This window comes from Kineococcus mangrovi (assembly GCF_041320705.1).
GTDB classification, from domain to species: domain Bacteria; phylum Actinomycetota; class Actinomycetes; order Actinomycetales; family Kineococcaceae; genus Kineococcus; species Kineococcus mangrovi.
This window is the reverse complement of sequence record NZ_JBGGTQ010000007.1, coordinates 1-114593: the sequence shown is the minus strand read 5'-3', so window position 1 is coordinate 114593 and position 114593 is coordinate 1. Positions and strand designations below refer to the sequence as shown.

At 74.4% G+C, this 114593-nt stretch carries 108 protein-coding genes and 1 pseudogene; 38 read left to right on the top strand and 71 right to left on the bottom strand.

Annotated features, from left to right (window positions below; all coding sequences use genetic code 11):
• Positions 1-308 precede the first annotated feature (308 nt).
• The 4 genes from yicI to AB2L28_RS15490 form a co-directional block, all read right to left on the bottom strand.
• Positions 309-2621, bottom strand: coding sequence for an alpha-xylosidase (yicI, locus tag AB2L28_RS15505; protein WP_370719883.1), 2313 nt, complete (start codon positions 2619-2621; stop codon positions 309-311).
• A gap of 7 nt (positions 2622-2628) precedes the next feature.
• Positions 2629-3531, bottom strand: a complete 903-nt coding sequence (locus AB2L28_RS15500) for a carbohydrate ABC transporter permease (RefSeq protein WP_370719882.1) — start codon at positions 3529-3531, stop codon at positions 2629-2631.
• Positions 3528-4481, bottom strand: coding sequence for a carbohydrate ABC transporter permease (locus AB2L28_RS15495; RefSeq protein ID WP_370719881.1), 954 nt, complete (start codon positions 4479-4481; stop codon positions 3528-3530). The genes AB2L28_RS15500 and AB2L28_RS15495 overlap by 4 nt, the downstream gene beginning before the upstream one ends.
• Positions 4482-4565: 84 nt before the next feature.
• Positions 4566-5954 (bottom strand): ABC transporter substrate-binding protein, encoded by a 1389-nt coding sequence (locus AB2L28_RS15490; protein WP_370719880.1) that lies wholly within the window; start codon positions 5952-5954, stop codon positions 4566-4568.
• A gap of 242 nt (positions 5955-6196) precedes the next feature.
• Here AB2L28_RS15490 and AB2L28_RS15485 point away from each other — a divergent pair, with 242 nt between their 5' ends.
• Positions 6197-7924, top strand: a complete 1728-nt coding sequence (locus tag AB2L28_RS15485) for a glycoside hydrolase family 43 protein (protein WP_370719879.1) — start codon at positions 6197-6199, stop codon at positions 7922-7924.
• Here AB2L28_RS15485 and AB2L28_RS15480 read toward each other — a convergent pair.
• Both AB2L28_RS15480 and AB2L28_RS15475 read right to left on the bottom strand, forming a co-directional pair.
• Complete coding sequence (locus AB2L28_RS15480; RefSeq protein WP_370719878.1) at positions 7915-8928, bottom strand: LacI family DNA-binding transcriptional regulator; 1014 nt, start codon at positions 8926-8928, stop codon at positions 7915-7917. The genes AB2L28_RS15485 and AB2L28_RS15480 overlap by 10 nt on opposite strands.
• Positions 8929-9769: 841 nt before the next feature.
• A complete protein-coding gene (locus AB2L28_RS15475) occupies positions 9770-10447 on the bottom strand; it encodes a hypothetical protein (protein ID WP_370719877.1) in 678 nt (225 codons plus the stop codon).
• 378 nt (positions 10448-10825) lie between these two features.
• Between AB2L28_RS15475 and AB2L28_RS15470 the strand changes: the two genes are divergently transcribed.
• Together AB2L28_RS15470 and AB2L28_RS15465 are read left to right on the top strand one after the other, a co-directional pair.
• Positions 10826-12181: a PP2C family protein-serine/threonine phosphatase gene (locus AB2L28_RS15470; RefSeq protein WP_370719876.1), complete on the top strand. Its 1356-nt coding sequence runs from the start codon at positions 10826-10828 to the stop codon at positions 12179-12181.
• 299 nt (positions 12182-12480) lie between these two features.
• Entirely contained in the window at positions 12481-13494 is a 1014-nt protein-coding gene (locus AB2L28_RS15465) for a phosphotransferase family protein (protein WP_370719875.1), read from the top strand.
• A 99-nt stretch (positions 13495-13593) separates the two neighbouring features.
• Here the strand turns inward: AB2L28_RS15465 and AB2L28_RS15460 are convergent, their stop codons facing one another.
• A complete protein-coding gene (locus AB2L28_RS15460; protein WP_370719874.1) occupies positions 13594-14946 on the bottom strand; it encodes an FAD-binding oxidoreductase in 1353 nt (450 codons plus the stop codon).
• A 74-nt stretch (positions 14947-15020) separates the two neighbouring features.
• Positions 15021-15446 (bottom strand): RidA family protein, encoded by a 426-nt coding sequence (locus tag AB2L28_RS15455; RefSeq protein WP_370719873.1) that lies wholly within the window; start codon positions 15444-15446, stop codon positions 15021-15023.
• 113 nt (positions 15447-15559) lie between these two features.
• Here AB2L28_RS15455 and AB2L28_RS15450 point away from each other — a divergent pair, with 113 nt between their 5' ends.
• The 4 genes from AB2L28_RS15450 to AB2L28_RS15435 all read left to right on the top strand — a co-directional run bounded on the left by AB2L28_RS15450 (position 15560) and on the right by AB2L28_RS15435 (position 18505).
• Positions 15560-16711: a response regulator transcription factor gene (locus AB2L28_RS15450; RefSeq protein WP_370719872.1), complete on the top strand. Its 1152-nt coding sequence runs from the start codon at positions 15560-15562 to the stop codon at positions 16709-16711.
• 115 nt (positions 16712-16826) lie between these two features.
• Complete coding sequence (locus tag AB2L28_RS15445; RefSeq protein ID WP_370719871.1) at positions 16827-17267, top strand: hypothetical protein; 441 nt, start codon at positions 16827-16829, stop codon at positions 17265-17267.
• Between the two features lie 9 nt (positions 17268-17276).
• Positions 17277-17750, top strand: coding sequence for a hypothetical protein (locus AB2L28_RS15440; protein WP_370719870.1), 474 nt, complete (start codon positions 17277-17279; stop codon positions 17748-17750).
• 128 nt (positions 17751-17878) lie between these two features.
• Positions 17879-18505 carry a dihydrofolate reductase family protein gene (locus AB2L28_RS15435; RefSeq protein ID WP_370719869.1) on the top strand — a complete coding sequence of 209 codons (627 nt, stop codon included), beginning with the start codon at positions 17879-17881 and terminating at the stop codon, positions 18503-18505.
• Here the strand turns inward: AB2L28_RS15435 and AB2L28_RS15430 are convergent.
• The 4 genes from AB2L28_RS15430 to AB2L28_RS15415 are packed head-to-tail and all read right to left on the bottom strand — an operon-like array spanning position 18502 to position 22555.
• Entirely contained in the window at positions 18502-19056 is a 555-nt protein-coding gene (locus tag AB2L28_RS15430) for a GNAT family N-acetyltransferase (RefSeq protein ID WP_370719868.1), read from the bottom strand. The two genes, AB2L28_RS15435 and AB2L28_RS15430, sit on opposite strands and share 4 nt — an antisense overlap.
• A complete protein-coding gene (locus AB2L28_RS15425) occupies positions 19053-19445 on the bottom strand; it encodes an ATP-binding protein (RefSeq protein ID WP_370719867.1) in 393 nt (130 codons plus the stop codon). The genes AB2L28_RS15430 and AB2L28_RS15425 overlap by 4 nt, the downstream gene beginning before the upstream one ends.
• Positions 19446-19475: 30 nt before the next feature.
• Positions 19476-20348, bottom strand: coding sequence for an HDOD domain-containing protein (locus AB2L28_RS15420; protein ID WP_370719866.1), 873 nt, complete (start codon positions 20346-20348; stop codon positions 19476-19478).
• Complete coding sequence (locus AB2L28_RS15415) at positions 20345-22555, bottom strand: putative bifunctional diguanylate cyclase/phosphodiesterase (RefSeq protein ID WP_370719865.1); 2211 nt, start codon at positions 22553-22555, stop codon at positions 20345-20347. The genes AB2L28_RS15420 and AB2L28_RS15415 overlap by 4 nt, the downstream gene beginning before the upstream one ends.
• A gap of 233 nt (positions 22556-22788) precedes the next feature.
• On the opposite strand from AB2L28_RS15415, the gene AB2L28_RS15410 reads away from it, so the two are divergent.
• A complete protein-coding gene (locus tag AB2L28_RS15410; RefSeq protein ID WP_370719864.1) occupies positions 22789-23946 on the top strand; it encodes an MFS transporter in 1158 nt (385 codons plus the stop codon).
• A 2-nt stretch (positions 23947-23948) separates the two neighbouring features.
• On the opposite strand, the gene AB2L28_RS15405 is transcribed toward AB2L28_RS15410, so the two are convergent.
• The gene (locus AB2L28_RS15405) at positions 23949-25445 is read right to left on the bottom strand and encodes a hypothetical protein (protein ID WP_370719863.1); all 1497 of its coding nucleotides are present in this window, start codon (positions 25443-25445) and stop codon (positions 23949-23951) included.
• Between the two features lie 80 nt (positions 25446-25525).
• Entirely contained in the window at positions 25526-28315 is a 2790-nt protein-coding gene (gene acnA, locus AB2L28_RS15400; RefSeq protein WP_370719862.1) for an aconitate hydratase AcnA, read from the bottom strand.
• Positions 28316-28623: 308 nt separating this feature from the next.
• Between acnA and AB2L28_RS15395 the strand changes: the two genes are divergently transcribed.
• A complete protein-coding gene (locus AB2L28_RS15395; protein ID WP_370719861.1) occupies positions 28624-28806 on the top strand; it encodes a hypothetical protein in 183 nt (60 codons plus the stop codon).
• A 7-nt stretch (positions 28807-28813) separates the two neighbouring features.
• Here AB2L28_RS15395 and AB2L28_RS15390 read toward each other — a convergent pair whose 3' ends face one another.
• Positions 28814-30190 carry a class I SAM-dependent RNA methyltransferase gene (locus AB2L28_RS15390; protein WP_370719860.1) on the bottom strand — a complete coding sequence of 459 codons (1377 nt, stop codon included), beginning with the start codon at positions 30188-30190 and terminating at the stop codon, positions 28814-28816.
• On the bottom strand, positions 30187-32259 hold the full coding sequence (locus AB2L28_RS15385; RefSeq protein ID WP_370719859.1) for an APC family permease: 2073 nt from the start codon (positions 32257-32259) through the stop codon (positions 30187-30189). The genes AB2L28_RS15390 and AB2L28_RS15385 overlap by 4 nt, the downstream gene beginning before the upstream one ends.
• Before the next feature lie 39 nt (positions 32260-32298).
• On the opposite strand from AB2L28_RS15385, the gene AB2L28_RS15380 reads away from it, so the two are divergent.
• On the top strand, positions 32299-32964 hold the full coding sequence (locus tag AB2L28_RS15380; RefSeq protein WP_370719858.1) for a potassium channel family protein: 666 nt from the start codon (positions 32299-32301) through the stop codon (positions 32962-32964).
• Positions 32964-33623 carry a potassium channel family protein gene (locus AB2L28_RS15375; RefSeq protein ID WP_370719857.1) on the top strand — a complete coding sequence of 220 codons (660 nt, stop codon included), beginning with the start codon at positions 32964-32966 and terminating at the stop codon, positions 33621-33623. The genes AB2L28_RS15380 and AB2L28_RS15375 overlap by 1 nt, the downstream gene beginning before the upstream one ends.
• A gap of 91 nt (positions 33624-33714) precedes the next feature.
• Here the strand turns inward: AB2L28_RS15375 and AB2L28_RS15370 are convergent, their stop codons facing one another.
• The gene (locus tag AB2L28_RS15370; RefSeq protein WP_370719856.1) at positions 33715-34281 is read right to left on the bottom strand and encodes an alpha/beta fold hydrolase; all 567 of its coding nucleotides are present in this window, start codon (positions 34279-34281) and stop codon (positions 33715-33717) included.
• Between the two features lie 304 nt (positions 34282-34585).
• On the opposite strand from AB2L28_RS15370, the gene trmB reads away from it, so the two are divergent.
• Positions 34586-35275, top strand: coding sequence for a tRNA (guanosine(46)-N7)-methyltransferase TrmB (gene trmB, locus AB2L28_RS15365; protein WP_370719855.1), 690 nt, complete (start codon positions 34586-34588; stop codon positions 35273-35275).
• Here trmB and AB2L28_RS15360 read toward each other — a convergent pair.
• The 5 genes from AB2L28_RS15360 to dut all read right to left on the bottom strand — a co-directional run bounded on the left by AB2L28_RS15360 (position 35262) and on the right by dut (position 37922).
• Positions 35262-35411, bottom strand: coding sequence for a hypothetical protein (locus AB2L28_RS15360; RefSeq protein WP_370719854.1), 150 nt, complete (start codon positions 35409-35411; stop codon positions 35262-35264). The two genes, trmB and AB2L28_RS15360, sit on opposite strands and share 14 nt — an antisense overlap.
• Before the next feature lie 33 nt (positions 35412-35444).
• Positions 35445-36089: a DUF3159 domain-containing protein gene (locus AB2L28_RS15355; protein WP_370719853.1), complete on the bottom strand. Its 645-nt coding sequence runs from the start codon at positions 36087-36089 to the stop codon at positions 35445-35447.
• Between the two features lie 2 nt (positions 36090-36091).
• Positions 36092-36502, bottom strand: a complete 411-nt coding sequence (locus tag AB2L28_RS15350) for an OB-fold nucleic acid binding domain-containing protein (RefSeq protein ID WP_370719852.1) — start codon at positions 36500-36502, stop codon at positions 36092-36094.
• 89 nt (positions 36503-36591) lie between these two features.
• A complete protein-coding gene (locus tag AB2L28_RS15345; RefSeq protein ID WP_370719851.1) occupies positions 36592-37437 on the bottom strand; it encodes a DUF3710 domain-containing protein in 846 nt (281 codons plus the stop codon).
• A complete protein-coding gene (dut, locus tag AB2L28_RS15340; protein WP_370720009.1) occupies positions 37434-37922 on the bottom strand; it encodes a dUTP diphosphatase in 489 nt (162 codons plus the stop codon). The genes AB2L28_RS15345 and dut overlap by 4 nt, the downstream gene beginning before the upstream one ends.
• 207 nt (positions 37923-38129) lie before the next feature.
• On the opposite strand from dut, the gene AB2L28_RS15335 reads away from it, so the two are divergent.
• Entirely contained in the window at positions 38130-38645 is a 516-nt protein-coding gene (locus tag AB2L28_RS15335) for a DUF3093 domain-containing protein (RefSeq protein WP_370719850.1), read from the top strand.
• On the opposite strand, the gene AB2L28_RS15330 is transcribed toward AB2L28_RS15335, so the two are convergent.
• Entirely contained in the window at positions 38620-38919 is a 300-nt protein-coding gene (locus AB2L28_RS15330) for a DUF4193 domain-containing protein (RefSeq protein WP_370719849.1), read from the bottom strand. The genes AB2L28_RS15335 and AB2L28_RS15330 overlap by 26 nt on opposite strands.
• Positions 38920-39465: 546 nt before the next feature.
• On the opposite strand from AB2L28_RS15330, the gene AB2L28_RS15325 reads away from it, so the two are divergent.
• Complete coding sequence (locus tag AB2L28_RS15325; RefSeq protein ID WP_370719848.1) at positions 39466-39768, top strand: hypothetical protein; 303 nt, start codon at positions 39466-39468, stop codon at positions 39766-39768.
• Between the two features lie 90 nt (positions 39769-39858).
• On the opposite strand, the gene AB2L28_RS15320 is transcribed toward AB2L28_RS15325, so the two are convergent.
• Together AB2L28_RS15320 and AB2L28_RS15315 are read right to left on the bottom strand one after the other, a co-directional pair.
• On the bottom strand, positions 39859-40686 hold the full coding sequence (locus AB2L28_RS15320; protein ID WP_370719847.1) for an inositol monophosphatase family protein: 828 nt from the start codon (positions 40684-40686) through the stop codon (positions 39859-39861).
• A gap of 3 nt (positions 40687-40689) precedes the next feature.
• Complete coding sequence (locus AB2L28_RS15315) at positions 40690-41820, bottom strand: ferrochelatase (protein WP_370719846.1); 1131 nt, start codon at positions 41818-41820, stop codon at positions 40690-40692.
• 139 nt (positions 41821-41959) lie between these two features.
• On the opposite strand from AB2L28_RS15315, the gene sepH reads away from it, so the two are divergent.
• Positions 41960-43252 carry a septation protein SepH gene (gene sepH / locus AB2L28_RS15310; protein WP_370719845.1) on the top strand — a complete coding sequence of 431 codons (1293 nt, stop codon included), beginning with the start codon at positions 41960-41962 and terminating at the stop codon, positions 43250-43252.
• Positions 43253-43372: 120 nt separating this feature from the next.
• On the opposite strand, the gene AB2L28_RS15305 is transcribed toward sepH, so the two are convergent.
• Genes AB2L28_RS15305 through AB2L28_RS15295 form a run of 3 tightly spaced genes read right to left on the bottom strand, consistent with a single transcriptional unit; the run spans position 43373 to position 47867 of the window.
• A complete protein-coding gene (locus AB2L28_RS15305; RefSeq protein ID WP_370719844.1) occupies positions 43373-44521 on the bottom strand; it encodes an alkaline phosphatase family protein in 1149 nt (382 codons plus the stop codon).
• A gap of 7 nt (positions 44522-44528) precedes the next feature.
• Positions 44529-45125 (bottom strand): DUF5998 family protein, encoded by a 597-nt coding sequence (locus AB2L28_RS15300; protein ID WP_370719843.1) that lies wholly within the window; start codon positions 45123-45125, stop codon positions 44529-44531.
• A gap of 36 nt (positions 45126-45161) precedes the next feature.
• Complete coding sequence (locus tag AB2L28_RS15295; RefSeq protein ID WP_370719842.1) at positions 45162-47867, bottom strand: bifunctional acetate--CoA ligase family protein/GNAT family N-acetyltransferase; 2706 nt, start codon at positions 47865-47867, stop codon at positions 45162-45164.
• Positions 47868-47893: 26 nt separating this feature from the next.
• Here AB2L28_RS15295 and AB2L28_RS15290 point away from each other — a divergent pair, with 26 nt between their 5' ends.
• The 3 genes from AB2L28_RS15290 to AB2L28_RS15280 are packed head-to-tail and all read left to right on the top strand — an operon-like array spanning position 47894 to position 52422.
• Entirely contained in the window at positions 47894-48505 is a 612-nt protein-coding gene (locus AB2L28_RS15290) for a nitroreductase family protein (protein WP_370719841.1), read from the top strand.
• Positions 48506-48532: 27 nt separating this feature from the next.
• Positions 48533-51016, top strand: a complete 2484-nt coding sequence (locus AB2L28_RS15285; RefSeq protein ID WP_370719840.1) for a DNA gyrase/topoisomerase IV subunit A — start codon at positions 48533-48535, stop codon at positions 51014-51016.
• A gap of 53 nt (positions 51017-51069) precedes the next feature.
• Positions 51070-52422 carry a M20 family metallopeptidase gene (locus AB2L28_RS15280; RefSeq protein WP_370719839.1) on the top strand — a complete coding sequence of 451 codons (1353 nt, stop codon included), beginning with the start codon at positions 51070-51072 and terminating at the stop codon, positions 52420-52422.
• Between the two features lie 228 nt (positions 52423-52650).
• On the opposite strand, the gene AB2L28_RS15275 is transcribed toward AB2L28_RS15280, so the two are convergent.
• Positions 52651-53286 (bottom strand): LysE family translocator, encoded by a 636-nt coding sequence (locus tag AB2L28_RS15275; RefSeq protein ID WP_370719838.1) that lies wholly within the window; start codon positions 53284-53286, stop codon positions 52651-52653.
• A gap of 163 nt (positions 53287-53449) precedes the next feature.
• On the opposite strand from AB2L28_RS15275, the gene AB2L28_RS15270 reads away from it, so the two are divergent.
• Both AB2L28_RS15270 and AB2L28_RS15265 read left to right on the top strand, forming a co-directional pair.
• Positions 53450-54394 carry a LysR family transcriptional regulator gene (locus tag AB2L28_RS15270; protein ID WP_370719837.1) on the top strand — a complete coding sequence of 315 codons (945 nt, stop codon included), beginning with the start codon at positions 53450-53452 and terminating at the stop codon, positions 54392-54394.
• A 26-nt stretch (positions 54395-54420) separates the two neighbouring features.
• Positions 54421-54504: pseudogene (locus AB2L28_RS15265) on the top strand (mycothiol transferase); the annotation flags it as partial.
• A gap of 36 nt (positions 54505-54540) precedes the next feature.
• Here the strand turns inward: AB2L28_RS15265 and AB2L28_RS15260 are convergent.
• From AB2L28_RS15260 to AB2L28_RS15220, 9 genes are all read right to left on the bottom strand, one after another.
• A complete protein-coding gene (locus tag AB2L28_RS15260; protein WP_370719836.1) occupies positions 54541-55869 on the bottom strand; it encodes an ATP-binding protein in 1329 nt (442 codons plus the stop codon).
• 83 nt (positions 55870-55952) lie between these two features.
• Complete coding sequence (locus tag AB2L28_RS15255; protein ID WP_370719835.1) at positions 55953-57506, bottom strand: carboxylesterase/lipase family protein; 1554 nt, start codon at positions 57504-57506, stop codon at positions 55953-55955.
• 90 nt (positions 57507-57596) lie between these two features.
• Positions 57597-59261: a putative PEP-binding protein gene (locus tag AB2L28_RS15250; protein ID WP_370719834.1), complete on the bottom strand. Its 1665-nt coding sequence runs from the start codon at positions 59259-59261 to the stop codon at positions 57597-57599.
• On the bottom strand, positions 59254-59520 hold the full coding sequence (locus AB2L28_RS15245) for an HPr family phosphocarrier protein (protein WP_370719833.1): 267 nt from the start codon (positions 59518-59520) through the stop codon (positions 59254-59256). Before AB2L28_RS15245 ends, AB2L28_RS15250 begins: the two co-directional genes overlap by 8 nt.
• Before the next feature lie 29 nt (positions 59521-59549).
• The gene (locus AB2L28_RS15240; protein WP_370719832.1) at positions 59550-61037 is read right to left on the bottom strand and encodes a PTS fructose transporter subunit IIC; all 1488 of its coding nucleotides are present in this window, start codon (positions 61035-61037) and stop codon (positions 59550-59552) included.
• Positions 61034-61492 (bottom strand): PTS sugar transporter subunit IIA, encoded by a 459-nt coding sequence (locus AB2L28_RS15235; RefSeq protein ID WP_370719831.1) that lies wholly within the window; start codon positions 61490-61492, stop codon positions 61034-61036. Before AB2L28_RS15235 ends, AB2L28_RS15240 begins: the two co-directional genes overlap by 4 nt.
• Entirely contained in the window at positions 61489-62448 is a 960-nt protein-coding gene (locus AB2L28_RS15230) for a 1-phosphofructokinase family hexose kinase (protein ID WP_370719830.1), read from the bottom strand. Before AB2L28_RS15230 ends, AB2L28_RS15235 begins: the two co-directional genes overlap by 4 nt.
• Positions 62445-63218: a DeoR/GlpR family DNA-binding transcription regulator gene (locus AB2L28_RS15225; RefSeq protein WP_370719829.1), complete on the bottom strand. Its 774-nt coding sequence runs from the start codon at positions 63216-63218 to the stop codon at positions 62445-62447. The genes AB2L28_RS15230 and AB2L28_RS15225 overlap by 4 nt, the downstream gene beginning before the upstream one ends.
• A 211-nt stretch (positions 63219-63429) precedes the next feature.
• Entirely contained in the window at positions 63430-65538 is a 2109-nt protein-coding gene (locus AB2L28_RS15220) for a DNA gyrase/topoisomerase IV subunit B (protein ID WP_370719828.1), read from the bottom strand.
• Positions 65539-65737: 199 nt separating this feature from the next.
• Here AB2L28_RS15220 and AB2L28_RS15215 point away from each other — a divergent pair, with 199 nt between their 5' ends.
• Positions 65738-65974: a DUF7455 domain-containing protein gene (locus AB2L28_RS15215; protein ID WP_370719827.1), complete on the top strand. Its 237-nt coding sequence runs from the start codon at positions 65738-65740 to the stop codon at positions 65972-65974.
• Between the two features lie 36 nt (positions 65975-66010).
• A complete protein-coding gene (locus tag AB2L28_RS15210; protein WP_370719826.1) occupies positions 66011-66505 on the top strand; it encodes a DUF456 domain-containing protein in 495 nt (164 codons plus the stop codon).
• A gap of 103 nt (positions 66506-66608) precedes the next feature.
• On the opposite strand, the gene AB2L28_RS15205 is transcribed toward AB2L28_RS15210, so the two are convergent.
• The 6 genes from AB2L28_RS15205 to AB2L28_RS15180 all read right to left on the bottom strand — a co-directional run bounded on the left by AB2L28_RS15205 (position 66609) and on the right by AB2L28_RS15180 (position 71491).
• A complete protein-coding gene (locus AB2L28_RS15205) occupies positions 66609-68159 on the bottom strand; it encodes an RNA polymerase sigma factor (protein WP_370719825.1) in 1551 nt (516 codons plus the stop codon).
• Positions 68160-68343: 184 nt separating this feature from the next.
• Positions 68344-68745, bottom strand: coding sequence for a universal stress protein (locus tag AB2L28_RS15200; RefSeq protein WP_370719824.1), 402 nt, complete (start codon positions 68743-68745; stop codon positions 68344-68346).
• A 38-nt stretch (positions 68746-68783) separates the two neighbouring features.
• The gene (locus AB2L28_RS15195; protein ID WP_370719823.1) at positions 68784-70037 is read right to left on the bottom strand and encodes a DUF4192 family protein; all 1254 of its coding nucleotides are present in this window, start codon (positions 70035-70037) and stop codon (positions 68784-68786) included.
• Between the two features lie 61 nt (positions 70038-70098).
• Positions 70099-70521 (bottom strand): DUF1232 domain-containing protein, encoded by a 423-nt coding sequence (locus AB2L28_RS15190; protein ID WP_370719822.1) that lies wholly within the window; start codon positions 70519-70521, stop codon positions 70099-70101.
• Positions 70518-71213, bottom strand: coding sequence for an EcsC family protein (locus tag AB2L28_RS15185; protein ID WP_370719821.1), 696 nt, complete (start codon positions 71211-71213; stop codon positions 70518-70520). Before AB2L28_RS15185 ends, AB2L28_RS15190 begins: the two co-directional genes overlap by 4 nt.
• A gap of 50 nt (positions 71214-71263) precedes the next feature.
• The gene (locus AB2L28_RS15180; protein ID WP_370719820.1) at positions 71264-71491 is read right to left on the bottom strand and encodes a hypothetical protein; all 228 of its coding nucleotides are present in this window, start codon (positions 71489-71491) and stop codon (positions 71264-71266) included.
• Between the two features lie 96 nt (positions 71492-71587).
• Here AB2L28_RS15180 and AB2L28_RS15175 point away from each other — a divergent pair, with 96 nt between their 5' ends.
• Both AB2L28_RS15175 and AB2L28_RS15170 read left to right on the top strand, forming a co-directional pair.
• A complete protein-coding gene (locus tag AB2L28_RS15175; protein WP_370719819.1) occupies positions 71588-72505 on the top strand; it encodes a spermidine synthase in 918 nt (305 codons plus the stop codon).
• The gene (locus AB2L28_RS15170) at positions 72502-73158 is read left to right on the top strand and encodes a DedA family protein (RefSeq protein ID WP_370719818.1); all 657 of its coding nucleotides are present in this window, start codon (positions 72502-72504) and stop codon (positions 73156-73158) included. The genes AB2L28_RS15175 and AB2L28_RS15170 overlap by 4 nt, the downstream gene beginning before the upstream one ends.
• A 66-nt stretch (positions 73159-73224) precedes the next feature.
• On the opposite strand, the gene gnd is transcribed toward AB2L28_RS15170, so the two are convergent.
• From gnd to AB2L28_RS15145, 5 genes are all read right to left on the bottom strand, one after another.
• On the bottom strand, positions 73225-74643 hold the full coding sequence (gene gnd, locus AB2L28_RS15165; RefSeq protein ID WP_370720008.1) for an NADP-dependent phosphogluconate dehydrogenase: 1419 nt from the start codon (positions 74641-74643) through the stop codon (positions 73225-73227).
• A gap of 86 nt (positions 74644-74729) precedes the next feature.
• On the bottom strand, positions 74730-76064 hold the full coding sequence (locus tag AB2L28_RS15160) for an MFS transporter (RefSeq protein WP_370719817.1): 1335 nt from the start codon (positions 76062-76064) through the stop codon (positions 74730-74732).
• Positions 76061-76729, bottom strand: coding sequence for a GntR family transcriptional regulator (locus AB2L28_RS15155; RefSeq protein WP_370719816.1), 669 nt, complete (start codon positions 76727-76729; stop codon positions 76061-76063). The genes AB2L28_RS15160 and AB2L28_RS15155 overlap by 4 nt, the downstream gene beginning before the upstream one ends.
• 100 nt (positions 76730-76829) lie before the next feature.
• The gene (locus AB2L28_RS15150; protein ID WP_370719815.1) at positions 76830-77477 is read right to left on the bottom strand and encodes a UdgX family uracil-DNA binding protein; all 648 of its coding nucleotides are present in this window, start codon (positions 77475-77477) and stop codon (positions 76830-76832) included.
• Between the two features lie 94 nt (positions 77478-77571).
• Positions 77572-78639, bottom strand: coding sequence for a PfkB family carbohydrate kinase (locus AB2L28_RS15145; protein ID WP_370719814.1), 1068 nt, complete (start codon positions 78637-78639; stop codon positions 77572-77574).
• 51 nt (positions 78640-78690) lie between these two features.
• Here AB2L28_RS15145 and AB2L28_RS15140 point away from each other — a divergent pair, with 51 nt between their 5' ends.
• The gene (locus AB2L28_RS15140) at positions 78691-79725 is read left to right on the top strand and encodes an aldo/keto reductase (RefSeq protein WP_370719813.1); all 1035 of its coding nucleotides are present in this window, start codon (positions 78691-78693) and stop codon (positions 79723-79725) included.
• Between the two features lie 18 nt (positions 79726-79743).
• On the opposite strand, the gene AB2L28_RS15135 is transcribed toward AB2L28_RS15140, so the two are convergent.
• The 3 genes from AB2L28_RS15135 to AB2L28_RS15125 form a co-directional block, all read right to left on the bottom strand.
• Entirely contained in the window at positions 79744-79929 is a 186-nt protein-coding gene (locus AB2L28_RS15135; RefSeq protein ID WP_370719812.1) for a hypothetical protein, read from the bottom strand.
• Positions 79930-79943: 14 nt separating this feature from the next.
• On the bottom strand, positions 79944-80936 hold the full coding sequence (locus AB2L28_RS15130) for a YihY/virulence factor BrkB family protein (RefSeq protein ID WP_370719811.1): 993 nt from the start codon (positions 80934-80936) through the stop codon (positions 79944-79946).
• Positions 80937-81023: 87 nt separating this feature from the next.
• The gene (locus tag AB2L28_RS15125; protein WP_370719810.1) at positions 81024-84800 is read right to left on the bottom strand and encodes an ABC transporter ATP-binding protein; all 3777 of its coding nucleotides are present in this window, start codon (positions 84798-84800) and stop codon (positions 81024-81026) included.
• Positions 84801-84805: 5 nt separating this feature from the next.
• Between AB2L28_RS15125 and AB2L28_RS15120 the strand changes: the two genes are divergently transcribed.
• Both AB2L28_RS15120 and AB2L28_RS15115 read left to right on the top strand, forming a co-directional pair.
• Positions 84806-85840 carry an LLM class flavin-dependent oxidoreductase gene (locus AB2L28_RS15120; RefSeq protein WP_370719809.1) on the top strand — a complete coding sequence of 345 codons (1035 nt, stop codon included), beginning with the start codon at positions 84806-84808 and terminating at the stop codon, positions 85838-85840.
• Positions 85841-85920: 80 nt separating this feature from the next.
• Positions 85921-86130, top strand: coding sequence for a hypothetical protein (locus AB2L28_RS15115; RefSeq protein WP_370719808.1), 210 nt, complete (start codon positions 85921-85923; stop codon positions 86128-86130).
• Here the strand turns inward: AB2L28_RS15115 and AB2L28_RS15110 are convergent.
• A complete protein-coding gene (locus tag AB2L28_RS15110) occupies positions 86121-86645 on the bottom strand; it encodes a metallophosphoesterase family protein (protein ID WP_370719807.1) in 525 nt (174 codons plus the stop codon). The genes AB2L28_RS15115 and AB2L28_RS15110 overlap by 10 nt on opposite strands.
• A gap of 2 nt (positions 86646-86647) precedes the next feature.
• Positions 86648-87877 (bottom strand): phosphoglycerate dehydrogenase, encoded by a 1230-nt coding sequence (serA, locus tag AB2L28_RS15105; protein WP_370719806.1) that lies wholly within the window; start codon positions 87875-87877, stop codon positions 86648-86650.
• 384 nt (positions 87878-88261) lie between these two features.
• On the opposite strand from serA, the gene AB2L28_RS15100 reads away from it, so the two are divergent.
• Positions 88262-88423: a hypothetical protein gene (locus AB2L28_RS15100; RefSeq protein ID WP_370719805.1), complete on the top strand. Its 162-nt coding sequence runs from the start codon at positions 88262-88264 to the stop codon at positions 88421-88423.
• Positions 88424-88442: 19 nt separating this feature from the next.
• On the opposite strand, the gene AB2L28_RS15095 is transcribed toward AB2L28_RS15100, so the two are convergent.
• Positions 88443-89132, bottom strand: coding sequence for an NAD(P)H-binding protein (locus AB2L28_RS15095; protein WP_370719804.1), 690 nt, complete (start codon positions 89130-89132; stop codon positions 88443-88445).
• A gap of 77 nt (positions 89133-89209) precedes the next feature.
• On the opposite strand from AB2L28_RS15095, the gene AB2L28_RS15090 reads away from it, so the two are divergent.
• The gene (locus AB2L28_RS15090) at positions 89210-90031 is read left to right on the top strand and encodes a transglutaminase-like domain-containing protein (RefSeq protein WP_370719803.1); all 822 of its coding nucleotides are present in this window, start codon (positions 89210-89212) and stop codon (positions 90029-90031) included.
• A gap of 25 nt (positions 90032-90056) precedes the next feature.
• On the opposite strand, the gene AB2L28_RS15085 is transcribed toward AB2L28_RS15090, so the two are convergent.
• Positions 90057-90407 carry a TraR/DksA family transcriptional regulator gene (locus AB2L28_RS15085; protein ID WP_370719802.1) on the bottom strand — a complete coding sequence of 117 codons (351 nt, stop codon included), beginning with the start codon at positions 90405-90407 and terminating at the stop codon, positions 90057-90059.
• 71 nt (positions 90408-90478) lie between these two features.
• On the opposite strand from AB2L28_RS15085, the gene AB2L28_RS15080 reads away from it, so the two are divergent.
• A complete protein-coding gene (locus AB2L28_RS15080) occupies positions 90479-90943 on the top strand; it encodes a pilus assembly protein CpaE (RefSeq protein WP_370719801.1) in 465 nt (154 codons plus the stop codon).
• A 20-nt stretch (positions 90944-90963) separates the two neighbouring features.
• On the opposite strand, the gene AB2L28_RS15075 is transcribed toward AB2L28_RS15080, so the two are convergent.
• From AB2L28_RS15075 to AB2L28_RS15060, 4 genes are all read right to left on the bottom strand, one after another.
• Complete coding sequence (locus tag AB2L28_RS15075) at positions 90964-91869, bottom strand: proteasome assembly chaperone family protein (protein WP_370719800.1); 906 nt, start codon at positions 91867-91869, stop codon at positions 90964-90966.
• A 61-nt stretch (positions 91870-91930) separates the two neighbouring features.
• Entirely contained in the window at positions 91931-92434 is a 504-nt protein-coding gene (gene nrdR / locus AB2L28_RS15070) for a transcriptional regulator NrdR (RefSeq protein ID WP_370720007.1), read from the bottom strand.
• A 134-nt stretch (positions 92435-92568) separates the two neighbouring features.
• Positions 92569-93063 carry a LysM peptidoglycan-binding domain-containing protein gene (locus AB2L28_RS15065; RefSeq protein WP_370719799.1) on the bottom strand — a complete coding sequence of 165 codons (495 nt, stop codon included), beginning with the start codon at positions 93061-93063 and terminating at the stop codon, positions 92569-92571.
• A gap of 766 nt (positions 93064-93829) precedes the next feature.
• Entirely contained in the window at positions 93830-94261 is a 432-nt protein-coding gene (locus AB2L28_RS15060; RefSeq protein ID WP_370720006.1) for a putative immunity protein, read from the bottom strand.
• A 582-nt stretch (positions 94262-94843) separates the two neighbouring features.
• On the opposite strand from AB2L28_RS15060, the gene AB2L28_RS15055 reads away from it, so the two are divergent.
• On the top strand, positions 94844-96721 hold the full coding sequence (locus tag AB2L28_RS15055; protein ID WP_370719798.1) for a SpoIIE family protein phosphatase: 1878 nt from the start codon (positions 94844-94846) through the stop codon (positions 96719-96721).
• Between the two features lie 78 nt (positions 96722-96799).
• Positions 96800-97543, top strand: coding sequence for a transcriptional repressor LexA (gene lexA / locus AB2L28_RS15050; protein ID WP_370719797.1), 744 nt, complete (start codon positions 96800-96802; stop codon positions 97541-97543).
• Positions 97544-97567: 24 nt separating this feature from the next.
• Here lexA and AB2L28_RS15045 read toward each other — a convergent pair whose 3' ends face one another.
• The 3 genes from AB2L28_RS15045 to hflX all read right to left on the bottom strand — a co-directional run bounded on the left by AB2L28_RS15045 (position 97568) and on the right by hflX (position 102089).
• Positions 97568-98233, bottom strand: coding sequence for an aspartate/glutamate racemase family protein (locus AB2L28_RS15045; RefSeq protein ID WP_370719796.1), 666 nt, complete (start codon positions 98231-98233; stop codon positions 97568-97570).
• Between the two features lie 53 nt (positions 98234-98286).
• Positions 98287-100368 (bottom strand): ATP-dependent DNA helicase, encoded by a 2082-nt coding sequence (locus AB2L28_RS15040; protein WP_370719795.1) that lies wholly within the window; start codon positions 100366-100368, stop codon positions 98287-98289.
• 134 nt (positions 100369-100502) lie between these two features.
• Positions 100503-102089, bottom strand: a complete 1587-nt coding sequence (hflX, locus tag AB2L28_RS15035; RefSeq protein ID WP_370719794.1) for a GTPase HflX — start codon at positions 102087-102089, stop codon at positions 100503-100505.
• Between the two features lie 143 nt (positions 102090-102232).
• Here hflX and AB2L28_RS15030 point away from each other — a divergent pair, with 143 nt between their 5' ends.
• Positions 102233-102886 (top strand): class I SAM-dependent methyltransferase, encoded by a 654-nt coding sequence (locus tag AB2L28_RS15030; RefSeq protein WP_370719793.1) that lies wholly within the window; start codon positions 102233-102235, stop codon positions 102884-102886.
• Here AB2L28_RS15030 and dapF read toward each other — a convergent pair.
• A complete protein-coding gene (gene dapF / locus AB2L28_RS15025; protein WP_370719792.1) occupies positions 102870-103802 on the bottom strand; it encodes a diaminopimelate epimerase in 933 nt (310 codons plus the stop codon). The two genes, AB2L28_RS15030 and dapF, sit on opposite strands and share 17 nt — an antisense overlap.
• Complete coding sequence (gene miaA, locus AB2L28_RS15020) at positions 103799-104785, bottom strand: tRNA (adenosine(37)-N6)-dimethylallyltransferase MiaA (RefSeq protein ID WP_370719791.1); 987 nt, start codon at positions 104783-104785, stop codon at positions 103799-103801. The genes dapF and miaA overlap by 4 nt, the downstream gene beginning before the upstream one ends.
• A gap of 78 nt (positions 104786-104863) precedes the next feature.
• Between miaA and AB2L28_RS15015 the strand changes: the two genes are divergently transcribed.
• Positions 104864-105184 (top strand): Rv0909 family putative TA system antitoxin, encoded by a 321-nt coding sequence (locus AB2L28_RS15015; protein ID WP_370720005.1) that lies wholly within the window; start codon positions 104864-104866, stop codon positions 105182-105184.
• A gap of 153 nt (positions 105185-105337) precedes the next feature.
• Here the strand turns inward: AB2L28_RS15015 and miaB are convergent, their stop codons facing one another.
• On the bottom strand, positions 105338-106846 hold the full coding sequence (gene miaB, locus AB2L28_RS15010; RefSeq protein WP_370719790.1) for a tRNA (N6-isopentenyl adenosine(37)-C2)-methylthiotransferase MiaB: 1509 nt from the start codon (positions 106844-106846) through the stop codon (positions 105338-105340).
• A 119-nt stretch (positions 106847-106965) separates the two neighbouring features.
• Between miaB and AB2L28_RS15005 the strand changes: the two genes are divergently transcribed.
• Genes AB2L28_RS15005 through AB2L28_RS14990 form a run of 4 tightly spaced genes read left to right on the top strand, consistent with a single transcriptional unit; the run spans position 106966 to position 110287 of the window.
• Complete coding sequence (locus AB2L28_RS15005; protein ID WP_370719789.1) at positions 106966-107766, top strand: amino acid ABC transporter ATP-binding protein; 801 nt, start codon at positions 106966-106968, stop codon at positions 107764-107766.
• Positions 107767-107808: 42 nt separating this feature from the next.
• The gene (locus AB2L28_RS15000; protein WP_370719788.1) at positions 107809-108711 is read left to right on the top strand and encodes a glutamate ABC transporter substrate-binding protein; all 903 of its coding nucleotides are present in this window, start codon (positions 107809-107811) and stop codon (positions 108709-108711) included.
• Positions 108712-108749: 38 nt separating this feature from the next.
• Positions 108750-109400, top strand: a complete 651-nt coding sequence (locus AB2L28_RS14995; RefSeq protein ID WP_370719787.1) for an amino acid ABC transporter permease — start codon at positions 108750-108752, stop codon at positions 109398-109400.
• Positions 109397-110287 (top strand): amino acid ABC transporter permease, encoded by an 891-nt coding sequence (locus tag AB2L28_RS14990; protein ID WP_370719786.1) that lies wholly within the window; start codon positions 109397-109399, stop codon positions 110285-110287. Before AB2L28_RS14995 ends, AB2L28_RS14990 begins: the two co-directional genes overlap by 4 nt.
• Before the next feature lie 24 nt (positions 110288-110311).
• Here AB2L28_RS14990 and AB2L28_RS14985 read toward each other — a convergent pair whose 3' ends face one another.
• From AB2L28_RS14985 to AB2L28_RS14965, 5 genes are all read right to left on the bottom strand, one after another.
• Entirely contained in the window at positions 110312-110605 is a 294-nt protein-coding gene (locus AB2L28_RS14985) for a putative quinol monooxygenase (RefSeq protein ID WP_370719785.1), read from the bottom strand.
• 9 nt (positions 110606-110614) lie between these two features.
• Positions 110615-111049, bottom strand: coding sequence for a regulatory protein RecX (locus AB2L28_RS14980; RefSeq protein ID WP_370720004.1), 435 nt, complete (start codon positions 111047-111049; stop codon positions 110615-110617).
• A 77-nt stretch (positions 111050-111126) separates the two neighbouring features.
• On the bottom strand, positions 111127-112173 hold the full coding sequence (recA, locus tag AB2L28_RS14975) for a recombinase RecA (protein ID WP_370719784.1): 1047 nt from the start codon (positions 112171-112173) through the stop codon (positions 111127-111129).
• An 854-nt stretch (positions 112174-113027) separates the two neighbouring features.
• Positions 113028-113792 (bottom strand): hypothetical protein, encoded by a 765-nt coding sequence (locus AB2L28_RS14970; RefSeq protein ID WP_370719783.1) that lies wholly within the window; start codon positions 113790-113792, stop codon positions 113028-113030.
• On the bottom strand, positions 113789-114355 hold the full coding sequence (locus tag AB2L28_RS14965) for an RNA polymerase sigma factor (RefSeq protein ID WP_370719782.1): 567 nt from the start codon (positions 114353-114355) through the stop codon (positions 113789-113791). The genes AB2L28_RS14970 and AB2L28_RS14965 overlap by 4 nt, the downstream gene beginning before the upstream one ends.
• Positions 114356-114593 lie beyond the last annotated feature (238 nt).

Genomic DNA, 114593 nt, shown 5'->3' with positions numbered 1-114593 from the left:
GGTACCAGGTGCGCACCGGAGCACCGGTGACGCTCCCGACGGTCTTGGTGCTGACGCTCCTCGGGTCCTTCGACCCCGCTCTACCGCCCTCAGCCGGCCACGCGCAGCGCAGACCTCCCTGCAGCGGGCGGTGTCGTCGTACGACGAGCCGGTCGAGGCTCGCTGACGTCTCCAGCGCAGGAGGACCCCGTCGTCGATCGCTGCACGGCGCTCGAGCGACCTCGGCCGCGAGGCCACGCCACGGGTCGTGGCTCTGCAGGACCGCGACGAGGAGCGGGCACGAGCTCACCCGCTCCTGGTCGCGAGTCTCACCGCTGGTGCAGGTCGACCTCCAGCACGGATGTCCCCACCGGGCCACGCGCGACGGCCGGTGACTCACCCACCACCTCCAGAGCCCACTCCCCGATCGAGGGTCGGCCCTGGAGTGCAGCCCGGACGACGGAGCCGGCTCGGGTGACCGTGACCGTGACGGTGGGCGCGTCGCCGGCGCGGGGGACCTCGACGGTGGTGCTGGCGCCGTCGGTCAGGCCGTAGCAGCGCAGGGTGACTCCGTCGGGGTAGTCGTAGTCGGGACGGTCGCTGCGCGCTCCGACCGGTAGGACGGTCCCGGGGCGCACCAGCAGCGGCAGGGAGTCGAAGGCGTGGTGCTCCCGGCGCCACCCACCGCCTTCGACCGGTTCCCCCGTCAGCAGGTGGTGCCAGGTCCCTGGCGGCAGGTAGTACTCGACGACCCCGTCGGCGGAGAAGACCGGCGCGACCAACAGCGAGGGCCCCAACATGTACTGGGTGTCCAGGTGGGCGGTGGCGCGGTCGTCGGGGAACTCCAGGAACATCGGCCGCAGCACCGGCGCGCCATTGGTGTGTGCCTGGCGGGCCAGCTGGGCGAGGTAGGGCATGAGCTGCATCTTCAGCTGGGTGAAGCGGCGGGCGGTGTCGACGGCTTCCTCGTCGAAGGCCCACGGGACGCGGTAGGAGCTGGAGCCGTGCAGCCGGCTGTGGGAGGACAGCAGGCCGAAGGCCAGCCACCGCTTGAACACGGCCGGGTCAGGGTCGCCTTCGAAGCCGCCGATGTCGTGGCTCCAGAACGCGAAGCCGCTGGCGGCCAGGGACAGGCCACCGCGCAAGGTCTCGGCCATGGCCTCGAAGGTGGAGTAGCAGTCCCCGCCCCAGTGCACGGGGAACTGCTGCCCGCCGGCGGTGGCGCTGCGGGCGAAGACGACCGCCTCGCCCTCGCCGCGCTGTTCGCGCAGGGCGGTGAAGACGCAGTCGTTGTACTGCTGGGCGTAGTGGTTGTGCATGCGCTGCGGGTCCGAGCCGTCGAACCAGATCACGCCTTCGGCGGGGATGCGCTCGCCGAAGTCGGTCTTGAAGGAGTCGACACCCATGTCCTGCAGTCGGCGCAGGTGGCCGGCGAACCAGTCGCGGGCACCGGGATGGGTGAAGTCGACGATGCCCATCCCGGCCTGCCACATGTCGGTCTGCCACACGCTGCCGTCGGTGCGCCTGAGCAAGAACCCCTGTGCGGCGGCCTCGGCGAACAGGGGTGAGCGCTGAGCGATGTAGGGGTTGATCCACACGCACACCTTCAGTCCGCGCCGGTGCAGGCGGGCCAGCATGCCCTGAGGGTCGGGGAAGGTGCGCGGGTCCCACTCGAAGTCGGTCCAGTTGAACTCGCGCATCCAGAAGCAGTCGAAGTGGAAGACGCTCAGCGGCAGGTCGCGTTCGGCCATGCCGTCGATGAACGACATGACGGTGGCCTCGTCGTAGTCGGTGGTGAACGACGTCGACAACCACAGCCCGAAGGACCAGTCGGGGATGCGTGGAGGTCGCCCGGTCAGGCCGGTGTAGCGGCGCAGCACCTCCAGCGGGGTTGGTCCGGCGATGACGTGGTAGGTCAGGGACTGGCCTTCGATGCTGAACTGGGTGCGGGAGACGACCTCGGAAGCCACCTCGAAGGACACCGGGCCCGGTTCGTCGACGAAGACGCCGTAACCACGGCTGGAGAGGTAGAAGGGGACGTTCTTGTAGGCCTGCTCGCTCGACGTCCCGCCGTCGGCGTTCCAGACGTCGATGACCTGCCCGTTCTTGACCACCGGGCCGAAACGCTCGCCCAGCCCGTGGACGGTCTCCCCCACCGACAGGCTCAACTGCTCGTGCACGAACGTGCGGCCGTCGGCGTCGACGACCAGTCCCACGCTCTTGGGCAGGCTGGTGGTCAGCGACCCGCGGGAGTCGCTGAACTGCACCGACCAGGGCGCGCCGCGGGCGACGCGCACCTGCAGGTCGCCGGTGCGCAGCACGCCACCGTCGTCGTCCACGGTCACCTGCGCCCCGCCGCCGGTGACGTCGTCGGAGCGCAGCGCGAAGACCGGACGGGTGGGCACCGCGCCGTCGTGGTGGCTGATGCGGGTGCGGATGACGCCCTCGGCGGGGCTGTCGAAGACCACGGTCAGCAGGGTCCGGTTCAAGGTGTCACCGCGGGAGGCGATGACCCTGGTGGGTGCGTGCACCACCAGCTGCTCACCGTCCGGACCGGTCTGGACGCTCAGGTCGTAGGCCTGTTCGGCGTGCTGGACGTCGAGCCCGGTGCGGGTCATCCAGTAGCCGTCGGTGAACTTCACAGCAGGATCAGCCTTTCAGTCCGCCGGCGAGCAGATCGGTGCGCCAGTACCGCTGCAGCACCAGGATGAGGGCGATGAGCGGGATGACCGACACCGCCGAACCGGTGACGATGAGGGGATAGAGGTCGGTGTCGCCGGCCCCCTTGGACAAGAAGGAGTACAGACCCAGGGTCATGGGGTACTTGTCCTGGTCCGAGAGCATGATGAAGGGCAGCAGGAAGTTGTTCCAGATGCCGACGAATTGCAGCAGGAAGACGGTCACCAAGCCCTGCACCATCATCGGCAACGCGATGGAGGTGAAGATCCGTGTCTCCCCCGCCCCGTCGATGCGGGCGGCTTCGAGGGTCTCATCGGGGATGGAGGCGGCGCAGAAGACGCGGGCGAGGAAGATGCCGAAAGGGTTGATGATGACCGGCAGCAGGACCGACCAGTAAGTACCGGCCAAGCCGAGGGCGGCCATCAGCAGGTACTGCGGAACGGCGACGACGATGCCGGGTACGAGGACACCGGCCAGGACCACGGCGAAGAGCGCCTCGCGGCCGCGGAAGCGGAACTTGGCCAGCCCGTAGCCGGCCATGGCCGAGACGAGGGTGGACAAGAGCGCGCCGAGGCCGGCGTACAGGAGGCTGTTGGCCGCCCACTGCCAGAACCGACCCCCGGCGTAGCCGCTCAGCGCGGCGAGGTTGTCCAGCAGCGAGGTTCCCGGCGCGAAGGAGAAGGTGGTGAACAGTTCCCGAGGCGCCTTGGAGGAGGCGACGACGACCCAGGCGACGGGGATCAGGCAGTACACCGCGCCCAGCAGCAGCACCACGGTGGCAGGACCGCCACCCGTGCGGCGCCCGGCACGGGGTCGGGCGGGGCGCGGCGGGCGGTTCGCTCCGGCGCGCGGCGGGAGGGTCTGGGTACTCATCGGTCGCCTCCGAAGGTGGTGCGCTGGAAGAAGCGGAGGACGACGCTGGACAGCAGCAACGTGCCCACAGCCAGAACCACCGAGGCCGCGGCCGCTCCGCCGAGGTTGTCGTTGTCGAAGGCCTCTTGGTAGATCTTCATCAGCGGCACCCACGTCGAGGAGATGGTCGAGGTGAAGGGACGCAGGGTGGCCGGTTCACTGTAGAGCTGGAAGGTGCCGATGACCGAGAACAGCCCGGTCAGCACCAGGGCCGGGGCGACCAGGGGCACCTTGATGCGCAGGGCGATCTGACGTTCGGTGGCGCCGTCGATGCGGGCGGCTTCGTAGATCTCGGTGGGGATGGATCGCAAGGACGTGTAGATCACGATCATGTTGAAGCCGACACCGGACCACAGGGCGATGTTGGCCATGGAGAAGTAGAGGAAGGGGGTGGACAAGAAGTCCAGCGGGCCGGCACCGAGCCAGGTGGCGATGTAGTTGACGGGACTGGTGCTGGGCAGGTACATGAATCCCCACAGCAGGGTCGCGATGACCCCGGGCACCGCGTAGGGCATGAAGATCGCGGTGCGGGAGAAGCTGCGGGCCCGTACCGCGGGAGTGTCCAGCAGCAGGGCGAACAGCAGAGCGAAGCCCAGGACCAGCGGGATCGAGATGCAGCCGTAGACCAGGACCCGGCCCAGGCCGGCGAGGAACTCCGGATCGGTCAGGGCGCTGGTGTAGTTCTCCAGCCCGACGAACCCCTCCACCCGACGTCCGAAGGCGCCGCCGCCGCTGACGCGGTAGCCGCGAAAGCTCAGCCACAACGCGTAGGCGATGGGCAGCAGCAGGAACAGCGTGAAGAAGACCGCGGCCGGCGCGACGAACGCCCACGGCGCCACCGCACGCGGGAGCGGTGGTCGGCGCCGGCGCCGCGACGCTGCTGCGGGGGTCGGTTGCTGCAGGAGGGTCATGGGTCAACTTCTCTCGAGCGCTGGACGCGGCCGGTACGGGAGGGGTGCGGGAACGAGGAGGGGGAAACGCTGGAGACGAGCCGTTCAGGCGACGGTGAAGCCGGACTTCTCCAGGTCGGCGATGATCGTCTCCTGAGTGCGGGAGTAGACGTCGCGGAACGATCCTCCGCCCAGGGCGGCCTCGTTGAGGGCGTCGCCGAAGGTGGACGTGGCGACGTTGACGTTGGGGCCCCAGGTCTGGGTGATGGTGGTGTCATCGATGACCTGGTCGGCGATCTCGTAGAAGTTCGTCTGCTGCGGCATCAAGCGCGGCGGGTCGGACTGCAGGGTGGCTTCGCGTCCGCCGTTGCCGCCGGGGTAGATGTCCAGCGTGAGCAGCAGCTTCGAGCCCTCCTCGGAGGCCCCCAGCCAGGTGGCGAACTCCGCGGCCGCCTCGGCGTGCTTGGACTTGGCCGGCACGAGGTAGGTGGACCCGCCGAGGAAGGGGACAGCCGAGTCACCGGGTGTCCACTGCGGCAGGGGTGCCGACTCCCACTTCCCGGCGGTGTCGGGGGCGACGGAGTACAGGACGCTGGGGGCCCAGGCCGCGGCGGCCCAGCTGAGGATCTTCCCGGCGTTGACCTGAGCGTTCCACTCCGGAGTCAGCAGCGGCTGGACGGTCACCAGGTCGCGACGGACGAGGTCCTGCCAGAAGTCTGCGGTGGCCAGTGAGGCGTCGTCGGTGAGGTTCACCGTCCAGGACTCGCCGTCGTTGGACCACCACTTCGCCCCGGCCTGAGCGGCGTGCGCGGCGAAGAACTCGAACTGGGTGGCGGCGAAGCTGGCGATGTAGACGCTGGGGTCGGCGGTGTGGATGGCCTCGGCGGCAGCAGCGTACTCGGCCCACGTGGCGGGAACCGCGACACCGTACTGGTCGAAGAGGTCCTTGCGGTAGGTGAACATCATCGGGCCGATGTCCTGCGGCACGCCGTAGACGGTGTCGTCGAGGGTGCACAGGGACCAGATGTTGTCCTCCGCGCCGGACTTGGCGGAGGACACCTGCTCGGTGAGGTCGGAGACGACCCCGGCGACGACGAGGGCGGGCAGGGCGCGGTACTCGATCTGCACGACGTCGGGAGCGGTGTCGGCGCGGTCGGCGGCCAGCAGCTTCGAGGCGGTCTCCGGGGTACCGCCGACTTCGGAGAGCTTGACGGTGACGTCGGGGTTGAGCTCGTGGTAGCGGTCGACGATGGCCTGGGCGTTCGGGTCACCGCCCTTGAGGGAGTAGGTCCAGAACTGCAAGGTGACGGGGCCGGAACCGCCCGCGGCCGAGTCGTTCCCGGAGCTGCACGCGGTGGCGGTCAAGCCGGCGGTGGCCGCGGCGCCGGCCAGGAAGGTACGCCGCGACGTCGCCGAGCGCCTGCCCGTCGTGAGGCTGTTCGGCGTGGAGCTGCTCGTCGTGCGGCTGGTGCTGGAGTGGGGCTGGTGGGTCATCACATCTCCCTCGACGTGCCGGTTGTGGCGACGACGCCACCGGATGCACGCTTCCCGCGTGCCGGAGGAAGACGCTACTGTTCACCTGAACATCAGTCAAGGAAGACGGTTTCCCCGGCCGTCGCCTTCGCTCCCCTACGACAAGGCAACCTGTGACCTCTCGCGCCGTCCCCCTCGACTCCCCGCCCCCTGGACCCACTGCCGATGCCGCCGCCGGGTCGACGGCCCAGGACCCGCAGCCGGTGAACCCCGTGCTGGCCGGTTCCCACCCGGACCCCTCCATCTGCCGGGTCGGGGCGGACTACTACCTCGTCACGTCCTCCTTCGCCTACTTCCCTGCCGTCCCCGTGCACCACTCCCGCGACCTGCTCACCTGGGAGCTGATCGGGCACGTCGTCACCGACCCCGCGCACCTGCGCTGCGGCGAGTCGGACTTCGCCGACACCGACTGCTCGGACGGGGTCTGGGCTCCCACCATCCGCCACCACGAGGGCGTCTTCTACGTCGTCCTGGCCTTGGCTCGCCAGCGACGGGGGGCGGCGACGGTGCTGTTCACCGCGACCGATCCGCGTGGTCCGTGGTCGGCGCCGGTGCAGCTGGAAGCCGACGGGATCGATCCGTCGCTGTTCATCGACGACGACGGCACCTGCTGGTTCGCAGCCGCACGCGACGCCACCGTGCAGACCGCGACGGGGCCGGCGGAGATCTACGTGCGCCGCCTGGACCTGCAGTCGCTGTCACTGGTGGGACCGGAGACGGTCATCTGGCACGGGGCCATGGCCGGGGCCTGGGCGGAGGCGCCGCACCTGACCAAGCGAGACGGCGTCTACCACCTGCTCGCCGCGGAGGGCGGCACCGAACGCCGTCACAGCGTGACCGCCGCCCGGGCGGAGGTAGTCACGGGTCCCTGGCGCACCGACCCGCGCAGTCCTCTGCTGACCCACCGCCACCTCTCCCCCGATCACCCCGTGCAGAACGTGGGGCACGCCGACCTCGTCGACGACGAGGAAGGCCGCACCTGGGCCGTGGTCCTGGGCGTGCGGCCCGTGCGCGGCGTCCACACCCTGGGCCGGGAGATCTTCCTCGTCCCCGTCGACTGGAGCCCGGACGGGCCGGTGTTCGCTCCGGGGACGGGCATGGTCACCGGTGTGGCACCCGACACAGCGGCAGCAGCGGCGGTGACAGCGGCTGCGGCCTCACCGACGAGCGGCGCCACCTCCGTCGACGGCGCCTGGAGTTCCATCGCCCTGTCTGGGCGCGAGGTCTTCTCGCTACGCGGTCCCCTGGACGTACGACCAGAGCCAGGGGGCGCTGCAGCGCTGCCGGTCGTGCCGGCCACCCTGTCGGCTGCGACGGGAACGCCGGGATTCCTCGGCTGGCCGCAACGTGACCTGCACTTCCAGGCCGAGATCCGTTGCCGCGCTGCGAACCTCCCCACGATGACGCGCGCCGGGCTGGCGCTGTTCGTCACACCTCGCGTGTGGGCGGCGGCCGTGGTGGAGACCGGAGACGACGGGACCGTGCGGTTTCAGATCGACACCGGCGACGACATCGACAGCAGCCCGGGCGGTGATCTCGTCGAAGGTGTGGGCGAGGACCTCGACGGGGGTCCCGGCAGCGGGGTCGCCGTTCACCAGATGGTCGACGTCGACGGTGACCACGTCGTGATTCGCGTGGACGGGGACGAGGAGGCTTACCGGTTCTCCTGGACGCTCGCCGCGCCAGAGGACCACACGCAGGGCCGTGGGGGCCGGCACGAGGTGTGGCGACCACTGGGGGTCGTACCCCGCCGCGCGCTGAGCAATGAGGTCGCCGGCGACTTCCTCGGCGTGCACCTCGGCCCGTACGCCAGCGGGTGCGAGGGTGCAGCGTTCGTCGTCGACCGGTTCCGGTACCGCGCGACCGGCGCGATGCGGACCGAGATCGTTCCTGCCGTTCCTGCCGTGCCCGTCGTGTCGACTCAGCGTTGACCGGCCGCGCGGCGGGTGCTGTCCCTGGCCACCACCTGCGCCGGGATCAACTGGTGCGTCGGTTCAGCCCCGACCAGCATGTCCAGCAGCATCTGGATGACCGTGGTCCCGAGCAGGGTGAAGTTCTGCCGCACCGTCGTCAACGCCGGCACGAGGTGGCTCATCCCCGGGGAGTCGTCGAACCCCACCAGCGACACCTCCTCCGGCACCGCCACCCCCGCCTCCACGAGCGCCTTGAGGGAACCGACCGCCATCATGTCGTTGCCGGCGAAGATGGCCGTGGGCCGTGGGGTGGTGCGCAGCACCTGGCGGGTCAGCTCGTAACCGCCGGCGGGGGTGAAGTCCCCTTCGCGCACCACGGGGTCGGTGATGCCCGCGGCGGCCATCTCCGCACGGAAACCGACGACCCGAGCCTGTGCGTCGTAGACCCGCGAGGGACCGCTGAGGTGGGCGATCCGACGGTGCCCCAGGTCCAGGAGGTGGCGCGTCAACGTCCGGGCCCCGGCCACCTGATCGATCTCGACCGAAGCCAGCTTGTCGTTGGCCACCGCCCCGGACATGACCACGGCCACGGGGACCCGGCTGTCGACGCTGCCCAAAGCCTCCGCCGCCATCGGCCGGTCGGCGACGAAGGCGATCCCGTCCACGGACTGGTCGAGGAGGCGGTTGACGGTCTCGGTGAGGTCGGCAGCGGAGCCTCCGTGCCAGGCGGCGAGGTTCACCCAGTAGCCGGCGTCCTTGGCAGCGGTCTCGATGCCCAGCAGGACCTTCGACAGCTCGAAGAGCTCTTCCCCGGCCAAGACCACTCCGAGGGTGCCGGAGACGTCGCCGTGCAGCGCGCGGGCGATGCTGTTGCGGCGGTAGCCCAGCTGCTGCACCGCGGCCATGACGCGCTGCCGGGTCTCCTCCTTGACCATGGGGTGGCCGTTGAGGACGCGGGAGACGGTCATGTGCGACACACCCGCCAGCTGTGCGACGTCGACCAGTCCCGGCGCCCTCGCCATCTCCACTCCTCCGTTCTGCGGCCCCTCACGCATCCGCGGGCAGCGTGTCAGATCTGGATCGTGCCAGAACGCGACGCCAGGCCGTGACCTGACGCCGATGCGCGTGGACCGACGCGCTGGCACCCGGCAGAGAGGACGGCCCCCGCTCGAGACCCGCACTTCCTCGGCCCAGGACCAGCCAGAACCCCGTCGAGGCCCGGGTTCGATGGAGAGCGTGGAGCAACGCTCAGGCTGCGGTGCCCTCCGAACCGCTGGCGGTGGGCACGACCTGGTCCCGGAACTCGACCGGCGGGACCGTCCCGAGCTCGCCGTGCAGCCGGCGGGTGCCGCACCAGTCGACGTGGCCGGCGACGGGTGGAACGCGTCGGCGTGGGGGCCACCGGTCGAGCCGACCGGGGAGACCGCACCCTCGCCGGCCAGGCTCTCGGTGCAGCGCACCACGACGTCTTGAGAACCTCTACCCGAGCGGTGCTTCGAACCGGTCAGGTCCCCTCCCTCGCGGCGGCGGATCCAGAACGCCGTCTGCGGGGCGTCCAGGGCCAGCTCGGTGCGCAGATGGTCAGCGGTGACACGCGGGCCCGTCAGCCGAGGATGCGGCGGGTGCGGACGTCCTGGACGAACGCGGAGTACACCCACCCTGAGCAGCTGCGGATGTCAGTGGGGGCACCTCCCAGCGCCCAGGCACCGGAGGAGTGTCGGCGCCCCAGAACTGGTGCCGAGCCGGCCGCCGATCCGCTGCAACGCGCCGGTGCGAGGAGCGGGGCCACGACGGGCGTCCCCCGCCGTGCGGATCGCGCGCTCACGCAGCTCGTCGGGGTACTCCCTGGGGCCGCCCCGACCGTCACACCACGAAGACGAGCGCGGTGACCCCCCACGTCGCACGCCAGGAGCGCAGCAGGACGTGCACCACCCCCATCGCGACCGCCACCGCCGCGGCGTACAGGCCCGCTGCCCCACCCTGCAGCAGGACGTGCACCAGCCCCCAGCTGACCGCCGCGACCAGACCACCCCACGGCACCGCAGCACGACCGGTCCACAACTCCCCGCTGCGCTGCCCGAAGGCGATCAGCAAGCTCACCACCCCGGCCTCGGCGACGTAGTAACCGACCTGCCCCAGCGTCAGGACCCGTCCGACCTGCCCGAAGTCCGCCAGGTACGAGCGGTGCTCACCGGCGATCAACGCCTGACCGTCGCCCACCGACCACCAGCGGACGGCGATGACCACCACGGCCAGCGCGACCGCCAGCCCGGTGCGCACCAGCCGGCGCCCCGTCCGGCGCCGGACCGTCAGGGCCCGTCGACCGGTTCGAGCCAGCACGACGATCCCGGTCACCCACCCGGCGACCGTCACCACCTGGTGCACCGCCACACTGCTCCACCGGTCCTCCCGCAGACCGAGAGGCGCGGTGACGACCAGGACGATCAACTCCCAACCGACGACGGCGAAGGCGTAGGACGCCAAGATCAGGGACCGGGCCGCGGTGAGGTCCGTGGTCCGTCGCGAGCCGCCGGTGATCATGCGGTGGAGGGTAGCGCCGAGAGCGCCGAACCCCCGTCGGTCGCTGCACAGGACCGCCGCGCCCAGCACCACCACGAACCGGTCCACGACGACGCGCGCCTGTCGCCCGGTGTTCTGCAGGCGCGGCCGGACTGGCGCACCGACCACCCCGCACGACCTCGGCGCACGGGGATCACGGAACCCGATCCGACCAAGTCCCGGTCACGCTGAGCGATTCCTGCCAGGCTGTCGGGCATGCCCGCTTCCTGGGAACCACCCAGAGGTCCCGGCGCGGCCTCCCCCACCGGGCCACCGGGCCGAACACCGGTGGAGCGGGCGACGACCGTTCCTGAGCACGACGGCGGTGGCGGCGGCGGGGACGACGGCGGGGATCCGACGGTGCTGGCGGCGTTGCTGCAGCTGGCCGCCGTCCTCATCTCCGCCGACTCCCTGGCGGCCCTGGCCGCTCAGGTGCCGGCCATCGCCCAGGCCGCGCTGGGTGCCGACATCGTCCTGCTGGCCGTCACCGACGCTCACACCGACGAGCTGGTGCACCTGACCACCACCGGCCTGGACCCCCAGCTGGCCCGGCAGTGGGCCGTGCTGCCCATGTCGCTGTCCTCACCTCCCACGGACGCCGCCCGGGGCCGCACCCTCATCTACGAAGACGCCGCCGACGTCGCCCGCGACTACCCCCACCTGCAGACCCAGATCGCCGCCATCGGCTACCAGGCCATGGTCCACTTCCCGCTGCGCACCAGCGCCGACACCGTCGGTGCGTTGGGCCTGGCCTGGCGCCGTCCACGCCGGTTCGACGTCCAGGAGCGGGAGGTGATGGCCGCCTTGAGCGCGTTCACGGCCCAAGCGGTGGCCCGGTTGCGGCTGCACGAACGGCAACGGCGCACCGCCGAGACCTTGCAGCGTTCCCTGCTGCCGACCCTGCCGTCGGTCCCGCGCCTGCAGGTCCAGGCCCGTTACGTCCCGGCCGGCACGGGAGAGCAGGTCGGTGGGGACTGGTACGACATCACCGTCCCCGCCGACGGGGTGCCCAACATCGTCATCGGCGACGTCGCGGGCCACGACATCGACGCCGCCGCAGCCATGGGCCAGCTGCGCGGTCTGCTGCGCGCCTTCGTCTGGGACCGCCCCGAACCGGTCGAAGACGTCGTCGCCCGCCTCGAACGCGCCATCAGCGGCCTGGCCCTGCACCTGCACGCCAGTCTCCTGCTGGCGCGCATCCACTGGACCTCCCACCCCACCGACCCCGCCGCCGAACTTGCCGCCGGCCCTCCCCAGGACCAGGCCGGCCGGGCACCCGCCGGTACCCCGGCAGTGGTCGACCTCACCGCGGCGGCCGAGGCACCAGCAGCAGCGGGCACGGCCGCGACCGTCGGCACGCTGGTCTGGACCAACGCCGGGCACCCACCGCCGGTGCTGCTGCGTCCCGACGGCACCACCCGCGTGCTGCGCACCCGCGCCGAACTGATCGTCGGGGTCGACCCGGACACCGACCGCAGCAGCCACCGGGAGGTGCTCGCGGAAGGCACGACGGTGTTCCTGGTCACTGACGGGCTCATCGAATCGCGTCAGCGCGACCTCGATGAGGGCATCGAGGCGTTGTGCAGCAGCATCACCGCCCACCGGCACCTGCCGCTGCAGCAGCTGTGCGACCGCCTCCTCCAGGACCTGGTCGGGCCCGCGCCCGAAGACGACTGCGCCCTGCTGGCCCTGCACCTCACCGATCGAAGCTCCTGAGGTGGTGGGCAGCGGGACACCGTCGACTCCTGCGGGCGGGATCGTCCGCGCGTGTCCGACCGGTCGCTGGACCGTCGCGGGTTCGCTGCCGCTCCCTGATGGGCCTGGACGGCGAGCACGCCCGGGGAGCAGCCGGTCGAAGTCGGGGACCGAGCGGCGCGGACGGTGCGGTTCGCGTCGGCGGAACCGGTGGTCCGACGACGTCCTCCCTGCGACAGTCGCGGCGTGAGCAGTTGCGGCAGACGTCTGCGGGGACGCGTTCGGGAACCCGTGCTCCCCTCGTCGTCGCGGGACGGACGATGAGGCCGGAGCAGCTGCGGTCCGACCTCGCCACGTACCTGTCCCGGCCTGACGTGAGACACCTCGGCCACTCACCGGGACCGCTGCAGGAGGTGAGCGGCGGCTGGGCCAGCAGCCTGTACACCGTCGACCTGCACCCGAACGAGGTCAGCGCTGCGCCCGCGGTGCGCCTGGTGCTCAAGACGTACACGCCGGATGAGGACGGACGTGCCCACGCCGCACGGGAGTGGACAGCTCTGGAGCAGCTGCGGGCCGTGGACCACCCGGTGCCCCGCGCGGTGCTGCTGGAGACCGACCTCGACCACCTGGGGCGCCCGTTCGTCCTGATGGAGCACGTCGCGGGGCTGGCCTTGTGGCAGGCCCACGAGGCCGCCGACCCGAGCACGCAGGCCCAGCTGGTCAGCGCGTTCACCGCTGCGCTGACGGCGCTGCACGCCCTCGACCCCCGCCTGCTGGAACCGACCGCCACCGATCAGGGCGAGTACGACCACGTCGAGCGCGAACTCGCGCAGTTGCACCGCGACAGCGCCGGCGTGGCGTGGGCCGGGCTGTCCGACGTCCTGGGGTGGCTGCACGAACGCCGGCACCTGGTGCCCTGCCCGCGGCCGGTGGTCCTGCACCGCGACTACCACCCGTGGAACGTGCTCGTGGACGGCTCCGGACGGCTCTGGGTGCTGGACTGGGACTGGCGCATCGGCGATCCCCGCTTCGACCTGGCCTGGACGTGCACCCTGATGCAGCGCAGCGGCTTCGACGCCTTCGCCCAGGCCGTGCGCCGGGAGTACGCATCCATCACCGGCATCGGTGTTCCGCTGGAGGAGTGGGCGTACTTCGAGGTGGTGACGACGGTGCGGTGGCTCTTGAACGTGCTGCCCTCGATCGAGTCGGGGTCCCGGTTGGACGCCGCGACCAGGGCCGAGTTCCGCGCCTTCCTCACCGGACCGGTGCGGCAGGCGCGAGCACTCCTGCGCACCCGGACCGGGACCGACGTGGAGGTGCAGGTGCGGACCTGACCGCTGGTCCGGCGAGGGCGGGACCACCGGCCGACGAGCACCGGCGGACGTCCTGGCGTGGGCGGGACCGCAGTCCGCCCCCACCGGTGCCGGGCGCGGTCAGGAGAACGTGCCGCGCGGGTCGTACCGCCGCCGCACGCCGGCCAGCCGGGCCCGGTCCCCCGCCGACCAGAGCCCACGGTGGTCGCCGTCGCCCGCCAGGTTCAGCGGCCCCGCCGTGGCCCAGGGGGTCACGGCCGCCCGCAACCCGTGGAGCTGCTCGGCGACCCGGTCACCACCGGGCCCCACCGGCACCCCCAGACCCATGAGGGAGAACGCCGCTCCCCGGCCGGTCACGGAGTTCGCGACCCGCGGCGGACGGCCCAGGGCTCCCCCGAGCAGCCGGAGTTCCACCATGGCCAGCACGCAACCGCTGCCGGCGTCGACGCGGGCCAGGACGGCGTCGGCGGTGGGCGCGTCGAACGTCCGCAGCCCGGTCCCGCTCTCGGCGAACGGCACGGGGGCCGTCGGGTCGGCGTGGACGCCGTCGATCGCCGTGAACGGGATGCGGGTGAGGGTGTCGAGCACGACGGGAGCGGCCGCGCGCACCGGCGCGAGCAGACGACTGGCCTCCTCGTCGGTGCCGGTCGAGGTGAACCGCACGTGGACGACCGCCCGCCCGCGCAGCGGTTCGGGCAACGCCGGGTCCGGTGGCAGCCGCAGGAACGCGATGGACGTGCTCACGTGCTCGGGCAGGCCCGGTGCCCACTCCCGCCAGGTGTGCAGCACGTCGTGCGCGGTGGACAGGTCGAAGAACAACCCGCCCCCGTGCACCGTCGCCACGGGGACGAGGTCGAGCGTCAGGGACGTGACGACGCCGAGACCGTCGCGACCGCCTCGCAGCGCCCAGAACAGGTCGGGGTGGTGCAGCACGTCGACGTGCCGCCGGTGGCCGTCGGCCGTGACGACCTCGAGGGATCGGACGCGGTCGGCGCTGAACCCGTGCTGCCGACCCAGCGCGCCGACACCGCCGCCCAGCGTGTACCCGACGGCCCCCACCGCCGTCGAGGACCCGCACAGCGGGGCGAGGCCGTGGGCGGCGGCCGCGTCCACGACGGCGCGCCACCGCGCACCCGCACCGATCGTCGCGGTCCGAGAACCCGGATCGACGCGGACGGAGTCCAGCCGACGGGTCGTCACGAGGACGGTCCCGTCGAGGGTTCCGCGCAGCCCGTGCCCGGTCGCCTGCGTGCGCAGCCTGGCCCCGGTGAGCCGGGCGTGCTGGACCGCGGCCGCGACGTCGTCGGCCGAGACCGCCCCGATCGCGATCCGCGGGGTCGGGGTCCAGGCGGCGTTGAACCCTGCGACCTCCTCGGCGAACCCCACCTGCCCCGGTCGCAGCACTGGCCCGCGAATCCCGCGCAGCACGGGGTCGGGGAAACTGCGGGGGGTGGTGCTGGTGCTGCTGCTCACAGGAACGCTCCGGAGGGTCGAGACGAACGGGAGGGCGGTGAGGGCTCGGACGAAGACGCTGCGGGACAACGACATCACCGGCCCGCCTGCACGGTGATCTCCACGGCCATCCCGGGCAGGGCCAACCGCGCGACGCCGACGAGGGTCGCCGGGGGCGTCGCCGGGGCGAGGCGTTCGGTGATGAGGTGGTAGTTCGCCAGCACCCCGTCGACGTCCGTGGTGTGGACGGTGAGGGACAGGACGTCGGCGACGGTGAAACCGGCCGCCTCGAGGAGTTCCTCGACGTTGCGGACGGCCAGGGCCACCTGGGCGGTGAGGTCGCCGGCGTGGACGAGGCGCCCGTCGCCGTCCACCGGGCCCTGACCGGCCAGGGTCAGCAGGGTGGTCGGCGCGGTGCGCACCTGCGCCTGGTCGAAACCCAGGGCGAGGTTCCAGGTCGAGGGGTTGATGCGGACGGGGTCGGTGCGGACGGGGCCGCCGGTGATCGTCGTCGTGGTCATGGCGAGAACCGTGGCGCCCTCGACCCCACCGAGGGCACCCCAACGACCTGGTGAGTCCTGCCCCCAGACTTCTGGGGGTCACAGCGCGGTCCCGGGTGCCTATGCTCGCCGAGGTGAGGTCGACACCGGTGGAGCGCACGAGAGCGCAACTGCTGACCGTCGCGCGGGCCGGTCTGGACACCCCGACGTTCGTCGCCGCGACGCTCGAGACCGTGGCCCGGGCGGTGCCGTTCTCCGCGGCGTGCCTGGCGACGACCGACCCGGCGACGCGGTTGGTGACCAGCGCGTTCAAGGCCGGGACGATGTCCTCGGTCGACGCGGCGGAGGACGCCCGGTGGGCGTTCCACGAGTACGTCGCCGACGACCTGTACGACTACCGCGACCTCCTCACCCGCGAGGGCGCCGTCATGACCACCCACGTCGAGACGCACGGCGATCCGCTGCGGTCCTCGCGGTTCGAGAACTTCTTCCAGCCGACGTGGTCGGTGACGGACGAGCTGCGCAGCGCGGCGACCGCCGACGGTGACCTGTGGGCCTTCCTCGCGCTGTTCCGCGACGAGAACGGCCGGACGCGGACCTTCAACGAGGCCGAGATGGAGTTCGTCAGCAGCATCGCGACCACCGTGGCCCGCGGGGTGCGCGCCAGTCTGGTGACCACGCTCGTCGCGGCCGGCCCCGGCGGGGTGGCCACGGGCGCGGGCCCGGGGGTCCTGCTCGTGGACGCGGCCGGGGAAGTGCTGTCGGCCAACGGCGAGGCCCACGACCGCATCGCCGCGCTGGGGGGCGGGTCGCTCGGCTCGACCCCGCTGCCGATGCCGGTGCAGTCCGTCGTCAACGCCGCCCAGCGGTTCGGCCGCGGTCAGGAGCACTGGGCTCCCCGGGTGCGGATGCGGACGGTGTCGGGACGGTGGGTCGTCGTCAGCGCCTCGCCCATGACGTCGTTCGGCGCGGGCGTGCCCTCGACGACGGCCGTCACCGTCGAGGACGCCGGCGCCACCGACGTGCTGCCCCTGGTCGTCGCGGCCCACGGGTTGACGGGCCGGGAGCGGGAGGTCGTGCGGCTCGTGCTGCGCGGCGTCTCGACCGCGGAGATCGGCCGGGCCCTGCACCTGTCGGCGTACACCGTCCAGGACCACCTCAAAGCGGTGTTCGACAAGGTCGGCGTCCGCAGCCGACGGGAACTCGCGGCGCGCGTCTTCGCCGAGGAGTACGTGCCGCGGATGGGCGCGGGAGGCTCGCCCGGGGCGTCCGGGTTCTTCGCCTGAGGACCGACCCCGGACCCGGGTCCCGGCGCGGCGCCACCTCCGGCCGGCGGACGACGTCGGGGTCGGGAACGCCGTCCCGGCACCCGTGTCGCCCGGGCGGCCGATCCAGCGGCGGGTGGAACGTCCCGAGACCTCCTGCATGTCCACCTCCGGCATCACCGGGGCCCGCGTCGTGGGGTTCACGCGCGAGGCCGGCTGGTGCCAGGCGCCCGGGTGCGCCCACCCGGTGCCGGAGGGGGCGGCCCTCGTCGCGCTCCCCGACGAGCGGTTCGCCCACTACGGCCGGACGTGCCTGCGGCGGGTCCTGGGGGCGACCCTGACGCTGGAGGACCTGCTGGTCGTCGAGGCGCGCCGGCACGCCGCGTTCGTCATGGGCCTGGCGCGGGTGCACGCGGCGTTCGTCCGCGAGGACCCGCTGTCGTGCGCGGGTCTCCTGCCCACCCTGGAGGGGCTGCGGCCCGCGACCGTCGCCGAGCGCGTCGTCCTGGAGTCCGTCCGGTCGCGGCTGGAGCAGGTCGCCGCGACCGGAACGGTGGTCGGGGCGCTCGACGCGTAGGCTCCAGGCGTGGCCCTGCCGATCAGCCATCCCCTGCAGCGCTACAGCGTCAGCGGGTACCGGGAGACGGACCTGCCCTCCGGCGGGTTCGCGTGGTCGGCGGACCTGCTGCGGCACGGGCAGAGCTTCGGCATGGTCACCGACCACGGGGACGGCCGGGCCTGCGACTGGGCGTTCACCGACGACGGGTACGGCGCGGAGTTCCTCGCCGCGGCGGCGGACCTGCACCCGGGTGCGACGGACCCGGGGGGCGTGCTGGTCGAGCAGCTCGTGACGATCCGGCAGATGAACTCCCTGGACCAGGTCGCCTACTGCCTCGACGACGACGCGTTCGAGGAGCGCGGGGAGCACCGGCTCGCCGATCCCGGCCGGACGTTCCTGGAGGTGCGCCGGGACCTGGCCGAGCGGTTCGGCGACCGGAACCCGCGCATCTGGGACAAGAACGCCTCGGCGATGGTTCCGGTCACGTCCCCGTCGACCTGAGCCCGGACCGCGGACCCCGCGGCGGCGCCGGACGGCCGCGCGGGGGCGGTGGCCCACCGGTGAGTTCGTGGGAGCCGGCCGGTCCACCCCCCGACCGCACAAGCGCACCCCGTCCATCAGGAGACCCCGTGGGCCAGATCCACCTCGAACTGTTCGCCACCCTCGACCTCGTCGGGCAGGGCCCCGGCGGCCCCGACGAGGACCCGGTCGGGTTCGCGTTCGGCGGCTGGCAGGCCCCCCTGCTGGACGAACGCACCGGCACCCAGGTGCAGGCCTCCTACGAGGGCACCGACGCGCTGCTGCTCGGCCGGCGCACCCACGAGATGTTCAGCACCTACTGGCCGCACCAGGAGGGCGGGCCCGACGACGACATCGCGACGCTCTTCAACCGCGTCCCGAAGTACGTCGCCTCCCGCGGGCGGCCCGACCTGTCGTGGTCGGGGTCGGTCCAGCTCGGGGCGGACCTGCCCACGGCCGTCCGCGAGGTGCGGGAACGGCACGAGCGCGTCAAGGTCGTCGGCAGCCTGAACCTCGTGCAGACCCTCCTGCGGGAGAAGTTGTTCGACGAGCTGCACCTGTGGCTGCACCCGCTCGTCCTGGGCACCGGCAAGAAGGTGTTCGACGGCGGGGCGGTCCCCTCGGTCCTCGCGCTGCTGGCGCCGCCGGACGCCGGTCCCCGGGGCACCGTGTTCCTGCGCTACGGCCTGCTCGAAGGGGTTCCCGCCACGGGCGACATGACGCCGCCCGGGGACTAGGACCAGTGGGGCGCGGTGCGCTGGTACAGCACGTGGTCCTGCCAGCGCCCCGCGATCCGCAGGTACCGCCGGGCGACCCCGATGCGCTCGAACCCGTTGCGCTGCAGCACCGCCTGCGACGCGGAGTTCGACAGCAAGGTCCCGGCCTGCAGCCGGTGCAACCCCAGCCCGCCCGGGGCCGGGGCGAACGCGAGCTCGACGAGCGCGGCGACGGCGTGGGTGGCCACGCCCCGCCCGTTGACGGCCTCGGCCACGAGGTACCCGACGTCGGCGGACTGGAACGGGCCCCGGACGATGCCCGACAGCGTGAGCCGGCCGACGAGTTCGCCGTCGTGCTCGATGACGTACGGGGCGACCCGGCCGGCCGCGTGCTCGGCGAGGGCGGCCGTCAGCAGTTCCCCCTGCCCCTCGGCGGTGAAGTGGGCCTCGTCCCGCTCGGGTTCGTAGGGGGCCAGGAACGGCCAGTTCTCCCGCAGCAGGGCCGCGACCGCGGCGGCGTCGCCGGGGCGGACCAGGCGCAGCGTCGTCGCCCCCGTCCCCCCGCCGGTCACGAGATCACGAACCAGACGGTCTTGCCGTTCTCGTCGTGCTCCACGCCCCAGCGGTCGGAGACGATGTCGACGAGCGCGACCCCCCGGCCGCCCTCGGCCTCCGGCTCCGCGTCCCGGCGCACGGGCGGGTGCGGGTCACCGTCGGACACGGCCACGTGCAGCGCCGGGCCCTCCCCGTCGCAGGAGACGCGCACGCGCACCGGCGGCCCACCGTGGCGGACGGCGTTCGTCACCAGCTCCGAGACCAGCAGCTGCGCCTCGTCGAGCACGCGGGCGTGGTGGGCGGCGCAGAAGGCCTCGGACAGGAACGCGCGCGCCCGGCGGGCCGAGTGCTCCTCGTCGGGCAGGGTGATCTCCGCCGCCGGGGTCGCCTCGCACACGCGTGCCATCCAACACCATCGCCCGGCACCGCGCCCGGCTCAGGACGTGAGCAGCTGCACCAGTTCCGCCGCGGTGCGGGCGACCCCGGCGCGCACTGCGTCCAGCTCGGCGTCGCGCACGTGCCCGGCCGACAGCTGCTCGGCCACGCGCGGTGCGCGCGAGGGGTGGGTGATGCGTTCGGTCAGCTCCAGCCCCAGCCGCACGCAGGTGGCCAGCGGCGTCGCCCACCCGGGGCGGTCGACCTGCGACAGCGCGTGCGCCAGGTCCTCCGGGAAGGCCCAGGCCGCGAGCGCCTCGGCCGAGACCCGGGTGTGGGTGGCGCCGTAGCGGTGGGCCTCGGCGACCAGGAGCTCCTCGCGGTCACCGGCCCGGGCCATCATCCGCGGGTACTCCTGCGGGTCGCAGCGCACCAGGAGCGCCTGGCCCAACCGTGCCAGCAGGCCCACCGAGAACGCCTCCGGCGCACCGCACCCCAACCGGGGGGCGAACTCGGCGGCGGCCACCGCGGTCAGCACGCTGCGGTCCCAGAACCCGGTGAGGGACTCGGGGACGTCGTCGAGACCGGCCAGGGCGGACACGGCGAGGCTGCGGACGGCGGAGAACCCCACGACGGTGACGGCGAAACCGGGCTGGGAGACCCGCCCCGAGAGCCCGAAGTAGGCCGAGTTGGCCAGCCGCAGCACCTTGGCCAGCAGCGCCGGGTCGTAACCGAGCGTGCGCCCGAGCGAGCGGGCGTCGGAGCGCTGGTCGTCGGCCTCGGCCACCACGCGCGCCGCCACCGGCCGGTGGGCGGGCAGGTCGTCGAGGGCGGCGGAGATCCGGCCGAGCACCTCCACCGCACCGGGCGGGGTGGTGGACGTGCTGGTGGGCGGGCTGGTGGACGTGCTGGTGGGCGAGGACGTGGTGCTCACGCGGGGACCCCCTCCACGGTCGGGGTGCGGGGGCCGGGGGCCAGCTCCCCACCCGAGCGCAGCACGTCGAGGAGGGCCTCGCGCGGGAGCGGACGGGAGTACAGGTAGCCCTGGACGGCCTCGCAGCCCAGGTCGGAGATGACCGCGTCCTGCTCCAGCGTCTCGACGCCCTCGGCGACGACCCCCAGGCCGAGGGTGCGGGCCAGGGAGACGACGGCCGCCGCGACGGCGCGGGCCGGTCCGGTCGTCGAGCGCAGGTCCCGCACGAACGACCGGTCGACCTTGAGGTGGTCCACGGGCAGGTCCGTGAGGTAGGCCAGGGAGGAGTAGCCCGTCCCGAAGTCGTCGATGGCCACGCGCACCCCGTCGGCCCGCAGCTCCTCCAGCACCTGCCGGCAGGCGCGCAGGTCGCTGGCCAGGGCGGTCTCGGTGACCTCCAGGCACAGGTCGCTCAGCTGCAGGCCCGCTGCGGCCACGACGCGCCGGACCCCGTCGGCGAACCCCTCGGCGGACAGGCTGACGGCCGAGACGTTGACCGCGACGTGCTCGGGGCTGACCGCGAGGTCCCCCGCGGCCTGCGCGGACCGCCAGGACGCCAGGTCCCGGCAGGCGACCTGCAGGACGTGGGAGTCCAGGACCGGGACGAGGTTGGCGCGTTCGGCCAGCTCGATGAACACGTCCGGGCGCACGGGCCCGAGCTCGGGGTGCGTCCACCGGCACAACGCCTCGACGCTGCGCAGCCGCGCGGGACGCCCGGGCTGCACGACGGGTTGGTAGTGCACGTCGACCGCGCCGCGGGCGAGGGCCTCGCGCAGGTCGGCGACCAGGCGCAGCGCGCGCCGGGCCCGGGTGCGGACCTCCTCGTCGAGCAGGGTCCAGCGCCCGCCGCCGGCGGCCTTGGCCTCGTGGACGGCGATGCCGGCGTCGCGCACGACCTCCTCGGCGCTGCACGTCAGGCCCTCCAGCAGGACGACGCCGATGCTCGCGACGAGCCGCAACCGCAACCCGTTGACCTCCACGGGCACGAGGACGGCCTCCAGGACGCGCTCGGCGGTGGCCCGGACGGCCTCGAGGTCGGGCAGGTCGGCGCAGACGAGGACGAACTCGTCGCCCCCGGGGCGGGCCACCACGTCCCCGGCCCGCACGGTGCGGGCGAGCCGGCGGGCCACCTCGACGAGGACGGCGTCCCCGGCCTCGGGGCCCAGGCCGTCGTTGACGGTCTTGAAGTCGTCCAGGTCGACCATGAGGACACCGACGTCCTGGCCCTGGCCGGGCGCCCGGCCCGGCAGGGCCAGCAGGTCCGAGAGCCGTTCCAGCAGCGCGAGCCGGTTCGGCAGGCCCGTCAGCAGGTCGTGCTGGGCCTGGTAGGCGAGGCGGTGCTCGCGGGCGAGGCGGTCGGTGACGTCCTCGACCGTGCCGATGAACCCGGCCCCGTACCCGGGGGTCCGGCTGGGGGCCAGCCGGACCGTGACCCAGCGGACCTGCCCGGCGGCGGTCCGCAGGCGGGTGTCGAGCGTGACGCGCTCGCCGGCCAGCACGGTGGCGACGGCCTCCACGACCGCGGTCCGCTCCTCGTCGACGAGGTGGGTCAGCCAACCGGTGCCGCACAGCTCCTCGGCGGGCAGGCCGACGAGTTCGGCGAACGCGTCGTTGACGCGCGACAGGCGCGCGCCGACGTCGGAGACGATCGTGGGCACGGGCGAGCTCTGCGCCAGGGTGGCGAACCGCTCCTCGGCGGCGCGCAGCGCGGCGTGGGCGCGCTCGTCCTGCGGCAGCGCCAGCGACAGCACCCAGTAGTGCTCCCCCGCACCGGCACGGGCCACGGTTGCCAGGCCGGGACCGGGGCGGTCGGGGACGGGCCAGGCGACGACCTCGGTGCGCCGCAGGTCACCGCCGGCGGTGACGACGTCGGCGGCGCAGCGGGTGCGGCGCTCGCGCGAGAGGTGCCGGGCGTCCGGGCCGGAGCGCAGCAGGCGCGTGACGGCCACGTCGACGAGGTGGTCGGCGTCGATCCCGAACAGGTCGGCGGCGGCGGTGTTCGCCCAGCGGACGCGGGGGGTCTCGCGGCCGGCGGGCGCGTGCGGGCGGGACACCACGAGCACGGGTTCGTCGGCGGCGGCCGCGTGGTGCAGCAGCGCGGCGTCGACCCCGGCGGTGGAGTCGGGGCCTCCCCCGGGGTGGTGGCTGCGCCACGCCTCGTTCAGCACTGGTTCCGTCCACGGTGGTTCCCGGCGGCCCCCTCCGTGGGACCGCATCGGGGTGTTCATCGGCACGTGGAGCCACGAACTGATCCCCCCGGAGGTCACGGACGCCGGGCGACCGGCTGAACCGCCGCGACGAGCGCTGCGCTGCGTGACGTCGCCACGGGACGGGCCGCGCAGTAGGGTGCGGGCAAACGTCCGGTCCCCAGACCGGTCCGCCCCTGCTGGAAGGTTCCGCCGTGCTCACGGCGTTCTTCGCCGCGGCCGCGTGGGGGCGGGTCGGACTCGCCGCGACCCCCCTGGCGCTGTCGTGGTGCGTCCACGACCGGACGGGTTCCTGGTCCGGGGCCGGGTTGGCGGCCGCCGGTCTGGCGGTCTCCGAGGCCGTCGCGGGTCCGCAGACGGCCCGGCTCGTCGACCGGTTCGGCCAGTCCCGCGTCCTGCCCGTCCTCGCCCTGGCCCACGCGGGCGCCCTCGCCGCGGTCGTCCTGGCGCTGCCCGGGTCCGCACCACCGGCCGTCCTGCTCGCCGCGGGTCTGCTCGTCGGGGCGAGCCTGCCGCAGCTGGGGGCGTTCTCCGCCGCCCGCTGGTCGCACCGGCTGACCCCGGCCACGGGGTTGTCGCGGGCGTTCGCCTGGGACGCCGTCGCGAACTCCGCGGCGTTCCTGCTCGGTCCGGTCCTCGCGGCCCGGCTCGCCGCCGGCGGGCGGCCGGGCGTGGCCCTCGCCGGTGCGGCCGGTCTCGTCGCGTCCGGGACGCTGGTGCTGGCGCTGCTGCGCTCCTCGGCACCACCCCCCTCGGCACCCCCCTCGGCTCGCCCGGTCCGCGCCCCGCGGCTCGGGTGGCCCCGCGGGCTCCGGCTGCCCCTCACCGTGACCGCCTGCCTGGGCGTGCACTTCGGGGCGCTGCCGCTGGCGGTCGTCGCCGCCCGGCCCGGGGCGGCGGCGGGGTTGCTCGGTGCCGCCGGCGCCGGCGGGCTGCTCGCGGGAGCGGCCCTGACCCGGGCGCCCGACCCGCGGCTGCGCCCGGCGGCCCTCGCCCTGGCGCTCCTGGCGACGCCGCTGGCCGTGCCGGGCGTGCTCACCGGCCACGTCGCCGTCCTGGCCGCGGTCCTCGCCCTCGCCGGGGCCGCGGTCCCGCCGGTCGTCGTCGCCACGACCGTCGCCGTGCGTCGACGAGCCGCACCGTGGCAGCTCACGAGCGCGTTCGCGTGGTCGGCGTCGGTCTCGGCCGCCGGGGTGGCGGTCGGGGCGGCGCTCGCCGGGCAGGCCGTGGACCGCGTCGGTCCCCCGGGGGCGGCCGGGCTCGCGGCGCTGGCCGTCGCGGCGCTCGCCCTGGCGGTGGTGGGCCGGGGCCCGATCGCGCGGGGCGCCCGCCGCGACCCACCCGTCCGGTGAGGTCAGCCGTCGGCGCGGAACAGCACGAGGACGTCCTCCGTGCGCCAGGTCCCGGCCGTCGTCGTCCACTCCGCGACGCCCGCCGGCGGCGGGACCGCGGCGCTGCGCCAGCGCAGGGCCCAGGGCTGGGGCTGCACCGGTCCGGGATCGCGCCGGGCGTAGTTCCAGCGCAGCAGCTGCTGCAGGACGGGGTCCGCCTCCTCGATGCGCGTCTCGACGAGGGGCTGCAGGACGGCCGGGTCGGAGAACTGGTCGACGATCTCGCAGTCGCACGAGTACGCCAGCAACCCGATCTCCCCCGGCGCGGTGACGCGCTCGTTCCCCACGATCGCGCCGACGTCGGCGCCGATCGCCCGGTACTGGGCGGGGGTGGCGAAGTTGCCGAACACCGGGGGGTAGGCCCACGGCAGCGGCAACGCGGCCGCCGGCACGGACGCGGCCAGCCCGCCCACCGCGGCCAGGGCCGTGACGACGGGGACGACGTACCGGGCCCGGTCGTGCAGCAGCACCCCCAGCCCGAGCACGGCGACGAAGGACAGCGTCGCGGCGGGCGGCACGTAGTACCACTGGTACGGGGGCACGCCCAGGACGCTGTAGACCCCGAAGTACGCGACCCCACCGACCCCGAGGCCGGTGAGACCGCGCCGCACGGCGTCCCGTGTCCGCACGAGCCGGACGAGCAGGAGCACCAGGACGACGACCCCCAGCGCAGCGCCGGCGACGCCGACCCCCACGGCGACGGGGGTGTTGGGCCAGTAGTGCGTCCACAACCCCTGCAGGTAGGTGCGGTCGGGCCCGAAGTTCTTCTGGTTCGTCTTGATGACGAACGTGTCGGGGATGGCCGACCCCAGGAACCACCAGCTCACGGCGAACCACGGCAGCGAGACGGCGCAGCAGGTGAGGACGGCGACGTGCAGCCTGCGCAGCACCGGACCGGAGAACAGGGCCAGCACGACGATGAACACCACGGTGTCCAGCCGGGCCAGCAGGGCCAGGCCCGCCACGACGCCGTACAGGGCCGGCCGGCCGGCGACCCCGGCGGCCAGCAGGGCGAGGACGGCGGCGAACACGAGGACGACCTCGAGACCGACCGCGGAGACCAGCAGCGGGTTGGCCAGCACGACGACGACGGCCGCGCCGGCCCACCAGGCGGAGATCCCGGCGCGACGTGTCACGACCCCGGCGCACCCGGCGGCGACCGCGGCCAGCACCGTCGTCACGCCCCCCAGGGCCAGTTCCCCGTCCGCCCCCGCGAACGGCCCGACGAGGAGGAACCCCAGCGCCAGCAACCCCACGTTGAGCGGCGAGGTCGCGGAATTCGAGGTGATCCCGGGCGTCATCCCCCAGTGGAAGTGCTCGGCGAGGTTCCGCGCGTAGGCCAGCGTGATGTACGTGTCGTCGATGAGGCCCCGAGAGGTGGTCCACGACAGCAGGGCACCGACGACGGCGCCGAACAGGGGCAGAACCACCCGGGAGGAGGGGCGGGCGGGTGTGGGCACGGGGTGATCCCACCACACCCCGGACGCGACGAGGGCCGCCCCCGGTCGGGGACGGCCCTCGTCGTCGGTGCGCCGCAGTCTCAGACGGAGGTCAGCGACCGCAGCACGTACTGCAGGATCCCGCCGTTGCGGTAGTAGTCCGCTTCACCGGGGGTGTCGATGCGGACGACCGCGTCGAACTCCACGGTGCCGCCGTCGGTCTTGGTGGCGGTGACCTTCACCGTGCGGGGCGTGCGGCCCTCGTTGAGCTCGGTGATGCCGGCGATGTCGAACGTCTCGGTGCCGTCCAGGCCCAGCGAGGCCGCCGACTCCCCCTGCGGGAACTGCAGCGGGACGACGCCCATCCCGATGAGGTTGGAGCGGTGGATGCGCTCGAAGCTCTCGGTGATGACGGCCTTGACACCCAGCAGCGCGGTGCCCTTGGCCGCCCAGTCGCGCGAGGACCCCGAGCCGTACTCCTTGCCGCCCAGCACGACCAGGGGAGTGCCCTGCGCGGCGTAGTTCTGGGCCGCGTCGTAGATCGAGGTCTGCTCGCCGCCGGCGGTGAAGTCCCGGGTGAAACCACCCGAGACGCCGTCCAGCAACTGGTTCTTCAGGCGGATGTTCGCGAACGTGCCGCGGATCATCACCTCGTGGTTCCCGCGGCGCGAGCCGTAGGAGTTGAAGTCCGCGCGCTCCACGCCGTGCTCGGACAGGTACACGCCCGCCGGGCTGTCGGGCTTGATGGACCCGGCCGGGGAGATGTGGTCGGTGGTCACCGAGTCCCCGAGCAGCGCGAGCACGCGGGCGCCGGAGATGTCGGTGACCGGCGACGGCTCGGCCTGCATGCCCTCGAAGTACGGGGGCTTGCGGACGTAGGTCGAGTCGGCGTCCCAGGCGAAGGTGTCGCCCTCGGGCGTGGGCAGACCCTGCCAGCGCTCGTCACCGGCGAAGACGTCGGCGTAGTCCTTGACGAACATGTCCTTGCTGATGGCCTCGCCGATGACCCGCTCGACCTCGGCGGCGTCGGGCCAGATGTCGCGCAGGAACACGTCCTGGCCGGACTCGTCCTGGCCGATCGGGTCGTTCTCGACGTCCCAGTCCATCGTCCCGGCCAGCGCGTAGGCGATGACCAGCGGCGGGGAGGCCAGGTAGTTCATCTTGACGTCGGGGTTGATCCGGCCCTCGAAGTTCCGGTTCCCGGACAGCACGGCGGTGACGGCCAGGTCGTTCTGCTGGACGGCCGCCGACACCTCCTCCGGCAGCGGGCCGGAGTTGCCGATGCAGGTGACGCAGCCGTAGCCGACGAGGTGGAACCCGATCTTCTCCAGGTAGGGGGTCAGCCCGGCCTTGTCGTAGTAGTCGGTGACGACCTTCGAGCCCGGCGCCAGCGACGTCTTCACCCACGGCTTGCGGGTCAGGCCCCTCTCGACCGCGTTCTTGGCCAGCAGCGCGGCCGCGACCATGACCGAGGGGTTGGAGGTGTTGGTGCAGCTGGTGATCGAGGCGATGGCGACGGCGCCGTGGTCGATCTCGGTCTGCGTCCCGTCGGCCATCGTCAGGGCCACCGGGTTCGACGGGCGGCCGCTGGCCAGACCCGGCGCGTGCGGCTCCTGGCCGGCCTCGCTGCCGCTGGCGGTGGGGGCGTCGGAAGCCGGGAAGGTCTCGGCGAGCGCCTCGTCCTGCGCCGACGTGGGGGCCACGTAGTCGCCCAGGGCGGCGCGGAACGCGGCCTTGGCGTCGGCCAGGACGATGCGGTCCTGCGGGCGCTTGGGCCCGGCGATGCTGGGGACGACCGTGGACAGGTCCAGCTCGAGGTACTCGGAGTACTCGGCCTCGACCGCCGGGTCGTGCCACAGGCCCTGTTCCTTGGTGTAGGCCTCGACGAGGGCGACCTGCTCCTCGCTGCGCCCGGTCAGGCGCAGGTAGTCCAGGGTCACGTCGTCGATCGGGAAGATCGCGGCCGTGGAGCCGAACTCCGGGCTCATGTTCCCGATGGTGGCGCGGTTGGCCAGCGGCACCGAGGCCACGCCCTCGCCGTAGAACTCCACGAACTTGCCGACGACGCCGTGCTTGCGCAGCATCTCGGTGATCGTCAGGACGACGTCGGTCGCGGTCGCGCCCGCCGGGATCGCCCCCGACAGCTTGAACCCGACGACGCGCGGGATCAGCATGGAGACGGGCTGACCGAGCATGGCCGCCTCCGCCTCGATGCCGCCCACGCCCCAGCCGAGGACGCCCAGGCCGTTGACCATCGTGGTGTGCGAGTCGGTGCCGACGAGGGTGTCGGGGTAGGCCTGCAGCTCCGAGCCCACCTGACGGGGGAACACCACGCGCGCGAGGTGCTCGATGTTCACCTGGTGCACGATCCCGGTGCCCGGCGGGACGACCTTGAAGTCGTCGAAGGCCGTCTGGCCCCAGCGCAGGAACTGGTAGCGCTCGCGGTTGCGGCCGTACTCGATCTCGACGTTCTGCTCGAACGCGTCGGGGCGGCCGAAGACGTCGGCGATGACGGAGTGGTCGATGACGAGCTCGGCCGGGGCCAGGGGGTTGACCTTGGTCGGGTCCCCGCCCAGGGTGCCGACGGCCTCGCGCATGGTGGCGAGGTCGACGATGCAGGGCACACCGGTGAAGTCCTGCATGATGACGCGCGCCGGGGTGAACTGGATCTCGGTGTCCGGTTCGGCCTCGGGCTTCCAGCCGCCGAGGGCGCGGATGTGGTCGGCGGTGATGTTCGCGCCGTCCTCGGTGCGCAGCAGGTTCTCCAGGAGGACCTTGAGGCTGAACGGCAGCGTCGCCGACCCCTCGACCTTGTCGAGGCGGAAGATCGTGTAGTCCGTCCCGGACACTGTTAGGGTAGCCTTGGCTTCGAAGCTGTTGTGGCTGCTCACCGGGAGCTCCTCACTCGTCGTCCGACGTCGTCGCGTCGCACCGCGCCGTCGTCCTTGCCGTGCTCGATGGTCCCACCGTCGGTGGCGGCACCGTTCGCGGGGTGTCTCCTCGCGACCACTTATCTCGACATCAAGATACCACCGGTGGCGGGGCCGCGCCCGGGCACCACCACCGGCCCCGGGACGTCTCGCCGGGCGACGGACCACCCGGACGGGTGCACACGGACGCACCACACGCGGCTTGAACGGGGTCACGCTCGGTCATCACAGTGGGGGCACGCCCCAGCCGCCAGCCCCGGAGGTCCCCGATGCCCCTGCTCTCCCGCCGCCGCCCGCGCCACGTGCCCCGCCACTCGACCCGCGAGGTCTTCCGCGCCTGGCAGCCCGACGCGGTCGTCGACCTCGCCCGGGGGGAGTCCCCCGCCGACGTGCTCGAGGACGTCCTGCAGGCCCTCGACGGTCTCGACGTCCGCGAGCGCCAGGACGCCTGAACCCCGGTCAGCGCACGAAGCGCGCCACGCACTCCACGTGGTGCGTCATGGGGAACAGGTCGAAGGCGCGCAGGCCGTCGAGCCGGTAGCCGTGCTCGGCGAGGGAGGCCGTGTCCCGCGCCAGCGCCGCCGGGTCGCACGCGACGTAGGCCACGGCCCGCGGCGCGAGGGCCGCGATCGCCTCGACGACGACGCGGCCGGCGCCGGAGCGCGGGGGGTCCAGGACGACCAGGTCGGTGCGGCGGGCGGTCAGCTCGTCGTCGCCGAGCGCCTCCTCCACGGCCCCGGCCCACAGCTCCACCCGGGGGTGCTCGTGCAGCGAGCGCCGCGCGTCGCGCACGGCGCGCTCCTCGCCCTCGACGGCCAGGACCGTCCCCTCGGTACCGACCGCGTCGGCCAGCAGCGCCGTGAACAGCCCGACCCCGGAGTAGAGGTCGAGGGCGTGCTCCCCCGCCCGCGGCTCCAGGGCCGCCAGGACCGCCTCGCCCAGCAGGCGCGGGGCGGCGGGGTGGACCTGCCAGAAGCCCGCACCGCCCACGCGGAACGCGTGCTCGCGCTCGGTGTCCCCGACGCGCACGGTGACGCGCTCCCCGACCCAGGTGCGGCCGGAGACGCGGTGCAGGCCCTCGGGCGTGCGGACCGCGACGGAGGCGTCCGACAGCTTGGGCACGTGGGCGTGGGTGCCGGGCAGCGGGTCGACGACGACCAGGGGGGCCGCACCGTCGGACCCGGCGGCGACCTCGAGCGTCGCGACGTTGCCGAAGCGGGCGCCGAGGACGCCGGAACCGGTGACCGCGCGGGTGCTGATGGGGCAGTCCGTCAGCGGCACGACCTGGTGCGACCGGTGGGCGCGCAGCCCCGCCCGGCCCTCGGCGTCGACCGCGAACTGGGTCCGGGTGCGCCAGCGCAACCCCTCCCCGTCCGCGTCCGCGACGGGGGCCTCCTCGACCTCCACCGCGACGTCGAGCCCGGCGAGCCGGCGGAACTGCTCGGTGACGACGGCGGCCTTCAGCGCGCGCTGGCGCGCGGGGGCGACGTGCTGGAAGTCGCACCCCCCGCACAGGCCGGGGCCGGCGACGGGGCAGGCGGGATCGACGCGGTCGGGGTCGGCGGACAGGACGCGCACGGCGTCGGCCCGCCAGAACGAGGCCCCCTCGGCACCCTCGGTGACGCGGGCCAGGACGCGCTCGCCCGGCAGGGCGTGCCGGACGAAGACGACGCGGCCCTCGTGCCGGGCGACGCAGTGCCCGCCGTGGGCGATCGGCCCGACCTCGAGCTCCAGCTCGGTGCCGCGGGCGTCGGGACCGGCGGGAGCGGGTCGTCGGGAGCTGCGGCCCCGCCCGCCTCGACGGGCGGGGGCGGGGCGTCGGGCGGGGGTGCTCACGGGGTCTCCTCGGTGGTGCTGGTGCTCTGGCCGGGGCCGGGGCCGCGGTCGACGGGTCCGGGCCCGAAGGTGCCGCGGCGGACGGTGCCGGGGGCCTGGCGCTCGTCGCGGTCCTCCAGACCCGCCGAGCTGGACAGCTGCCAGGGGACGCTGGCGACCATGACGCCCGGCTGGTAGCGCAGCCGGGCCCGCAGCCGCAGCGCGGACTGGTTGTGCAGGATGGTCTCCCACCAGTGCCCGACCACGTACTCGGGCACGTAGACGATGACGAGGTCGCGCGGGTGGCGGGCCCGCAGCGCCTTGACGTGCTCCAGGACGGGCCGGGTGATCTCCCGGTAGGGGGAGTCGAGCACGGTCAGCGGCACCGGCACGCCGAGCGCCTCCCAGCGCTGCTGCAGCGCCGCGGTCTCCTCCGGCTCCACCGCGACCGTCACGGCCTGCAGGTCGGTGGGCTTGGCGGCGCGGGCGAAGGCCAGGGCGCGCAACGTCGGCTTGTGGAGCTTGGAGACCAGGACGACCCCCCGGACCCCCGTCGGCAGCGCCTTGGCCTTGGCGTCGGGCGCCACCTCCAGCTCGCGGCTGACGTTGCCGTAGTGGCGCCGGATGAGCTTCATGTTCACGAAGACGACGACCATCGCCAGGATCGCGATCCAGGCGCCCTGGGTGAACTTCGTCAGCAGGACGATGACCAGGACCGTGGCCGTCAGGCCCAGGCCGATGCCGTTGATGACGCGGGACCGGCGCATGCGCGCCCGGACCGCGGGGTCGGTCTCGGTCCGCAGGTGGCGGTTCCAGTGCCGGATCATCCCCGTCTGGCTCATCGTGAACGAGACGAAGACGCCGACGATGTAGAGCTGGATCAGCCGCGTCACCTCGGCGTCGAAGGCGACGATGAGGACGATCGCGGTCACGGCCAGGGCGATGATGCCGTTGGAGAACGCGAGCCGGTCCCCGCGGGTGTGCAGCTGCTTGGGCAGGAAACCGTCGCGGGCCAGGATCGAGCCGAGCACCGGGAAGCCGTTGAAGGCCGTGTTGGCGGCGAGCACGAGGATGACGCCGGTGGCCGCGGTGACGACGTAGAACGCGACCGGGAAGTGGTCGAAGACGGTGGCCGCCAGCTGGCCGATGACCGGGTCCTGCACGTAGCCCTCCCCCACCGGCACCCCGTCGCGCAGCAGCTGCCGGGCGGGGTCCTCCGCGAAGCGGATCCTCGTGATGCCGGCCAGGGCGATGATGCTCACCAGCATCGTCACGCTCGTCAGCCCGAGAAGGAGCAGGGTCGTCGCCGCGTTCTTGCTCTTGGGCCGGCGGAAGGCCGGCACCCCGTTGCTGATGGCCTCGACCCCCGTCAGGGCGGCCGCCCCCGAGGAGAAGGCCCGCAGGATGAGGAAGGCCCCGGCCAGGCTCGTCAGGCCGCCGGAGATGTCGTGCTCGGCGGTGAGGTCGAACCCGGCGCTGGGGGCCTCGGGCAGGTCCCCGAGCAGGTAGCGGGCGAAGCCCCACAGCGCCATGCCGATGATCGAGGCCATGAAGATGTAGGTGGGGACGGCGAACGCGGCCCCGCTCTCGCGCAGGCCGCGCAGGTTGGCCGACATCAGCACCAGCACCAGCGCGACCGCGAAGAGGGCCTCGTGCCCGCGCAGGGCCGGGACGGCCGCCGCCGCGTACTGCGCCCCGGAGGAGATCGACACCGCCACCGTGAGCACGTAGTCGACGAGGAGCGCGCTGCCGACGGTGAGCCCGGCGTTGGGCCCGAGGTTGACCGTGGCGACCTCGTAGTCGCCGCCCCCCGAGGGGTAGGCGTGCACGTTCTGCCGGTAGGAGGCGACGACGACGAACATGACCACGACGACGGCCGCCGCGATCCACGGCGACAGCGCGTAGGCGGCGATGCCGGCGATCGAGAGCGTCAGCAGGATCTCGTCGGGCGCGTAGGCGACCGAGCTCAGCGCGTCGGAGGCGAAGACGGGCAGGGCGATGCGCTTGGGCAGCAGCGTCTCGGACAGCCGTTCGCTGCGGAACGGCCGCCCGACCAGGACGCGCTTGACCGCATCGGTCACAGAGGGCACGTCTGCCGATGGTAGGCGCAAGACGGTAGCGTTCGGGACGTGCACTTCGTGATCATGGGCTGTGGCCGGGTCGGTTCCAGCCTCGCGGTGACCGTGGAGCAGCGCGGGCACAGCGTGGCGGTGGTCGACCAGGACGTCGACGCCTTCCGGCGCCTCGGCCCGACCTTCGCGGGCCGGCGCGTCACCGGTGTCGGCTTCGACCACGACACCCTCGTCGAGGCCGGCATCCACGAGGCCGGCGCCTTCGCCGCCGTCTCCTCCGGGGACAACTCCAACATCCTCGCCGCGCGCGTGGCGCGGGAGAAGTTCGACGTCGAGAACGTGGTGGCGCGCATCTACGACCCCGGCCGCGCCGAGGTCTACGAGCGCCTGGGCATCCCCACGATCGCCACGGTGCGCTGGACGGCGGACCAGGTGCTGCGCCGCCTCGTGCCCGAGGGGGCCCTCAGCGAGTTCCGCGACGCCTCCGGGCGCGTCGTGCTCGTCGAGCTGCCCGTGCACGAGGGCTGGGCCGGGCGGCCGCTGTCGGCCCTGGAGACCGCCGCGGGGGTCCGCGTGGCGTACCTGACGCGACTGGGTCAGGGGGTCGTGCCCGTCAAGGGCATGGCCTACCAGGAGGACGACGTCGTGCACGTCGTCGTCGCCGACGAGCGCACCACGTCCGCCGCGGCCGTGCTGGCCGCCGCACCGGAGGAGAGGGCCTGATGCGCGTCGTCATCGCCGGGGCCGGGATCGTCGGCCGCTCCATCGCCCGGGAGCTGCTGGGCAACGGCCACCGCGTCCTGCTCATCGACCGCAGCCCGGCGGCCATGAAGATCACCAGCGTCCCGGACGCGCAGTGGTTGCTGGCCGACGCCTGCGAGATCTCCAGCCTCGAGGAGGCCGAGCTCGCCGACTGCGACGTCGTCGTGGCCGCCACCGGTGACGACAAGGCCAACCTCGTCGTCTCCCTGCTGGCCAAGACCGAGTACGGCGTCCCGCGCACCGTGGCGCGCGTGAACAACCCCAAGAACGAGTGGCTGTTCGACGAGGCGTGGGGCGTGGACGTCGCCGTGTCGACGCCGCGGCTCATGACGGCCCTCGTCGAGGAGGCCGTGAGCGTCGGCGAGCTGGTCCGGCTCTTCACGTTCCAGCAGGGCCAGGCGTCGATGGCGGAGTACACCCTCGAGGAGGGCAGCCCGGTCCTGGGCCGCACCGTCGGGGAGGTCCGGCTGCCGGAGGACACCGTGCTCGTCGCGATCGTGCGGGCGGAGCGGCCGCTGCCGCCGAGCCCCGACGACGTCCTCGAACCCGGCGACCACCTGCTGTTCCTGTCGGTGCCGGACGCCGAGGCCCAGCTGCGCACCATCCTCGCGGCCGGCTGAGGGCCCCCCGCCGGGACCGTGGCCGGGCAGGACCGCTCCGAGGACGCGCACCGGGCCGCCGGCACCGGTGCACGAGGGGCCGGCGAGCGCGTCAGGCCTGCAGGGAGGCGGCGGTCCCCCGCCTGAACCGGGGGTCGGTGAACGTCGTCGCGTGGTCACCGGTGACGAGCTGGAGGCGCGCCCCGGGGACGGCGTCGGCGAGCACCTGCGGCCGGGCCGCCAGCGGGTCCTGCCCGCCGGCCACGACGAGCGTGGGCACCGCGACGCAGGTCAGGTCGATGCGCGAGGCGTGCACGACGTCGGCCTGCGCGGCGAGGGCGAGCAGATCGTTGCCGGTAGAGACCGCGAAGGCGCGAAAACCCCGCAGCAGCTCGTCGCCGAGCTCACCGGGGTCCGGCGCGCGCAACGCCTCGGCCAGTCCGGAGGCGGGCAGGGCGCGGGTGTCGACGCCACCGAGCTCGACGACGCCCGCCCCGACCCCGCCGACGACCACGAGACGGTGCACCCGGTCGGGGTGCTGCGCGGCGAAGATCAGGGAAACGACCCACCCCATCGAGCAACCGGCGAGGTCGACCTGCGGCAGTCCGAGCGCGTCGAGGACCTCCAGCACGTCCTGGGCCATCCGCGCCTCGCCGTAGGAGGCGCGGTGCCGTCCCACTCGTCCACGCTCAGCGTCAGCCCGTCAGCCCGTCAGCCCGTCAGCCCGTCGGACGTCGTCGGTCGGTGGGTGCGGTCGGGCGCCCGCAGGTCCGGGACGTCGGGCTGCTCGGGTGCGGGAGTGCTCACGGTTCCTCCGCCGACCAGGGGGCCGGGCCACGGTACGGCACCGGCAGAGAACCCGTCGTGGGGCGCAGGCCGTCGACACGGCCGACCCGGCCGACCCGGCAGCGAAGACCGACCCCACCCGTCGCAGGGGTGGCGTTCGTCGACGGGTCCACCCGCCGGTGCCCGAGAATGGGGCGGTGAGCACCACTCCCGTCCCCCCCGGCACGCCCCTGCAGTCCTACAAGCTGCGGCGGGGGCGCATGGGGGTCGAGCGGCAGGAGGCGCTGGCGACGCACCTGCCGCGCTTCGCCGTCCCCGCCGGCCCGGGGCGGCTGGACCTGTCCCACCTGTTCGGGAACGACTGTCCCGTCGTCCTCGAGATCGGTTCGGGGATGGGGGACGCGACGATCGCCATGGCGCAGGCCGACCCCGGCACGAACGTCCTCGCGGCCGAGGTCCACACCCCCGGGATCGGGGCGTTGCTGCAGGGGGTCCTCGAGCACGGGCTGGAGAACGTCCGCCTCCTGGAGGGGGACGGGCGGGAACTGCTCGACGCGCGCATCGGGCCGGGGACCCTGGCGGGGGTCCGGGTGTACTTCCCCGACCCGTGGCCCAAGGCGCGCCACCACAAGCGCCGGCTGCTGCAGGCGGGCTTCGTGGCGCTCGTGGCCGACCGGCTCGCCCCGGGCGGCACGCTGCACTGCGCGACCGACTGGGAGCCCTACGCCGAGCAGGTGGTCGAGGTCGTCGGGGCGGACCCGCGCTTCGAGCTGTCGCCCGACCGGTCCCGCCCGGCGTGGCGGCCGCTCACCCGGTTCGAGCGGCGAGGCCTGGCCCTGGGGCACGTCGTCACGGACGTGCTCGCGACCCGGGTCAGTCGACCTTGACGAGCCGGCGGCGCTTGACGGTCCAGCCCTCGGGCATGGTGCCCTCCTTCAGCATCCGCAGCGGGCACCGCCGGCACTTGTCCTTGGACTCGCAGCACTTCGACTTCGGCCACAGGTCCTTCTTCTTCTTGCCCACGCGCCGAAGGTAACAGGCTGAGGTAGGTGACCCTCACCGCACCTGCAGGGGGGTGCGCCCCTTCAGCAGCATCGCGCCCGCGACGAGGAGACCCAGCAGCAGCAGGGGCCAGCCCATCACCAGCTTCGCCACCGCCAGCCCGGTGGTGTTGTCCGTCAGGTACAGCGGCAGCTGCACGGCCACCCGCAGCACGTACCCGGCCAGCAGCAGCGCCGTCAGCTTCTGGCACAGGGCGACGATCCCGCGGTCGCGGCGCCAGGCCGTCGGCTCCTCGGTGACGGCCCCGACGAGGAAGCCGACGACGGGCCAGCGGGTGAGCATCGACACCGCGAACGCCACCGCGAGGGCGAGGTTGAGCAGGATGCCGGGGAGGAACACGTCCTGCGCCCGGCCGGTGCGCGAGGCCACGAAGGCTGCGACCGCCGTGACGAGGATGCTGCCGAGGGCGAACTGGACGGTCTCGCGGCGGGCGATGCGCACGACGAGCGCGACGAGCATGACCGCCAAGGACGCCCCGACCGAGGTCCACAGGTCGCTCGTCGTCAGCCAGGCGAGGAGGAACGCCAGCGGGGCCACGGCGGAGTCCAGCAGCCCGCGCCACCCCCCGAGCGTGGTCGACAGGCGCAGGCGGACCAGCTCCTCGACCGTCTGCGGACCCTCGGGCGCCGACGGTGCCACCCCTAGGCCCTCTCGGCCGTCTCGGCGCACACGAGCTCGTAGACCGGGTTGAAGATCACCCGCTGGCCGTCGTCGCAGGCCACGAGCCCCTTGGCCTTGACCCGGCGCCCCGGCTCGACCCCGGCGATGCGCCGGCGGCCGAGCCACACGAGCTGCACCGACCCGGACCCGTCGAACAGCTCGGCCTCCAGCGCCGGCACCCCGCCGCGGGGGCGCAGCGTCACCGAGCGCAGCGTCCCGCAGACGCACGCCCGCGTGCGGTCGGGGACCTGCCCGCAGGGCGTCCCGCCGTGGCGGAGGGCGTCCTCCTGGGCCTCCTCGGCGGCGAGGTCGGAGTTCGACGCGGTGAACCGCGCCAGAGCACGGCGCCACAGGGGCGCGCTCAGCACTGAGGACTTCGGCACGGCACTCACAGTAGGCCCTTCCGGTCGCCTGGGAGTCTCAACGTCACCCGCCGGGGCGGTGTTCCGGCGGCGTTCCGGCGGTGTGGACGCCGAGGACGTCAGCGGACCTCGGTGATCTCGGGTCCGCGCTCGAACGGGTCGAGGTCCGCGCGCCCGGAGGTCTCCCCGGCGGGCGCCTCGACCGGCGCGGGCTGTTCCGGCAGGGCCAGGGCGATCAGCTCGCGCGGGGCCATGGCCTCGTCCCCGCGGACGACGACGGCCTCGCGCACCACGCTCTCCAGCTCGGCGGCGGAGGCGGCGTCGTGCGCGGCGGGACCGCTGAAGACGGCGCGCAGGAACCAGCGCGGCCCGTCCACCCCGGCGAAGCGGGTGGGCTGGTGGGCCGTGCGGCCGTCCTCGGTCCGCACCGGCAGCCGGCACAGCAGCTCGCGCCCCAGCGGCCCGTCCTGCTCCTCGGCGGCCCCGCCCTGCTGGAGCACGGCCTGCGCGATCTCGGGACGGATCTCCTCCCACACCCCGCTGGTGCGGGGGGCGGCGAACACCTGCAGCTGGACGGTCGACCCGTTCATCCCCACGGTGACCGCGATGACCCGGCCCGAGCCCTCCTCGACCTCGAAGCGCAGCTCCATGCCCTCGCGCCCGACCAGGCGCAGCCCGCCGAGGACGAGTCGTTCGTCGGCCTCGTCGACCTCGGCGAGGTCGAACGGGCCGGCGGACCGGTCGAACGCCTCCGGCGCCGGCTCGGCCCGCGGCGGGGCGCCGGCCTCGGCGGCGGCCCGCGCCTCGGGGTCGTCGACGACGCCCGAGGAGGCCGAGGCGGTCTCGACGCCGGCCTCGGCCGCGGTCACCGACGCGCTGTCCTCGGCCACGTCCGCGCCGGCGGGACCGGTGGCGGGGTCGGTCGGGGTGGTCTCGGCGACCTTGCGGCGGCGGAAGAGGCTCACGGTCGCTCCTCGGGGGTGGGGGTGGACGGGACGGGGTGGACGTGGGCGAGCGCGTCGCTGCCGCCGGTGGACCCGTGCCCACCGGCGCCGCGCGCCGAGGCGGGCAGCTCCTCGACGGGCACGAAGTGGACGCGTTCGACGCGCTGGACGACGACCTGGGCGACGCGGTCGCCGACGCGCAGCTGCACCGCCTCGCGCTGGTCGGTGTTGTGCAGGGTGACGCGCACCTCCCCGCGGTACCCGGCGTCGACCGTGCCGGGGGAGTTCAGGACCGTCAGGCCGCGCTTGGCCGCCAGCCCCGACCGGGGCACGACGAAGGCGACGTGACCGGCGGGCAGCGCCAGGGACACCCCCGTCGGCACCGTGACGCGCTCGCCGGGCCCGACGACGACGTCGACGCGCGTGGTCAGGTCGGCACCGGCGTCGCCGGGGTGGGCGTAGGTCGGCAGGGCCTCCGGGGAGGCGAGCAGGACGGGCACCGGCAGGGGTGCCGGGACCTCCTCGGCCTGCGGGAACGCGTCGCTCACGGGGACCGACCCTACCCGTCACCCCCCGCCCGGCCCGCCCCTGCCCGGGCCCACCGGCCGGGTGCGCCGATCGCCGGCGGGTGTCGCGCGGGCACGACGCCGGGGACGACGCCGGGCACGCCCGCCGCGGCCCCGTCCCGGTCCCGCGCGTGCGACCCTGGGCGGGTGTCGAGCCCGACCCGCCCCTCCCCGCCCCCGCAGCCCGCCGACGGACCCACCGGCGCGGACCGCGCGTGGGACGGTCGGGAGACGTGGTGGCCGGCGGTCACGACCTGGTTGTCCTGGTTGCCCGCCGTCGTCGGCGGCGCACTCGTCGCCCTGCCGATCTGGGGCGGTCGCGGAGCCCTCGTCGGCGCGGTCCTCGGCGCCCTCCTGGCGGTGGGCGTCCTGCTGAGCCTGTCCTGGACCACGCGCCTGGACGACCGGGAGTTCCGGGTGGGGCGCGCCACGCTGCCGCTGTCGGTCGTCTCCGGGGTCGACGTCGTCACCCGGCAGGAGCGCCGGGACGCACTGGGGCCCGGGCTCGACGCCCGGGCCCACCTCGCGATCCGCTCCTGGGTCGGACCCGCCGTGCGGATCCACCTGGACGACCCGGGCGACCCCACCCCTTACTGGGTGGTGTCGACCCGCCGTCCGCAGCGCCTGGCCTCCGAGATCAGGCGGCGCAGTCGTTGCAGATGATGCGGCCGTCGCCGGAGTCGTGCAGCTGGCTGCGGTGCACCACGAGGAAGCAGCTCGAGCACGTGAACTCGTCCTGCTGGCGCGGGAGGACCCGCACCGACAGCTCCTCGTTGGACAGGTCGGCACCGGGCAGTTCGAAGCCCTCGGCCGCCTCCGTCTCGTCCTCGTCGACGGCGCCCGAGCTCTTGTCCGTGCGACGGGCCTTGAGCTCCTCGATGGAGTCCTCGTTCAGCTCGTCGTCGTTCTTGCGCGGTGCGTCGTAGTCGGTCGCCATGACCTCGCCTCACACTCCATGCCTTCTCGGCGTCCGTCGTCCTCGTCGTGCAGGACGTGCTGGTGATCCTGCTTCATCCGCCGGTTCCCGCGCGTCGTGCCGGCACCGGGTCCCCGGTGCGGCGGGGACAACGCCCCGACCGCCCGTTCCATGCCCGGGACCGGTCCTTCCCCGCCCCCTGCGTCCACCCGCGCTGCGCGCGAGCGAGCACGCATCATGACCTACCCGCGGCCCGGACTCGAACGGGGGCGGGTCGTGCCCGGCACCGCAAGCCCCCGCGGCCACGACCACCCGAACGGGTCAACGTCGCCGGAGCACCTGTCACGTGCGTCACTTCCGCGCTCCGGCAACGTCTTTCACGACCCGGACCGCGCGTGCACCCGTCAGGGGGACTGTCCACAGCCGGGACACCCTGGGAGTTGGCCGCGTGGCCGCCGGGCCGTAGTGTTCTCGCGTCCCCGCCGATCCGGCCGCCCGTCCCGCGCCCCGCGCCCGGGACGGAGCGCGCGGCCGAGAGGAGCTCCCGACGCCCCGCAGGGAGGTGCCGTGCCCGAGCACGAACCCAGCACGTCCGTTGAGACCTCGCCCACGTTCGTGGCCGAACTGTCCGACCGCGTCCAGCGCACCCGCGCGACCATCGACTCCGCCGCCGCCGCCGGCGACGACGACCTCGCCCAGGCTCTGCTGGACGACCTCGAGGCCCTCGTGGACCTCGCCGCCGCGCAGGACGTGGCGCTGCCCGACACCGTCGCCTACCTGGCCAGCCAGCCGGGACGCACCACGGTCGACGTCCGCCACACCGACGTCCGCACCGACGTCCCCGCCGGCGCGGAGTGCGCCCCGGCCTGAGACCGCCTCCCCGCGGCGGGACCGCACGCGAAGAGCCCGACCCCCCGCCGGGGGGTCGGGCTCTTCGTTGTCACCGGTCGAGGGGAGGCCTCACCCCAGGGCCAGCGCCCCGCGCAGGACGGGGTGCAGCCCGGGACCGGCGGCCAGCACCCCGTGCGGGCCGGCCGGCCCGCCCGCGAAGTCGGTGACGACGGCACCGGCCTCGCGGGCGACGAGCCACCCGCCGGCGAAGTCCCACGGGTTCAGGCCCAGCTCGTAGTAGGCGTCCACGCGCCCCGCGGCCACCGCGCACAGGTCCAGGGACGCCGTGCCGATGCGGCGCAGGTCGCGGACCTGCGGCAGCAGCCGCGAGAGGACCGCCGCCTGCTCGGCCCGCCGGACCGGGTCGTAGCCGAACCCCGTGGCCACGAGCGCGTGCCCCAGCGCCGGGCCGGCACCGGCGCGCAACGGGTGGCTGCCGCGGGCGTCGGTGAGCGAGGCACCCCCGCCGGCCTGCGCCGACCACGTCTCGGCCGCGGACGGGTCGACGACGGCGGCCGCCAGGACGGTCCACGTCGCCGGGTCCGGCGGCCCGGCCGGGTCGTGGGCCACGACGGCCACGCTGACGGCGTAGGAGCGCAACCCGTAGAGGTAGTTGACCGTCCCGTCGATGGGGTCCACCACCCACGTCAGCCCGCTCGTGCCCGCCTCGTACCCCTCCTCCTCGCCCAGAAACCCGTCGTGCGGGCGTGCGAGGCGCAGCCGCTGGCGCACGAGCTGCTCGGAGGCGGTGTCCATGGCGGTGACCACGTCGGTCGGGCTGGACTTCGTCGCAGCCACCTCCACGCGCTCGGGGCGACCGGCGCAGATCAGCTCACCGGCCGCGGTGGCGACCTCGACGGCCAGCCGCCGCAGGTCGGCGGGCGCGGGGTGCTCCACCGGTCAGGACCCGGCCGGGACCGGCGAGCGCCAGTCCTCACCCGTCGCCGCCGGCACCTGCGCCCGCAGGTTCCGGCAGCAGTCGACGGGGCAGACGGTGTGCGACGGCGCCAGGGCGCCGGCCACCGGCTGCTGCGGCTCCTCCCCGCGGGCCTGGGCCGCGCGTTCCTGCACGAGGTCGACGAGACCGGCGACGAACCGGTCGGTCGCGCCCACGGTCGCGGCGCGGGCGAAGGGCAGCCCGATCTCCTCGGCCGTCTCGGCCGCCTCGGTGTCGAGGTCGAACTTGACCTCCATGTGGTCGCTGACGAACCCGACGGGCGCCACGACCACCCCGGGCACGCCGTCCTCGTGCAGGGCGCGCAGGTGGTCGTTGACGTCCGGTTCCAGCCACGGCTGGCTGGGCGGGCCGCTGCGCGAGCAGTAGGCGAGGTCCCAGGCCAGTTCGCGGCCGACGCGCTCGGAGGCGCGGCGGGCCACCTCGGCGGCGACGTCGAGGTGCTGCCGGACGTAGGCACCACCACCGGCGGCGGGCGGGCCGGACACGTCGTTCATGGCGTCCGGGACGCTGTGCGTGACGAACACCACACGGGCACCGTCGCGGGCGTCCTCGGGCAGCCGCGCCACCGCGGCGGCGACGGCCTCGGCGTTGACGTCGGTGAAGGCCGGGTGGTTGAAGTAGTGCCGGACCTTGTCGACCTCGAGGCTGCGGCCCTCCTGCGCGAGCGTCCCCAGCGCCTTGCCGAGGTCCTCGCGGTACTGGCGGCAGCTGGAGTAGGACGAGTACGCGCTGGTGAAGACGGTGAGCACGCGGCGGGCCCCGCCCTCGTGCGCCTCGCGCAGCACGTCGGTGACGTACGGCTCCCAGTTCCGGTTGCCCCACAGCAGGGGCAGCCCGTCCAGGCCGCGCGCGTCGAGCTCGGTGCGCAGGGCGGACAGCAGCACCTTGTTCTGGTCGTTGATGGGGCTCTTGCCGCCGAAGTGCAGGTAGTGCTGGGCCACGTCCTCGAGGCGCTCGCGGGGGATGCCGCGACCGCGCGTGACGTTCTCGAGGAACGGCATCACGTCGTCGGGCCCCTCCGGCCCCCCGAAGGACAGCAGCAGGAGGGCGTCGTACGGGTTCGCGTCGCTCACGGCGTCATCATCCACTCCCGGGCCCGCACCGCGCCCGTCGGCCCACCCCGCGCGCGGACGTCTGCACGGGGTGGTGCCGGAGGTGGCAGAGTGCATCCGCGATGATGGCCCGCACCACGCTTCCTGGAGGGCGCCCCACATGCAGGACCTGAGGCTCGTCGGGGTCCACGACGACGGAGAGCACGTCGTGCTCGTCGGCACCGACGGCAGCCGCTACCGGCTGCGGGTGGACGAGGCGCTGCGCGCCGCCGTGCGCCGCGACCGGGCCCGGCTCGGTCAGCTGCAGATCCAGATGGAGGCGCAGCTGCGTCCTCGCGACATCCAGGCGCGCATCCGCGCCGGCGAGACGGCCGAGGAGGTCGCCGCGGTCGGTGGTCTGACCCTCGAGCACGTCCGCCGGTACGAGGGGCCGGTGCTCGCCGAGCGCGCCCACGTCGCGGGGCTGGCCCGTCGCACCCCGTACGGCCGCTCGGGTGTGGCCGGCACCCTCGACGACGTCGTGGTCGCCCGCCTCTCGGCGCGCGCGGTGGACCCCGAGGGCGCGCGCTGGGACGCCTGGCGCAGCGAGGACGACGGCTGGGTGGTGCAGTGCGAGTTCGTCGCCGGTGGTCGGGGCCGGGTGGCGCGCTGGGGCTTCGACCCCGCCGCCCGGGTGTTGTCCGCGCACGACGACGAGGCCCGCTGGCTCTCGGAGGAGGAACCGGCCGAGCCCGGTCCGCTGCCCGCCCGGCGCCTGGTGTCGGTGGCCGGTGACGGCCCCCGCCCCGCGTCGGCGACCGGGTCCGAGCGCGTCTACGACGTCGAGGCCGACGGGGGCGTGCGGGCGAGCGCGGGTCCGGGCCAGGACACCACCCACGACCTCCTGGACGCGCTGGACTCCGCCCGCGGGGTGCGCCCGGAGCAGGGCCCGGCCCCGCAGCCGGCGCCGTCGGCCCCCGCGGCCGACGCCCCGGCCGCGGCCGCGCCGCGCGTGGACGCCCTGACCGCCGACCCGCCCCCCGCCCACCCCGCGGAGTCCTCCCCCGAGGACGTCGTGGACCGGACCGTGCTGCCCGCGCCGGCGGGCGGGACCACCGGGGAGAGCCCGGAGGAGACCGACGAGCAGAACGACGGGCAGACCGACGGGCCGACCGACGGGCCGACCGACGGGCCGACCGACGAGGAGAGCGCCGGGCAGCCGGCGGAGGAGACCTCGACGAGCGTCGGGGGGCCCTCGGGGCAGGCTCTGGCCGCGGGACCCCGCGAGGACGACCCGGCGCAGGTGCCCGCGCCCTCGGAGGACACCCCACCGGGGACGGCGGACACGGCCACGCCGGACCCGCAGGCCGGCCTGCGCCGCCGCAACCGGTCCGCGCGCCGCGGGTCCGCCGCGGCCAAGCGGCCGAGCGTGCCGAGCTGGGACGACATCATGTTCGGGACGAAGAAGGACTGACGGGCACCGGGACGCGGACCCGGCGCTCCGACGAGGGGTGGCCCGACGAAGGCGGCGGGCCGCTCCCCCGGGTCCACGGACGTCACCGCCCGGCCGGGAGGGACGTCGGGCTGCTCGCCCTCAGCAGGGCACGGTGAACAGGGGCACGAGGCGTTCGGCGTCCGAGAGGGCCCCGTGCTGGCCGACGAGGCGCAGCGTCTCGGGACGCGCGGTGGCCGAGTTCACGACGGCGAGCTCGTCGCGCATGACGGCCAGGACGTCGCCGATGCGGGCGGCGACGCGGTCCTCGACGGGCCCGAACCACCCGGCCGCGACGGCCTCCGCACGCAGCAGCACCTCGGCGCCCGTCCCGAGCCGTTCCCGCCAGGTCTGCGCGACCTGCTGCGCCGCACCGGGTTCGGTGTAGAGCTGAACGGTCCGGGGTTCTCCCCCGACGTGCCGGACACCACGGAGCAGGTCGGGTTCGCGGGCCACGTCGAGGCGTTGCGGCGCGTGCACGTCGACCATGCCGTGGTCGGCGGTGACGACGAGCAGCGTGCCGCGCGGGAGCCGGCGGGCGAGGGTGCCCAGGGCCTCGTCGACGCGTTCGAGCTCGGCGGTCCACTCCCCCGAGTCCACGCCGGCGCCGTGCCCGGTGTGGTCCAGGCGCCCCCAGTACAGGTAGGTCAGCTGCCGCGGCGCCGAGCGGACCGCGGTGACCGCGGCGTCGACGCGCGCCTCGAGCCGTTCGGGGGTCCCGACGAACCGCCCGCCGCGCAGGGCGGCCTCGGTCAGGCCCGACCCGTCGAAGTGCGGCGGGGCCACGCGCGCGACGTCGACACCGGCCGCGGCGATGCGCTGGAACAGCGTCGTGCGCGGCTGCCAGCGCCGCGGGTCGACCGCGGGGTCCCACTGCAGCTCGTTGAGCAGGCGGTCCCGGTCGGGGTCGAGGACCTCGTAGCCGACGAGGCCGTGCCCCCCGGGGGGCAGCCCGGTGCCGAGCAGGCCCATGCTCGTCGCCGTCGTCGTGGGGAACCCGGCGGTCAGGACGCGGTGCAGCCCGTCGCCGCGCCAGCGCCGCATCGTGCCCGTGTGGCCCGAGCGCGCCGCGAGCAGCAGCTCGCCCATGCCGTCGACGAGGACGAGGCAGACCCGTTGCGCGGCGGGGAGGGCGACGTGCGGGGAGGGGGTGGGCAGGTCCGGGACGCCCAGGGCCCGTCCGACGGCGGGCAGGAGGTCGGCGAGGGTGTCCCGCCCGTACGCGGGTGCGGTCAGGGGCGCGGGGGCCATGGGGCGGTCAGCGACCGGCGACGGCCGACACGGCGCGCGCGAAGTCGAGCGCCGCGGTGACCGCGTCGGCCCCCTCCGCGGCGCTGGCGATCCGGACCGTGAGGTCGTCGCCCGTGAGCGAACCGGTGTAGCCGTGGTCGGCCTCGCAACCGGGGTCGGGGCAGGCGGCGGGTTCGAGGTCGACGCGGTGCAGGGCGCCCCAGCCGAGGGTGAGGCTGACCTCGACGGGGGTGGACCCCGGGCGGTGGTCCGCGGGCCGGGAGACGACCTGGGAGACGACGACGGAGTGCACCCGGGACAGGGCGACGGACTCGGTGGAGCAGACCGCGTAGGGCTCGCCGGAGGCCTCGTCCGGGCCGTGGTCGTCGGCGTGGGCCACGACGAGGCGGGCGGGGGTGGTGACCAGGACGGTGACGTGCCGGCGGACCTCGTCGGCGTCGAACGTCGTCTCGGGGTGCACGAGGTGGGCGTGGACGGGGTCACCGCCCAGGGCGGTGCGCAGGCAGTCGGCGACGAGCTCGGGGTAGTACCCGGCCCGGGCGAGGTCCTGCAGCAGGGCGACCGGCAGGTCGGAGCCGGCACGGGTGTCGGTGCGGTCGCGCATCCACCCATCATCCCGCACCGGCGGCGACCGCCGTGCTCAGGTGGGCAGCGTGCGGCGGTCGGGATCGGCGCGACCCTGCGGCGGCGCGACGCGGACGACGGCGTCGAGGCAGGTCAGCCCCTCCTCGGCGACGAGGACGGGGCTCAGGCGCAGCTCGGCGAGCTCGGGGAGGGCGTCGGCGAGGACGGCGACGCGGGCGATCACGTCCTCCAGGGCCGGCACGTCCAGGCGCGGGGACCCGCGGTGCCCGAACAGCTTGGGCGCGGCCTTGACCGAGCGGACGAGGTCGGCGACGTCGACGTCGGTCAGGGGCGGGATGCGGTGGGCGACGTCGCCCATGAGGTCCAGGGGGTCCCCCTCGACGCCGAAGGCGAGCACGGGCCCGAACAGCGGGTCCTCGGTGCTGCGGACGAGGCAGGGGACGCCGAGCGGGGCCATGGGCTGCACGGCCAGCGTCGTCACGGCCGCGCCGAAGACCTCCTGCATCTGCCCGACCGCCTCGCGCAGCGCCTCGGCGGTGGACAGCCCGAGCCGCACGCCGCGCAGGTCCTGCCGCCCCGACAGCTCCTCCCCGACCGTCTTCAGCGCGACGGGCCACCCGAAGCGCTCGGCGGCCCGGACGGCCTCCTCCGCTGCGCCCTGCCCGGCCCCGAACTCCGCGCGCGGCAGGAGCGGGACGCCGACGGCGGCGAGCAGCTCGACGCGCGCCCCGCGGTCCAGGTCGGCCCCGTCGGGGTGGGTGGCCAGCACCTGCTCGACGACGGCGCGCGCCCGGGTCAGGTCCACGCCGTCGGGGGCGACGGGGTGGCCGCGGTCCTTGCGGCGCCACTGCGCGTACCGCACCACCGAGGCCAGGGCGCGGACGGCGTCCTCCGGGGTGGGGAAGCTCGGCACGGACGGGCAGTCCTCGTCCGGGACCGGCGCCGCGCCGCCGGAGCCGACCCGGGCCGCCGAGACCGACCGGGTGCCCAGGAAGCACGTCACGCACGTCTTGCCGCCCTGCGCGGCGGTGCGGGCGACGGCCGTGGCGACGGCCGCGTCGACCGTGGCGGTGGGGGGCACCCAGCTGGCGACGACGGCGTCGACGTCGGGGTCGGCGAACGCGTCCCGCAGGGCCGCGGTGAACTCCTCGACGGGGGCCTCGGGGTGCACCGAGGTCGGCCCGTGGACGACCTGCAGCCCCCAGCTGACGCAGGCGTCGGCGGCGAGGGTCCCGAGGGCGTCGGAGTTGCCGACGATGGCGATGCGCGCCCCCTCGGGCAGCGGCTGCTCGACGGTCACCTGGGCGACGTCGAAGAGCTGGTGGACGTTCTCGACGCGGATGACCCCGGCCTGGCGCAGCATGCTGTCGACGACTTCGAACGGCACCTGCGAGCGCCGGACGGTGTGCCCGGGCGGCACGCCGAAGCCGGACGCGCCGGACTTGACGACGATGACGGGTTTGCGCCGGGCCAGCCGCCGGGCGACGCGGCTGAACTTGCGGGGGTTCCCCACGCTCTCCAGGTACAGCCCGACGGCGGCGGTGGCCTCGTCGTCGTGCCAGAACTGCATGAGGTCGTTGCCGGAGACGTCGGCGCGGTTGCCGGCGGAGACGAACGTGGAGATCCCCAGCCCGCGGCGGTGCGCGGAGCTGAGGACGGTGACGGCCAGGGCGCCGGACTGGCTGAACAACCCGAACCGCCCCGGCGGGGGGACCTCCTGGGCGAGGGAGGCGTTCAGGCGCACGTCGGCGGCGGTGTTCACGACGCCGAAGGAGTTCGGGCCGATGACGCGCATGCCGTTCGCGCGGGCGATGCGGACGAGTTCGCGCTGCAGTTCCACGCCGTGCGGGCCGGTCTCGGCGAAACCGCTGGAGACGACGACCAGACCGCGCACACCGGCTGCGGCGCAGTCGGTCACCGCGTCCAGGACGGTCGCGGGGGCGACGGCGACGAGGGCGAGGTCGACGGGTTCGCCGATCTCGGCGACGGTGGCGCGCAGGGGTACGCCGAGCAGTTCCTGGCCGGCCCCGGCGGCGTTCACGGCGTGCACGGTGCCGGCGAAGTCGCCGGCGAGCAGGTCGGCCAGCAGCCGGTGCCCGACGGTGCCCGGGGTGCGCCGGGCACCGACGACGACGACCGAGCGCGGGGTGAGCAGGGCCGTGAGGCTGCGCGCCTCGGCGCGTTGCTCGCGGGCCTGCATGACGTCCACGGAGCGTTCGGTGGGGTCGATGTCGAAGGAGACGTCCAGGACGCCGTCGGAGAAGCCCTGCCGGACCTCGAACCCGGCCTCGCGGAAGACGCCGATCATCTTCGCGTTCGTCGGCAGCACGTCGGCGGTGAACCGGCGGATGCCGCGTTCGCGGGCGGCGGCCGCGAGGTGCTCCAGCAGCACCGACCCGAGCCCGCGGCCCTGGTGGGCGTCGGAGATGTTGAAGGCGACCTCGGCCGAGCGGGGCCGCCCGAGGCGCACCGGGGCGGCGTCGAAGCGGGCGATGCCGACGATGTCGGGCCCCACCGTGGCCACGAGGGCGACCCGGTCGACGTGGTCGACCTGGGTGAAGCGGGCCAGGTCGCGCCGGGACAGCCGGGGCATGGGGGCGAAGAACCGGAAGTAGCGCGACTCGTCGGACTGGCGGTCGTGGAAGGCCGCGACGGCGTCGGCGTCGTCGGGCCGGATGGGCCGGACGTGGGCGGTGCCCCCGTCCCGCAGGGCCACGTCGGCCTCCCACCGGGTCGGGTAGCCCACGGGCGGCAGCGGCATGGTCCCGATCCTACGAGGATGGGCCCGTGGAGTACTCCGAGGTCCTGGCCGGGCGGCGCATGGTCCGCCGCTACGACGGCCGGCCCGTCGCCGAGGACGTGCTGGGCCGGGTCCTGGCCGCGGCGCTGCGGGCCCCGAGCGCGGGCAACAGCCAGGGCCGTGACCTGCTGGTGCTGCGCGCGGTGGCCGACCGCGAGCTCTTCTGGGGCACCGCGGCGGGCGGGCGGGCGCCGGACGCCTGGCTGACCGGCATGCGGACCGCGCCCGTCGTGGTGCTGCTGCTGGCCGACCCCGGGGCCTACGCCCGCCGCTACGCCGCCCCCGACAAGCCGGGCCCGGACCGCGACGCCGCCACCTGGGAGGTCGCCTGGCCCGACGTCGACACGGGCATGTCGGGGTTGCTGGTGCTGCTCGCGGCCGTCGACGAGGGGTTGGGGGCGTGCCTGTTCGGCGTGCCGTCGGCCGCGCACGGCGCGGTCCGCGCCGTCTTCGCGGTCCCGGCCGACCGGCGCGTCGTCGCCGCGCTCACGCTCGGGCACCCGGCGGCCGGGGAGGCGTCGCGGCCCTCGCGGCGGCACCGGCGGACGGTCGCGGACACCGTGCACGACGGCCGGTTCGGCGTGCCCTGGACCCGCTGAGGCGCCGCGGGGCGGCAGAATGCGCCCATGCCCAGCAGATCCGCACCTCCGCCGTCCGACGTCCCCGAGCGGATCGTCGACATCGACGTCGAGCAGGAGATGCAGGGCGCGTTCCTGGAGTACGCCTACTCGGTCATCTACTCCCGGGCCCTGCCCGATGCCCGCGACGGGCTCAAGCCGGTCCAGCGCCGCATCCTCTACATGATGCAGGACATGGGGTTGATCCCCACCCGGGCGCACGTGAAGTCCGCCCGCGTCGTCGGGGAGGTGATGGGCAAGCTCCACCCGCACGGCGACGTCGCGATCTACGACGCCCTGGTCCGGCAGGCCCAGGCCTTCACCATGCGGCTGCCGCTGGTGGACGGGCACGGGAACTTCGGGTCCCTGGACGCCGGCCCGGCCGCCCAGCGCTACACCGAGGCGCGGATGGCGCCCGCGGCGCTGCTCATGACGACGGGCCTGGACGAGGACGTCGTCGACTTCGTCGCGAACTACGACGACCGGCTGAAGGAACCGGGCGTGCTGCCCTCGGCGTTCCCGAACCTGCTCGTCAACGGCGCCAGCGGCATCGCGGTCGGCATGGCGACGAACATGCCGCCGCACAACCTCGTCGAGGTCGTCAACGCCGCGCGCCACCTCATCCGGCACCCCGAGGCCGACCTGCCCGCGCTCATGCGGTTCGTGCCCGGTCCGGACTTCCCCACCGGCGGGCGCGTCGTGGGTCTGGAGGGGATCCGCGACGCCTACGCCTCCGGCCGGGGGACGTTCCGCACCCGGGCCAGCGTGAAGGTCGAGAAGATCGGGCGCCGCCAGGGTCTCGTCGTCACCGAGCTGCCCTACGGCGTGGGCCCCGAACGGCTCGTCGAGAAGATCGCCGACAACGTCAAGAACAAGCGGTTGCAGGGCATCGCGGACGTCACCGACCTGTCCGACCGCCGCAACGGCATGCGCCTGGTCATCGAGGTCAAGAACGGTTTCAACCCCGACGCCGTCCTGGAGCAGCTGTACCGCCTGACGCCGATGGAGGAGACCTTCGGCATCAACAACGTCGCTCTCGTGCAGGGGCAGCCGCGGACGCTGGGGTTGAAGGAACTGCTCGAGGTCTTCGTGGGGCACCGCGTGGACGTCGTGCGCCGGCGCACGCAGTTCCGCCTCGGCAAGGCGCAGGACCGGCTGCACCTCGTCGACGGCCTGCTGCTGGCGATCCTGGACATCGACGAGGTCATCGCCATCGTGCGCTCCTCCGACGACGCGAACGCCGCCCTGGCCCGGCTGGTCGAGCGGTTCTCGCTGTCGGAGACGCAGGGCCGGTACATCCTCGACATGCAGCTGCGCCGGCTCACCCGGTTCTCGCGGCTCGAGCTCGAGCGCGAGCAGGCCGAGCTGCGGGCGACGATCGCCGAGCTGCAGTCGATCCTCGACGACGAGCAGAAGCTGCGCACGCTCGTCAGCGACGAGCTCGGGCAGGTGGCCGCCGACCACGGCACCCCGCGGCGCACCGTGCTGCTGACCTCCTCGGGTCCGGCGACGGGAGCCGCCGCCGCGGCGCAGCTGGAGATCGAGGACGACCCGTGCTGGGTGCTGCTGAGCTCGACGGGCCTGCTGGCGCGCACGAGCTCGGCCGAACCCCTCGGCACCGAGGGGCGGCGTGCCCGCCACGACCTCGTCCTGGCGGCGGCCCCGGCCACGGCGCGCGGTGACGTCGGCGTCCTGACGTCCGGTGGCCGGCTCGTCAAGGTGTCCGTGCTGGAACTGCCGACGCTGCCCCCGGTGGCCGGCCGGCCGAACCTGTCCGGGGGGACGAGCGTGAAGGAGTTCGTGACGCTCGGCAAGGGCGAACGGGCGCTGACGATCGTGCCGCTGCCGGTGGCGGGCGTGGAGGACCCCGACGACCCGGGGTTCGCGCTGGCCACGGCGTCGGGCGTCGTCAAGCGCGTCGTGCCCGAACCCCTCGGCAACAAGCCCGAGGTCGACGTCATCGCCCTGAAGGACCTCACCGCGCGGCACAAGGACGAGGTCGTGGCGGCCACCGCCCTGACCACCGGCCGGGAGGACCTCGTCCTGGTCACCACCGACGCGCAGCTGCTGCGCTTCTCCGCCGCGCTGGTGCGCCCGCAGGGGCGGGGCGCCGCCGGGGTGGCGGGGGTCAAGCTGACCCCCGGGGCGCGGGTGCTGTCGATGACGGCGGTCGAGGCCGACGCCCCCGACGCGGTCGTGGTGACCGTCGCCGGGGACGGGGCCGGCGGGGTCTCGCAGGTCGGCTCGGCCAAGGTCACCCCGCTGTCGGATTACCCCTCCAAGGGCCGGGCCACCGGCGGGGTCCGCTGCCACCGGTTCGCGCGCGGGGAGGACACCCTGCTGCTGGCGTGGGCGGGCCGGGGCCCGGCCGAGGCCGCGACGTCGACGGGCAGCGCCGTGGCGCTGCCCGGTCCCCAGGGCCGGCGCGACGGGTCGGGCACCGCGCTGGACAAGCCCGTCGCCGCCGTCAGCGGGCCCCCCGCCACGAGCTGACGCGCAGCGTCCTGGTCGACAGCCGGGGTCCGGAGGCGGTAGGTCTGCTGGGCATGGCCGACGCGACCCCGGACCCCCTGGACGACACGCGCCCGACACCCCCCGACGGCACGTACCTCGCGGGGGTGCGGGCGGCGATCGACCGGGCCGCCCGCACCGCCGAGCCCCTGCGCAGCGAGCACGCCGGGGCGGGCGAGGAGGTGCTGGCCGCCACCGAGGCCGTCGTGGAGGGGTTCGGGGACGACCTGATCGCGCTCAGCCGCGCGCTGCACGCCCACCCGGAGGAGGGTTTCGCCGAGCACGGCTCCGTGCGGGCCGTCGCGGACCTGCTGGCCCGGCACGGCGTCGAGGCGCAGGTGGGGGTCCACGGCCTCGACACGGCGCTGCGCGCGGACGTCAGCGCCGGTGAGGGCCCCACCGTGGCCGTGCTCGCCGAGTACGACGCGCTGCCCGGCATCGGGCACGGCTGCGGGCACAACGTCATCTGCGCCACCGCGGTCGGGGCGTTCCTGGGGCTCGTGCACGCCCTGCGTTCCGGCGCCGTCGGCGGCACGGTCGTGCTGCTGGGGACCCCGGCCGAGGAGGGCGGGGGCGGCAAGGAGTTCATGGCCCGCGACGGCGCGTTCGAGGGCGTCGACGCCGTCGTCATGCTGCACCCGTTCTCCTACGACGTGGCGATCCAGCCGTTCCTGGGCCGCCGGCAGGTGCGGGCGACGTACCGCGGGGTGGCCGCGCACGCCTCGGCCCAGCCGTTCATGGGCCGCAACGCCCTGGACGCCGTCGTCGCGGGCTACAGCGGCATCGCGATGCTGCGCCAGCACATCACGCCGTCCGACCGCGTCCACGGCATCGTCGTCGACGGCGGGCAGCGGCCCAACGTCGTGCCCGCGACGGCGAGCGCGGAGTACTACGTCCGCTCGGCCGAACCCGCCACGCTGGTCGACCTGTGCTCGCGCGTGGAGCTCGTCCTGCGCGCCGCGGCCGCCATGACCGGCACCGGCGTCGAGCTGGAGTGGGACCGGCAGCCGGCGTACCTGCCGATCCGGGCCAACCGGGAACTGGCGGCGCGCTGGACGGCGCACCAGCGGCGGCGCGGCCGGACGTCCCTGCCGCCGGGCGTGGTGCCCGAGACCCTGTCGGGGTCCACCGACCTGGGGAACGTCAGCGTGCGGGTCCCGGCGATCCACCCGATGCTCGCGATCTCCTCCCCCGGCACCTCGCTGCACACCGCCGAGTTCGCCGCGGCGGCCGGATCGGCGACGGGTGACCGCGGAGTTCTCGACGGCGCGGTCGGGCTGGCGCTCACCGCCCTGGACGTCCTGGCCGACCCCGCGCTGCTGGCCGCGGTGCGCGCGGAGTTCGAGGGGGCCGGCGGGGTGCTGGACGTCGAGGAGTTCCTGCGGTGAACCCCCCGCCACGGTCGCGCCGGTAGCGCCGTGGCGAAGGCGGCACGCAGAGCTCGCACCTCCTCCCGCACCGGCGCGAGCGCCGCTGCGACGTCGACCGACTGCCCGCCGGCGTCACCGATGGGTGCCTCGACGTGCTGGCGAGGACGTCCACGTGCAGGCCCTGCAGGACCTGCCGCGGGTGCCGTAGCTGACGAGCGAGGCGGGTCCGTCCCGCCACTCGTGGGATCAGCGCGGCGTCGAGGTGGCGACTGCCTTGACCGCGAACACGGCCAGGACGCTGCCCGCCACCACCCGTTGCACCTGCATCGCCCGCGGGCGCGCCTGCAACCAGCGGGAGACGCCGGCTGCGCCCAGCACGATGGCACCGTTGACGGTGATCGCGACGATGATCTGCACCGCCCCCAACTGCAGGAACTGCTGCCACGTCGGTCCCGCGCCGGCGGTGATGAACTGCGGGAGCAGCGCCGCGTACATCAGCGCGATCTTGGGATTGAGCAGGTTCGTCGTCAGCCCCATGAGGAACAACCGCCGCCCGGAGTGCGGGGCCAACGAGGCAGGGGCGAACGGCGACCCACCGCCAGGACGCAACATCCCCCAGGCCAGGTAGAGCAGGTAGCAGGCACCCGAAACTTTGATCACGTCGAAGGCCGCCGGCACCGCGGCGAACACCGCCGACAACCCCGATGAGGCCGCGCCCAGGTAGACCACGAAGCCCGCTGCGACACCCGTCAAGGAGATCAGCCCAGCCCGCCGGCCCTGCGCGATGGACCGCGAGGCCAGGTACACCATGTTCGGACCCGGGGTCAGGACCATGCCCAGAGCGATGACGACCACCCCGCCCGCAGCTGCCCACGACACCACGACGCGCTCCCCACCACTGTCGAATCACCCGGTCAACACCTGGGACCTGGCTGCCGGCCTGGCTACCCAGGGGGGCTGCCCGCAGTCTCGTGCAGAATCACCTTGACCGTCCATCGCACGGTGACGGGTAGAAGCGTGAAGCAGAACAGCACGGAGGACGGTCGTGGACGAGCTGGCGTGCCTGCGCGCACTGCAGGCGGTGCACGTCCACGGCACCGTCACCGCCGCGGCCGGCGTCCTGCACCTGAGCCCCTCCGCCGTCAGCCAACAGATCAAGCGTCTGGAACGGGCGAGCGGTCGCGTCTTGACCCTCGCCAGTGGCCGCCGCGTCGTGCTGACTCCTGCAGCCCATGCCCTGCTGGAGACCGCGCTGCCCCTGGTCGACCAGCTGGCTCGCGTCCTCACCGACTGCGACTCGGGTGAGGACGGACCTGACCGACGGGCCCAGGTCGTGGGGCACGTGCGCATCGCTGCGTTCGCCACCGCCCTGCGCGCACATGTCGTGACCGTCCTGGCCCACCTGCGCCAGGAGCACCCCGGCCTGACGTGGTCGCTGGTCGAGATGGACCCCGACCGAGCCCTGCCCGCCCTGACCGCCGGCGCTGTCGACATCGCTCTCGTGCACCACTGGCAAGGTCAACCCGCCCCAGTCCATCCCAGCCTCACCGTCACCGGCGCCCACCACGACCCCGCCGACGTCATCTGTCGCCGCGACGACCCGCTGGCGGACACCACCCCAGGTGCTGACGACGAGGATCCGGACGTCGACACCGTCAGCGTGGAGCAGTTGACGACACGCGGGTGGGTTTCCACCGGAACGGGAACGGTCTGCCACGACTGGCTGCTGCACATGTTCGCCCGGGGTGGCCGACGTCCCGACATCGTCGCCGAGGTCCCCGATTTCACCCTCCACTTGGAACTCGCCCGGCACGGTCTCGCGCTGGCTCTCGTCCCCCGGATGGGGCGACCACCCCTGCACGAAGAGCTGACCACCCTCGCCCTACCCGAGGCCCCCGCCCGCGTCGTCAGCGTCGCCCACCGGAGCAACCAGGACGACGACCCCGCCATCACCCTGCTCCGCAGAACCTTGCTCTCGGTCCTGCACTGACCACGAGCACCGGGGGTGGGCAGGACGTGCCACCCTCAGATCAGAAGACCCGGTTCCACCTGCTGCAGGAGTCGGCGCGGCACGCCGGCCACGCCGACGTCGCCCGGGAACTGCTCGACGGGGCCGCCGATCTCGCCCCCTGGCCTTCAGAGGTAGTTCCCCGCCAGCGGCGCCGGATGCCACCGGCCGTCGCGCACGACCTGCAGGACCGCCTCGGTGCCGAGGTCGTCGCCGTGGCCCAGGACGGTGCGGCGCACGATCTCGCGCAGGTCGGCCCCCGTCACCCCCGGCGGCAGGTGCGCGGCGACGGCGGCGCAGTCCACGGCCCCCGTCCCGAACGGCCCCAGGAGGCGGCGCAGGATCGCCTCGCACGCCGCGCGGTCCGGGGCGGCGAGGTGGACGACGGCGTCGAAGCGGGCCGAGCGGGTCGCGGCGGCGTCCAGGGCGGAGGGGTCGTTGGTGCTGGCCAGGGTGAGGACGTCGCGGTACTCCTCGGTGCCGTCCAGGACGGCGAGGAAGTCGGCCAGCGCCGTTCCCCGCGCCCCCGCCTTGCGGTCGCCGAGGTAGAGGTCGACGTCCTCGAGGACCACGACGCACGGACCGAGGTCGCTCGTCTCCCGGTACACCTGCCGCAGCACGCTGGACGCCGCGGCGGCGTCGACGATGATGACCGTGAACTCCCCCGCCAGTTCCCGGGCCACGACCCGGCTGAGGGCGCTCTTGCCGACCCCGGGCGGACCGGCCAGCAGCACGCCGCGGTTGGTCCCCAGGCCCATGCCGCGCAACAGGTCCGCCCGCGTCGTCAGCGCGGCGACGTTCGCGTCGACCTCCGTCCAGACGTGCGCCGGCAGCACGAGGTCCTCGCGGCCACCGGGCCCCAGCGCCGTCGGTTTCAGCTTCAGCGGCAGGTGCGCGTCGGCGTGCAGGACCCGCCCCCGGTAGAACCCCTTGTCCCGGCGGGCGGTCGCCAGCAGCGCGTCGGCCACGGTGCGCGCCGCGGCGTGGTCGCCGGGGCGCGAGAGCACCCGCAGGGAGGCCGGCTGGGGTTCGTACTCGTGCTCGGCCAGCTGCACGACGACGTCGGCGTCGGCGGCCGTGCCGGCGGGGAAGAACGCCGCCGCGGAGGTGGGGACCGAGACGTGCTCGTCGAGCAGGTCGATGCGCTGCCACGTGGGTGGTTCGTCGTCCTCGACCGGCCCCAGGACCGCCGCGTGCAGCTCGACGAGGTCGGCCAGCGCGGCGCCGACCGACACGGCCCGGGTGTTCGTCAGGTCGACGCGCTCGGACACGAGCGCGGTGTGCGGCACCCGCAGGTGGGTCTCGACGAAACCGTTCGCGGTCGTCGGGGACCGGTCGACACCGGACAGCACCTCGCCCAGGACCGTCAGGGCACGGCGCACGTCGGCGGGTTCGGTGGACAGCCGGCGGGCGAGAGCGGGAGCGAGGCCGTCGGGGGTCGGGTCGTGGTCGGGCACCGGACGACGCTACGTCCCGCGCGGCCCGCGGTGCCAGGGACCGGCCCCGGGGACCGGCGTGCGGGGTGTCGGCCCGCCCGGGCTCAGACCGGGGTGACCGCCCCGTCGTAGGGGCGGAACTCCACGTCGGCGTACAGGTCCTCGCGCGGGTCGTGCCCGTGCTCGAGGTGGTCGCGCGACCCCCACACGTGGACGGGGACCCCCTCGGCGGAGATCGCGGGCCAGCCCGGGTCGCCCGTCGCGGCGAAACCGGTCCACGCCTGCACCACCCGCCGCGACAGGGCGGCGGCGGCCGGCGTGGGGAAGACCCCCCGCACCCGGGGACCGAGGCGCGGGACGCGACGGGCCAGCGGCAGGACGGGCACGGCGTGCAGGAACGGTTCCATCGCCTGCGGGTTCCCGAACGCGAACGGCACGTCGAGGCCGTGGGTCGCCCCGAACCGGCCACCGAGGGCCGGGGAACGCCACGTGAAGCGGGCCAGGTGCGTCCGGCCCCCGCGGGCGGTGTGGGCGCGGGCGAAGCGGCGCGAGGGTTCGGCGAACAACGCGTCCGACAGCAGCGCGTCGCCGAGCACACCGGGGTCGGCGCCCGGCAGCAGGGCGCGGTAACCCTCCACCGCCGAGGGCGGCAGCCCCACCGCGGCCGCGAACGCGGCCACGTCCTGCAGCGAGGAGGCGACCGGGGCGAAGCCGCTGCGGGAGAACAGCGTCCACTCGTCCGCGACGGTCTGGACGAGCAGGTCCACGGCCGGGTCGCCCCCGGCGCGGGCGCCCTCCATGAACGGACCCGCCACCACCTCGCCGTCGACGACGGGGTGGTACAGCAGCGGGACGGAGCCGCGGACACCGGCTTCGGGGTCGGACGCGAGGTCCTGGGCGACGGCGTCGGAGGCGGCGAGCAGCCGGACCGGCGGCAACCCGGCGAAACCCTCCCGGGTGGCGGGCACGCGCGCCGCGCGGGCGACCCGCTCGGCGATGCGCCCGGCCTGCGCCGCGGTGTACGTCTCCCCCGTCGTGCTCGCCGTGATCGCGCGGTGGAACAGCCCCCGGGCGGTGAGCGTGCACATGAGGGCCGCGACGGAGGCGGCGCCGGCGGACTGACCGGCGATCGTCACGCGGTCCGGGTCGCCCCCGAACGCACGGACGTTGTCGGCCACCCAGCGCAGCGCCGCGACCTGGTCGAGCAGACCGCGGTTGTGCGGGGCCCCGGGGACGGCCCCGAAACCCTCGAAACCCAGGCGGTAGTTCATCGACACGACGACGAAACCCCGGCGCACCCAGGCGCCGGGGTGGTACCCGGGCGCCGACCCGGACCCCGAGACCCAGCCGCCGCCGTGGATCCACACGAGCACCGGCAGGTCGCGGGGGAAGTCGGCCGGCACGTGCACGTCCACGGTGAGGTGGTCCGGGCCGGCGGCCGGGGACCAGCCGTAGCCCGAGCGCGGGTCCTGCGGGGCGACCGGCGAGGGGTCGCGCGCCTCGCGGACGCCCTCCCAGGGTTCGACCGGCGCCGGGGCCGCGAACCGGCGCACCCCGACGGGTGGTGCCGCGTAGGGGATGCCGCGGAAACCGACCACGCCGCGGTCGGCGGCCCGGCCGCGCACCCCGCCCGCCGTCGTGACGACGACCCTGGGCACGTCCGACACACCTCCACCGCCGTACTCGAGTTCCACGGATCCCTCGGCGAGGCCGGGGGGACGTCCCGCCGAGGGATCCTGGTCCCGAGGTTACAGCGCGAGCACGTCGGCGTCGGCCGAACGCGCCGCCGCGCGGCGCGCGTCCTGCGGCGAATCCGCCGCCAGCGCCGCACCGGCCATCTCGACGCAGGTGCCGAGGTCGGTCCGGGACAGCGCGAACCGGACCGCCGGCACCGCCGCCGCCGCCATCGACAGGCTCCGCACGCCGAGACCCACGAGGACGAGGGCGAGCAGCGGGTCGCGCGCGGCCTCACCGCACACGCCCACGGGGACCTCGACCGTGCCGGTGGCCTGGACCAGTTGCAGCACGGCGGGTTGCCACGGGTCGAGCAGGTCGGCGAGGTCGCCCTCGAGGCGGTCGGCGGCCATCGCGTACTGCGTCAGGTCGTTGGTGCCGATGCTGACGAAGTCGAGCCCGGCGGCCACGAGCTGGCGGGCCCGCAGCGCCGCGGCGGGGACCTCCACCATCGCCCCGACCGTCGGCAGCCCCGCGGCGCGGGCCTGGGCGGCGAACTGCGCGGCCTCGGCCGGGGTCGAGACCATGGGGGCCATGACCCACGGGTGCGTCCCGGTCCGCTCGGCCGCCGCGGCCAGGGCCGCGAGCTGCGTCGTCAGCAGTTCCGGGTGGCGGCGCGACGTGCGCAGCCCCCGGACGCCGAGCGCCGGGTTCTCCTCGGCGGCGACCTCGACGAAGGCCAGGGGTTTGTCCGCTCCGGCGTCCAGCGTCCGCACGACGACCTTGCGGTCGCCGAAGGCGGTGAACACCCAGGCGTAGGCGTCGGTCTGCTCCGCCAGCGAGGGCGCGCCGGCCCGGTCGAGGAACAGGACCTCGGTGCGGAACAGCCCCACGCCCTCGACGTCCAGCGCCGCGGCGCGGTCGGCGTCCTCGAGCGTCCCGACGTTGGCCAGGAGCTGCACGGCGGTCCCGTCGGCGGTCCGGCCGGGACCGCCGGCCGAGGCGGCCAGCGCCGCGCGGGCGGCGCGGCGGGCCGAGATCTCCGCGCGCACGGCGCGCGGCGGGTCGGGCGTCACCGTGCCGGCACGGGCGTCGAGCGCGACGTCCGTGCCCGCGGGCAGCGCCAGCGCCCCGGCGGCGCGGACGACGCAGGGGATGTCGAACTGCGCCGCGATGATGGCGGTGTGGCTGGTCGGCCCCCCCAGTTCGGTGACGATCCCGACGACGAGGGAGAGGTCCAGCGCCGCCGTGTCGGCCGGGGCGAGGTCGCGGGCCACGACGACCGAGGGACCGGTCAGCTGCGGGACACCGGGTTCGGGCAGCCCCAACACGCGGGCCACGACGCGGTCCCGGACGTCGCGCAGGTCCGTGACCCGCTCGGCGAGGTAGGGGCCGCTGGCGGCCAGCACGGCGCAGAACTGCTCGACGGCCTCGTCGACGGCGGTGGCCGGCCCGGACCCGGCCGCGAGCCGCTGGTCGACGACGGCGAGGAGCCCGGGGTCGGCGGCCATGAGGGCCGTGGCCTGCAGGACCTCGCCCGTCGTGCCCCCCGCCGTCTCCGCACGCCGGCGCAGTTCGGCGGCGACGGCCTCGAAGGCCTCCCGGACGCGGGGACCGGCACCGGGATCGGCGGGTTCGTCGGCCGGCGGACGGGCGGCCGGGGCGAGGACGACGGCCGTGCCCACCGCGGCCCCCGTCCCCACGCCCACGCCGTGGAGCAGGGGGTGGAGCTCAGGCATCGTGGTCGGTCTCGACCAGCTCGACGAGGGAGTCCAGCGCCGCGTCGGCGCCCTCCCCCTCGGCCGTGAGCGTGACCTGGTCGCCGTGCTTGGCACCCAGGCCCATGACCATGAGGATGCTGCGCGCGTCCACGGGTACGCCCTCGCCGACGGCGACGGTCACCGGCAGACCGGTGGCCGCGGCGGCCTGGACGAACAGCGAGGCCGGGCGGGCGTGCAGCCCCACGCGGGAGGCGACGGTGGCGGTGCGGGTGCTCATCTCGGGGGTCCTCCTCAGACGTTCACGGATCAGACGGTCGCGGGCTGGGCGGTGGCGGGGGCGGTCTGCGCCTCGGGAGCCTTGCGGTGGAACCCCTTGAGGGCGATGACGGCCACGGCGGTGACGGCGGTGCCGATGAGGATCGCCAGCAGGTACAGCAGGGGCTGACCGACGAGGCCGAACACGACGATCCCGCCGTGGGGGGCGCGCAGGGTGTTGCCGAAGGCCATGGTCAGGCCGCCGGTGAGGCCGGAACCGATCATCGCGGCGGGGATGATGCGCAGGGGGGCGGCGGCCGCGAACGGGATCGCGCCCTCGGTGATGAAGAACGCGCCGAGCAGGACCGCGGCCTTGCCGTTCTGCCGTTCGGCCTCGGTGAAGAGGTTCTTGCGGACGAACGTCGCGAGCGCGATGCCCAGCGGCGGGGTCATGCCGGCGGCCATGACCGCGGCCATGACCTTGAGCTCGACGGGGCTGCCCGAGGACGTCGCGACGGTGGCCAGACCGGTGGTGGCGAACGTGTACGCGACCTTGTTGATCGGGCCGCCCAGGTCGGCGGCCATCATGACGCCCAGGATCACGCCGAGCAGGACGATCCCGCTGCCGGACAGCGAGTTCAGGCCGGCGGTGAGTTCGTCCATGAGCCAGGCGATCGGCCGGCCGAGGACGACCAGCATGGCGCCGGCGGTGACGAACGTGGCGACCAGCGGGATGACGACGACGGGCATGATGCCGCGCACGGCGTTCGGCACCTTCAGCCGGGCGAGGGCCAGGGCCACGAAACCGCCGAGGAACCCGGCGACGAGGCCGCCGAGGAACCCGCTGCCGACGGTCACGGCGATGGTGCCGCCGACGAAACCGGGGGCGATGCCCGGGCGGTCGGCGATGCCGAAGGCGATGAACCCGGCCAGGACGGGGACGAGGAACCCGAAGGACGCCGCGCCGAGGACGAAGAGCAGGCCGGCCCAGGCGTCGGCGGACAGCGGGTCGAAACCGGAGATGAGGTCGGCGGCGGTGACGTCGGTGATCTGGTACCCGCCGATGAGGAAGGCGAGGGCGATCATGATGCCGCCGGCGGCGACGAACGGGATCATGTAGCTGACCCCGGTCATGAGCCACTGCCGCACGCGGGTGCCGACCCCGGCGTTCGAGGTGACCTTGGTGGCCAGGGCCGGACCGGCGGCCGGAGCCGGGGTGGAACCCTTCGGTGCGGCCTCGACCGCGGCGACCGCGGCGGCCACGACACCGGGGGCGTCGGCGACGGCCTTCTTGACGCCGACGTCGACGAACGGCAGGCCGGCGAACCGGTCCTTGTCGCGGACCTCGAGGTCGGCGGCGTAGATGACGCCGTCGGCCGCGGCGATGACGGCCGGGTCGAACGGGGCCGAGCCGGCCGACCCCTGCGTCTCGACCTGGACGTCGTGCCCGGCGGCCTTGCCGGCCTGCTCGAGGGCCTCGGCGGCCATGTACGTGTGGGCGATGCCCGTGGGGCAGCTGGTGATCGCGACGAACCTCATCGTCCGTACACCTCCGTCAGGACGGTCGAGGCCACGGCCGCGGCGTCGGGCGCCTGGAGGAGGGACTCGCGGAAGGAGACGTGCACGAGCTTGCGGGCCAGGGCCGCGAGGATCTGCAGGTGGTCGGCCTCGCCCTCGGTGGGCGCGGCGATGAGGAACACGAGGTTCGCCGGGCCGTCCGGTGCGCCCCAGTCGATGCGCTCGCCGGAGACGACGCGGCCGACGGCCAGGCTCGGGACCGTCACGGCCGCCGAGCGGGCGTGGGGCAGGCCGATGCCGCCGGGGATCCCGGTGGCCATCTGCTCCTCGCGGGCGGCCACGTCGGCGAGGAACTGCTCGAGGTCGGTGACGCGCCCGGCGGCGGCCAGCGTCTGCGCCAGCTGACGCGTCGCGTCGACGCGGTCGGTCGCCACCAGGTCGGTGAGGACGAGTTCGGGAGCGGTCAGGTCGGTCATCGCTGCAGGTCCTTCACGAGGGTGTCGGGATCGGGATCGGTCAGGGTCCGGACGGCGGTGGCCGCGCGGGAGGTCTCGTCCTGGCCCGGGACGGCACTGCCCGGGAGCAGGACGGCGGCGCGGCCCCAGGCCACGGCCGTCGCCAGGCGCTGGGCGGGGGTCCCGCTCGCGTGCAGGAAACCCGCGAGCGTGCAGTCCCCGGCGCCCACCGTGCTGAGGGGGACGAGGGGTTCTCCCCCGGCCCACACGACACCGTCGTCGCCGACGAGCAGGGCTCCGGCGCCGCCGAGGCTCACCAGCACCTCGCCCACACCGCGCTCACGCAGTTCCGCCGCGGCGGCGACGACGTCGCCCACGGTGTGCAGTTCGCGGCCGAGCAGTTCGGCGAGTTCGTCCTCGTTGGGTTTGAGCACGTCCGGGGCGGCCTCGACGGCGGCCCCCAGCGCGGGCCCGCTGGTGTCGACGGCGGAGCGGACGCCGGCGCGCCGGGCGGCGCGGACGAACCGCGCGTGCAGGTCCAGGGGGGCGCCCGGCGGCAGGGAACCGCTGCTGACGAACCAGTCCGGGTCGTCATCGAGGCCACACGAAACGCTGCGCTGCAACGACTCCACGTCGTCGGCCGTGAGTTCCGGGCCGGGTTCGTTGAGTTTGGTCGTGGTGCCGTCGGCCTCGACGACGGTGGTGTTCGTGCGGATCGTCCCGGTGATCGGGACGGTCAGCGCGCGCACCCGCTGCGGGGCGAGCAACGCCTCGAGGCGGGCGCCGTCGACCCCGCCCGAGGGCAGGACGGCGGTGGCCGGGTGGCCGTGCCGGGCCAGGGCGCGGGCGACGTTGACGCCCTTGCCGCCGGCCTCGACGGAACCGGCGAGGGCCCGGTGGACCTCGCCGCGGGTGAGGACGGCGAGTTCGACGGTGTGGTCGAGGCTCGGGTTCGGGGTGACGGTCAGGACCTTCACGCGCGCACGACCCGGGGGCCGGCGGCTTCGACGTCCCCGAGGATCTCGGGGTCGGTCGCGGAATCGGTGATCACGGTGTCGACGGCCTCCAGGTCTGCGACGTGGGCGAAGTCGTCGCGGCCGAACTTGGTGTGGTCGGCCAGCACGACGGTGCGCCGGGCGGAGGAGATGAGGGAGCGCTTGACGGCGGCCTCGGCGAGGTCCGGCGTCGTGAGCCCGTGCTCGACGGTGAGGGCGTTCGTCCCGAGGAAGCAGACGTCGGCGAACACCTCGGCGAGGGCGCGTTCGGCCCACACCCCGACCGCGGCCAGGGTCCGGCCGCGGACGGTGCCCCCCACGACGTGCAGGGTCACGTTCGGGCGGGTCGCCACCGTCTGGGCGACGACCTGGGCGATGGGCAGGGCGTGGGTGACGACCGTGAGCTCGCGGTCGGTGGGCAGCAGTTCGGCCAGGCGGGCCGTGGTGGTGCCGGCGTCCAGCAGCAGGGTGCCGCCGTCGGGCAGCTCGGCCAGGGCCGCGCGGGCGATCCGGTCCTTCTCCGGGCCGGCGACGTCCTGGCGGTCGGGGACGGCCAGCTCGGCGCCGAGCCGTTCGACGGGGATGGCCCCGCCGTGGACGCGGCGCAGGACGCCGCGGCGTTCGAGGACGGTGAGGTCGCGCCGGATCGTCTCGGGCGTCACGTCGAGCAGCTCGGCCAGCGCGGTGACCTCGACCCGGCCGACGCCGCGCGCCGCGTCCAGGATCGTCTGGTGCCGCTCCGGTGCGTACATCTACCTGCTCCTGCTGACGTCCTCGTCGTTGCTGACGTCCTCGTCGGGTCCGTTCTCGCCCGGTCCGTCGGGCTGGGACAGTTCTACGCCCGATACGGGCAGTAAGTCAACACATCGGACCCAAACAGACACCCGTTCTGTCCGGAACGCAGGACGCCCCCGGTTCGCGGTGAACCGGGGGCGTGCGCGGTGCGCGATCGCGCGGGGGACCTCAGGCGTCGATGCGGTCCCGGTCGAGGTTCTCGGCCCCGGCGATGATGAAGTCCTTGCGCGGGGCGACGTCGTTGCCCATGAGCAGCTCGAAGACGCGCTCGGCGACCGCCCCGTCCGAGACCGTGACCCGGCGCAGCGTCCGGTGCGCGCGCTCCATCGTCGTCTCGGCGAGCTGGTCCTCGTCCATCTCCCCCAGCCCCTTGTAGCGCTGCGGTTCCTTGTAGGTGCGGCCCCGGCGGGTCAGGTCGGTCGTCACGCGGCGCAGCTCGGCGTCGGAGTAGGTGTAGACCACCTCGCGCTCGCGCCGGCCGGCGCCGTTGACCTCCACGCGGTGCAGCGGCGGCACGGCGGCGAACACGCGGCCGGCGTCGATGAGGGGACGCATGTACCGGAAGAACAACGTCAGCAGGAGCGTGCGGATGTGGGCGCCGTCGACGTCGGCGTCCGTCATGAGCACGATCTTGCCGTAGCGCACCGAGGCCAGGTCGAAGCTGCGCCCGGACCCCCCGCCGACGACCTGGATGATCGAGGCGCACTCGGCGTTCTTCAGCATGTCCGTGACGGACGCCTTCTGGACGTTGAGGATCTTGCCGCGCAGCGGCAGCAGCGCCTGGTACTCCGAGTCCCGCGCGCCCATCGCCGTGCCCAGCGCGGAGTCCCCCTCGACGAGGAACAGCTCGGTGTTGGCGACGTCGTCGGAGCGGCAGTCCTTGAGCTTGGGCGGCAGCGAGGAGCTCTCCAGCGCGTTCTTGCGGCGCTGGGTCTCCTTGTGCAGCCGCGCCGAGATGCGCGACTTCATCTCGGTCACGACCTTGTCGAGGACCGCCCCGGCCTGCGCCTTGTCCTCCCGCTTGCCGCTGGTCAGGACGGCGTTCAGCTCCCCCTCGACGACCTTGCGGACGATCCCGCGCACCGCCGCCGTGCCCAGGACCTCCTTGGTCTGGCCCTCGAACTGCGGTTCGGCCAACCGGACGGTGATGACGGCGGTCATGCCGGCGAGGACGTCGTCCTTCTCCAGCTTCTCGTCCTTGCCGACCTTCAGGCGTCGGGCCTGGGCGTCGACCTGCGCCTTGACGGCCGCGTACAGGCCCTGCTCGAAGCCGGACAGGTGCGAGCCGCCCTTGGGGGTGGCGATGATGTTCACGAACGTGCGCACCGTCGGGTCGTACCCGGTGCCCCAGCGCAGCGCGACGTCCACCACGCAGTGGCGCTGGACGTCCTGCATGTCCATGTGGCCGGAGTCGTCGAGGACGGGCACCGTCTCGGTGAACGTGCCCTCCCCCTGCAACCGCCACACGTCCGTCACGGGCGCGTCGGGAGTGAGGAAGTCGACGTACTCCCCGATGCCGCCGTCGTGCTGGAACACCTCCTCGGTCACCTGCGCCGGGTCGCCCGAGCGCTCGTCGCGCACGACGATGCGCAGCCCCGGGACGAGGAAGGACGTCTGGCGGGCCCGCGCGGTGAGGTCGGCGAGGGAGAACTCCGCGTCCTTGAGGAACACCTGCGTGTCGGCCCAGTAGCGCACGCGCGTCCCCGTCGCACCGCGCTTGGCGCGACCGACGACCTCCAGACCCGTGGCCGGGGTGAAGGGGGCGTCGGGACCGTCGCCGGCGTACCGGCCGGGCGCGCCACGGCGGAAGCTCGTCGCGTACGTCTTGCCGCCGCGGTCGACCTGGACGTCGAGGCGGGAGCTGAGGGCGTTGACGACGCTCGCGCCGACGCCGTGCAGACCGCCGGAGGCCGAGTACGACCCGCCGCCGAACTTGCCGCCCGCGTGCAGGTGGGTGAAGACGACCTCCACGCCGGACAGGCCGGTGCGCTTCTCGACGTCGACGGGGATGCCGCGGCCGTCGTCGTGGACCTCGACCGAACCGTCGGCGTGCAGGACGACGACGATGTCCTGGCAGTGCCCGCCCAGGGCCTCGTCGACGGCGTTGTCGATGATCTCCCACAGGCAGTGCATGAGGCCGCGCGAGTCCGTGGACCCGATGTACATCCCCGGCCGCTTGCGGACGGCCTCCAGGCCCTCGAGGACGAGCAGGTTGGCGGCGGTGTACTTGTCCTCCGAGCCGGAGTTGCCGGAGGGGGTCGAGCTGGGGGGAGTCACCCGGGCAGGGTACGGGGCCGGGCCGACCCGGTCGCGGAGGCGCCCGGCGGCGCCGGTGTGACCGACGACACCTCCGCTAGGAGCGAACGGGTTGCTCCAACGGCGTGGGAACGCGCGCGAGCTGCCGAAGGTTGGGGAAGAGTGTCCGGTGGGAGCAGCAGCTGCCCGCCAGCGTGCACGACCCGGAAGGAGTCGCGGAGTGACCACCGCCATGACCACCCTCAGCCAGAGCCCCATGACCGCCTCGGACCGGTGCGACCGGTGCGGCGCACAGGCCTACGTGCGGGTCCAGCTCAACGCCGGTGGTGAGCTCCTCTTCTGCGCTCACCACGGCCGCGAGCACCGCGAGGCCCTGCGCGCCGCGGGCGCCGACATCCACGACGAGTCGCAGAAGCTCGCGGCGACGTCGTCGACGGCCGCCCTCGACGAGCGCTGATCCCGACCCCGCACGACCGGCGAGCCCGGCGTCACCATGGGTGACGCCGGGCTCGTCGTCGTCGCCCTGGCGATGGCCGTCGGCCTCGTCGGCATCGTCGTCCCCGTCCTGCCGGGCACCGTCCTCGTGGCGCTCGCCGCCCTGGCCTGGGCCTTCGCCGAGGGCGGGTGGGCCTGGGCCTGGTTCGCCGGTGTCGCCGTCCTGCTGGGCGCCGGTCAGGTCGCCATGTACCTGCTCCCGGGCCAGCGGATGACCCGCGCGGGCATCCGCAAGCGCACCCTGCTGCTCGGCGCCGTCCTGGGCGTCGTCGGGTTCTTCGTCGTCCCCGTCCTGGGGCTGCCGCTGGGCTTCGTCCTCGGGGTGTTCCTCGGTGAGCTGCTCGCCGCGGCCGACGTCCCCGACCGCGGCCGCCACGCCTGGCGCTCCACGGTCGTGGCGTTGAAGAACGTCGGCCTCAGCGTCGCCCTCGAGGGCGCCGCTGCCCTGGTGGCGAGCACCGTCTGGGTCGTCGGAGCGCTCACCCTGCGCTGACCCCGACCGGCTGGGCCCCGACCGACGACCGGCACCGCCTGAGCCGCACGCACGAACGGCCCGACCGGAGTGCTCCGGTCGGGCCGTTCGTTCGACGTGGACGTCAGTCCAGGTAGTCGCGCAGGACCTGCGAGCGCGAGGGGTGCCGCAACTTCGACATCGTCTTGGACTCGATCTGCCGGATGCGCTCGCGCGTCACGCCGTAGACCTTGCCGATCTCGTCCAGGGTCTTCGGCTGCCCGTCGGTCAGCCCGAAGCGCATCGAGACCACACCCGCCTCCCGCTCGGAGAGGGTGTCGAGCACCGAGTGCAGCTGTTCCTGCAGGAGCGTGAAGCTCACGGCGTCGGCCGGCACGACCGCCTCGGAGTCCTCGATGAGGTCACCGAACTCGGAGTCGCCGTCCTCGCCCAGCGGCGTGTGCAGCGAGATGGGCTCGCGGCCGTACTTCTGGACCTCGACGACCTTCTCCGGCGTCATGTCGAGCTCCTTGGCGAGCTCCTCCGGAGTGGGTTCGCGGCCCAGGTCCTGCAGCATCTGCCGCTGGACGCGGGCGAGCTTGTTGATGACCTCGACCATGTGCACCGGGATGCGGATGGTGCGGGCCTGGTCGGCCATGGCGCGGGTGATGGCCTGGCGGATCCACCACGTCGCGTACGTCGAGAACTTGTACCCCTTGGTGTAGTCGAACTTCTCGACCGCACGGATGAGCCCGAGGTTGCCCTCCTGGATGAGGTCCAGGAACAGCATGCCGCGGCCGGTGTAGCGCTTGGCCAGGGAGACGACGAGGCGGAGGTTGGCCTCGAGGAGGTGGTTCTTGGCGCGCCGGCCGTCCTCGCTGATCCACCACAGCTCGCGCTTGAAGACGGGGTCGATGTCGTCGCCGGAGTGCAGCTTCTCCTCGGCGAACAGACCGGCCTCGATGCGCTTGGCGAGCTCGACCTCCTGCTCGGCGTTGAGGAGGGCGACCTTGCCGATCTGCTTGAGGTAGTCCTTGACCGGGTCGGCCGTGGCCCCCGCCGTCGAGACCTGCTGGGCCGGGGCGTCGTCCTCGTCGTCGTCGCGCAGCACGAAGGCACCGCCGGCCTTCTTGCCCGCCTCGCCCTCGGGCGCCTCGACGGCGACGTCCTCGTCCGCCACGACCTCCTCGGGACCGACGTCCTCGAGGGGTTCGTCGACGGGCTCCTCGCCCTCCCCGCCCGGAGCGGCCTTGGCGCTCGTCGTGGCCGGCGCCTTGGCCGTCTTGGCGGTCTTGGCGGTGGACTTCTTCGCGGCGGTCTTCGCCGGGGCCTTGGTCCCGGCCGCCGCGGCGGGTGCGGCGAGCGCGCCGTCCTCGTCCTCGGCCGGGGCCACGGCGCGCTTGGCGGTGGGCCGGGCCGTCTTGGTGGCGGTGGCCGTGGACGTCGCACGACGGGCCGAGGCCGCCGCGACGGCGCGCTTGGGCGCCTCGGCGGGCACCTTCACGGTGATCCCGTTGTCGTCGAGGGCGCGCAGCACGGCCTTCATGCGCTGCACCGGCAGCTGGGCGTCCTCGCACGCCGCCCGGACGGACTGCGCGTCGACGTAGCCGTGGGTGGTTCCGTGCTGCAGAAGCTCCTGGAACGGAGCGGAAGCGAACTCTGGCGGGAGCGGCCGGGAGGTCGGTACCGACGACACGGACTGCCTTTCGTCGTGGGCGGAACGGGGCTGCGCGGGCAGCAGCCAGCAATGTCAACACCGGCGGGCGGGTGCTTATGCCCACGTGGGAGACAAACGCTGATTCTTGCACGGATCGGCGGACGAGGCGGCGCGACACCACCCGCGGGGCCCGGACCCCGCCGGCCGGGCTGCGCCCGGGGACTCAGTCCTCGGGCTTGACCGCCAGGACGGGGCACGGCGCGTCGAGCAGGATCCGCTGCGCGCTGGCGCCCAGGATGAGCTTGCCGACGGGGGTGCGCCGGCGCAGCCCGATGACGATGAGGGAGGCCCCGGACTCCTCGGCGGCGGTGATGAGGTCGTCGGCGGGGTCGTCGGAGTCGGGCACCTCGCGCACCTCGACCGACAGGCCGGCCTGCTCCAGCTCAGCGCGCACCGTGTCGTGGACGGCCGCGAGCTGCTCGGCCTCCTCGGCGTCGACCTCACGGCCCGGGCGACGGCTGTGCACCACCACCAGCGGTGCGGCCAGCCGGACGGCCGCCCCGCCGGCCCGCGCCAGCGCGGCCCTCCCCTCGGGGTTGGCCACGTACCCGACGACGATCCCCATGCCGCACCCTCCAACGTCGTAGACGATCCGGAACCGTACTACGCGCGGGCCTGCGCGCCGACGGGGCCTCCCGCACCGGTGGGGAGCGCCGGGGCGGGTGCCGCACCGGCGGCCCCCACCAGCGCGGACGGCCCCGGACCGTGGCGGACCGCACCGTCGAGCAGACCGGCGAGGCGGTGCCGCGGGTCCTGCCGCAGGGCCTGCTCGGCGCAGGCCCCCGCCCGCACGGGCCGGCCCGCCACCCGCTCCAGCCAGCCCGCCACGGCCCACGCCTGCGCCCCGCCCCGGCTCCCGCCGCACCGGGCCACCTGGACCGCCAGGTCCGCCGCCGCCCCCGCCCGCACCGGGTCCACCTCCTGCACCAGCGCGCGGGCCGGGTGCTCGGCGCCGCCGGCCGCCGCGGCGGCCCCCTCGGGCCGCAGGAGGTGGCGCCGGGCGCGGCGGGTCCCCGGCCCGCGGCAGCCGGACAGCAGCACGGCGTCACGCACCCCGACCTGCTCCAGGGCCCGCAGCAGCCGCCCGCACCAGCCCGCGTCGAGGACGGGCGCCGGGCCGGCGACCGCCTCCTGCACGGCGCGGTCGAAGGTCGCCACGAGGTCGCGCGCCTCGGCCGGGGGCACCGGCGCCCGGCGCGCGGCTGCGGCCCGCGCGCACCGGTCGGGGTCGGCCGGCGTGGACGGCGGCAGGCTCGCCGCGCGGTCCGGTGCCGCGGCGAACCCGCGCCAGACGGCCTCGGCCCGCACCCGGAGAACACCGCCGGAGGCCGCCGCGGTCACGGGCCGCTCCTGGCCACCGGGCGGGCAGCACGGGCCGGAGCACGTCAGGGTCCGCCACCGGCCGGCACCGACGAGCAGGTGGTCCCCCGCCGCCGGAGCGCCCGCGTCCCGCAGCGCCTCCAGCCCCGACCGGAGGGCGTGCGACGTCGCGGCCGCTCGCGCACCGGGCAGCAGGACGGCCGGCGTGGCCCGGGCGTCGGGGGCGTGGAGGACGACGAGCAGTTCGGACCCGGGCCGGGCAACCCGGCGCACCAGCCGCAGGCACTCCTCGGCCACGGCCCGCGCGGCGGCCCTCGACGCCGGCCCGTCCGCCGCGGCGGGCAGGTCCGCCCGCACCAGCAGCCCCGGGGAACGGCGGCCGGTCCCCCCATCGGGGGCGGACAGCTCCACCAGGAGCACCGAGTCGGCCGGGTGGAAGCCCAGGAGGTGGGGCAGGACGGCCAGCAGCTCGGCGGGACCGGACACCGGGAGCGGGGGCGGGGCGCCGGGTGGGGTGGGTCGGGAGGTGGAGGGCACGGGGTCACCCTGCGGCCGGCGCCGGACGGGGGCGGCCCGGCGTCCACAGCCGGGGGCCGGATCAGGGCCGGGCGCGCCTGGGGGGACGAGGTCGACCCGGTCCCCGCTCGTCCACCGCGGGGTCGGGCGTCATCGCGGGGTCGACACCGGGCACCTGGCCCGGTCGCGGTCCCCCGCGACCGCCGCGGCGCACGTAGTCGTCCGTCGCCGCCCGCACCGAGGTGGCGACGAAGGCGGCGACCAGACCGTCGTCCAGCAGCCCGACGAAGGACGTCCACAGCTCCGGGACCGCGTCCACGGGCGAGACCAGGTACGCCGTGCCGAGGGCCGCGGCGGCCAGGCGCCGACGACCGGCCCCCGTCCAGCGGCCCGTCACGGCGTCGCGGACCATCCACGGCAGCAGGCGCAGCCGCAGCGTCGTGCGCGCGTCCAGGGCGGGGGCCGCGCGCAACGGCCCCGCCGCCACGGCGCGGTGCCGCCTCACGCCGGGCCCTGCACCGCCTGCGCCGCTCCGGCGGTCAGCGGCGGCAGCGCGTGCTCGGCGTTCTTGGTGATGCGGCGGAACATGACCGTGTCCGCACCGGCGCCGACGGCGCCGCCCACGACCGGCAGCGCGCGCTGGGGCAGCCGCAGCAGCCCCCGCGCGCCGAACTTCGCGACGAGGCGGAAACCGACGCCCTTGTTGACGAGCATGAGGACGGGCCGCGGGACGCGGGAGGTGACCAGCGCGACCAGGCGCCCACCGGTCGGCAGCCCGGCGGACTTCAGGACGTCGGTGGCGTCCGCGCCGATGAGCGTGAGCAGGACGGCCGAGCGCACCTCGGGCTTCGTCGTGTCGTAGCCGCGCAGCTCCGCGATCGCGGCGACGGCCCGAACGGCGAGCACGTGGAAGCCGAAGACGTTGGCGGGCAGCGCGACGGGCAGGGTCAACAGCCCGCCGAGACCCGTCACGAAGCCGTTGCCGGCCACGAGCCGGGAGTGCTGACGCACGACGGCGTGCACGGCGGACTCGGTGCTCGGGTGCTCCGCGCGCGCGGCCCGCGCGACCTCGGCGGCGCTGTCGAACGGCCCCAGACCGTCGATGCCCACCTTCAGCAGCCGCGTCACCAGGTCGACGGACCGCTGCTCGAGCGCGGAGGGCTCGGCCTCGGAGGACTTCTTCTCGTGGCGGCTCACGGCCTCGACGCTAGCCGGTGCCGCGCCGGGCGCCAGCCGGGGAACGCTCCTCAGCGGGCGGGGTCCTGCTCGCTGAGGTAGGCCGCGACCTCGGCGACCCCGCCGTCGACGTAGCGGCGGCGCGCCCACGGGCGCGGCGGGCGCTGGGCCGAGGCCACCGGCGGGCGGTCGGCCTGCGGGAAGCGCGCCGGGTCCAGGTGGCGACGCAGGGCGCGGCGGTCCCGCAGGAAGGGCACCACGAACAGCGCGAGGAGGCACATCTCGAGGAAGGTGGACATGCTTCCTCCTCGGCAGCCCGCCGCCGGAACTTCACCACCGGACGCACCGGCCGACCGCGGGGTCGCGCGGGGCGGGTGGCCTGGTTGGATCGCCCGGTGCCCGATCGACCCCGACCCACCCGTCGTCCGCGCGGCACGCGCCCGCCCGCGCCCGCCTCCGCCACCCCCGTCGAGGGCGAGGAGGCGATCGCCACGGGCACCGTGCGCCTGGAACGGGACCCCGACGACCCCGACGGCTGGACGGTCCTCGTCAACGGGGTCCCGAGCTCCTACGTCGACACCGCCGACCCCACCCGGCTCGTCTTCGAGTACCACCAGTGGACCGCCGCCGTCCTCGACGCCGTGCACCCTCCCGGCCCCCTGCGGGCCACCCACCTCGGCGGGGCCGGTTGCGCCTTCCCGCGCTGGCTCGCGGCCACCCGGCCGGGCTCGCGCCAGCTCGTGCTGGAGGTGGACGCCGAGCTGGTCGAGGTCTACCGGCGCAGCTTCGGCGCGAGCGGCCCGGCGGGCTTCAAGCTGCGGGCCGCGGACGCGCGCGCCGGGCTGGCGCCGCTGCCCACCGGCAGTCAGGACGCCCTCGTGCGGGACGCGTTCGCCGGGGACGCGGTCCCGGCGCACCTGCGCACCGTGGAGTTCCTCGCCGAGGTCGACCGCGTCCTGGCCCCCGGCGGCCTGTGGGTGGCCAACCTCGCCGACCGCCCCCCGATGCCGAACTCCCGGGCCGAGCTCGCCACGGCCTTCGAGGTCTTCGCCCACGCGGCCGTCCTGGCCGAACCGGGGGTGTTCCGCGGCCGCCGGTACGGCAACGCGCTGCTCGTGGCGTCGCAGGAGGAGCTGCCCCGGCAGGCGCTGGTGCGCGCCCTGTCGGGGGGTGCGGCCCCGGCCCGCCTCGTCCTCGACGACGACGCGCGGCACTTCTGCGCGGGATCGCGCGTTCTGCACGACGAGCTGCCCGACGCCCCGGACGACGAGCCGGGCCCCCCACCCGCACCCCCGGAGGACACCCCCGCATGAGCACCACGGCCGAGACCGCCGCGCAGGCGGGCGGCCTGACCGGGTTCGTCCTCGACACCGTCGACACCCTCGGGGCCCCGGGGGTGGGGGTCCTGAGCTTCGCCGAGGTCGTCTTCCCCCCGATCCCCAGCGAGGTGGTGCTCCCGCTGGCCGGCTTCCTCGTCCAGACGGGTGCCCTCAACGCGGTGGCGGTCCTCGGCCTCGCCACGGCCGGGGCCTACCTGGGCTCGCTGGTCCTGTACTGGCTCGGGCACGCGGTGGGCCTGGAGCGGGCGGCCCGGATCGCCGGGCGGGTCCCGCTGATGGACGCCTCGGACGTGACGAGGTCCGCCGACTGGTTCCACCGCCACGAGGGGCTGGCGGTCTTCACCGGTCGCTTCGTCCCGGGCGTGCGCAGCCTCGTCTCGCTCCCGGCGGGAGCGGCCGGCATGAACCTGGTGAAGTTCTCGCTCTTCACCGTCGCCGGCAGCGGGATGTGGAACGCGCTGCTCATCGGTCTCGGGATGGCGCTGGGCACCCAGTACGAGCTCGTGGAGCAGTACGGGCACTACCTCGACTACGCGTTCTACGCCGCGATCGCCGGCGTCCTGGCCTGGGCCGTGGCGCGGCGGGTGCGCAGCCGCCGCGCCGAACGGGCCGGCGCCACCCGCTGAACCCCCCGCACGCGAGGACGGCGGTGACCCCGAGGGGTCACCGCCGTCCTCGCGTGCGGGGGGCGCTCAGCCCTGCGACTCGGACCCGTCGCCGGACCACTCCACGTGGAAGGACCCGTCGCGGTCCACGCGCTTGTAGGTGTGCGCGCCGAAGAGGTCGCGCAACCCCTGGACGAGCGCGGCCGAGGACCGTTCGCGGCGCAGGCCGTCGTAGTAGGCCAGCGCCGAGGAGAACCCGGGCGCCGGGATGCCGGCGTTCACCGAGTGCACGACGACGCGGCGCCAGGCCTCCTGGCCCTTCGCGACGGCGTCGGCGAAGTACGGGTCGAGCAGCAGCGAGGGCAGCTCCGGCGACTTCGCGTAGGCGTCCTTGATGCGGTCGAGGAACTTGGCGCGGATGATGCAGCCGCCGCGCCAGATGGTGGCCATGGCCCCCGGGTCGACGTCCCAGCCGTACTCCTGCGAGCCGGCGCGGATCATGTCGAACCCCTGCGCGTACGCGACGACCTTGGACGCGTACAGCGCGGCCCGGACGTCGTCGACGAACTGCTCGGCGTCGGCCTGCTCGACGAACCCGCCGGAACCCTCCGCCCCGCCGGCCGGGCCGGGCAGCACCGGCTGGGCGGCCTTGCGCTGCTCGGCGTGACCGGACAGGGCGCGGGCGAAGACGGCCTCGGCGATGCCGGAGACGGGGGTGCCGAGGTCGAGGGCGGTCTGCACCGTCCAGCGGCCGGTGCCTTTCTGCTCGGCCTCGTCGAGGACGACGTCGACGAGCGGGACGCCCTCCTGGGTCGGGTCGTCCTTGTCCAGGACGCGGGCGGTGATCTCGATGAGGAAGCTCTCCAGGTCCCCGGAGTTCCACGCGGTGAAGACCTCGGCCAGCTGCTTCGGGGTGCGGCCCAGACCGTGGCGCAGCAGGTCGTAGGCCTCGGCGATGAGCTGCATGTCGGCGTACTCGATGCCGTTGTGCACCATCTTGACGAAGTGGCCGGCGCCGTCGGGACCGACGTGCGTCGCGCACGGGGTCCCGTCGACGGAGACGGCGATGTCCTCCAGGACGGGCCCGAGCGTGGCGTAGGCGTGCTCGGACCCGCCCGGCATGATCGAGGGGCCGAGCAGGGCGCCCTCCTCGCCGCCGGAGACGCCGACGCCGGCGAAGTGGATGCCCTTCTCGCGCAGCGCGGCCTCGCGGCGGCGGGTGTCGAGGAAGTGCGCGTTCCCGCCGTCGACGAGGATGTCGCCCTCGGACAGCAGCGGGGCCAGCTCGTCGATGACGGCGTCGGTGGGGGCACCGGCCTTGACCATGATGATGATCGTGCGGGGCGAGGACAGGGAGTCGACGAACTCCTGCGTCGTGTACCCGGGGACGAACGTCCCCTCGTCGCCGAACTCCTCGACCAGCGCCCTGGTCTTGGCGTCGGTGCGGTTGTGCACGGCGGTCACGTACCCGTGCCGGGCGATGTTGCGCGCCAGGTTGCGGCCCATCACCGCCAGCCCGGTCACGCCGATCTGCGCCGTGCCGGCCTGCGCCCGGCCGTCCTGTCCCTGGGTCTGCTCGCTCACGCGCCGCATCATGCCGTGCCGGTCCCGGCGCGGGAACCGCGGGCCCGCAGCACGTCGCGGACCCGGGGCACCACGACCCCGTCGCGGGCCATGAGGGCGCGGGTCTGACGGCGGCTGACGAGGATCCCGGCGACCCCGAGGGCCCACAGCGGGAACTGCAGGGCGAAGGCGACCTTGAACGCCCCCAGGGAGTACGTCCCCGGCGTCCCCGCGCCCTGGGCGTCCAGCAGCACGCCGACGAGCAGGATCAGCACGACCGAGGCCGTGAACCCCATGACGTTGGTCATGCCCGTGGCCCCGCCGAGGCGGTGCGCGGGGTTGGACGTGCGGGCGTAGTCGAACCCGACCATCGACCCGGGCACGCCCGTGGCGGCGACGACGACGAGCAGCGCGAGCAGCGCCAGCGGGGCGCGCCCGGGCCACAGGAGCACGACCGCCCACACCACCGCCTGCGAGCCCACGACGGTGAGCACGAGCCAGGAGCGCCGCAGCGGGTGGCGGGCGACGAACGCGCCGAAGACCGGGCCCGCCCCGGCCGCCGTGACGGTGTAGAGCGTGAGCAGCGCGCTGGCGCCCGCCGGGCTCAGCCCCTGCCCGGAGACGAGGAACGGGAAGCCCCAGAGCGTGGCGAAGGCGTTGCCCGAGAACGGGGTCGCCCAGTGCGACCAGAGCCCCAGCCGGGTCCCGGGGTGCCGCAGCGCCGCCCGCAGGTCACCGCCCACCTGCCGCAGGGACCGGGCGACGCGCGGGTTCTCCCGCCCCGGCGGCACGTCGCGCAGGACGAGGACGGACAGCACCGCGGCCAGCAGCGTGAAGGAGGCCAGCCCCGTGTAGGCGCTCGTCCAGCCCGGCCCGTGCAGCAGCGCCACGAGCGGGACGAAGCTGAACACCTGGCCCAGCTGGCCGAACAGGCCGACGAGCTGGGTCGTGACGGGCACGCGCGAGGGCGGGAACCAGTTCGTGACGACCCGCAGGACGCTGACGAACGTCGCCGCGTCCCCCGCCCCGACCAGGACGCGGGCCAGGACGGCCTGCCACGTCTGGGTGCTGAGGGCGAGGACGAGCTGGCCGGCGCCCATGGTCGCGGCGCCGAGGACGACGAGGCGGCGCGGACCCCACCGGTCGATGAGCACCCCGACCGGCACCTGCAGGGCGGCGTAGACGAGGAACTGCAGCACCGCGAAGCTCGACAGCGTCCCCGCCGTGATGTCGTACCGGTGCTGGGCGTCGAGACCGGCGGCGGCCAGCGAGGTGCGGTTCGCGACCGTCACCACGTAGGCCAGGGCGCCGACGGCGAAGACGAGCCAGGCCCCGCGCACCCCCGTCGCGGGCCGGGCGCTCACGGCCGCACCGCCCGGAGGCGGTCCCCGGCCCGCCGGACGTGCTCGCGCACGAGGTCGGTCCACGCCTGCTCGTCGTCGCCGAGCAGGGCCGCGCGCTGGGCCTCGTGGTCGGCGAGCGCCACGGCGGTCCGGTCCGCCGAACCCCGCAGGTTCAGCACTCCCATGCGCATCTGCCGGTCCCGCAGGGAGTCGTAGACGCCGGCGAGCACCTCGTTGCCGGCGGCGCGGACGACCTCGGCGTGGAAGGCGCGGTCGGCGGTCGCGAAGTCCCACGTCGTCCCGGCGGAGGCGGCGCGGCGCATGGCGAGCAGGTGGGGGGTGAGGCGGTGGACGAGCTCGCCGCGCACCGCCCAGGCGCGGCGGGCCGCGTGCACCTCGACGAGCTCGCGGGCTTCGAGCACGTCCTCGACCTCGGCCGGGGAGACCGGGACGACGAGCGCACCGCGCTTGGGGATGAGGCGGACGAGCCCCTCGGCCTGCAGCCGCAGCAGCCCCTCGCGCACCGGGGTGCGGGAGACGCCGAGCTCGTCGGCGACCTCGCCCTCGGTGAGCAGGTGCCCTCCGGGCAGCGTGCGGTCGAGCACGGCCTGCTTGACGTGGGCGTAGACGCGGTCGGCGGCGGGCGGGGCGCCCGGGACGCGAGCTGGGGCGCGGGTGGTGTCCATCGTGCATCCATGCTAGCTGCATGTCAGGACACATCCGGCCGATGCCTCGCGCAGCGCGGGGTGAGCCCGCGCCTGGACCCGCGGCCTGGGCGGAGCCGCGTCAGCCGAGCGCGGCCACCGCGGTGCGCAGGTCGGCGACGAGACCGTCGTAGGCGCCCTGGCGGTCGTCGTCGGGCACCCGCAGCACCGCCGAGGGGTGGATCGTGCCCAGGAACGTCTTCTCCCCGCGCGAGGTCGACAGCCGCAGCACCTGACCGCGGTCCTTGGTCACGCGGAAGTCCTTCGGCAGCAGCGCCTTCGCCGCGGTCGCCCCGAGGCACACGATGACGTCGGGGTCGACGGCGGCCAGTTCGGCGGCCAGCCAGGGGCGGCAGGCGCCCACGTGGCCCACGTCGGGACTGGCGTGGATGCGCCGCTGGCCGGGGGCCTTCTGCGTGAACCGGAAGTGCTTGACCGCGTTCGTCACGTACACGTCGGCGCGGTCGACGCCCGCCTCCTCGACCGCGCGCTGCAGCAGGCGCCCAGCCGGGCCGACGAAGGGGATGCCGCGCCGGTCCTCCTGGTCGCCGGGCTGCTCACCGACGAGCGCCAGGCGCGCGGTCGGGGAGCCGGCGGAGAAGACGACCTGCGTCGCGGGCTCCCACAGCTCGCAGCCCCGGCAGCCCGCCGCCGCCTCCCGCAGCTGCCCGACGTCGGCGCCCGCGGGCACCCACTCCTGCGCGCCGGGTCGCTCGACCTTGGTCGCCATCCCTGTGCCCACCCTCACCTCCGGGCCCGCCGGCGGCGGGCGCTCACGACCAACCTCCACCCCCGCACCGGCCGGCGCCCGGCGACGCACGGGCTCAGCGGTTGCCGCCGCCGTCGGGCAGGTCGTTGCCGACCGCCAGGGTCGCGCTCGCGCGGCGCACGGCCCGGTCGGCCCCGCTGGGGTGCGCGGCGAGCACGTCGTCGAGGAACCCGTACTGCACGACCAGCTGCGCCGTCGCCGACGTGCGGGGGCCACGTCGCAGGTGCCACCACCAGTCGGCGATGTCGCCCCAGCCCGGCGCCGACAGCGACCCGCCGAACTGCTGCACCGACAACCCCGCGCACAGGTTCGCGAAGGACAGCCGGTGCGCCAGTCCCCACCCGGCCAGCGTCCCGGTGAGGAACCCCGCGCCGAAGACGTCCCCGGCCCCCGTCGCGTCGAGGGCGTCCAGCCGCAGGCCGGGGACCTGCGCCCGCTCCCCCGTGCCCGCGTCGACGGCCAGGGCGCCCTCGGACCCGCACGTCACGACCGCCACCGGGACCCGTTCGGCGAGGGCCGCGACCGCGGCGGACGCGTCGTCGGTCCGGGTGTAGCGCATCGCCTCGACGTGGTTGGGCAGGAACGCGTGGCAGTGCTCCAGCCCGGCCAGCACGTCGGGGTTCCACCGCGTGGAGGAGTCCCACCCCACGTCGGCGAACACGAGCGAACCCTGCTCCCGCGCCCGCAGCACCCACGGCTGCGGGACGGCGGCCAGGTGCACGAGGGCGGTGCGCGCGGCGGGCACGTCGGCCGGTTCGTCGAGCGGTGCGGGGTGCTCGTGGGTGACCATCGCGCGGTCGCCGCCGTAGGCCAGCGACACCGTGACGGGAGAGTGCCAGTCCCCGACCCGGTAGGAGGTCGACAGGTCGACACCCTCCTGCTCCCCCAGGGTGCGCCAGCAGAACTCCCCGTAGGCGTCGGTGCTGAACGCCGCCGACAACGACGTCGACAACCCCAGCCGGGAGGCGGCGACGGCCATGTTCGCGATGCCGCCGGGGCACGAGCCCATCCCCGACGTCCACACCTCGGTGCCCAGCCGGGGTTCGGAGTCCAGCCCGGTCATGACGATGTCGAGGAACACCGTCCCGCGGACGTGGACGTCGAAGGGGGGTGTCGGCTGCACCCCGGCATGTTGCCAGCGGCGCTCGGGCCGGACCAGGGGGAGGATGGCGCCATGGAGCACAGAACCCTCGGCAACAGCGGGACCTCGGTGTCGAACCTCGCGCTCGGCACCATGACCTTCGGCCGCGAGAGCGACCGCGACGTCTCCTTCGAGCAGCTCGACACGTTCCTGGCCGCCGGCGGGACCCTCGTCGACACCGCCGACGTCTACGGCGGCGGGGTCTCGGAGGAGATCATCGGCGCATGGCTGGCCGAGCGACCCTCCGACGTCACCGAACGGGTGGTGCTGGCCACCAAGGGCCGGTTCCCCACCTCCGGCGAACCCAACGGCGTCGGCCTGTCGCGCCGGCACCTGACCCGTGCGCTCGACGCGTCGTTGCGCCGGCTGGGCGTGGACGCCGTGGACCTGTACCAGGTGCACGCCTGGGACCCGTGGACCCCGCTGGAGGAGACCCTCGCCACGCTGGACTCCTTCGTCCGCGCGGGCAAGGTCCACCACGTCGGGTTGTCGAACTTCACCGGGTGGCAGCTGCAGAAGGCCGTCGACGTCGCCGACGTGGGCGGGTACTCCCCCCCGGTAACCCTGCAGCCGCAGTACAACCTGCTCGTCCGCGAGATCGAGTGGGAGATCGTCCCGGCCGCGGAGGAGAACGGCCTCGGGCTGTTGCCCTGGTCGCCGCTGGGCGGCGGCTGGCTGTCCGGCAAGTACACCCGCGACAGCACGCCCACGGGGTCCACCCGACTCGGGGAGAACCCCGACCGCGGGGTGGAGGCCTACGCCAAGCGGAACGCCCAGGAACGCACGTGGGCGGTGGTGGACGCCGTGCAGCGCGTCGCCGAGCAGCGCGGGGTGCCGATGGCGCAGGTCGCCCTGGCCTGGTTGTCGGCGCAACCCGCCGTGAGCTCGGTGATCCTCGGGGCGCGGACGACGCAGCAGCTCACCGAGAACCTCGGGGCGGCCGACCTGGAGCTGGAGGCCGCTGAACTCGCGGCCCTCGACGAGGCGAGCGACCCCGAACCCGCCGACTACCCCTACGGCGGGCCGGGGTCGACCCAGCGCTCGCGCAAGCTCACCGGCGGGCGCTGACCCGCCGGGGACCGCACGTCAGTCGGCCGGCGCCTGCTGCCCCATCGTCCCGGGGTGGTGGGCGTCGTCCGCCTCGTGCGCGGGCGGTGTCTCCTCCCACCCGCGGTGGGCCTCGGCGGCCAGGCGCTCGGAGTTCTCCAGGTGCTCGGCAGCGGAGACCTGCTCGGCGTCCGCCCCGCCCGGGTTCTCGTCCTCGTGCGTCACGACCTTCTCCTCCCTCACCGCTCGCGCGGCTTGTCGTCCGCGGCGACGGCCTCGCGCCGCCCCATCGGTTCGCTCGGCCCGACCGTCGTGTCCTTGTCGGTCTGCTTCTCGGACTCGGCGTTGACCTCCGCGCCCAGCAGGATCGCGTAGCTCGTCAGCCACAGCCACATGAGCAGGATGACGACCCCGGCGCTGGCGCCGTAGTTCTTCGTGTAGGAGGTACCGCCGGCCACCGAGATGTAGACCGAGAAACCCGCCGACACCACGAGCCACAGCACGGTGGCGACCGCGGCTCCGACCGAGACCCACTTCACGCGCGGCGCATCGCGGTCCGGCGCGACCCGGTAGACGACCGCGAGGGCGATGGCGATGAGCCCGAGCAGGAGCACCCAGCGGAGCACGTTGACGACCACGGTGACGACGCCCCCGGCGCCCAGGGCGCTCAGCAGCACCGGCAGGACGCCGATGAACGCGATCGCCAGGAGCATGAAGACGATCGCCCCCAGCGTCAGCAGCAGGGCCGTGCCCTTCAGCCGCAGGAAACCGCGCGTCTCCTTCTCGTCGTAGGCCAGGTTCGTCGCCGCCATGAGGTTCTGCACCCCGCTGGAGGCGCTCCACAGCGCCAGCAGGACCGCGACGACCGCGGTGACACCGGCCGCGGACTTGCCGTCGGAGATGGTGCGCACCTGGTTGACGACGAGGTCGCGGGCCGCGTCGGGGATGGCCTCGATCCCGTTGATCTGGTCCGCGATCGTCTGGGTGTTGCCGAAGATCCCCCAGACGAGGAACGCCGCGGTCAACGCCGGGAAGATCGCCAGGAAGGCCTTGAACGCCACCCCGGCCGCGAGCAGGGGCACCTGGTCGTCCTTGGCCTCGGCCCAGGCCCGCTTGGTGACGGCGAACCAGCCGCGGCGCGGGATCTGCTGCGGGGACTCGGCCCGTTCCCCGTGGTCCCCGCGGCCCTCGTGCTGCACCGTCGGGTCGTCGCGCTGCGTCGTCCTGCTCATGGCACACAGGGTGCTCCGAACCCGCCGTTCCCGCACGGCGGCGCGAAACCGCGAGCTCCAGGGGTCGCGCGGCACCGGAGCGGCAGGTCAGGCGGCGGCGGCCCGTCCGGCGACGAACGAGGCCCAGAGGGCGGCGTAGGCGCCGTCGCGCTCGAGGAGGTCGACGTGGCTGCCCTGCTCGAGGACCCGGCCGTGGGCGAGGACGACGATCCGGTCGGCGCGGGCCGCCGTCGAGAGCCGGTGCGCCACGACGATCGTCGTGCGCCGGCTGGCCGCGGCGTCGCTGGCCGCGGCGATGGCGGCCTCGGCGGCGGGGTCGAGCGCCGCCGTCGCCTCGTCGAGCAGGAGGACGTCGGGGTCGACGAGCTCGGCGCGGGCCAGGGCCACGAGCTGGCGCTGGCCCGTGGACAGGTTGCGGCCCCGCTCCCCGACGACGAACCCGTACCCGCCGGGCAGGGCGGCGATGGCGGCGTCGGCCCCGACCGCGGCGGCCGCGGCCCGCACCTGCTCGGACGTGGCGCCGGGACGGGCGTAGGCGATGGCCTCCTCGACGGTCCCGTCGAACAGGTAGGCCTCCTGCGGCACGACGCCGAGCCGCTGTCGGTAGCCGGCGAGGTCGAGGTCGCGCACGTCGGTCCCGTCGACGAGGACGCGCCCGGCCGTGGGGTCGTAGAACCGCGCCACGAGCTTGACGACGGTCGACTTGCCCGCCCCCGTCTCCCCCACCAGCGCCACGGTCTCACCGGCCCGCACGTGCAGGTCGAGCGCCGTCACCGCCGGCCGCTCGGTGCCCTGGTAGCGGAACTCGACGCCCTCGAGGCGCACGTCACCGCGCAACCGCCCCACGGGTGCCGCGTCCTGCGCCGCGGGCACCGTCGTCGGGGTGCGCAGGAGGTCGCGGATCCGGCGCAGGCCCACCGCCGCCTGCTGGTACCCGTCGAAGACCTGGGACAGCTGCTGCACCGGGGAGAAGAACAGGTCGACGTAGAGCAGGAACGCGACGAGCACGCCGACGGTGATCCGGCCCTCGCGGACCAGGGCGCCACCGGCGACGAGCACCAGGGCCGCCGTCGCCTCGTTGAGGAACTGCACGAAGGGGAAGTACGTCGCGATGTACCGCTGGGCCCGGAGCCGGGCCTGCCGGTACGCCCACCCGCGCGCGTGGAACCGTTCGGCGTCCTGCCGGCCCCGGACGAACGCCTGGCTGACGCGCACACCCGCGACGGACTCCTGGAACTGGACGTTGACGGCGCTGACGCGCTCGCGCGCCTCGGTGTACGCCGGGCGCGAGCGGGAGCGGAACAGCAGCGTCGCGACGACGAGGACCGGCAGGACGGCCAGCACGACGAGGGCCAGCTCCGGTTCCAGCAGCAGCATCGCCACGAATACGCCGACCACGGACAGCAGGCTCACGAGCGTCTGCGCCACCCCGCTCTGCAGGAACTGCGAGAGCGCGTCGACGTCCGTCGTCATCCGCGTCATGATGCGACCGGCCTGCTCGCGCTCGTAGTAGTCCAGGCCCAGGCGCTGCAGCTGCGCGAACGTCTTGAGCCGCAGGCTGAACAGCAGCCGCTCGCCAGTGCGGCCGGTCACCCGGCCCTGCCCCACCGTCACGAGCCAGTCCAGGGCCACGACCACCGCGGCCACCGCCGAGGCGACGAGCAGCGCTCCCAGGTCCTGCCCGGCGACCCCGTCGTCGAGACCGTCCCGGACGAGCTGCGGCAGGAGGAGCTGGGCCACCGCGTCCCCCGCGACGAGGAGCATCCCCGCCACCAGCGCCCACCGGAACGGGCGCAGCAACCGGCCGAGGGAGAACCGCGGGTCGTGCCGCTCGACGGCGGCCACGTCCACGTCGGGCACGTCCGTGGCCGGCGGCAGGGCCTCGATGCGGCGGGCCAGCTCGGAGGAGACGGGCAGGCCGGCGTCGACGGCGGCCCCCGCGGCGGACCGGCCGGACCGGCGCGGGGCCGGGACGGACCGGGACGACGCCGGCTGCGACTGCGGCTGCGACGGCGACGCGTCGCGGAGGACCCGGTCAGCGGCGGGTGCGGGGGTGTCGGGGCCGGCGTCGAACAACCGCTGGAAGACCTCGCAGCGGGCGGTCAGCTCCGCCTCGGTGCCGGTGTCCACCACCCGGCCGCCGTCCAGGACGACGATCCGGTCGGCCAGCCGCAGCGTGGAGCGGCGGTGGGCGACGAGCAGGACGGTCTGCCCGGCGGGCCGCCCGGTGGCCAGGGCCGCCAGGATGCGCTGCTCGACGGTCGGGTCGACGGCGGACGTCGCGTCGTCCAGCACGAGCACGCGGGGGGCGGCGAGGAGCGCGCGGGCCAGGCCGATCCGTTGGCGCTGCCCCCCGGACAGGGTCAGCCCCTGCTCCCCCACGAGGGAGTCCCAGCCGTGGTCGAGGGCGTCGACGAACCCGTCGGCCGCGGCGGTGCGCAGCGCGGCGCGCACCTGCTCGTCGGTGGCCTCGGGCACGGGGTAGGCGACGTTCGCGCGCACGGTGTCGGAGAACAGGAACGTCTCCTCGAACACCATGCCGACGGCCCGGCGCAGCTCCTCGGGGTCCAGGTCGCGCACGTCGACCCCGCCCACCTCGACGCTGCCCGCGTCGACGTCGTGGAAGCGGTCGAGCAGCGCCGTCAGCGTCGACTTGCCCGACCCGGCCGTCCCGACGACGGCGACCGTCCCGCCGGCGGGGACCTCGAAGGAGACGTCGCGCAGGACGGGCCGACCCGGGGCGTGGGCGAACCCCACCTCGCGGAAGGTCACCGCCAGCGGCCCCTGCGGCAACCGGGCGGTGGGGGTGCGGTCCGGGGCCAGGACGGTGGGCCGGGTGTCGACGACCTGCAGGACGCGCTCCACCCCGGCCCGGGCCTGCTGCCCGATCGTCAGCAGCCCGGCGAGCTGGCGCACGGGCGAGACGAGGCTGCCGAGGTAGGTGGAGAAGGCCAGGAACGTGCCCACCGTGATGTGCCCGGTGAGGGCCAGCCAGCCGCCGAACAGCAGCACGCCGACCTGCCCGAGGGCCGGGACCGCCTGCAGGGCGGGACCGTAGCGCGCGTTGTACCGGACGACGCGCATGCGGTCGGTGAACAGGTCCCCCACGACGCGCTCGAGGCGGGCCAGCTCGGCGGCCTCCTGCCCGAAGCCCTTCACCACCCGCACACCGGTCACCGCCGCCTCCACGCGGGCGGCGACCTCGGCGGCCCGGGCCTGGGCGGCGAAGTTGGCGGGGAACAGGTCCCGGCGGCTGCGCCAGGCGATCCAGAACAGGGCCGGCCCGATCGCGAGCGCCACGAGGGTCAGCGGCGGGGACAGCGCCGCCATGACGACGAGGGAGACGACGAACAGGACGGCGTTGCCCGTGACGTTCGGCAGCCAGGCCAGCAGGCCCTGCACGAGCTGGACGTCGCTGATGGACCGGCTCACGACCTGCCCGGTGGACAGGCCGTCGAGCTGGCGACCGTCCATGCGCTGCACCGCGGCGTGCACGTCGCCCCGCAGGTCGTACTGGACGTCGAGGGAGAGCCGGCCGGCGGTGTAGCGGCGGACGAACCCCAGCGCGTAGACGAGCAGGCCCGCGACGACGAGCAGGACGGCCCACGGCCACAGCGATCCGCCTCCCCCTGCGCCGTCCCCGCCACCGGTCCCGACGACCTCGTCGACGACGTGGCGCACCACGAGCGGGACGAGGGCGGTGACGACGTAGGACACGACCGCCGCCCCGAACGCCAGGGCCAGGTCGCGCGGGTGCCGGGCGCAGTACCCGGCCAGTCGGCGCAACCACCCCGCACTGGACCGGTTGCCCCGGGAACGTTCTGACGGCACGGTTGACGACGGTAACCCCGGGCTGCGACACATGCCCCGTGAGCTCCGCGAGCCCTGTCCCGCTGTCCGTCCTCGACCTCTCCCCCGTCGCCTCGGGCCGTCCACCGGCGAGCGCGCTGCACGAGAGCGTCGCCCTCGCGCGCGCCGTCGAGGCCCTGGGGTACCACCGCCACTGGGTCACCGAGCACCACTCCTCCCCGGCCGTGGTCTCGGCTCCCGCCGTCCTGCTCGCCGCGCTCGCCGCCGCGACGACGACCCTGCGCGTGGGGGCCGGCGGGATCATGCTGCCCAACCACTCCCCGCTGCACGTGGCCGAGACGTTCCGGGCGCTGGAGGCCCTGCACCCCGGCCGCGTGGACCTGGGGCTGGGCCGGGCCCCGGGCACCGACGGGCGCACCGCGCTGGCGTTGCGCCGGTCCCGGCAGGCCCTGGCGGCCGACGACTTCGCCGAGCAGTACGCCGAGCTGCGCGGCTACGTGGAGGGCTTCGCGCCCGCTCACCCCTTCGCGGGCACCACGGCGATGCCGACGGGCGTGCCGCTGCCGCCGGTGTGGGTCCTGGGCTCCAGCGACCACGGGGCGCGCGTCGCCGCGCAGCTGGGGACGGGGTACGCCTACGCGGGCCACTTCGGCGCGCTCGACCCGGCCGACCCGCTGCGCGCCTACCGGGACTCCTTCGTCCCCTCCGGCCCGCGCCGCGCCCCGCACGCGCTGCTGTCCGTGGCGGCCCTCGTCGCCGCCGACGCCGGGCGGGCCGACGAGCTGGCCCGCGCCGCGACCCTGGCCACGGTCCGGCTGCGCCTCGGGGCCCCCGCGCCGCTGCCGACGCCGGAGGAGGCCGCCGCGCACCGGTGGACCCTCGCCGAGCGCAACGTCGCGGGACGGCTCGGGGACCACCTGGTCGCGGGGACCGCCCCGGACGTGGCGGGACGGCTGGCGCGGCTGGCGCTGCGGACCGGCGCCGACGAGCTCCTCGTCGTGACGAACGTCCACGACCCGGCCGAACGGGCGGCGTCCTACGCGCTGCTGGCGCAGGCGTGGCCCGGGGCGTGGGCGGCGGCTCGCGCCGCGTGAGGCCGGAGCTGCTCGCTGCGCCGGACGGGTGACGGCCTCGCGGTGCCTCAGCTACGCATCGTGACGACCGATGGGCCGACATGATCAGCCTCGAGAGCGCCACCTGGGGCTCGCCGGCCGTCACCACGCCTGCGCCCGTCCGCACCGGGACCACCGCCGAGCGCGAGCACGATCGCGAGCGCCGCCGTCGCCCGGCGATGGTCATCCGCCGGCCCACCGCCGGGGAGACCGTCGAGGTCGGGCCGGCCGATCCCCTGCACCCCGCCGGCCGGGTCGACATCTACCTCTGAGCCGTCCCCACCCTCGGGGGCACCTCGTGCCACGTCGCGCCGGCGACCCGGCCGCCGGAGACGTCGAGCTCCAGCCAGGTGCAGGCCGGCTGCCGGCGCCGGTCGGTGGGTGAGCCGGGGTTCAGCAGCCGCAGACCTCGGGGGGTCGTGGAGTCCCACGGGACGTGGCTGTGCCCGAACAGGAGCACGTCCACCGCACCGGCCCACGCGGCGTCGCACCGGCGTTCGCGCCCGGCCCTGCCCCCCGTCTCGTGGACGAGGCCGAAGCGCACGCCCTCGAGGGTGAACGTCGCCGTCTCCTCCAGGTGCCCCCGCACGTCGGGGCCGTCGTTGTTGCCCGCGACCCCCACGAGCCGGGCCGATCGCGCCCGCAGCGCGAGCACCGTCGCCTCGTCGCACCAGTCCCCGGCGTGCGCGACGACGTCGGCCGCCTCGACCGCCGCCCACACCGGTGCCGGCAGGTCCTTCGCCCGCCGGGGCAGGTGGGTGTCGGCGACGACGACCAGTCGCGCCACGCTCAGCCCAGCTGCCGCACCCGGACGGTCTCGGGCAGTCCGCGCAGCAGGCGCCCCACCTCCTCGGAGGCGTGGGCGGCGATGTCGGTGACGACGTAGCCCAGGTCGCCGCGGGTGGCGAGCTGCTGGCTCTCGATGTTCACCCCGGCCTGGGCCAGGACGGAGTTGATGGCGGCCAGCACCCCCGGCACGTTGCGGTGCAGGTGGGCCAGCCGCACGGTCCCGGGGGTGGCCTCGGCCCCCAGCGTCGGCAGGTTGACCGACAGGGTCGTCGCCCCGTGCAGCGCGTAGTCGCGCAGCTTGGCGGCCACGAACCGGCCGATGTCCTCCTGGGCCTCCTCGGTGGACCCGCCGACGTGCGGGGTGAGGATGACGTTGGGCAGGCCCCGCAGCTCGGACTCGAAGGCGTGCCCGGACCCCTTGGGCTCGGTGGGGAAGACGTCGATGGCGGCCCCGGCGATGTGGCCGGACTCGACGTGCTGGCGCAGCGCGACGTGGTCGACGACGAAGCCGCGCGAGAGGTTGAGGAAGATCGACCCCGGCCGCATCCGGGCGAACTCCTCCTCGCCGAAGAAGCCGCTGTTGCTGCTGCGGCCGTCGACGTGGAGGGTCACGACGTCGGCGACCTCGAGGACCTCGTGCAGGCTGCCGCAGCGGCGCGCGTTGCCGAGGGCGAGCTTGTCGGTGCGGTCGTAGAAGAAGACGCTCATGCCGAGCGCCTCGGCCACGACCGACAGCTGCGAGCCGATGTTGCCGTAGCCGATGATCCCGAGGCGGCGGCCGCGGACCTCGTGCGAGCCGGCGGCGGACTTGTCCCAGACGCCGTCGTGCATGGCGCGGTCCTTGACCGTCAGCCGGCGGGTGAGGGCGATGATCTCGGCCAGGGCGAGCTCGACGACGCTGCGCGTGTTGCTGTACGGCGCGTTGAAGACGGCGACGCCGTGGGTGGCCGCGGCGAACAGGTCGATCTGGTTGGTGCCGATGCAGAAGGCGCCGACGGCCCGCAGGTCCGGGGCGTTCTCGAGGACCTTGGCGCTCACCTGCGTCTGCGAGCGGATGCCGAGCAGCTGGACCCCGTCGAGGCGTTCGAGCAGCTCGTCCTCGTCGAGGGCGCCGGGTGCGGTGTCGACCTGCCAGCCGGCCTCGGACAGCAGCGCCCGGGCATCGGCGTGGACGTTCTCGAGCAGCAGCGCACGTCCGGTGCGGGCCGGGGCGAGGTCGGGGGCGGGCACGTGGTTCCTCCAGCGGCGGGGCGGTCGGGGGTCCAGTCTCCCGCACGGGGCCCGCACCGCGGGCGGGGGTGCCGCCCGTCCGCGGCCGCCGGACGGATCGCGCTCACGGTGCGTCATCGCAGGTGCTCGCGGGCCTTCGGGTGGATTTCGCGACGCCACGCTCCCCGCGCGGCTCGACCGGGGACGAGGCGTTGCCGCGCAATCGATCGCGGCGTCCGGCCCGCACCCCGGGGACCGGGCCGCACTGCGCAGGCCGGGTAATCGTTCTCACTGTCCGTGACGACGGCTGAGGTGTTCTGCGTTGCCGGGTCGCAACCGCCGTTCCTCCCCTCGCGCGACGGACGAGGGGACCCGACCCGATCCGGGTGGAGAGGAGCCCGACGCGTGGACCCGCCCCCCGTCACCTTCTCGATCACCCCGCGGTGGGGTTGCCGGCCGTCCTCGGCGTCACGGCGGTACCGCAGCACCCCCGCCCGCGTGCTGCGGACGGCGCTGGTGGCCCTGGCGCTCCTCGCGCTCGCCTGCGCGCGGCGGGCGTTCGGCTGAGCGCCCCGCGGGTCGGGGGTCAGCCGGCGGCGACGGCCTCGTCGACGGGGGTCGTCCCCGAGGACAGGCCCAGCACGCGGGCCGGGGGGTCGGCGGCCACGAGGCGGTCCAGCAGCGCCAGCGCCACGGCCGCCACGTCGGCGCGCGGGACCGTGCCGCCGTCGACGTCCGGGGCCAGGTGCACCGCGCCGGTCCCCGGGTCGTCGAGCAGCCCGGCCGGGCGCAACGCGCACACCCGCAGCCCCGGACGGGCCAGGAGGTCCTCCTCGGCGGCGAGCTTGGCCCGCAGGTAGGCGAGGAAGACGTCGTCGACCCCGTCGGGGGTGGCGCCGTCGCGGACCCGGTCGACACCGATCGAGGAGACGAGCAGGTAGGCGGGGACGCCGGCCCGTTCGGCGGCGTCGGCCAGCAGCACCGCCGCCCCGCGGTCGACGGTGTCCTTGCGCGCCGCGCCGCTGCCCGGACCGGCCCCGGCGGCGAAGACGACGGCGTCGGCCCCGGTCAGGTCGTCCGCGAGCCGCTGCGGGCCGTCGGGCCCGGACGCGAGGTCCTCGAGGTCGCGCACGAGCGCCGTGACGCCCAGCTCCCGCAGGTCGGCCTCGTGGGCGGGGTCGCGGACCAGGCCGACCACCTCGTCCCCACGGTCGGCGGCCAGCCCCCCGAGCAGCTGGGCGATCTTCCCGTGTCCTCCGGCGATGACGATGCGCACGACCGGCACCGTAGGAGGCCGGGCCGCCGTCCGCACCCCGTGCGGCCGTCGGGGACGGGTTCGGGCAGGATCCCCGCGTGCCCCGGACCTCCATGCGCGTGCGCCTGCGGCTGCACGCCGACCAGCCCACCGAGGCGAGCCTGCTGCTCGCCGTCGCCCGTCGTCCCGAGGTGCTCGTGCGCACCGAGGAACTCGTCCTCACCGGCCCCGGGGGGCCGGTGGCGGTCGGTGCGCAGACCTCGCCCGAGGGCACCGTGCTGCACCACGCGACCCTCCCGGCCGGCGACGTGGAGGTCGGCTACGAGGCCGTCGTCGAGCCGGCGGAGGTCGAGCCGGGGCAGCGGGGAGGGCCGGCGCTCACGGTGGCCGAGCGGTGGGAGTTCACGCGCCCCAGCCGCTTCTGCCCCTCGGACCGGCTGGCCAGGACGGCCGCCGAGGAGTTCGGGTCCGTCCCCCGCACCGACCTGCCGCACGCGGTGGCGCAGTGGGTCGCCGCGCGCACGGCCTACGTCAGCGGTTCCAGCACGCCGACCGACGGGGCGCTGGAGACGCTGGTGGACCGCCAGGGCGTCTGCCGCGACTTCGCCCACCTCACCACGGCGCTGCTGCGGGCGCTCGACGTGCCCGCCCGGGTGGCCGCCGTCTACGCACCGGGCCTGTCCCCCATGGACTTCCACGCCGTCGTGGAGGCGGCACCCCGGGGGCGGTGGGAGGTGGTCGACGCCACCCGCTTGGCTCCGCGGGCCTCGCTGGTGCGCATCACCACCGGTCGCGACGCGGCCGACACCGCCTTCCTCACCACGGCGGGCGCCGTCCGCCTCGAGACGATGTCCGTCCTGGCGGTCGTGGACGGGGACCTGCCCGCCGACGACCACCGGGGCCGCGCGACCCTGCGCTGAGCGCCGGTCCGCGCGGCCCTGCTCGTCAGACCTCCTCCCCCGCGAGGGTCGCCGCGTCCGGCAGGGCCTCCAGGCGCTCGGGCGGGATGGGCTCGCCGGAGACGACCGAGACCCCGTAGGTGCCGTCCTCGATCCGCTTCAGCGCGTCCTGCACGCTGTCCAGGCGACGGCGGGCCCCCTCCAGCAGGCCCTCGTTCTCGGCGGCCTGCTGCTCGTGGGCACCCATGTCGCCGGCGTCCTGACCGCCCTCGGCGGCGTCCGGCGTGCTGCCGGACTCGAGCCGGGCGACGAGGTCGTCGATCGTGGTCCGCAGGTCGCCCTGCATGGTGAGGAGCCGCTCGCGGGCGGCGTCGAGGTCGAGAGAGCTGGCGTCCATGGTGGACGTTCCTACCGTGCGCGGGCGCTTCCGGCACGACGGGGCCCGCGCGTCGGGTCCATGCTGGGCGGGTGATCTCCCTCGACCTCGCCCTGCGCCTCAAGGACGCCGGCCTGTCCTGGCAGCCCGCCTCCGGTGACCGCTTCGTCATCCCCCACCGCGACATGGACGGCGACGTCTTCACGCTCTCGGACATGACGGTCGAGGTGCACGACCACCCCACGGGCCGCGTCATCGGCTTCAACGGCACCACCGAGTGGGCCCTGGACTCCGTGGACCAGCCGGACGCGTGCTGGCTGCCGGCCGAGCACCAGCTGCGCGACCTCCTCGGCGACCGCTTCACGCGGCTGGAGCGCCGCGAGGACGCCGACGGCTCGCTGTTCCGGGTGCTGCTGCTGGACGAGGACGGCGCGGACGCGTTCGAGGCCCGGGACGCCGCCGACGCCTACGGGCAGGCGCTGCTGCACCACGTGTCGGGAGCCGCCGGCGGCAGCGTCGGCACGAGCGGCGCGGGCGGGGCCGCAGCCCGGTCCTGACGGGGTGGCACCGGGCCGGCTCACTCCGGGCCGGGGTCCTCCTCGCGCTTGGCCAGGAACCGCTCGAACTCCTCGGCGATCTCGTCGGCAGTGGGCAGGAACGCGCTGGCGGCACCCGTGCCGCGCCCCTCGTCGCCGGAGGTGTCGTACTGCTCCTCCAGGGCCGTGACGACGGCCGCCGCCTCGGGGGACTCGGACACCTGGCGGTCCACCTCGACGCGCGTGGCGGCGGCGGCCTCCTGCAGCGCCTCCACGTCCACCGCGACGCCCGTGGACCCCGACAGGGTGCGCACCAGCACCGCTGCCGCGTCCGGGTAGTCGCTGCCGGCGAGGTAGTGCGGGACGTGCGCCAGGACGGAGATGACGTCCCGGTCCGCCTGCGCCCCGCGCAGGTGCAGCAGCGCGCTGGCGTGGCCGGGGACCTGGGCCTCGACGTCCCACGTGCGGTACCCCTCCAGCAGCTCGGGGCGGCTCGCGCTGGCCGTGACCCCCGACGGGCGCGTGTGCGGCACCGCGGTGGGCGCGGCGGACAGGACGGTCACCAGGCCCACGCCGAGCTCGTCGACGACCCGCCACACGGCGGCGCAGAAGCGCTCCCACTGCACGTCCGGCTCCGGGCCGGACAGCAGCAGGAGGGAGGACCCCTCGTCGTCGACGACGCGCAGCAGGCGCAGCTGCGGCGCCTCCACGTCCAGCCAGTTCTGCCCGCCGAAGGTCATCGTGGGCCGGCGCGCGCGGTAGTCGTGGAGCTGGTCGACGTCGAAGGTGGCGACCACCTCGTGACGACAGGTGGACAGGAGGTGCTCGACCGTCTGGCGCACAGCCCCCCCGGCGTCGATGAACCCCGAGAGGGCGACGACCAGCGGGGGTTCGACGAGGGCGGGACGCTCACCCTCGTAGGTGTAGAGGGAGGCCGGATCCAGCATCCGCCCATCATCGCCGCAGCGGGCGACTTCCCGCGCACAGGGGTCCGGGCGGGGACGCTCGTCAGCCGCCGGCCGGGACCGGTCGTGGGTCCGCGGCGTCGACGTCGTGCAGACCGGCTTCGCGCTCGGCGCGGAGGCGGTCGATCGCCTTCTCGAAGTCGGCCAGGGAGTCGAAGGCCTGGTAGACGGAGGCGAAGCGGAGGTAGGCCACCTCGTCGAGCTCCTGCAGGAACGGCAACGTGGCCAGACCCACCTGGTGGGCGTCGATCTCCGCGGCGCCCTGGGCCCGGACGGCCTCCTCGACGCGGTGGGCGAGCAGTGCGATGTCGTCCTCGCTCACGGGACGGCCCTGGCAGGCCTTGCGCACGCCCGAGGCGATCTTGGCCCGGCTGAAGGGTTCTGGAGCCCCGGAGCGCTTGAGCACGGTCAGGCTGGCCGTCTCGACCGTGGTGAACCGCTTGGAGCAGTTCGGGCACTGGCGCCGTCGCCGGATGGAACTGCCGTCGTCGGTCGTGCGCGAGTCCACGACACGTGAGTCCTCGTGCCGGCAGAACGGGCAGTGCACCCCGGCTCCCTCCCCCACGACCGTCCGAGGCCTGTGGGCCAACCTCGACCGTACGTCGCGGGAGGCCCGCCCGGCAACCGAGCGGTGCGACGGTGGGACGAGCGGGCCCGGGCCGGGCACCGGGGGCTCCACGGTCAGGACCGGTGGGGCCGGTCGGGCATCGTCAGGCGCTGGCCGGCCTGCAGGGCCATCGACGGGAGACCGTTGAGGTCGACGATCTCGCCGGCGACGTCGCGCCAGTCCTCCCCGGGGGCCCACTGCGCCGCCAGGGAGGACAGGGTCTGACCCGGTGCGACCGTCAGGACGACGGGCGCCGGGGCCTGCTCCGCACCGGCCGCGGCACCGGTGTAGGCCCCGGTGACGGCCACGACGGCACCGGTGAGGGCCGTGACCGCGGTGCACGTGACCAGGAGACGTCCGCGGCGCGTCAGCCGCAGGGGCCCGTGGGGGGCGCGGCCGGGCCGGGCCCGCCGCACCGGCCGGACCCGGTGGACGCCGGGCAGGGCGTGGCGCACGAGCCGACGCTGCTCGTGACGGGCGGCCCGGCGCTCGGCGCGGCGGGTGCGGGCGCCCGCACCGGGGAACGGGGCGGGGGCGGCGAAGGAGAGGACGAGGGCGGTGGTGCTCACGAGCGTGGACCTCCATCTCGGGGTCGCCGCGATCGAACGGGTGTTCGATCCAGCGCGTCTGTTCTACCACCGTTCGAACGGCGGAGCGCAACCCCCCGACCCGAGGCGGGTCGGCGGGTGACGCGCACGGAACGTGCCACGACCCCCCGACAGAGGGCCTGACCTGCGACGACGTGGACCACCCCGCGGGCGTGGCGCCTCGGGACGTTGCCGACGGCTCCGCACCAGGACGCCCGGCGGACGCCCGGCAGCGGTCGAGGTGCCAGGACCCCGGGGACGCCCGCAGGGCTGAGCGGGGGCGCTCAGTGCGACCGGCTGGTCGGCTCCCTCGACCGGCGCACTCCCCAGGCCACCAGGTAGTAGCAGGCCATGCCGGTCGTGCCTGCGCGGCCGAGCCACCGCCACGCACTGGCGCCAGGGTCCCCGATCGGCCACCACTGCACGATCGCGAGCACCGCCCACGACAGTCCCAGCACCAGCGACGTCCCGGGCTTCCTCGTCACCTGCCACCACCGCTTCCGGCCCATCGCCCCAGCGTGCCCGATGTCGCCGACGTCCCGGCCGGTGCGACGACCGGCAGCTCGGCGGCTCCCGCCGCAGCCACGCGGCGCCAGGTGCAGGCAGCGCACGAGCTCGCCCACCCGGCCACCACCGGCAGGAGCCGGCGGCAACCCGCCCAGCACGGAGCGGATGCCCGGGGAGGCACGTCCGCCGCCTCCTCCGGGTCGACCTGGGCCGATCCTCGCGGGTCACCCGCGGACGAGGCTCAGGTGGTCTCGCAAGGTCCCGGCTCCGGGGACTCGACCTCCGCCGGTCGCGTCGACGGGACGAGAGCGCGGGGGGAGCTCTCAGGTCGGGTAGACGTGGGGCACCAGGGTCGCGGGGACGCGGCGTCGTCGCCAGGCGTCTTCCACGGCGAGGTCTGTGCCGGCGCACCGTCTGCGCGCAGGGCCTCGAGCACGTCGGTGGGCACGTTGCGGGCGTGCCCACCCACGTCTGCCACGGCCACGGCGTGGCCACACGCTCGCGCCACGGCCCGGGCGGCCTCGTCGGCGCTCCGGCGGGCGGCGGCGTGGCAGCCGAAGGCCAGGGTGCGGGCAGCGCCGATGGACAGCTGGCCCGCGGCGAAGCGCAAGGCTCCGGAGATGCCTTCTCGCAGGCGGGTGTCCTCGGGGTGGGCGTGCTCGAAGAGCGGCAGGACCCGGCGGACGCAGTCGACGGCTCAGGTGATGAGGACGCGTCGGTCCTGTTCAGGCAGGGTCAGGTCGCCCGTGGGTGTCGACGGCACGTCTGCCACCGTGCGCGTGCGGTGGAGCAGGTGTCCAGCAGCACCGTCGCCCGGCGGCAGCGGGGCGACCGTGCCCAGCGCGGTTCGCTCCACCACCGCGAGGTCGCCGACCGGACCGCGCTGGCGCTGGCCACCGGCGACGGAGCGTGCACCACGAGGTGAGCGCGAGATCGCCGGTGCGCGGGCACAGGAACGTGCCGGACCGCGGAAGTGGTGCGTTGCACCCCGTCCACGGCGAAGGAGCGGGATGGAACGTGCCGCTCCAGCGGCGGGGTCACCGGCGGCTCCGTCGTCGGGTCCAAGGAGGTGCCCGTGAGCGAGCCCACCACGCCGGGGAGCCCGTAGCCGACGTCCTGGCCAGCGGGGTGAGCGCGAGGCGCTGGTGGCTCATCGCCTGCCGTGCTGCGCGGACCACCCCGCAGGTCATCGTTACGATCGTCGGACGTGGAGCTCGCCGCGCAGGACGTTCCGAGCAGAGGGGGAACGAGTCGGTTGAGACCGCTGTCCGCGCTGGACTTCCAGCGCGTCTTCGACGAGACACCGGCCCCGCTGCTGCTGCTGACGCCGGACTTCGTCATCGTGCGGGCCAACCGGGCCCGGCTCGAGGTCACCGCCACCACCCTGGAGGCCACCGTCGGGCGCGGGTTGTTCGAGGTGTTCCCCATGAACCCCGACGACCCGGCCGCTGACGGGCTGGTGAACCTGCGCGACTCGTTGACCTTGACCCGTCAGACTCGTCTACCGCAGACGATGGCCGTGCAGAAGTACGACATCCCGATGCCCGGCGGCACCTACGAGGAGCGGTTCTGGAGCCCGCGCAACGTCCCGATCCTCGACGAGGACGGCGAGGTCGTGCTGCTGCTGCACCGCTCCGACGACATCACCGACTACGTCCACAGCCGCGACGCCGCCCAGGCCTCGGCCGAGCTGAGCGAACGCCTGCGCGAGCGGGCCGAACGCGTCGAGCACGACCTGTTCGCCCGCACCCGCGAGCTGGAGCAGCTGGTGGCCCACCTGGGCCGGGCGACCGCCCGCGCCGAACTGCTGGCCGGTGTCACCAGCGAGCTGACCAGCACCCTGGACGGCGAGCGGGCCGTCGGCCGCCTGGCGCGGCTGGTGGTCCCCCTGCTCGCGGACTGGTGCGTCGTCAGCCTGGTCACCGACGATCGGCGCAGTGGTCACCGGGCCGGCGCGCGGGCCCTGCGCGACGTCGGCAGCTGGCACGCCGAGGGGGCGGTGCGACCGGTGCTGGCCGAGTACGCCGCCACCCGCCTGCAGGTGCTGCATCCGGGGTCGCTGCTGGACCAGGCCCTGGGCACCGGCCAGCCGCAGGTCCAGCCGGCCCGGGCCCTGGAGTACCTGCGCTCGGTCCTGGAGCCGGGCCGGGCCCGGGACCTGGTCACCGAGCTGGCGCCGGAGTCGCTGCTGATCCTGCCGTTGCGCGCCCGCGGGCGGACCCTGGGCGCGCTCACGCTGGCCAACGGCGCGACCCGCAGCCCGATCACCGCCGAGGAGACCGCCACCGCGACCGACATCGCCGGGCGGGCCGGGCTGGCCCTGGACAACGCCCGCCTGTACCGCCGGCAGCGTGAGCTGGCCGAGGCGCTGCAGCGGTCGCTGCTCACCGAGCCCGCCCAGCCGGACCACCTGCAGGTCGCGGTGCGCTACACCCCGGCCGCGGAGACCGCGCAGGTCGGCGGGGACTGGTACGACTCCTTCGTCCAGCCGTGCGGGTCGACGATCTTGACCGTCGGCGACGTGCTGGGGCACGACACCGAGGCGGCGGCGGCCATGGCCCAGGTCCGCTCGCTGCTGCGCGGGATCGCCGTGGCCGCCGACGCCGGGCCGGCCGCCGTCCTGACCGGGGTGGACCGGGCGATGGTCGCCCTGCAGGTGGGGACGACCGCGACGGCGGTGGTGGCACGGCTGGAGCAGACTGAGCAGGAGGCCCGGCGCGGGGTGCAGCGGCTGGTGTGGTCCAACGCCGGGCATCCCCCGCCGGTCCTGATCACGCCGCGGGCGGAGGTGTCCTGGTTGCAGGCCCCGGCTGCCGAGCTGCTGCTGGGGGTGCTGCCCGAGGTGCCCCGCGGGGAGAGCGTGGCCGAGCTGGAGGCGGGCTCGACCGTGCTGTTCTACACCGACGGCCTCGTCGAGCGGCGCGGTGAGGTGCTCGACGACGGCTTGGCCCGCCTCCACGGGACCTTGGACGAGCTCGCCTCCCGCAGCCTGACCCTGGACGACCTGTGCGAGGCGGTCCTGCAGCGGATGCTGCCGCAACGGCCGGAGGACGACGTCGCGTTGCTGGCGGTGCGCCTGCACCCCCACGGTGGACGCCGTGGGCAGGACACGCCGGTTCGAACACCTGTTTGATCGCTGCCGGTGCAGTGGCTACCGTGGCCAGGACCGGAGGACTTCCCCCACCCGGGCGAACGCAGACAGGAGAAGGACGTGGCCGACGCGCTGGACGGGACGACGGACGCAGCGGGCGAGGACGCCGGCCCCCTCGGCACGGTCCACGAGTTCCCGGACGCCCCGGTGGTCCGCGACGGCCTCACCCACCGCCAGCGGCGCGTGCTGCACGCCATCAAGGAGTGCGTCGACCAGCGGGGGTACCCGCCGAGCATGCGCGAGATCGGGCAGGCCGTGGGGCTGACGAGCCCGAGCAGCGTGGCCCACCAGGTGAAGACCCTCGAGAAGATGGGCTACCTGCGCAAGGACCCGCGCCGCCCGCGCACCCTCGAGGTCGTGACCCCGGCCCCGCAGTTCGGCTGGGGGCTCGTCTCCGCGGTGGACGGCACCCCCGACGAGGGTCGGCCCGCACCGACCTACGTCCCGCTCGTCGGCCGGATCGCCGCCGGTGGCCCGATCCTGGCCGAGCAGCTGGTCGAGGAGGTCTTCCCGCTGCCCGCGCAGCTCATCGGTGCGGGTGAGCACTTCATGCTCCGCGTCGTGGGCGAGTCGATGATCGACGCCGCCATCTGCGACGGCGACTGGGTCGTGGTGCGCCAGCAGCCGACGGCCGAGAACGGTGACGTGGTGGCCGCCATGATCGACGGCGAAGCGACGGTGAAGGTCCTGCAGCGCAAGGACGGGCACGTCAGGCTGATGCCGCGCAACCCGTTGTTCGACCCCATCGACGGGGACGAGGCCACGGTCCTCGGCAAGGTCACCGCGGTCCTGCGCAGCCTCTGACCGCGCGCACCCCGGGTGACGGGGTCAGCGGACGGGCTGCACCAGCTCGACCGCTGCCTCGATCGCCAGCCGCGGGGAGGTGAGGACGGGCACGTGCAGGTCCCGGAGCAGGGGGGCTGCGTCGAGCATGCTCGCCTGGGCCAGCACGACGACGTCGACGGGGGGGTCCAGCGACAGCACCGCCCGTCGCACCGCGGCGGCCACCCCCGTCGTGTAGGTCAGGAGGTCCCCCGACTCGAACGCCGACCAGGTGTCGGTGCACCGGACCTCGACGAACTCCACGGTCCGGGCGGTGGTGGCCGCGCACTCGTGCAGCAACGGCATCAGCGTGGCCGCTGCCTCGTCGAGGGAGGCCACGACCGCCACCCGCCGGCCGGCGAGCACGGCGGCCTCGGCCATGGGGCGGTCGACGCGGACGACCCGCAACCCCATCTCGGCACCGACCTGCTTGGCCGTGGGGCCGAGGGTCGAGCACGTGCAGACGACGACGTCAGCTCCCTCGGCCACGAGGCGGCGCAACCGGTCCGCGAGCGCCGGGCGGACGCTGTCGGGCCCGTTCGTGCGGGCGGCGGTCAGCAGACCGGCGTCCACCAGATGACGCCCAGCGACGGTGTCGTCGCGCTCAGTCAGGAGATCGCTGAAGGTGCGCACGTGGGCGTGCGCGGAGTGGAAGAAGCCGACGGTGGCCACGTCCCGAGCATGCCACGACGGGCCCTCCCCGGCGCCAGGAGACGACGGTTCCGTCACCCGCTCAGCCTCCGCAGGGCGGCCAGGACGGTGTCCGCGTCGGTCGTGGCCCAGAAGTCCGGCAGGGAGTCCCGCAGGAAGCCGCCGTAGCGGGCGGTGGCCAGCCGCGAGTCGAGCACCGCGACGACGCCCTTGTCCCCGCTCGCGCGGATCAGCCGGCCCGCGCCCTGGGCGAGGCGGACGGCGGCGTGCGCCACGGAGACGCTGAGGAACCCGTTGCCGCCGGCGGCGTCGACGGCGCGGGCCCGTGCCGACATCAGCGGGTCGTCGGGGCGCGGGAAGGGGATGCGGTCGATGACGACGAGGGAGCAGCTGTCCCCCGGCACGTCCACGCCCTGCCACAGCGACAGGGTGCCGAACAGGGAGGTCGCGGGGTCCTGCGTGAAGGCGCGCACGAGCTTGGGCAGCCGGTCCTCGCCCTGGCACAGCACGGGCGTGCCGACCCGCTCGCGCAGCGCCTGCGCAGCCTCCTCCGCGGCCCGGCGCGAGGAGAACAGCCCGAGGGTGCGCCCGCCGGCGGCCTCCACGAGCGCCGCGAGCTCGTCGAGGGTCGCCTCGCCGGCCCCTGCCCGCCCGGGCGGGGGCAGGTGGCGGGCGACGTAGAGGATCCCCTGCCGCGGGTAGTCGAAGGGGCTGCCGACGTCGAGGCCCGTCCACGCGGTGGCCGAGCCCTCCGCCCCCTTAGACCCCTTCGCCCCCTTGAGGCCGAAGGCCCCCGCGACGGGGTCGAAGGACCCCCCGAGGGTGAGCGTCGCCGAGGTCGCGACGACGGTCCGCTCGGTGAAGAGCCGTTCACGCAGCAGCCCGGCGACGGACAACGGGGCGACGTGCAGGGAGGGTGCGCGCGAGGCCGGGCCGGAGCCGGCGCTCACCCAGGCCACGTCGAAGCTGTCCTGCGCCCCCCGTCCCACGTCGGCGGCGAGCCGTTCGGCCACGGAGAAGACCTCCTGGACGGCGGCGCGGGCGAGGTGCCGGGCCCCGCGCGACTCCGGGTCCTCCTCCTTGCCGGCCCCCTCGGAGGCGTCCTTGAGGTCGGTCAGGGCCTGACGGGCGGCGTCGCGGACGGCGACGACGGCGTCGGCGAGGGCGTCCGGCCAGCGGTCGAGGCGACCGGGCGGAGCGTCCTCGAGCGCGGCCTCCAGGGCCACGGAGGCGTCGTCGAGGGCCTCGGAGACGACACCGGCGCTGCGCCGCAGGCGGCGGGAGGCGGAGTGCAGGACCGCGGCGGACAGCTCGGCCGTCGCGACGGCCGTCACGCGGTCGGCGAGCTCGTGGGCCTCGTCGACGACGAGGACGTCGTGCTCGGGCAGCAGCAGACCGCTGTTCTCCATCGCGTCGATGGCGGTCATGGCGTGGTTGGTGACGACGACGTCGACCTGGCGGGCGCGGGCCCGGACCTGCTCGGAGAAGCACTCCGCGGCGACGGGGCAGCGCTGGGCGCCCAGGCACTCGCGCGCGGAGACGGACACCTGCCGCCAGGCGCGGTCGCTGACGCCGGGGTCGAGGTCGTCGCGGTCCCCCGTGCGCGTCGTGGCCGCCCACTCGCGCAGGCGGACGACCTCGCCCCCCAGCCGGCCCGCGTCCCCCGCGCCGTCACCGGTGGGGGCGACGACGTCGAAGAGGGCACCCTCGTCGCTGGGGAACCCGCCGTCGAGCTTGTTGCGGCACAGGTAGTTCGCCCGGCCCTTGAGCAGCTCCCACGTCGGTGCCCGGTGCAGCGCCGGGGTGATCGCCCCGGCCAGCCGGGGCAGGTCCCGTTCGACGACCTGGGCCTGCAGGGCGAGCGTCGCCGTGGTGACGACGACGCGCTGGTCGGTGTGCACGGCGTGGGCGACGGCCGGCACGAGGTAGGCCATCGACTTGCCCGTCCCGGTGCCGGCCTGGACGAGCAGGTGCCGCCGGCTGCGGATGGCGTCGGTGACGGCCGCGGCCATCCGGACCTGCCCCTCACGGCGCTGCCCACCGAGCGCCGTGACCACCTCGTCCAGGAGCGCGGCCGCCTCGGGACCGTCGACGTCCTGAGGCTCGTCCTCGGGTTCCTGCGAGACGGGGGTGGGGGGTCGGGCTGTCGTGCTCACCACGCCATCCTCCCCCGCGGCACCGACACGACCGACCACCCGTCCACAGCCCCGGCCCGGCCCGGCCCGGACGCAGCGCGCGCCGCCCCCGCGGCGGCGGGAACGGCGTCGAGCGTGCGGCAGGGGGCCGTCGCTCAGGCGGTCCGGCTCATCCGGTACCGGTCGAGCTCGGCCGCCAGGCGCGGGCGGACCCGTGCCAGCAACCGGGTGCCGTCGGCCGTGTGCTCCTCCTGGAGCACCTGGCCGGTCGTGTGCACCCGGTGGACCAGGTCGCCCCGGTCGTAGGGCACGCACACCTCCAGCTCGACGTCGGGCACGGGCAGCTGCTCGGCGATCCGGGCGAGCAGCTCCTCGATCCCCGCGCCGGTGCGCGCGGAGACGGCGACCGCGTTCTCCTCCTTGCGCAGCAGCCGGTCCAGGACCTCGGGGTCGGCCACGTCCGCCTTGTTGACGGCCACGACCTCGGCGACGGGTTTGGCGTCCCGCTCGGCGTACAGGTCCGCCAGGACCCCCCGCACGGCCGCGAGCTGGCCCTCGGGGTCGGGGTGCGAGCCGTCGACCACGTGCAGGACGAGGTCGGACTCGGCGACCTCCTCCAGGGTCGAGCGGAACGCCTCGACGAGCTGGTGCGGCAGCGAGCGGACGAACCCGACGGTGTCGGCCAGGGTGTACGGCCGCCCCTCGGGGGTCTGCGCGCGCCGGACCGTCGGGTCCAGCGTCGCGAACAGGGCGTTCTCGACGAGGACACCGGCCCCGGTGAGCCGGTTGAGCAGCGAGCTCTTCCCGGCGTTGGTGTACCCGGCGATGGACACCGAGGGGACGGCGCGGGCGTGCCGCAGCGAACGCTTCTCCACCCGGGCGGTGCCCATGCCCCGGATCTCCCGGCGCAGCTTGGCCATCCGGCCGCGGATGCGGCGGCGGTCCAGCTCGATCTTCGTCTCACCGGGACCGCGCGAGCCGATCCCGGCACCGCCGGCGACCCGGCCACCGGCCTGCCGGGACATCGACTCACCCCACCCGCGCAGGCGCGGGAGCAGGTACTCCAGCTGGGCGAGCTCGACCTGGGCCTTGCCCTCCCGGCTCTTGGCGTGCTGGGCGAAGATGTCGAGGATCACGGCCGTCCGGTCCACGACCTTGACCTTGACGATGTCCTCGAGGCCGCGGCGCTGGGAGGCCGACAGCTCGCCGTCGCAGACCACGGTGTCCGCCCCCTCGGCGGCGACGAGCTCGGCCAGGGCGGCCGCCTTGCCCGCCCCGAGGTAGGTCGCGACGTCGGGGGTGGAGCGGCGTTGCAGGACCCCCGCGAGGACGTCCGAGCCGGCCGTCGCGGCGAGGGCGGACAGCTCCTGCAGGGAGACCTCGGCCTCGGTGCGGTTGGAGTCCGCGCTGGACCACACCCCGGCCAGGACGACCCGTTCGAGCCGCAGCTGCCGGTACTCGACCTCGGTGACGTCGGCCAGCTCGGTGGACAGGCCCGCCGCGCGGCGCAGGGCGCGACGGTCAGCGAGGTCGAGCTGGTCGCCGTCCCACGCGGTGTGACCGTCGGCCGGCTCCTCGGGCACCTCCTGCGCCTCCCCGGCCTGCGGGTCCCCGTGGCCGCGCAGGATGCGGGCGATGGCCCGGTCGAACTCCTGGTCGCGGTCGGCGGCACGGTCCTCGTGCGCGGGGCCCGTCGTGGGTTCCGTCGACTGCTCCGTCGCGGAGACGCGGCGCTGGTTCATGGACCTCCTCGGTCGTTCGGCTGGTGCTCCTCGGTGGTGCACCCAGCGTCTCAGTCAACGACCGGGAGAGCACCGGTATTTCGTCCGCGCGCCCGGTGGTCGTGTCCCGGCGGGGGTCCCCGGCGGCCCTACGCTTGCCCGTCGTGCCCGAGCCCGATCCCCAGCCCGCCACCGACCACTACTTCACGGCCCGTCCCGCCACGGCCGATGAGCGCCGCGAGCTGACGGTCCGCCTCGCGGGCCGTGACGTGACGGTGACGACGGCGCGGGGCGTCTTCAGCGGCGACCGGCTCGACAAGGGCACGGCCGTCCTGCTGCCGGTGCTGGAGGACGACCCCGGCGCCGCGGGCAGGACCGGCGACGTGCTGGACCTGGGCTGCGGCTGGGGCCCGGTCGCGTTGAGCCTGGCCCTGCTGCGGCCCCGGCAGGTCGTGCACGCCGTGGACGTCAACGAGCGGGCGCTGGACCTGGTGCGGCGCAACGCCGAACGGCTCGGCGTGGGTGTGCGGGCGAGCCTGCCCGACGCCGTGGACCCGGAGCTGCGCTTCGCCGAGGTGTGGTCGAACCCGCCCATCCGCGTCGGCAAGGAGGCCCTGCACGCGCTGCTCCTGCAGTGGCTCCCGCGGCTGGCCCCCGGTGGCCGGGCGCACCTGGTGGTGCAGAAGAACCTCGGCGCGGACTCGCTGCAGACCTGGCTGGGCTCCGGCGTCCTGCCGGGGACGCGGACGGAGCGGACGACGACGTCGAAGGGGTTCCGGGTGCTCACCGTCACCCGGGAGGTCACGCCGGGATCGTGACGGTCCCCGTCGCGACGAGCCGGGCCGGTCCGGACAGCCACACGGTGCCCTCGGTGAGGCTCGAACCGGCCCCCACCGTCACGACGAGGCGGCCACCGGGCACGCGGACGCGCCACACGCCGGGTGCGCCCTCGCCCGCCCAGGCCCGGGTCGCGAGCACCGCCGCGCAGGCGCCGGTGCCGCACGAGCGCGTCTCCCCCGAGCCGCGCTCGTGCACGCGCATGGACACGTCACCGATGTCCGGGTCGCCGTCGCCGTTGACGTCGATGGCGTCCACGGGGACGACGAGCTCGACGTTGGTGCCGTGCGGCGGCGCCGGCTCCACGCGCGGGGCGGAGGTGAGGTCGGCCGCGGACAGCTCGCCGTCGTCGGGCAGGGCCACCACGGTGTGCGGGTTGCCGAGGTCGACCGACAACGCCGGCCGGGCGACGCCGTCCAGGCCCTCGACGTGCACGAGGGCGTCGGACCCGTCCACCAGCGCCCGCTGCCCGCCCGTCAGGCGCCAGGGCCCCATGTCGGCGGTCCAGCTGCCCTCGCCCTCGCGGCGCAGCCGCTTCACCCCGGCGCGGGTGGCGACGGCGAACCAGTCCCCCGCCAGGGCCGCCTCGGGCAGCAGCCCCTGCTGCAGGAGGAACTCGGCGAACACGCGGACCCCGTTGCCGCACATCTCGGCGACCGAGCCGTCGGCGTTGCGGTAGTCCATGAACCACTCCGCCTCACCGGCCCACTGCGCGGCGGCGGGTTCGGCGGCCGTCCGGACGGCGCGCACGAGACCGTCGGCGCCGATACCGGCCCGCCGGTCGCACAGCCACGCCACGATGTCGCCACCGGGGTTCCAGGTGCCGTCGGCGTCGGCGACCAGCACGAAGTCGTTCTCGGTGCCGTGGCCCTTGGTGAAGGTGATCTCGCTGGTCACGCGGCCGATGCTACGGGCAGCAGGTCCAGCACCTGCCGGGCCAGGTCCTCGGGGTCGGCCCCGTCGGGCGCGGGCACCCAGTGCACGCGCCGGTCGCGGCGGAACCAGGCGTCCTGCTTGCGGGCGAAGCGGCGGGTGAGCCGGGCGGTCAGCTCGCGGGCCTGCTCCAGCGTCGTGCCGCCGTCGAGGGCGTCGAGGACCTGGGCGTAGCCGAGCGCCCGGCCGGCGGTGCGCCCCTCCCGCAGCCCCCGCGCCGCCAGGACGCGGACCTCCTCGACGAGCCCGGCGGCCCACATCCGGTCGACGCGGGCGTCGATGCGGGCGACGAGCTGCTCGCGCGGCACCGCCAGGCCGACCTGGACGGTGGGGCGCCGGTAGGTCTGCTCGGGCAGGGACGCGGCGAAGGGCTCGCCGGTGATCTCCCCGACCTCCAGGGCGCGGACGATGCGCCGGCCGTTGGTGGGCAGGATGGCGGCGGCGGCCGCGGGGTCGCGCTCGGCCAGCCGCGCGTGCAGGGCCCGGGGACCCGCCCGGTCCAGCTCGGCCTCCCACCGGGCCCGCACGCCGGGGTCCTTGCCCGGGAAGCGGAGGTCGTCGAGGGCGGCGCGGACGTAGAGACCGGAACCACCGACGAGGACGGGCACCCCGCCCCGGGCGCCGACGTCGTCGAACGCGTCGTGCGCCCACCCCTGGAAGACGGCGACCTCGGCGGTCTGCGTGACGTCGAGGACGTCGAGCAGGTGGTGCGGCACGCCGCGACGCTCGGCGGGGGTGATTTTCGCCGTGCCGACGTCCATGCCCCGGTAGAACTGCAGCGCGTCGGCGTTGACGACCTCACCAGGGGTGCCCGCGCGCTCGCCGAGCAGCCGGGCCAGGGCGACGCCGACGTCGGACTTGCCCGACGCGGTCGGGCCCACCAGCGCGATCACCGGTGGCCCACCGCCCGACCGGCCGTCGGGCGGGGGAACGTTCGAGTGGCCCACCGCGTCATCGTGGCAGAGCATCGGGCACTATCCCGTGCACCCCAGCACCGCACGACCAGGGAGGACGCCGTGGGCACCATGAATTACCTCAAGGGCAAGATCGGTGAGGCCACCGACCAGGCCCTGCACCTCGCGGACCAGGCGCGCGGCCGGGCCGGGTCCTTCGCCGCCGAGCACTCCGGCCGCGCGGACGGCGCCATCGGCAAGGCCGGTGAGTTCGTCAACAGCCGCACCGACGGCCGGTTCGCCGGTCAGGTCACGAAGGTGAGCGACCTGGCCCGCAAGGGCGTGGACCTGGCCGCCGACCAGGCCCCGCCGTCGACCGTCCCCGGTGGGGGCACGCCGATGCGCGGGGGCGTCAGCTCCCAGGGCACCACGATGAGAGGACCCGTGCGATGACCATCCCCACCCCGCCGCCGATGCCCACGCCGCCGAACCCCGTCCCCACGCCGGGTCAGCCCGGCGAGCCGCCGGTGCCCGACCCCGGACCCGCGCCCGGTCCGGACCCGGTGCCCGACCCCGCGGCTCCGCCGGCGAAGTAGGGGCGCCCGCTCAGAGCGCGCGGCGCAGGGCGGGCATCCCCAGCCCCACGGCGCGCGGCCCGTCCTGGACGTCCGGTCCGGGGCGGGCCTGCCGGGCCTCCCACGCGTCGCCGGCGCGGGTGCGGCGCACCGCGAACGAGGTGAGGTCGTCGGCCTCGAGGTAGTGCGGCGCGCCGCGGGTGACCGTCACCGTGGCCACGTCACCCGGACGCAGCGCGGTTCCCTGCGGCACCGAGAAGTGCACGAGGCGGTTGTCCGGCGCCCGGCCGGACAGCCGCTGGGTGGTGACATCCTTGCGACCCTCGCCCTCGGCCACGAGGACCTCGAGCGTGCGGCCGGTCTGGGCGACGTTCTCCTCGTGGGTGATGCGGTCCTGCAGCTCGGTCAGCCGTACGTACCGCTCCTGCACGACCGCCTTGGGGACCTGCTCGCCCATCGTCGCGGCGGGCGTGCCCGGGCGCGGGGAGTACTGGAACGTGAAGGCGCTGGAGAACCGCGCCTGCTCCACGACGTGCAGGGTCTGCTCGAAGTCCTCCTCGGTCTCCCCGGGGAAGCCGACGATGATGTCGGTGGTGATCGCGGCGTCGGGGATGCGGGCGCGGACCCCGTCGATGATCCCGAGGAAGCGGGACTGCCGGTAGGACCGGCGCATCGCCTTCAGCACGCGGTCCGAGCCCGACTGCAGCGGCATGTGCAGGCTCGGCATGACGTTGGGCGTCTCGGCCATGGCGTCGATGACGTCGTCGGTGAAGCTGGAGGGGTGCGGGCTCGTGAACCGGACCCGCTCCAGACCCTCGATGCCCCCGGTGGCTCGCAGCAGCTTGCCGAAGGCGAGCTTGTCGCCGAACTCGACGCCGTACGTGTTGACGTTCTGGCCCAGGAGCGTGACCTCCAGGACGCCCTCGGCGACGAGGGCCTCCACCTCGGCGAGCACGTCGCCGGGGCGGCGGTCCTTCTCCTTGCCGCGCAGCGCGGGCACGATGCAGAACGTGCAGGTGTTGTTGCAGCCCACCGAGATGCTGACCCACGCCGCGTAGGGGGACTCCCGGCGCGTCGGCAGCGTGGAGGGGAACGTCTCCAGGGACTCCAGGATCTCGACCTGCGCCTCGGCGTTGTGCCGGGCGCGTTCGAGCAGCACTGGCAGGGAACCGACGTTGTGGGTGCCGAAGACGACGTCGACCCAGGGGGCCTTGCGGACGATCTCGCCGCGGTCCTTCTGCGCCAGGCAGCCGCCGACGGCGATCTGCATGCCCGGCCGGCGCTCCTTGACCGGGGCGAGGTGGCCGAGGTTGCCGTACAGCTTGTTGTCGGCGTTCTCCCGCACGGCGCACGTGTTGAAGACGACGACGTCCGGCTCGACCGGCCCGGCCGCGCCCGCCTCGTCGAAGCGCACGTACCCGGCGTCCTCCAGCAGGCCCGACAGCCGCTCGGAGTCGTGGACGTTCATCTGGCAGCCGAACGTGCGCACCTGGTACGTGCGCCGCGGGTCCGGCTGGGCGGGGGCGGTCGTCGTGCTCATCACCGGCCAGTCTAGGTGACCGCGCCGGAGACCCACCGGAGTCACCGTCTCGTCACGATGTCACCACCCGCGTGGCGTTTCCGTGGACATCGTGAGCAGCTGCTGTACGGTCCAGCCGCATGAGTGACCAGGCGCAGGCCCCTCAGCCCTCACCGGCACCGGTCCCGTCGTCGCGGCCGGACCGCCGTCCCCTCGTCCGCCTGGAGGACGTCCAGAAGCACTTCGGTGCCCTGCACGTGCTGCGGGACATCGACCTGACGATCGCCGAGGGCGAGGTCGTCGTGGTCATCGGCCCGTCGGGGTCGGGCAAGTCGACGCTGTGCCGCACGATCAACCGGCTGGAGACGATCGACTCCGGGCGCATCACGATCGACGACGAGGACCTGCCCGCCGAGGGCAAGGCCCTGGCCGCGCTGCGCTCCGACGTCGGGATGGTCTTCCAGGCCTTCAACCTCTTCGCGCACAAGACGGTGAAGGAGAACGTGACCCTCGGGCCGGTCAAGGTCCGCGGCGTGAGCGCGGCCGCCGCCGGCAAGCGGGCCGACGAGCTGCTGGCCCGCGTCGGGCTCGCCGACCAGGGCTCGAAGTACCCGGCCCAGCTCTCCGGCGGCCAGCAGCAGCGGGTCGCCATCGCGCGGGCCCTGGCGATGGACCCCAAGGTCATGCTCTTCGACGAGCCGACCTCGGCCCTGGACCCGGAGATGATCAACGAGGTGCTCGACGTCATGACCTCCCTGGCCAAGGAGGGCATGACCATGGTCGTCGTCACGCACGAGATGGGCTTCGCCCGCCGCGCCGCCGACCGCGTCGTGTTCATGGCCGACGGGGCGATCCTCGAGGACACCGACCCCGAGACGTTCTTCACCGCGCCCCGGCACGAACGCGCGAAGGACTTCCTCTCGAAGATCCTCACCCACTGACCACCGTCCGGGACGAAGCACCACCAACAGGAGGCACCACCCATGAGGAACTTCCGCACCGCCGCCCTCGCCGGCGTGGCCACCGCCGTCCTCGCCCTCACCGCCTGCGGCGGCGACGGTGACACCTCCACCGACGAGGCCGCGCAGCCCAGCGCCGACGCCAGCGCCTCCTTCGAGGCCGGCACGACGATGGCCGACATCAACCAGGCCGGCACCATCACGATCGGCACCAAGTTCGACCAGCCCGGGTTCGGCGAGGCCAACCTGTCCGGCGACCCCGAGGGCTTCGACGTCGACGTGGCCGAGTACATCGCCGCCAAGCTCGGGGTCGAGCCGGACAGCATCACCTGGACCGAGGCCCCCAGCGCCCAGCGCGAGGACCTCATCGCCAACGGTGACGTCGACATGGTCGTCGCCACGTACACGATCAACGACAAGCGCAAGGAGCGCGTCACGTTCGCCGGCCCCTACTACGAGGCCGGCCAGCAGATCATGGTCAACGCCGACAACACCACCATCACCGGGCCGGACGACCTCAAGGCCAACCCGGACGTGACGATCTGCTCCGTCACCGGGTCCACCCCGGCCGAGAACATCCGGCAGTACCTGGCCGCCCCCGGCCAGCTCGTCGAGTTCGACGTCTACGACAACTGCGTCGACGCCATGAAGAACGGCCAGGTGCAGGCCATGACCACCGACAACGTCATCCTCACCGGCTACGTCGCGCAGAACGAGGGCGAGTTCAAGCTCGTCGGCGAGCAGTTCACCGAGGAGCCCTACGGGATCGGCATCGAGAAGGGTGACACCGCCTTCTGCGAGTTCATCAACGAGACCCTGCAGGAGATGTCCGAGGACGGCTCCTACGAGGAGGCGTGGACGGCGACCGCGGGCCAGTTCGAGGGCACCGAGGTGCCCACGCTGCCCGAAACCGCTCCCTGCTCCTGACCCACCCCCGCACCGCTGAGCCCCCGGAGGCCTGACCCGTGAGTGTCGTGACGGACAACCTCGACCTGTGGTGGGGAGGTTTCCTGCGCTCCCTGGGCATCGCCCTCTGGGGTGCGGTCGGCAGTCTCGCCTGGGGCACGGTCCTCGCCGTCTTCCGCATCTCCCCCGTGCCCGTCCTGCGCGGTTTCGGCGCCTTCTACGTGACCTGGCTGCGCAACACCCCGCTGGCGATCGTGCTGTTCACCATGGCGTTCGGCATCCCCAGCCTGGGGATCAACGTCTCGTTCTACGCCTTCGGCGTCACCGGGCTGGTCCTCTACACCTCCGCCTTCGTGTGCGAGGCGGTGCGCTCCGGCATCTCGACCGTCCCCACGGGCCAGGCGGAGGCGGCTCGCTCGATCGGCCTGACGTTCTCCCAGACCCTGGGCCTGGTCGTCGTGCCGCAGGCGCTGCGGGCCGTGGTGCCCCCCGTCGGCAACGTGATCATCGCGATGATCAAGAACTCCGCGGTCGTGGGCGCCATCGGCGTCGGCGGGGACCTCTTCAGCGTCTACAACCGCCTCACCAGCGCCCAGGGCTACGCGGCCCTGCCCACGATCACCGGCATGGCGGTCGGTTTCCTCGTCCTGACCCTGTCCGCGGCCGGTCTGCTGGCCCTCTTCGAACGCCGGACGGTGATCGCCCGATGAGCGCCCCCACCGCTGTCCTCTTCGACGCCCCGGGCCCGAAGGCGCGGCGACGCACCCTCGTCAGCAGCGTCGTGGCCGGGCTGGTGCTGCTGGTCCTGCTCGTCCTCGTCGTGGTGCGCCTGGCCGACCGCGGCCAGCTCGACGCCGAGCTGTGGAACCCGTTGGTCAACCCCGCCGACGAGGACTTCCCCGCCGTCTGGCAACGCATCGGCGCCGGTCTGCGGGTCACGCTGCTGGGCGCCGGCCTCGCCGTCGCCGCCTCCCTCGTCATCGGCCTCGTCCTGGCCTCGCTGCGGCTGAGCCTGGGCCGGGTGGCGCGGACCCCGCTCGTCGGGGTGATGGAACTGCTGCGCGGTCTGCCGGTGATCGTCACGATCCTCTACACCGACATCCTGCTGCGAGCCGTCGGCGCCCACCGCGGCCCACTGCTCTCCCTGGTCATCGCGCTCACCCTCTACAACTGCGTGATCATCGCGGAGATCACCCGCGCCGGCGTCCAGTCGCTGCCCAAGGGGCAGGTGGAGGCCGGGCTCGCCGTGGGGCTGACCCGGGGGCAGGTCATGCGCTTCGTCCAGCTGCCCCAGGCGGTGCGGGCGATGCTGCCGGCCCTCATCAGCCAGCTCGTCGTCATCCTCAAGGACACGGCCCTGGCCAGCATCGTGCTGACCGGCATCCAGGACCTCGGCAAGATCGCCGACCAGCTGTCGGGCTTCCTGGACAACACGCTGCAGACCTACTTCGTCGTCGGCCTGATCTACATCGCCATGAACCTCGTGCTCGAGCAGATCGCGAAGCTCGTCCAGCGTCGGATGTCCGGCAGCGCTCGCTCGAGGGCCGACGTCCCGGTCGACCAGGGGAGGCAGGTCACCGGCGGCCAGAACATCTGACCGCCGGTTCCCGGCAGTCCTCGCTCAGATGTCGTCGCGGACCGTGTACAGCGTGAGCTTGCGGTCCGCGACGATGCTCCCCAGCCGCGAGGCACCCTCCGGGGTGGCCCGGAAGGCCCGGTAGGCGTCGTCGTTCTCCACCGACTGCCACCGCTCGACGATCGAGACGTGCTGCTCGTCGGCGTTGTCGAAGAGGACCTCGCAGCCGAGGTTGCCCTCGAACGAGCGGGTCGCCTCGAGGGTCTCGGTGAGGATGGCCGGGGCTTGGGCGACTCCCTCGGCCGTGAGGGTCAGTTCCAGGATCGCGATGGTGGTCACGGGCAGAACCTACGCCTGCTGCTCCAGCGCCTCGCGCACGACCCGGAGCACGACGTCGGTGGGGAACCCCCGCCGGGCCAGCATCCCGAAGAGGCGCCGCTCGGCCACGGCCCGTTCCAGGCCCCGCACCGAGCGCAGCTTGCGCTCGACGAGGTCGCGCGCCGCCTCCAGTTGGGTGTCGTGGTCGACGACCTCCAGCGCCTGCTCGGCGGTGTCGTCGTCGACGCCCTTGCGGCGCAGCTCCTGGGCCAGAGCGCGCCGGCCTCGGCCGACGCTGCGCGAGCGCACCCAGCCGTCGGCGAAGGCGCGGTCGTCGACGAGACCGACCTCCTCGAACCGGTCGAGGACCTCGAGCGCGACGTCGGCCGGCACGTCGCGCGCCGCCATCTTCTCGGCCAGCTGCGCCCGCGTGCGCGGGGCCATCGTCAACTGCCGCAGCGCGATGGTGCGGGCGACCTCGCGCGGGTCGGCCTCCCGGTCCGGGTTCTCCCCCGGACCGGGCGGCGTCTGGTCGCGAGGACTCAGAACTCGACCTTCGCCTCGGTGTCGACCTCGGCGGGGGCGTCCACGCGGGCGCCGATGCCGAGCTTCTCCTTGATGCGCTTCTCGATCTCGTCGCCGAGGTCGGGGTTGTCGCGCAGGAAGGCGCGGGCGTTCTCCTTGCCCTGGCCGAGCTGGTCGCCCTCGTACGTGTACCAGGCCCCGGACTTGCGGACGAAGCCGTGCTCGACGCCGAGGTCGATGAGGCCGCCCTCCCGGGAGATGCCCTGGCCGTAGATGATGTCGAACTCCGCCTGCTTGAACGGCGGGGACACCTTGTTCTTGACGACCTTGACCCGGGTCCGGTTGCCGACGGGCTGGGTGCCGTCCTTCAGCGTCTCGATCCGGCGCACGTCCAGGCGCACCGAGGCGTAGAACTTCAGCGCCTTGCCGCCCGTCGTCGTCTCGGGCGAGCCGAACATGACGCCGATCTTCTCGCGGAGCTGGTTGATGAAGATGGCCGTCGTGCCCGAGTGGTTCAGCGCACCGGTGATCTTGCGCAGGGCCTGCGACATGAGCCGCGCCTGCAGACCGACGTGGCTGTCGCCCATCTCGCCCTCGATCTCGGCCTTGGGCACGAGGGCCGCGACCGAGTCGATGACGATGATGTCGAGCGCGCCGGAGCGGATCAGCATGTCCGCGATCTCCAGCGCCTGCTCCCCGGTGTCCGGCTGGGAGACGAGCAGGGCGTCGGTGTCGACGCCGAGCTTGGCGGCGTAGTCCGGGTCGAGCGCGTGCTCGGCGTCGATGAAGGCGGCGATGCCGCCCTTGCGCTGGGCGTTGGCCACCGCGTGCAGGGCGACCGTCGTCTTCCCCGAGGACTCCGGGCCGTAGACCTCCACCACGCGCCCGCGCGGCAGGCCGCCGATGCCGAGGGCCACGTCGAGCGCGATCGCGCCCGTGGGGATGACCTCGATCGGGGGACGGACGTCGTCGCCCAGCCGCATGACCGAGCCCTTGCCGAAGTTCTTGTCGATCGCGGCGAGCGCGGCGTCGAGGGCCTTCTCGCGGTCCGCAGGAGCGGGCATGTCCTCACCTCTGGTCGTGGTTCCAACTGATGCGGGTCACGCTAGGACGGACCTCCGACACGACCCCCGCACGAGCGGGGGACTGTGGACGGCACGACCCGGCGAACCCCTGTGGACACCGCGATGCTATCCGTACACGTGTTCGATCCCAAGCCGCAGCGGTGAGGCGTGTCGGCTGTCATGTCTCAGGACGTCGGTGACAGTTCTGCATCAAGACACTCGGTGACACTTCCAGCCGTCGTGGTGGTGACACTCCTCGGTCCTCCGAGCCCCGCTCCGCCGCCGCAGCCGGCTAGCGCGTAGTCCTCTCCCCCTACCTCAGAGATGACCGCGCGTGGTGAGGCGGGGCCGGCTCCACGACGGTGGACGGTCACGGCCAGGCGAGCGGCGCCCGCAGCTCACCGACGCCGCCGACTTCACGGTCACGGACGTCATGGTCATGGCGATGTCCGGGTGCAAGTCGAGCACGAAGATCACCTGCATATGCCTGCGGTGCGCGCACCGGCCTCCGCTACACAAGGCCGAGACCGACCAGGACTGCGAAGCTATCGGCGATCATGCTCGAAACACCCGAGATTGCTGCGACGGCCGGCGTGGCAAGTTCATGCCGCGGCCACACCTTGGCTAAGTGCCGCGTGGCGGACACGGACCAGCACCAGACCGGCGATGACGAAGACGGGTCCTACGTAGACCCCTGGTCCCACGTGCACGCCAAAGGATATCCAAGCTGGATACACCCCAAGTCTCACGCACCCCCCTCGGCCCCCTGCACGACCTGCGCGGTCATCCCGGGGTACACGCGGAACGTACGGTCATCCCGCGGTGCACGGCAAAGGGTCCTCTCAGGTCGTGGCCTAGATTCGGATGGAGCCGACCTCGCTGCCATCGGCGGCGTACGCAGTCAGGGTGGGCCTGTCCTCAGGCTTCATCGACTGCAACGGGTACCAGCCAAACAGGTAGCCCTCTACCTCCACCACGGGGTACCGCTCCCCGTCCAGCGTTCGCAGCTCACCGGTAACGGCGTCTCCAGCCCGTGCCCACCACACAACGGCGGTGTTGGTGGTCATCAGGGTGTCGAACCCGAAGTCTGCTGTGCTGGGCGCACTGTGACAGAAGCTGCCGCCGTCGTTGAAGTCGTTGGGTACAGGCTCAGCTGCACTCGCCGCGGTCTCGAAGACGGGGCCGATGCACGTCTGGCCCTCGCTGTTGGTGCTGGTCAGGACGCTGAAGATTCCCCCGTAGGGGCCTGGTGCGGTCGCCGCTCGGGTCGCGGTCCCCGGATCGACGGCGCCGTCGAGGTTGTCGTTCCAGTAGCCGTAAGCGTCCAGGATGGACTGCGGTCGCATGCCGTCGTTGATGACGTCGATGGCGGCGGCTACGCCGGGTGCGGCTACGACGGCGAGGGCGACCGCACCGGCCAGGGCTGCCCACTTGCGTCGACGGGGCCTCGACGGCTGGGCCCGCGGCTTGGTGTGGGACGTGGCCTGGGAGTCGGCGCGGGTGGTGCGGTCGGCCAGGATGCGTTCGCGCACTGCCATCTGCTCAACCGGGGTCCACACCGCATCCAGGGACGTCTGCGGGCGCATCTGGTGGAGGAGCTCGAATCGGTCTTGGCTCATGCTGGGCTCCCAGGGGTGAGCAGGGTCTGTGGTTGCGGTAGCTCGCTGGCCTGGTCGTGGCTTTGGAGGCGACGGCGAGCTCGAAAGAGTGGGACGTGGAAGGTGGGGACGGAGCAGCCGGCCACCTTGGCCGCTTCTACTGGTGAGAGCCCGTCCCAGGCGATGAGCAGGAGCGCTTCGCGTTCGGTGGCGGTCAAGGCGGCCAGGGCCGCAAGAACCTCCGCCCGGTCGGTGATCACGTCCTCGGCGCCGGGGGCAGTGGCCAGAGCCTGGTGCAGGTGGGTGACCTCATCGCGCAGCAGGGCTTGGCGGTAGCTGGAGCGACGCTGATTGTGCAGGGTGTTGCGGGCCACGACCAACAGCCAGGGCAGTGGCTCTCCTGGTACGTGAGCCAGACGACGCCAGGCGATGAGGAACGTCTCGGAGACGACCTCTTGAGCCAGGTCACGGTCGGTGTGTCGTAGCGCGTAGGCCAAGACGCGCCCGGCGTATGCCTCCCACAGCGTGGTGAAACGTTGGGCGTCGGACTCAGGAGGCGAGGGGTCGTTGTCTGTCGCACTCATACCTGGTGATGTCCGCTCACGGCACAGTCTTACCTGCAGATCCTGGTGATTCACGTACAACGCGGATGGGGCGTCCTCCGCACGAGAGCGCCAGGCGAGAGGACGTCACGATCATGGTTCCTCTCTATGTCAAGGGGCCCTTGCGACGACGTCCATCGGTGGGGATGCTGGTTCCTGCGGGTCCGGGAAGTGGCTCATCCGAAGAACCGACACCGGGGTCGCAGTCGGTCGCGCTGGA

Excerpts from the sequence above, each read along its gene's own strand:
- sepH (WP_370719845.1), top strand. The coding sequence starts at position 41,960 with ATGCAGGACCTGAGGCTCGTCGGGGTCCACGACGACGGAGAGCACGTC.
- AB2L28_RS15000 (WP_370719788.1), top strand. The coding sequence starts at position 107,809 with ATGAGGAACTTCCGCACCGCCGCCCTCGCCGGCGTGGCCACCGCCGTC.
- AB2L28_RS15140 (WP_370719813.1), top strand. The coding sequence starts at position 78,691 with ATGGAGCACAGAACCCTCGGCAACAGCGGGACCTCGGTGTCGAACCTC.
- AB2L28_RS15235 (WP_370719831.1), bottom strand. The coding sequence starts at position 61,492 with ATGACCGACCTGACCGCTCCCGAACTCGTCCTCACCGACCTGGTGGCG.
- AB2L28_RS15180 (WP_370719820.1), bottom strand. The coding sequence starts at position 71,491 with ATGTCCACCTTCCTCGAGATGTGCCTCCTCGCGCTGTTCGTGGTGCCC.
- AB2L28_RS15130 (WP_370719811.1), bottom strand. The coding sequence starts at position 80,936 with ATGAGCAGGACGACGCAGCGCGACGACCCGACGGTGCAGCACGAGGGC.
- AB2L28_RS15240 (WP_370719832.1), bottom strand. The coding sequence starts at position 61,037 with ATGAGGTTCGTCGCGATCACCAGCTGCCCCACGGGCATCGCCCACACG.
- AB2L28_RS15295 (WP_370719842.1), bottom strand. The coding sequence starts at position 47,867 with ATGCCGCTGCCGCCCGTGGGCTACCCGACCCGGTGGGAGGCCGACGTG.
- AB2L28_RS15425 (WP_370719867.1), bottom strand. The coding sequence starts at position 19,445 with ATGGCACGCGTGTGCGAGGCGACCCCGGCGGCGGAGATCACCCTGCCC.
- gnd (WP_370720008.1), bottom strand. The coding sequence starts at position 74,643 with ATGGGCCGCAACCTGGCGCGCAACATCGCCCGGCACGGGTACGTGACC.
- AB2L28_RS15300 (WP_370719843.1), bottom strand. The coding sequence starts at position 45,125 with ATGCGCGACCGCACCGACACCCGTGCCGGCTCCGACCTGCCGGTCGCC.
- AB2L28_RS14990 (WP_370719786.1), top strand. The coding sequence starts at position 109,397 with ATGAGCGCCCCCACCGCTGTCCTCTTCGACGCCCCGGGCCCGAAGGCG.
- AB2L28_RS15170 (WP_370719818.1), top strand. The coding sequence starts at position 72,502 with ATGAGCACCACGGCCGAGACCGCCGCGCAGGCGGGCGGCCTGACCGGG.
- AB2L28_RS15125 (WP_370719810.1), bottom strand. The coding sequence starts at position 84,800 with ATGTGTCGCAGCCCGGGGTTACCGTCGTCAACCGTGCCGTCAGAACGT.
- hflX (WP_370719794.1), bottom strand. The coding sequence starts at position 102,089 with ATGAACCAGCGCCGCGTCTCCGCGACGGAGCAGTCGACGGAACCCACG.
- recA (WP_370719784.1), bottom strand. The coding sequence starts at position 112,173 with ATGCCCGCTCCTGCGGACCGCGAGAAGGCCCTCGACGCCGCGCTCGCC.
- AB2L28_RS15155 (WP_370719816.1), bottom strand. The coding sequence starts at position 76,729 with ATGGACACCACCCGCGCCCCAGCTCGCGTCCCGGGCGCCCCGCCCGCC.
- AB2L28_RS15005 (WP_370719789.1), top strand. The coding sequence starts at position 106,966 with ATGAGTGACCAGGCGCAGGCCCCTCAGCCCTCACCGGCACCGGTCCCG.
- AB2L28_RS15015 (WP_370720005.1), top strand. The coding sequence starts at position 104,864 with ATGAATTACCTCAAGGGCAAGATCGGTGAGGCCACCGACCAGGCCCTG.
- AB2L28_RS15455 (WP_370719873.1), bottom strand. The coding sequence starts at position 15,446 with ATGACCACGACGACGATCACCGGCGGCCCCGTCCGCACCGACCCCGTC.
- AB2L28_RS15075 (WP_370719800.1), bottom strand. The coding sequence starts at position 91,869 with ATGCTGGATCCGGCCTCCCTCTACACCTACGAGGGTGAGCGTCCCGCC.
- AB2L28_RS15115 (WP_370719808.1), top strand. The coding sequence starts at position 85,921 with ATGATCAGCCTCGAGAGCGCCACCTGGGGCTCGCCGGCCGTCACCACG.
- AB2L28_RS15150 (WP_370719815.1), bottom strand. The coding sequence starts at position 77,477 with ATGGCGACCAAGGTCGAGCGACCCGGCGCGCAGGAGTGGGTGCCCGCG.
- AB2L28_RS15495 (WP_370719881.1), bottom strand. The coding sequence starts at position 4,481 with ATGACCCTCCTGCAGCAACCGACCCCCGCAGCAGCGTCGCGGCGCCGG.
- AB2L28_RS15250 (WP_370719834.1), bottom strand. The coding sequence starts at position 59,261 with ATGCCTGAGCTCCACCCCCTGCTCCACGGCGTGGGCGTGGGGACGGGG.
- AB2L28_RS15200 (WP_370719824.1), bottom strand. The coding sequence starts at position 68,745 with ATGGGGATCGTCGTCGGGTACGTGGCCAACCCCGAGGGGAGGGCCGCG.
- AB2L28_RS15225 (WP_370719829.1), bottom strand. The coding sequence starts at position 63,218 with ATGTACGCACCGGAGCGGCACCAGACGATCCTGGACGCGGCGCGCGGC.
- AB2L28_RS15500 (WP_370719882.1), bottom strand. The coding sequence starts at position 3,531 with ATGAGTACCCAGACCCTCCCGCCGCGCGCCGGAGCGAACCGCCCGCCG.
- AB2L28_RS15395 (WP_370719861.1), top strand. The coding sequence starts at position 28,624 with ATGCCCCTGCTCTCCCGCCGCCGCCCGCGCCACGTGCCCCGCCACTCG.
- AB2L28_RS15245 (WP_370719833.1), bottom strand. The coding sequence starts at position 59,520 with ATGAGCACCCGCACCGCCACCGTCGCCTCCCGCGTGGGGCTGCACGCC.
- AB2L28_RS15280 (WP_370719839.1), top strand. The coding sequence starts at position 51,070 with ATGGCCGACGCGACCCCGGACCCCCTGGACGACACGCGCCCGACACCC.
- AB2L28_RS15285 (WP_370719840.1), top strand. The coding sequence starts at position 48,533 with ATGCCCAGCAGATCCGCACCTCCGCCGTCCGACGTCCCCGAGCGGATC.
- AB2L28_RS15330 (WP_370719849.1), bottom strand. The coding sequence starts at position 38,919 with ATGGCGACCGACTACGACGCACCGCGCAAGAACGACGACGAGCTGAAC.
- AB2L28_RS15465 (WP_370719875.1), top strand. The coding sequence starts at position 12,481 with ATGAGGCCGGAGCAGCTGCGGTCCGACCTCGCCACGTACCTGTCCCGG.
- AB2L28_RS15085 (WP_370719802.1), bottom strand. The coding sequence starts at position 90,407 with ATGGACGCCAGCTCTCTCGACCTCGACGCCGCCCGCGAGCGGCTCCTC.
- AB2L28_RS15490 (WP_370719880.1), bottom strand. The coding sequence starts at position 5,954 with ATGACCCACCAGCCCCACTCCAGCACCAGCCGCACGACGAGCAGCTCC.
- AB2L28_RS15375 (WP_370719857.1), top strand. The coding sequence starts at position 32,964 with ATGCGCGTCGTCATCGCCGGGGCCGGGATCGTCGGCCGCTCCATCGCC.
- AB2L28_RS15480 (WP_370719878.1), bottom strand. The coding sequence starts at position 8,928 with ATGGCGAGGGCGCCGGGACTGGTCGACGTCGCACAGCTGGCGGGTGTG.
- AB2L28_RS15475 (WP_370719877.1), bottom strand. The coding sequence starts at position 10,447 with ATGATCACCGGCGGCTCGCGACGGACCACGGACCTCACCGCGGCCCGG.
- AB2L28_RS15210 (WP_370719826.1), top strand. The coding sequence starts at position 66,011 with ATGGGTGACGCCGGGCTCGTCGTCGTCGCCCTGGCGATGGCCGTCGGC.
- AB2L28_RS14965 (WP_370719782.1), bottom strand. The coding sequence starts at position 114,355 with ATGAGTGCGACAGACAACGACCCCTCGCCTCCTGAGTCCGACGCCCAA.
- AB2L28_RS15305 (WP_370719844.1), bottom strand. The coding sequence starts at position 44,521 with ATGGCCCCCGCGCCCCTGACCGCACCCGCGTACGGGCGGGACACCCTC.
- AB2L28_RS14970 (WP_370719783.1), bottom strand. The coding sequence starts at position 113,792 with ATGAGCCAAGACCGATTCGAGCTCCTCCACCAGATGCGCCCGCAGACG.
- miaB (WP_370719790.1), bottom strand. The coding sequence starts at position 106,846 with ATGAGCACGACGACCGCCCCCGCCCAGCCGGACCCGCGGCGCACGTAC.